This is a genomic window from Escherichia sp. WS3063 (assembly GCF_046486595.1).
GTDB lineage: Bacteria > Pseudomonadota > Gammaproteobacteria > Enterobacterales > Enterobacteriaceae > Escherichia > Escherichia coli.
This window is the reverse complement of the sequence record NZ_JBJQKY010000012.1, coordinates 1-115,343: the sequence shown is the minus strand read 5'-3', so window position 1 is coordinate 115,343 and position 115,343 is coordinate 1. Positions and strand designations below refer to the sequence as shown.

Below are 115,343 nucleotides of genomic sequence, written 5' to 3'. Positions count from 1 at the left end.
CGGAAGGACTGACCTCTAATGAAATTTATCCGAACGGTATCTCCACCAGCCTGCCGTTCGATGTGCAGATGCAAATCGTCCGCTCCATGCAGGGGATGGAAAACGCGAAGATCGTGCGTCCGGGTTATGCCATTGAGTATGACTTCTTCGATCCACGCGACCTGAAACCGACGCTGGAGAGCAAGTTTATCCAGGGGCTGTTCTTTGCTGGTCAGATTAACGGCACTACCGGTTACGAAGAAGCCGCTGCGCAAGGTTTGCTGGCTGGTCTTAACGCTGCCCGTCTGTCTGCAGACAAAGAAGGTTGGGCTCCGGCGCGTTCTCAGGCGTATCTCGGCGTACTGGTTGATGACCTGTGCACTTTAGGAACCAAAGAACCGTATCGTATGTTTACCTCGCGCGCAGAATATCGTCTGATGCTGCGCGAAGATAATGCGGATCTGCGTTTGACTGAAATCGGTCGTGAACTGGGCCTGGTGGATGACGAACGTTGGGCGCGCTTTAACGAGAAACTTGAGAATATCGAGCGTGAGCGTCAGCGTCTGAAATCGACCTGGGTAACCCCGTCGGCGGAAGCTGCAGCCGAAGTGAATGCTCACCTGACTGCGCCACTTTCCCGTGAAGCCAGTGGTGAAGATCTGCTGCGTCGTCCGGAAATGACTTATGAAAAATTAACCACGCTGACGCCGTTTGCCCCTGCGTTGACAGACGAACAGGCGGCGGAACAGGTTGAGATTCAGGTTAAATACGAAGGTTATATCGCGCGCCAGCAAGATGAGATCGAAAAGCAACTGCGTAACGAGAACACCCTGCTACCAGCGACGCTGGATTACCGCCAGGTATCCGGTCTTTCTAACGAAGTGATCGCCAAACTTAACGATCACAAACCGGCCTCTATTGGCCAGGCTTCGCGTATTTCTGGCGTCACGCCTGCGGCTATCTCCATTCTGCTGGTGTGGCTGAAAAAACAGGGTATGCTGCGTCGTAGCGCATAACGCATTAAAAATGCCTGGTAAGCACCCGCTTACCAGGCAACGCATCAAGAACAGGTAATCACCGTGCTCAACAAACTCTCCTTACTGCTGAAAGACGCAGGTATTTCGCTTACCGATCACCAGAAAAACCAGCTTATTGCCTACGTGAATATGCTGCATAAATGGAATAAAGCGTACAACCTGACTTCGGTTCGCGATCCTAATGAGATGCTGGTACGCCATATTCTCGATAGCATTGTGGTAGCTCCGTATCTGCAAGGTGAACGGTTTATCGATGTCGGCACCGGGCCAGGACTGCCTGGCATTCCACTCTCTATCGTGCGTCCTGAAGCCCACTTCACGTTGTTGGATAGCCTTGGTAAACGCGTGCGTTTCCTTCGTCAGGTGCAACATGAGCTTAAACTGGAGAATATTGAGCCAGTACAGAGCAGGGTAGAAGAGTTTCCGTCAGAGCCGCCATTTGATGGCGTAATTAGCCGCGCTTTTGCCTCTCTGAACGATATGGTGAGCTGGTGCCACCATCTTCCAGGTGAGCAAGGCCGTTTCTACGCGCTGAAAGGGCAAATGCCGGAAGATGAAATCGCTTTGTTGCCCGAAGAATATCAGGTCGAATCAGTGGTTAAACTTCAGGTTCCAGCCCTGGATGGCGAACGTCATCTGGTGGTGATTAAAGCAAATAAAATTTAATTTTTATCAAAAAAATCATAAAAAATTGACCGGTTAGACTGTTAACAACAACCAGGTTTTCTACTGATATAACTGGTTACATTTAACGCCACGTTCACTCTTTTGCATCAACAAAGTAACGTGGCTTTTTTTGGTAAGCAGAAAATAAGTCATAAGTGAAAATATCAGTCTGCTAAAAATCGGCGCTAAGAATCATCATTGGCTGTTAAAACATTATTAAAAATGTCAATGGGTGGTTTTTGTTGTGTAAATGTCATTTATTAAAACAGTATCTGTTTTTAGACTGAAATATCATAAACTTGCAAAGGCATCATTTGCCAAGTAAATAAATATGCTGTGCGCGAACATGCTCAATATGTGATCTGAAGCACGCTTTATCACCAGTGTTTACGCGTTATTTACAGTTTTTCATGATCGAACAGGGTTTGCAGAAAAGTCGCAATTGTATGCACTGGAAAAATATTTAAACATTTATTCACCTTTTGGCTACTTATTGTTTGAAATCACGGGGGCGCACCGTATAATTTGACCGCTTTTTGATGCTTGACTCTAAGCCTTAAAGAAAGTTTTATACGACACGCGGCATACCTCGAAGGGAGCAGGAGTGAAAAACGTGATGTCTGTGTCGCTCGTGAGTCGAAACGTTGCTCGGAAGCTTCTGCTCGTTCAGTTACTGGTGGTGATAGCAAGTGGATTGCTGTTCAGCCTCAAAGACCCCTTCTGGGGCGTCTCTGCAATAAGCGGGGGCCTGGCAGTCTTTCTGCCTAACGTTTTGTTTATGATATTTGCCTGGCGTCACCAGGCGCATACACCAGCGAAAGGCCGGGTGGCCTGGACATTCGCATTTGGCGAAGCTTTCAAAGTTCTGGCGATGTTGGTGTTACTGGTGGTGGCGTTGGCGGTTTTAAAGGCGGTATTCTTGCCGCTGATCGTTACGTGGGTTTTGGTGCTGGTGGTTCAGATACTGGCACCGGCTGTAATTAACAACAAAGGGTAAAAGGCATCATGGCTTCAGAAAATATGACGCCGCAGGATTACATAGGACACCACCTGAACAACCTTCAGCTGGACCTGCGTACATTCTCGCTGGTGGATCCACATAACCCCCCAGCCACCTTCTGGACAATCAATATTGACTCCATGTTCTTCTCGGTGGTGCTGGGTCTGTTGTTCCTGGTTTTATTCCGTAGCGTAGCCAAAAAGGCGACCAGCGGTGTGCCAGGTAAGTTTCAGACCGCGATTGAGCTGGTGATCGGCTTTGTTAATGGTAGCGTGAAAGACATGTACCATGGCAAAAGCAAGCTGATTGCTCCGCTGGCCCTGACGATCTTCGTCTGGGTATTCCTGATGAACCTGATGGATTTACTGCCTATCGACCTGCTGCCGTACATTGCTGAACATGTACTGGGTCTGCCTGCACTGCGTGTGGTTCCGTCTGCGGACGTGAACGTAACGCTGTCTATGGCACTGGGCGTATTTATCCTGATTCTGTTCTACAGCATCAAAATGAAAGGCATCGGCGGCTTCACGAAAGAGTTGACGCTGCAGCCGTTCAATCACTGGGCGTTCATTCCTGTCAACTTAATCCTTGAAGGGGTAAGCCTGCTGTCCAAACCAGTTTCACTCGGTTTGCGACTGTTCGGTAACATGTATGCCGGTGAGCTGATTTTCATTCTGATTGCTGGTCTGTTGCCGTGGTGGTCACAGTGGATCCTGAATGTGCCGTGGGCCATTTTCCACATCCTGATCATTACGCTGCAAGCCTTTATCTTCATGGTTCTGACGATCGTCTATCTGTCGATGGCGTCTGAAGAACATTAATTTACCAACACTACTACGTTTTAACTGAAACAAACTGGAGACTGTCATGGAAAACCTGAATATGGATCTGCTGTACATGGCTGCCGCTGTGATGATGGGTCTGGCGGCAATCGGTGCTGCGATCGGTATCGGCATCCTCGGGGGTAAATTCCTGGAAGGCGCAGCGCGTCAACCTGATCTGATTCCTCTGCTGCGTACTCAGTTCTTTATCGTTATGGGTCTGGTGGATGCTATCCCGATGATCGCTGTAGGTCTGGGTCTGTACGTGATGTTCGCTGTCGCGTAGTAAGCGTTGCTTTTATTTAAAGAGCAATATCAGAACGTTAACTAAATAGAGGCATTGTGCTGTGAATCTTAACGCAACAATCCTCGGCCAGGCCATCGCGTTTGTCCTGTTCGTTCTGTTCTGCATGAAGTACGTATGGCCGCCATTAATGGCAGCCATCGAAAAACGTCAAAAAGAAATTGCTGACGGCCTTGCTTCCGCAGAACGAGCACATAAGGACCTTGACCTTGCAAAGGCCAGCGCGACCGACCAGCTGAAAAAAGCGAAAGCGGAAGCCCAGGTAATCATCGAGCAGGCGAACAAACGCCGCTCGCAGATTCTGGACGAAGCTAAAGCTGAAGCAGAGCAGGAACGTACTAAAATCGTGGCCCAGGCGCAGGCGGAAATTGAAGCCGAGCGTAAACGTGCCCGTGAAGAGCTGCGTAAGCAAGTTGCTATCCTGGCTGTTGCTGGCGCCGAGAAGATCATCGAACGTTCCGTGGATGAAGCTGCTAACAGCGACATCGTGGATAAACTTGTCGCTGAACTGTAAGGAGGGAGGGGCTGATGTCTGAATTTATTACGGTAGCTCGCCCCTACGCCAAAGCAGCTTTTGACTTTGCCGTCGAACACCAAAGTGTAGAACGCTGGCAGGACATGCTGGCGTTTGCCGCCGAGGTAACCAAAAACGAACAAATGGCAGAGCTTCTCTCTGGCGCGCTTGCGCCAGAAACGCTCGCCGAGTCGTTTATCGCAGTTTGTGGTGAGCAACTGGACGAAAACGGTCAGAACCTGATTCGGGTAATGGCTGAAAATGGTCGTCTTAAGGCGCTCCCGGATGTTCTGGAGCAGTTTATTCACCTGCGTGCCGTGAGTGAGGCTACCGCTGAGGTAGACGTCATTTCCGCTGCCGCACTGAGTGAACAACAGCTCGCGAAAATTTCTGCTGCGATGGAAAAACGTCTGTCACGCAAAGTTAAGCTGAATTGCAAAATCGATAAGTCTGTAATGGCAGGCGTTATCATCCGAGCGGGTGATATGGTCATTGATGGCAGCGTACGCGGTCGTCTTGAGCGCCTTGCAGACGTCTTGCAGTCTTAAGGGGACTGGAGCATGCAACTGAATTCCACCGAAATCAGCGAACTGATCAAGCAGCGCATTGCTCAGTTCAATGTTGTGAGTGAAGCTCACAACGAAGGTACTATTGTTTCTGTAAGTGACGGTGTTATCCGCATTCACGGCCTGGCCGATTGTATGCAGGGTGAAATGATCTCCCTGCCGGGTAACCGTTACGCTATCGCACTGAACCTCGAGCGCGACTCTGTAGGTGCGGTTGTTATGGGTCCGTACGCTGACCTTGCCGAAGGCATGAAAGTTAAGTGTACTGGCCGTATCCTGGAAGTTCCGGTTGGCCGTGGCCTGCTGGGCCGTGTGGTTAACACTCTGGGTGCACCAATCGACGGTAAAGGTCCGCTGGATCACGACGGCTTCTCTGCTGTAGAAGCAATCGCTCCGGGCGTTATCGAACGTCAGTCCGTAGATCAGCCGGTACAGACCGGTTATAAAGCCGTTGACTCCATGATCCCAATTGGTCGTGGTCAGCGTGAATTGATCATCGGTGACCGTCAGACCGGTAAAACCGCACTGGCTATCGATGCCATCATCAACCAGCGCGATTCCGGTATCAAATGTATCTATGTCGCTATCGGCCAGAAAGCGTCCACCATTTCTAACGTGGTACGTAAACTGGAAGAGCACGGCGCACTGGCTAACACCATCGTTGTGGTAGCAACCGCGTCTGAATCCGCTGCACTGCAATATCTGGCTCCGTATGCCGGTTGCGCAATGGGCGAATACTTCCGTGACCGCGGTGAAGATGCGCTGATCATTTACGATGACCTGTCTAAACAGGCTGTTGCTTACCGTCAGATCTCCCTGCTGCTCCGTCGTCCGCCAGGACGTGAAGCATTCCCGGGCGACGTATTCTACCTCCACTCTCGTCTGCTGGAGCGTGCTGCGCGTGTTAACGCCGAATACGTTGAAGCCTTCACCAAAGGTGAAGTGAAAGGGAAAACCGGTTCTCTGACCGCGCTGCCGATTATCGAAACTCAGGCGGGTGACGTTTCTGCGTTCGTTCCGACCAACGTAATCTCCATTACCGATGGTCAGATCTTCCTGGAAACCAACCTGTTCAACGCCGGTATTCGTCCTGCGGTTAACCCGGGTATTTCCGTATCCCGTGTTGGTGGTGCAGCACAGACCAAGATCATGAAAAAACTGTCCGGTGGTATCCGTACCGCTCTGGCACAGTATCGTGAACTGGCAGCGTTCTCTCAGTTTGCATCCGACCTTGACGATGCAACACGTAAGCAGCTTGACCACGGTCAGAAAGTGACCGAACTGCTGAAACAGAAACAGTATGCGCCGATGTCCGTAGCGCAACAGTCTCTGGTTCTGTTCGCAGCAGAACGTGGTTACCTGGCGGATGTTGAACTGTCGAAAATCGGCAGTTTCGAAGCCGCTCTGCTGGCTTACGTCGACCGTGATCACGCTCCGTTGATGCAAGAGATCAACCAGACCGGTGGCTACAACGACGAAATCGAAGGCAAGCTGAAAGGCATCCTCGATTCCTTCAAAGCAACCCAATCCTGGTAACGTCTGGCGGCTTGCCTTAGGGCAGGCCGCAAGGCATTGAGGAGAAGCTCATGGCCGGCGCAAAAGAGATACGTAGTAAGATCGCAAGCGTCCAGAACACGCAAAAGATCACTAAAGCGATGGAGATGGTCGCCGCTTCCAAAATGCGTAAATCGCAGGATCGCATGGCGGCCAGCCGTCCTTATGCAGAAACCATGCGCAAAGTGATTGGTCACCTTGCACACGGTAATCTGGAATATAAGCACCCTTACCTGGAAGACCGCGACGTTAAACGCGTGGGCTACCTGGTGGTGTCGACCGACCGTGGTTTGTGCGGTGGTTTGAACATTAACCTGTTCAAAAAACTGCTGGCGGAAATGAAGACCTGGACCGACAAAGGCGTTCAATGCGACCTCGCAATGATCGGCTCGAAAGGCGTGTCGTTCTTCAACTCCGTGGGCGGCAATGTTGTTGCCCAGGTCACCGGCATGGGGGATAACCCTTCCCTGTCCGAACTGATCGGTCCGGTAAAAGTGATGTTGCAGGCCTACGACGAAGGCCGTCTGGACAAGCTTTACATTGTCAGCAACAAATTTATTAACACCATGTCTCAGGTTCCGACCATCAGCCAGCTGCTGCCGTTACCGGCATCAGATGATGATGATCTGAAACATAAATCCTGGGATTACCTGTACGAACCCGATCCGAAGGCGTTGCTGGATACCCTGCTGCGTCGTTATGTCGAATCTCAGGTTTATCAGGGCGTGGTTGAAAACCTGGCCAGCGAGCAGGCCGCCCGTATGGTGGCGATGAAAGCCGCGACCGACAATGGCGGCAGCCTGATTAAAGAGCTGCAGTTGGTATACAACAAAGCTCGTCAGGCCAGCATTACTCAGGAACTCACCGAGATCGTCTCGGGGGCCGCCGCGGTTTAAACAGGTTATTTCGTAGAGGATTTAAGATGGCTACTGGAAAGATTGTCCAGGTAATCGGCGCCGTAGTTGACGTCGAATTCCCTCAGGATGCCGTACCGCGCGTGTACGATGCTCTTGAGGTGCAAAATGGTAATGAGCGTCTGGTGCTGGAAGTTCAGCAGCAGCTCGGCGGCGGTATCGTGCGTACCATCGCAATGGGTTCCTCCGACGGTCTGCGTCGCGGTCTGGATGTAAAAGACCTCGAACACCCGATCGAAGTCCCGGTAGGTAAAGCGACTCTGGGCCGTATCATGAACGTACTGGGTGAACCGGTCGACATGAAAGGCGAGATCGGTGAAGAAGAGCGTTGGGCGATTCACCGCGCAGCACCTTCCTACGAAGAGCTGTCAAACTCTCAGGAACTGCTGGAAACCGGTATCAAAGTTATCGACCTGATGTGTCCGTTCGCTAAGGGCGGTAAAGTTGGTCTGTTCGGTGGTGCGGGTGTAGGTAAAACCGTAAACATGATGGAGCTTATTCGTAACATCGCGATCGAGCACTCCGGTTACTCTGTGTTTGCGGGCGTAGGTGAACGTACTCGTGAGGGTAACGACTTCTACCACGAAATGACCGACTCCAACGTTATCGACAAAGTATCCCTGGTGTATGGCCAGATGAACGAGCCGCCGGGAAACCGTCTGCGCGTTGCTCTGACCGGTCTGACCATGGCTGAGAAATTCCGTGACGAAGGTCGTGACGTTCTGCTGTTCGTTGACAACATCTATCGTTACACCCTGGCCGGTACGGAAGTATCCGCACTGCTGGGCCGTATGCCTTCAGCGGTAGGTTATCAGCCGACCCTGGCGGAAGAGATGGGCGTTCTGCAGGAACGTATCACCTCCACCAAAACTGGTTCTATCACCTCCGTACAGGCAGTATACGTACCTGCGGATGACTTGACTGACCCGTCTCCGGCAACCACCTTTGCGCACCTTGACGCAACCGTGGTACTGAGCCGTCAGATCGCGTCTCTGGGTATCTACCCGGCCGTTGACCCGCTGGACTCCACCAGCCGTCAGCTGGACCCGCTGGTGGTTGGTCAGGAACACTACGACACCGCGCGTGGCGTTCAGTCCATCCTGCAACGTTATCAGGAACTGAAAGACATCATCGCCATCCTGGGTATGGATGAACTGTCTGAAGAAGACAAACTGGTGGTAGCGCGTGCTCGTAAGATCCAGCGCTTCCTGTCCCAGCCGTTCTTCGTGGCAGAAGTATTCACCGGTTCTCCGGGTAAATACGTCTCCCTGAAAGACACCATCCGTGGCTTTAAAGGCATCATGGAAGGCGAATACGATCACCTGCCGGAGCAGGCGTTCTACATGGTCGGTTCCATCGAAGAAGCTGTGGAAAAAGCCAAAAAACTTTAACGCCTTAATCGGAGGGTGATATGGCAATGACTTACCACCTGGACGTCGTCAGTGCAGAGCAACAAATGTTCTCTGGTCTGGTCGAGAAAATCCAGGTAACGGGTAGCGAAGGTGAACTGGGGATCTACCCTGGCCACGCACCGCTGCTCACCGCCATTAAGCCTGGTATGATTCGCATCGTGAAACAGCACGGTCACGAAGAGTTTATCTATCTGTCTGGCGGCATTCTTGAAGTGCAGCCTGGCAACGTGACCGTTCTGGCCGACACCGCAATTCGCGGCCAGGATCTCGACGAAGCGCGAGCCATGGAAGCGAAACGTAAGGCTGAAGAGCACATTAGCAGCTCTCACGGCGACGTAGATTACGCTCAGGCGTCTGCGGAACTGGCCAAAGCGATCGCGCAGCTGCGCGTTATCGAGTTGACCAAAAAAGCGATGTAACACCGGCTTGAAAAGCACAAAAGCCAGTCTGGAAACAGGCTGGCTTTTTTTACGCGTGACCCGTCCTGAAGAGCGTTCACATAGATCCTGCTGATATAAAACCCCCTGTTTTCCCGTTTATTCATTGATCGAAATAAGAGCAAAAACATCCACCTGACGCTTAAATGAAGGTATTGCCTTAATTTTCTGCAGACAAAAGGCGTGACGATGGTCGAAAATGGCGCTTTCGTCAGCGGGGATAATCCGTTATTGAACAATTTATCCTCTGTCCATTTCACGATGAAAAAAATGTAGTTTTTTCAAGGTGAAGCGGTTTAAATTCGTTCTCAAATTACAGTCAGGACGCGTATGTTGAATAATGCTATGAGCGTAGTGATCCTTGCCGCAGGTAAAGGCACGCGCATGTATTCCGATCTTCCGAAAGTGCTGCATACCCTTGCCGGGAAAGCGATGGTTCAGCATGTCATTGATGCTGCGAATGAATTAGGCGCAGCGCACGTTCACCTGGTGTACGGTCACGGCGGCGATCTGCTTAAGCAGGCGCTGAAAGACGACAACCTGAACTGGGTGCTTCAGGCAGAGCAGCTGGGTACGGGTCATGCAATGCAGCAGGCCGCACCTTTCTTTGCCGATGATGAAGACATTTTAATGCTCTACGGCGACGTGCCGCTGATCTCTGTCGAAACACTCCAGCGCCTGCGTGATGCTAAACCGCAGGGTGGCATTGGTCTGCTGACGGTAAAACTGGATGATCCGACCGGTTATGGACGTATCACCCGTGAAAACGGCAAAGTTACCGGCATTGTTGAGCACAAAGACGCCACCGACGAGCAGCGTCAGATTCAGGAGATCAACACCGGCATTCTGATTGCCAACGGCGCTGATATGAAACGCTGGCTGGCGAAGCTGACCAACAATAACGCGCAGGGCGAATACTACATCACCGACATTATTGCGCTGGCGTATCAGGAAGGACGTGAAATCGTCGCCGTTCATCCGCAACGTTTAAGCGAAGTAGAAGGCGTGAATAACCGCCTGCAACTCTCCCGACTGGAGCGCGTTTACCAGTTCGAACAGGCTGAAAAACTGCTGTTAGCAGGCGTTATGCTGCGCGATCCGGCGCGTTTTGATCTGCGCGGTACGCTTACTCACGGGCGCGATGTTGAAATTGATACTAACGTTATCATCGAGGGCAACGTGACTCTCGGTCATCGCGTGAAAATCGGCACCGGTTGTGTGATTAAAAACAGCGTGATTGGCGATGATTGCGAAATTAGCCCGTATACCGTTGTGGAAGACGCGAATCTGGCGGCGGCCTGTACCATTGGCCCGTTTGCCCGTCTGCGTCCTGGTGCTGAGTTGCTGGAAGGTGCACACGTCGGTAACTTCGTTGAGATGAAAAAAGCGCGTCTGGGTAAAGGCTCGAAAGCCGGGCATCTGACTTATCTGGGCGATGCGGAAATTGGCGATAACGTTAACATCGGCGCGGGAACCATTACCTGCAACTACGACGGTGCGAATAAATTTAAGACCATTATCGGCGACGATGTGTTTGTCGGTTCCGACACTCAGCTGGTGGCCCCGGTAACAGTAGGCAAAGGCGCGACCATTGCTGCGGGTACAACTGTGACGCGTAATGTCGGCGAAAATGCCCTGGCGATCAGCCGTGTGCCGCAGACTCAGAAAGAAGGCTGGCGTCGTCCGGTAAAGAAAAAGTAATTCTGGCTGGGAAATCCGGTCATATGGGATGAGGAGATAACATAATCTCCCGCCCACAAGCAGTAACTATAAAAATAACCCCACTCTCTACAAGGCTCGGGGCGCCCGAAAAAACGGGCATACAGGTTGACCGACAACGATATAAATCGGAATCAAAAACTATGTGTGGAATTGTTGGCGCGATCGCGCAACGTGATGTAGCAGAAATCCTTCTTGAAGGTTTACGTCGTCTTGAATACCGCGGATATGACTCTGCCGGTCTGGCCGTTGTTGATGCAGAAGGTCATATGACCCGCCTGCGTCGCCTCGGTAAAGTCCAGATGCTGGCTCAGGCAGCGGAAGAACATCCTCTGCATGGCGGCACCGGTATTGCTCATACTCGCTGGGCAACCCACGGTGAACCTTCAGAAGCTAACGCGCATCCGCATGTTTCTGAACACATTGTGGTGGTGCATAACGGCATCATCGAAAACCATGAACCGCTGCGTGAAGAGTTAAAAGCGCGTGGCTATACCTTCGTTTCTGAAACCGACACCGAAGTGATTGCCCATCTGGTGAACTGGGAGCTGAAACAAGGCGGTACTCTGCGTGAGGCAGTTCTGCGTGCTATCCCGCAACTGCGTGGTGCGTACGGTACAGTGATCATGGACTCCCGTCACCCGGATACCCTGCTGGCGGCACGTTCTGGTAGCCCGCTGGTGATTGGTCTGGGCATGGGCGAAAACTTTATCGCTTCTGACCAGCTGGCGTTGCTGCCGGTGACCCGTCGCTTTATCTTCCTTGAAGAGGGCGATATTGCGGAAATCACTCGCCGTTCGGTAAACATCTTCGATAAAACTGGCGCGGAAGTAAAACGTCAGGATATCGAATCCAATCTGCAATATGACGCGGGCGATAAAGGTATTTACCGCCACTATATGCAGAAAGAGATCTACGAACAGCCGAACGCGATCAAAAACACCCTTACCGGGCGCATCAGCCACGGTCAGGTAGATTTAAGCGAGCTGGGACCGAACGCCGACGAACTGCTGTCGAAGGTTGAGCATATTCAGATCCTCGCCTGCGGTACTTCTTACAACTCCGGTATGGTTTCCCGTTACTGGTTTGAATCGTTGGCAGGCATTCCGTGCGACGTTGAAATCGCCTCTGAATTCCGCTATCGCAAATCTGCTGTGCGTCGCAATAGCTTGATGATCACTCTGTCGCAGTCTGGCGAAACCGCGGATACCCTGGCGGGCCTGCGTCTGTCGAAAGATCTGGGTTACCTTGGTTCGCTGGCTATCTGTAACGTTCCGGGTTCTTCTCTGGTACGCGAATCTGATCTGGCGCTGATGACCAACGCCGGTACGGAAATCGGCGTGGCGTCTACTAAAGCATTCACCACCCAGTTAACTGTGCTGTTGATGCTGGTGGCGAAGCTGTCTCGCCTGAAAGGTCTGGATGCCTCCATTGAACATGACATCGTGCATGGTCTGCAGGCGCTGCCGAGCCGTATTGAGCAGATGCTGTCTCAGGACAAACGCATTGAAGCGCTGGCAGAAGATTTCTCTGACAAACATCACGCGCTGTTCCTGGGCCGTGGCGATCAGTACCCAATCGCGCTGGAAGGTGCATTGAAGCTGAAAGAGATCTCTTACATTCACGCTGAAGCCTACGCTGCTGGCGAACTGAAACACGGTCCGCTGGCGCTGATAGATGCCGATATGCCGGTTATCGTCGTTGCACCGAACAACGAATTGCTGGAAAAACTGAAATCCAACATTGAAGAAGTTCGCGCGCGTGGCGGTCAGTTGTATGTCTTCGCCGATCAGGATGCGGGTTTTGTGAGCAGTGACAACATGCACATCATTGAGATGCCGCATGTGGAAGAGGTGATTGCACCGATCTTCTACACCGTTCCGCTGCAACTACTGGCTTACCACGTTGCGCTGATCAAAGGCACCGACGTTGACCAGCCGCGTAACCTGGCAAAATCGGTAACGGTTGAGTAATATCTCTCGTTGATAGAAAAGGGCTGCCGACCGGCGGCCCTTTTTTTATAAGTGATATCAATAATTCCATTATTCATATACCCATTGATATAAATATATTCTGAATTATTGATAATGTCTGATAATAAACTTGATTTCTTGCTGTTTTAATAATATTTAAATAATAAATTTATATTTAAGATTGAGTAATTAATATTATTTTTAGATAAAACTATCTCATTGGTGTACTATGCCTGTGAATCAAAGCACACTTATTATTTTAAGTGATGATTCATGGTAAAGGATATATTATATCAATGGAGTTTTTATGAAGCGTAATATTATAGGCGGTGCATTCACTCTGGCATCTTTAATGCTGGCCGGACATGCACTGGCAGAAGATGGTGTTGTTCACTTCGTCGGTGAAATTGTCGACACTACTTGTGAAGTTACCTCCGATACAGCCGATCAAACCGTCCCACTGGGTAAAGTCAGTAAAAATGCTTTTTCAGGTGTAGGTAGTCTGGCGTCACCACAGCAGTTCAGTATTAAGCTTGAAAAGTGCCCGGCAACCTACACTCAGGCAGCCGTTCGTTTTGATGGTACAGAAGCGCCTGGCGGCGACGGCGACCTGAAAGTGGGTACGCCGCTTACAGCGGGCAACCCTGGCGATTTTACCGGTACAGGACAAGCGATTGCGGCAACGGGTGTCGGTATTCGTATTTTTAACCAGTCAGATAACTCGCAGGTTAAACTTTATAACGATTCTGCCTATACCGCTATCGACGCGGAAGGCAAGGCTGAAATGAAGTTTATTGCACGCTATGTGGCAACCAATGCAACCGTAACGGCGGGTACGGCGAACGCCGATTCACAATTTACTGTCGAATATAAGAAATAATTTATCAAGGGCCTTTTTATTCAGTTGGCTTTGGCCAGGGAGTCGTTATGTCCAGAAAAAGTTGTTTAATCAGGCTCTTTAAAACAACCGTTTCATGTAAGTTATTTACCGCGATTATACTCAGTGTTTTTTTAGTCCAACCAGCATTAACCTATGCAGGCGTTGTCATTGGTGGTACACGGGTAGTTTACTTAAGTAATAACCCAGATAAATCTATTTCTGTATTTAGCAAGGAAGAAAAAATTCCTTATCTCATCCAGGCATGGGTAGATCCGTTTAATAAAGAGGATAAAAGCAAAGCACCGTTTACCGTTATTCCTCCGGTATCACGATTAGAACCCGCGCAAGAAAAAGTATTACGTATTATTCACACCAAAGGTGTGTCATTGCCTGATGATCGCGAGTCAGTCTTCTGGCTAAATATTAAAAATATTCCGCCCTCTGCGAGCAACAAAGCGGCGAACTCACTGGAAATCGCAGTTAAAACGCGTATCAAGCTGTTCTGGCGACCGGCAAGCATTCGCCTGATTCCCGAAGATGCTGCACCGAAGGTGAAGTGGCACCGGGAAGGGCGAAACCTGATTGCAGAGAATCCCAACCCGATTCATATCAGTGTGATGGATGTCATCGTTGATGGTCATGATGTGCCCCTCAACATGATCCGTCCTTTTGAAACGCTCACGTTACCTTTACCTGCTAATTCTGCGGGAGGCCAAATGATCTGGCGATTTATTAATGATTACGGCGCAGTCAGTGACCCGATAAAAATGACGCTGTAAGCAAGGGAAAAGGATAGGCGTATTATGATGACGACCAGAATAAAGGTTGGCCTCACGGCAGGGACGTGTCTGATTTTCTCGCAAAGCCTGATGGCCGAGGTCAGTGTATTCAATCCGGCGCTTCTGGAAATCGACCATCAATCCGGAGTCGATATTCGCCAGTTTAATCGGGCAAACCTGATGCCCCCAGGTGTTTATAGCGTTGATATTTTTATCAACGGTAAAATGTTTGAACGTCAGGATGTGACCTTTGTTCAGGATAATCCCGATGCTGATTTACACGCCTGCTTTGTCGCTATTAAAAAAACGCTAACCACCTTTGGCGTAAAAGTTGATGCGCTGAAATCGCTCAATGATGTAGATGAAACAGTCTGTATTGATCCTGGGCCACGCATTGAAGGCTCATCATGGCAGTTCGACAGCGATAAACTGCAACTGAATATCTCCATTCCCCAAATCTATATGGATGCGATGGCTTATGATTACATCAGCCCCTCGCGTTGGGATGAGGGGATTAACGCGCTCACCATCAACTACGATTTTTCTGGTTCACATACTCTACGTTCGGATTATGGTTCACAAGAGACAGATACCAGTTATCTCAATTTGCGCAATGGACTGAATATTGGGCCGTGGCGATTACGCAATTACAGCACCTTAAATACGACCGATGGCAGTGCAGAATACAACTCTATAAGCACCTGGATACAACGTGATATAGCTGCGTTAAGAAGCCAGATTATGATAGGTGATACGTGGACGGCGAGCGATATCTTCGACAGTACGCAAATTCGTGGCGCACGCTTGTATACCGATAACGATATGTTGCCTGCCAGCCAAAACGGATTTGCCCCCGTAGTGCGTGGGATTGCAAAGTCTAACGCCACTGTCATTATTCGCCAGAATGGCTACGTGATTTATCAGTCAGCCGTTCCACAAGGTGCTTTTGAAATTACCGACCTCAACACCGCCAGTACAGGTGGTGATCTGGACGTAACCATCAAAGAAGAAGACGGTAGCGAACAACGATTTACTCAACCTTATGCGTCGTTAGCCATCCTCAAACGTGAAGGTCAAACTGATGTTGATGTCAGTGTGGGAGAATTACGCGATGAAGATGGCTTTACCCCTGACGTTATTCAGGCTCAGATCCTTCATGGTTTTCCCTACGGTTTCACCTTGTATGGAGGTATGCAGGCTGCTGAAAAGTATGGTTCTGCCGCTTTGGGTGTCGGTAAAGATCTTGGCGCATTGGGCGCAATTTCTTTCGATGTGACACATGCTCGCGCGAAATTTAGCCATGATGATACGGAAACCGGTCAGTCTTATCGCTTCCTGTACTCGAAACGCTTTGACGATACGGATACCAGCTTGCGCCTGGTTGGCTATCGTTACTCCACCGAAGGTTATTATACCCTCAATGAATGGGCGTCCCGGCGTAATAATCCTGAAGATTTCTGGGAAACCGGTAACCGCCGCAGCCGTGTGGAGGGAACGTTAACGCAATCACTGGGCAGAGATTATGGCAACTTATATCTGACATTAAGTCGCCAGCAGTACTGGCATACCGATGATGTTGAACGATTAATGCAATTTGGCTACAGCAGTAGCTGGAAGCGTCTCTCGTGGAACGTCTCCTGGAGTTATTCCAATACTGCCCGGCAGGGGACGGGGAACAACCATGCCAGTGATAACACCAGTGAGCAGATCTACATGCTCTCTTTATCTGTTCCTTTATCGGGCTGGTGGGGGAATAGTTATGCCACCTATTCTGTTTCACAAAACGATAATTCCGGTAGCTCACATCAACTTGGACTCAGCGGTACGGCGCTGGAAAGAAATAACCTTTCCTGGAATTTAATGCAGTCCTATAACAGCCATGATGATGAGGTTGGCGGTAATATGTCCCTGACCTATGATGGCACTTATGGCACGGTGAACGGCAGCTATAACTACAGCCAAAATTCTCAGAGGCTGAATTATGGTATCAGAGGGGGAATTCTGGCTCACAGCGAAGGCGTAACGTTAAGCCAGGAGTTGGGTGAAACCATAGCTCTTGTTAAAGCACCAGGGGCTGCCGGGTTAGAAATAGACAATATGCGTGGTGCTGCGACGGACTGGCGTGGTTATACGGTCAAGACACAGCTAAACCCTTATGATGAAAACCGGGTAGCAATCAGCGATAACTATTTCTCGAAGTCGAATATAGAACTTGATAATACCGTCGTTACGATGGTTCCCACCCGTGGCGCGGTGGTTAAAGCAGAATTTGTTACCCACGTGGGCTATCGCGTACTCTTCAAAGTGGTGAATGCAAAAGGTAAGCCAGCACCTTTTGGCGCTATTGCTGCCGCACAAAATACAAGCTCTGCTGATTCAGGGATTGTCGGTGACCTGGGGGAGCTTTATCTCTCTGGCCTTCCTGAAAAGGGGCAAGTGATGCTCTCCTGGGGGGAAAATGCCGCCACTACATGCACCTTCGATTATTCACTTTCAATACCAGAAAGTGAAAGCGGCTTAATTGAACAAGGTGTGACATGTCATTAAAAGGATTTTTATGAACAAGTATATTATACAGTGGTGCTTTACTGTTTTTATCTTCTCCTTTAGTGGTGCAACATTTGCGGCCCCAAAAGGTATCTGCACCTCAGATAATGGGGCCTTTCATAGCACACTTGATTTTTCCGGCTATCTGATTACGGCAGACGAGAACAGAGTGGGAGAGACCTTTAATAAAACCGTGACAAATGGGGACTCTTATCCTGCTCACTGCCATTGTGATACAGGGAAAGTGGGGGAGTTTCCTTATATTTACTATACAGCGAGAATAAACGAGGCCTTAAGTTATGCGGGTGTTCGTTCTAATGTAAACTACTTTAATTTGAATCCTAATCTGGATGTTGGAATATCGATAGACCTTCTCGGTGTAGGATACATTAATGCACCTTTTGAATACCATGCTAACAGGCCTACTGGAGGTTCATATAAATGTAGTCGCACGGACCCATTAAGTATTTCCAGTGGTGCAAAAGCAATAATTTATTTTTATATTAAGAAGACTTTTGCTGGAAAGTTAATTATTCCTGAAACTCTCGTGGCAAAATTGTACGGAACTATAAGCCGTGACACTCCGGTTGATTACTCACAACCTATGGCGGATGTTTATATTCGTGGCGATATCACTGCACCGCAAAGCTGTGAAATTAACAGTTTAAGACCCATTAATTTTGATTTTAAAGAAATTCCTGCAGCAGATTTTTCTTCGGTAGCTGGAAGTACCGTGACAACGCATAAAATTACCAAAACCGTCACCATTGAGTGTGAAAATTTAGGAATACTAAATACTGATGATATAAGTACCTCTTTTTATGCTACCGAACCCAGTACTGACAACTCAATGGTCGTGACATCAAACCCGAACGTTGGGATAAAAATTTATGATAAAAATAATAAGGAAATCAACGTTAACGGTGGTGAACTGCCGACAGATATGGGTAAATCAAACGTCTTTGGTGAAAAAGCCGGTAGCGTCACTTTTTCTGCTGCTCCTGCAAGCCTCACGGGGGCTCGCCCCGCGCCAGGAACATTTACCGCGACTGCAACGATAACAATTGAGATTGTACGCTAAACGAACTGACAGCGGTGTTCCTCACACCGTTGTCATCTTACGCATTTTTGTCCGCGAGTTTTCACTTTGCATGACAAAAAGATGACACTACTTTTCTTTTTCTTAGTCAATAAAATCAAAAAGTTAATTAATAATTCTGATTTGTCATAAAACTGTCATAAACCTTACATATAACTGTCACCTGTTTGTCCTATTTTGCTTCTCGTAGCCAACAAACAATGCTTTATGAATCCTCCCAGGAGACATTATGAAAGTTATGCGTACCACTGTCGCAACTGTTGTCGCCGCGACCTTATCGATGAGTGCTTTCTCTGTGTTTGCAGAAGCAAGCCTGACAGGCGCAGGTGCAACCTTCCCTGCGCCGGTGTATGCCAAATGGGCTGACACTTACCAGAAAGAAACCGGTAATAAAGTTAACTACCAGGGTATCGGTTCTTCCGGCGGCGTAAAACAGATTATCGCCAACACCGTTGATTTCGGTGCTTCTGACGCGCCACTGTCTGACGAAAAACTGGCTCAGGAAGGTCTGTTCCAGTTCCCGACCGTAATTGGCGGCGTGGTGCTAGCGGTCAACATTCCGGGGCTAAAATCTGGCGAACTGGTGCTGGATGGTAAAACGCTCGGTGACATCTACCTGGGCAAAATCAAAAAGTGGGATGATGAAGCCATCGCCAAACTGAATCCGGGTCTGAAACTGCCTTCACAGAACATTGCTGTCGTGCGCCGCGCAGATGGTTCCGGCACTTCTTTCGTCTTCACCAGCTACCTGGCGAAAGTGAACGAAGAGTGGAAAAACAACGTTGGTACTGGCTCTACCGTAAAATGGCCGATCGGTCTGGGTGGTAAAGGTAACGACGGTATTGCCGCGTTCGTTCAGCGTCTGCCGGGTGCAATTGGCTACGTTGAATATGCTTACGCTAAGCAGAACAACCTGGCGTACACCAAACTGATCTCCGCTGATGGTAAACCGGTTAGTCCGACCGAAGAAAACTTCGCCAATGCGGCAAAAGGTGCAGACTGGAGCAAAACGTTCGCTCAGGATCTGACTAACCAGAAAGGCGAAGATGCGTGGCCTATCACCTCTACCACGTTCATTCTGGTCCACAAAGATCAGAAGAAACCAGAGCAAGGCGCAGAAGTGCTGAAGTTCTTCGACTGGGCGTACAAAACCGGGGCTAAACAGGCGAACGACCTGGATTATGCCAGCCTGCCGGATAGCGTAGTTGAACAGGTTCGCGCTGCGTGGAAGACCAATATTAAAGACAGTAGCGGCAAGCCGCTGTACTAATAAAATTCAGGCCGGGTACGGTGTTTTACGCCGCATCCGGCATTACAAAATGACTTTGTAAACGCGTTTAACTGAAGAGTAACTTATGGCTGCAACCAAGCCTGCTTTTAACCCACCGGGTAAAAAGGGCGACATAATTTTCAGCGTGCTGGTAAAACTGGCGGCGCTGATTGTGCTATTGATGTTGGGTGGCATTATTGTCTCTCTGATCATCTCATCCTGGCCGAGCATTCAGAAATTTGGTCTGGCTTTCCTGTGGACCAAAGAGTGGGATGCGCCGAACGATATCTACGGGGCGCTGGTGCCGATCTACGGTACGCTGGTGACCTCGTTTATCGCGCTGCTGATCGCCGTTCCAGTGAGTTTCGGTATCGCCCTGTTCCTGACCGAGCTTGCGCCTGGCTGGCTGAAGCGCCCACTGGGTATCGCCATTGAGCTGCTGGCAGCCATTCCAAGTATCGTGTACGGCATGTGGGGGCTGTTTATCTTCGCGCCACTGTTCGCCGTTTATTTCCAGGAGCCGGTCGGCAATATCATGTCGAATATCCCGATTGTCGGCGCGCTGTTCTCCGGCCCGGCCTTTGGTATCGGTATCCTCGCGGCAGGCGTGATCCTCGCCATCATGATTATTCCGTACATTGCAGCGGTAATGCGCGATGTGTTCGAACAAACCCCGGTGATGATGAAAGAGTCGGCCTACGGTATTGGCTGCACCACCTGGGAAGTTATCTGGCGTATCGTTCTTCCGTTCACCAAAAATGGTGTTATCGGCGGCATTATGTTGGGGCTGGGGCGCGCGCTCGGTGAAACCATGGCGGTGACCTTTATCATTGGTAACACCTACCAGCTCGACAGCGCCTCGCTGTATATGCCGGGCAACAGTATCACCTCTGCGCTGGCCAACGAATTTGCGGAAGCGGAATCCGGTCTGCACGTTGCTGCACTGATGGAACTGGGCCTGATCCTGTTTGTGATTACCTTCATCGTCCTCGCCGCATCGAAGTTTATGATTATGCGCCTGGCTAAGAATGAGGGGGCACGCTAATGGCTATGGTTGAAATGCAAACCACTGCGGCACTGGCTGAATCCCGCCGCAAAATGCAGGCGCGTCGCCGCCTCAAAAACCGTATTGCGCTGACGCTCTCAATGGCGACGATGGCCTTCGGTCTGTTCTGGCTGATCTGGATTTTAATGTCCACCATCACTCGCGGTATCGACGGTATGTCGCTGGCGCTGTTCACCGAAATGACGCCACCACCCAATACGGAAGGCGGTGGTCTGGCGAACGCCCTGGCGGGTAGCGGCCTGTTAATTTTGTGGGCTACCGTATTCGGTACGCCGCTGGGCATTATGGCGGGGATTTACCTGGCTGAATATGGTCGTAAATCCTGGCTGGCAGAAGTGATTCGCTTTATTAACGACATTCTGCTCTCTGCGCCGTCGATTGTGGTTGGTCTGTTTGTTTACACCATTGTGGTGGCGCAGATGGAGCACTTCTCCGGCTGGGCGGGCGTGATTGCGCTGGCGCTGTTGCAGGTGCCGATTGTTATCCGCACCACCGAGAACATGCTGAAACTGGTGCCAGACAGCCTGCGTGAAGCGGCTTATGCGCTGGGTACACCGAAGTGGAAGATGATCGCCGCGATCACGCTGAAAGCGTCGGTGTCCGGGATTATGACCGGTATCCTGCTGGCGATTGCCCGTATTGCCGGTGAAACCGCGCCGCTGCTGTTTACCGCGCTCTCCAACCAGTTCTGGAGCACGGACATGATGCAGCCGATCGCCAACCTGCCGGTGACGATCTTTAAGTTTGCGATGAGCCCGTTTGCGGAATGGCAGCAACTGGCCTGGGCCGGGGTGTTGATCATTACCCTGTGCGTCCTGCTGCTGAACATTCTGGCGCGCGTTGTATTTGCGAAGAATAAACACGGTTAACACTTTGCCGGATGCGGCGTGAACGCCTTATCCGGCCTACGGTAAGCCTGATTCGCGAAGTGCATCAGGCACGATGAGGAAAAGATTGCAATGAGTATGGTTGAAACTGCCCCGAGTAAAATTCAGGTTCGTAATTTGAACTTCTACTACGGCAAATTCCATGCCCTGAAAAACATCAACCTGGATATCGCTAAAAACCAGGTAACGGCGTTTATCGGGCCGTCCGGCTGCGGTAAATCGACGCTGCTGCGTACCTTCAACAAAATGTTTGAACTGTACCCGGAGCAGCGTGCGGAAGGTGAAATTCTGCTTGATGGCGACAACATCCTGACCAACTCTCAGGATATCGCCCTGCTGCGTGCGAAAGTGGGCATGGTGTTCCAGAAACCGACGCCGTTCCCGATGTCCATCTACGACAACATCGCCTTTGGCGTTCGTCTGTTTGAGAAGCTCTCCCGTGCCGACATGGACGAGCGCGTGCAGTGGGCATTGACCAAAGCCGCATTGTGGAACGAAACCAAAGATAAATTGCACCAGAGCGGTTACTCTCTCTCTGGTGGTCAGCAACAGCGTCTGTGCATTGCGCGTGGTATCGCCATTCGCCCGGAAGTGCTGCTGCTCGACGAACCGTGTTCGGCGCTCGACCCCATCTCCACCGGGCGTATTGAAGAGCTGATCACCGAACTGAAGCAGGATTACACCGTGGTGATCGTCACCCACAACATGCAGCAGGCTGCGCGTTGTTCCGACCACACGGCGTTTATGTACCTGGGCGAATTGATTGAGTTCAGCAACACGGACGATCTGTTCACCAAGCCAGCGAAGAAACAAACAGAAGACTACATCACCGGTCGTTACGGTTGATTCAGGAGTGCGTTATGGACAGTCTCAATCTTAATAAACATATTTCCGGCCAGTTCAACGCCGAACTGGAAAGTATCCGCACGCAGGTGATGACCATGGGCGGCATGGTGGAGCAGCAGCTTTCTGATGCAATCACCGCGATGCATAACCAGGACAGCGATCTGGCGAAGCGCGTCATCGAAGGCGACAAGAACGTCAACATGATGGAAGTGGCGATCGATGAAGCTTGCGTGCGCATTATCGCCAAACGTCAGCCGACGGCGAGCGACCTGCGTCTGGTTATGGTGATCAGTAAAACCATTGCCGAGCTGGAGCGTATTGGCGACGTGGCGGACAAAATCTGCCGTACTGCGCTGGAGAAATTCTCCCAGCAGCATCAGCCGTTGCTGGTAAGTCTGGAGTCGCTGGGCCGTCATACCATCCAGATGCTGCACGACGTGCTGGACGCGTTCGCGCGGATGGACATTGACGAAGCGGTACGTATTTATCGGGAAGATAAAAAAGTCGATCAGGAGTACGAAGGTATTGTTCGTCAACTGATGACCTACATGATGGAAGATTCGCGCACCATTCCGAGCGTACTTACCGCGCTATTCTGTGCGCGTTCAATCGAACGTATCGGCGACCGCTGCCAGAATATTTGTGAGTTTATCTTCTACTACGTGAAGGGGCAGGATTTCCGTCATGTAGGCGGTGATGAGCTGGATAAACTGCTGGCCGGAAAAGACCCGAAAGAGTAACGCTAACAGTAGGTCAGATAAGGCTTTTACGCCGAATCTGGCAATCAGCCCGGTCATACATAGCTACCGGGCTGATAAACTTTCTCCCTGAAATATTGCCACACAAACTCACCTCGAAACTCTCCCCAGTGCAATGCAAATATATTATTTCATTTGAATTATTTTACTTTTAATGTAGTGCCCCGTTATAAAATTTTTTTTGTTATTCCTTTCATTTATATCGTTACCCGCACAGAAAATGGAAAAGAAAACAAAAAACCAGGGTAAAAGCCCTATATCGGAACATAAAAAATGAGCGATTTTTTACAGTATTCATAGGTGGTTTAGTCATAATCGTATCAAAACAACACCAAAGTGTTCTTTTTTATACAAAACGGTTATGTATTGTGAGCGGGCGAATAAATATTGTGTTCAGGAGAAATGATTATGGCTATATCATCATATAGTACAGTTACAGATAAATTTGCTACTCTGACTAAAATGCCAGATGAAAATCTGAATGAAAAAAATAGAACGCAAAAATATTCAGGAAAAATTGGTTTGTCTCTTGATGATGTGGGTAAGTATTCAGTAACTCATAAAGATATAACAAACATTTTAGCTGGTGATAGTCAATCTTTTCTTAAACGAAGTCTTTGGGAGTTTATACTCGATCTTTTTCCCATGTCTCATATTAAGGAGGCTAAACAAGCCATTGTAGATTTTGTGACGAAAACTGATGATAAAGTTGAGATGTTTAATAGAGTTAAATCTCTCGCCGATCAAGATCAACAATGGCGCTTTAATACGACTACAGAATTTACTGTAGATGAAAATAAAGACATTATTGTTAGTAGAGTATTTAATATAAATATTAATGCGCAAGATTATCATAATGATGCTGAAAAAAACACAATGCGTTCTTTATTTTCTGAAGAACTCAGCTTGGATATTTATAAGCATGATATTCATTTTGATCAGAAGGCTTTTCAATCAGGGATGCTGAAAATACAGTTCCCAAATGATAATGAAAAGCTTAGCGTATATTTAAAAAATAAAATCCCCTTTGAAAATATCACAATCGATTTATCTGCGCTGGAAAAAGAAGCCCTGGCATCTCTAAAATATTGTAACTTTAAAAAAGTGACATTCACTGGTGCTATATCTTACGAAAATCTTAATGGTTCAGTATTTGGAAATCGTTTTTTTGAGGACTGTATTTTCGAGAATGTGTCACTTGTTAGCTCCAGGTATCGAGTAAAACCAAATAATGAAATACCTATTTACGGCGTGTTTAAAGAGTGTTTTCTGTATCGATGTGAAATAAAAAATTTTAACATAGACACATCAAAAATATACTCTGTAAATCAAGATCCCAATGTGGGTAAGCCAGTTGGTGCATATCTGTTTATGCAGTCATTTGTATATGAATGTACTCTTCTGAATGGAATGTGTAAAAATGCAAGTATTATTGCAAGCAGTTTGTTATGTTGTAAAATAGCAAAGCTTAATGGTGCTGAAATGGATTTCATAGGGACTTCGTTTTATCACAAATATAGATGTGAATTAAAATATGATAATCATTTTTATATGTGTGATTTTAGCTCCTCTGATATGACATGCAAACGAAATGGAATTCGCAAAGATTTACTGGATTTTGATCCCAGAGAATATTTCAAAAAGGATGGAGGTAAACTTAATCTGGATAAACACATTTCAAACCTTATCTACGTTAATATTTTTCCTAATATGAGTGGTGGTCGTTATATAAATGATAAATACGTTGCTGGTGATATAGAAAAATATTTAAAACTTAGTAATTGCAATTTACTTGAAACTTGTTTGGGCGAGTCAATCAATGGAATTACCTTGAATGATTGTGCTATTGATCATTTAACCACTTGGTTAAGTGGTAATCTTGCTGCGAACACCCAGATTAGAATTCCTGTTTATATGGACATGAAAGGAGCTATAGCTGAAAATGGCATTTCAGATTTCATGAAAAATTTAATGGAAATTAATTCATGGGTAGAAGAATTTAATAATCATGGCAAGGATGCGGAAAGTCATTACCAAAAGGAACTATTATATTTACAATCTTTGTTGGTCAAACTGGGGCGCTTCAATCTTGATGATGAAGGAAAAAAATATCAACTTAATGGTGAAGCTATCCAGTATATTATATTAAAAGTTTTGTACAATATAGAAAAAGATATAGCCAATGAAATAGATATTGATAAAGTGAATTTCATGCATAAGCTCTATACTGGATTCTTTTGGCAAAGACCTTACGATCAACGTAACTATTTAAAAATAAATCGTTCTGCTATTTCAAACAGCAAAACATTTCACTTCCACTTTGATTTTAATGATTTGCGGGATATTTACAAAGACTATAATAATAATCATGAAGATGATAATTTTGATAAAATGCAAAAGATTTTTTTAGCATTGAATGAATTTAAGGAAAGAACGGAAATAAATTACAGGGATTATAGGAATGTATCAAAATATGTAGATGATAAAGTCGATTTATTCTCTAGCATTGAGCAATATTTACGGTGGATAATTGAGAAAAATAATGACTATAATAAGGAGAATTATGGAGATATAAAAGACAAATATGCCAAACTTATGGTTGAAAGAAATGACTTAGTCGACACTAAGGATCAATTGATTAAAGAGGTTTTTTACTTAAATAATAAAGACAATAAAGATAAAAAATATGCTGACAGAATTAATGAGATTAAGGGAATAATAAAGACAATAGATGAAAAAGTACCAAATATAAGTAAAGAGATTCTACATCTTAAGGATGAAACAGAGAGATTGGAGAAAGAGTATGAACAAGAAAATACACTTAATGATGTAGTTCAAAATATCAGGAGTTGGCTAAAAGAAAATCAAAATATGGTGAAAGCTATTAAGAAAATTGATACTGAATAACATGGCGAATAAATAAACGGATCAAGTCGTTCCTGTGACAATGAGGTTATACAAAAAGACGCTTACTCATCAGAAATCTGGTATGCTTTAATTAAACCAGTGTCGCTGATGTGTAAGCGTTGACGTTGGGAGACGATTAAATGGTTATACCACTCCTACGCCTTTTCCAGACGGCGTATAAGAGTGCAACATGTTGAGTTTTCCGAGTGAATGGTGCATTTTACTAACCGAGCCATTTGAATCAACCAACGCAATAAAAAAGACTGGAATAATAAGCCTGTATTTATTATTCATCGCAATCGCACTCTACGGTTTTATCCTGCAGAAATGAGACTACTTCCAGCGGTTGTGGATTATCCCTGGGCGATAGTCATAGTCTGGTGTCAGGATTCACAAATGACCTGTTACCTGACATGGATATAAACACAACATAGAGTGCGGTAGTTAATCTGAATCATCTATTTTTCGGCTACACAGCACAAAACAACATTATTGATTCTTTATAAGAGAGAATCTCTCCATCATTTTTATATAAATCATTATTAAGAAAATCCAGAAGCTCTTGCCTTACACTATAAATATTGGCTTTTTGGTCAACCAACGACAGTAATATATCCTTGATACATTTTAATTTTATATCTCTATCAGATATTGTATTAAGTGTGAAGATGATATTACGTTTATTAGAACTGGAGAACCAATATTTTAGAGTATTATTCGTCCACTTTGTTGGTGTCTTAATTAGTTGTGCTGTTGTTGTTTTTACATTGTTAAACGTAGAACCGCTAAAATTTGTCCCGACGCACGAAATGAAATTCATTTCTGAATTGTCAAAATTGCAATTCTTTATCTCACACATATCAAAATTAATATCATGAAATGTCGAACATTTCATGTTTGCATGTGAAAATAAACATGCAATAAACGTTATATATTGCAAATTGGAATGACAAAAAGATTTATTTTTAAAATCAAAGGAACAGGTTTTTTTGACTTTGAAGTTGTTATTATATCTGCAATGTAAAGAAATCATGTTTTTTATTAACTGATAACACCACTGTGATGATTCTGGTAATTCATTGGTGTATAAAAGGACGTTTTCATCGAATATAACCTGTGCATTATGGTTATTTATTGAAGATATATGGAAGCTATCATTTGTTAAAGCTATGGTTGTGCTAAAATTATGATGGTGATCATAGCTCATGAAATCAAATGTAACAATGTCGTTGTTTCCTTTCCTTTCTTTTCTTTGTGATATGCGTTTAAAAAAGAAATATTTTCGATCTGTTCATCAGTTAATGTAAATGGCATTTCGTCATCAAAGAAAGCATAATCGGCATTTGGGACTGGAATATTTTCAATTGAGCATAGTTTTAATAAAAAAATATGAAAACAATGGAACTTATTTTTGTCAATAAGAGAACTTAATCTCTGTTGTATCTTCTGTAGTTGTCCTTTGGGAAGTAAATGCTGTAAATTTGAAAAAGAGCCATCTAAAACATATTTGTATGTAAAAAGGTCATCTCTTGGACCATTTATTAAAAAATCGTCAGACAATTTAGAAAAACGATTGAGATGACATAAATATTCCATTTGCTCCATGTCTATATACTTATGGGGAACTGCGTGGTTTGGTGGTGTGCCAATAAGATTATCCATAAATCACCTTGATAAAATTTAATAAAATCTATTTATTTTAACCTCGACAATAAAAGCGGCTATAAAAAAACGCTCATTTTCTGTTGCTGCGGTTAACCCGTGGAATGTACCGTTAACCCCCAAAAAATTGCAAATCCAGGGTGAACACCCTGGGTTAAAATGGAAATAATGAGCTATTTTTTACAGTATTCACCGGTAATATAAGTAACACTTGTTGCTAACCTAACTAGCAGTACAGTTAATTAACAACATAGAAGTTATTGTTTTTCAAACAACTCAATATTGCACGCCGGAGGATTTATGGTCGCTAAATTAAAACCAGATGTTTTTGTTAATACTAATCCTTTTTTAGATGCAATGTATAAGGAGAGGCTTAGTCATAAAGGCTATTCTGATAAAATTGCTTTAAGTATTAATGATAAGAAATATAATGTAAACTCTAAGGATATTGAAAATATTCTTGATGGCAAAGGGGATTTATTTAAAAAACGTACACTGTGGGAGTTTGTTCGCGATCTTTTTCCTGGATCTCATATTAAAGAAGTCAAAGGTTTAATTTACGAATTTGTCACGAAAGTTGATAATAAAGCCGAGGTGTTCGATAAGATTAAATCTCTGGCAAAAAAAGAACAACAATGGCGATTTAGTACTAAGACAGACTTTACCACAAATGAAAATAATGAAGTTATTGTGAGTAGATCCTTTAATCTCTACACGGGGGCTACTTCGAATGATAACGAAAAAAAACAGGTTTCTTCAGAGAGATTAACGCTTGATAATTATATTGATGATTTACATTTTGATAATTCTCCCTTGAAGAGATTTACGTTTGATGATTATGCTGTAAAACTTACGACACTGATTAAAAATAAAATTCCTATTATTAATACAACAATCAATTTATCATCGTTGTCTAAGGATGTTTTAAATTCATTAAAATATTGTAGTTTTAAAAATGTAATTTTTTCAGGAGTGATAAACAGCCCTAACCTTGAAGGTCCGGTTTTTGAAAATTGTTATTTCGAGGATTGTAAATTCAACAACATACAGCTTTATGAGACTAATGATGATACTGTGGGGTCAGGAAATAAAAAACCAATAAAAGGTATGTTTAAAGGTTGTTTTATTTCTAAATGCAAAATTGAAAATTATAGATGTGAGACGTCTAAAATCTACACCGTTACACAACCTGATAGTATTCAAGAAAAATTAGGTTCTTATCTCTTTATGCAGTCTTTCGTTCAGGATTGTATAATTCAGGGAGGACGTTGTCCTGGTTCGAGTATACTTCTGAGTCATTTTTATAACTGTACGATAGCGAAACTTGATGCTCATGGGATGGATTTTTTGGCAAACGCATTCAATAAGTCTGGTGATAACGAAACCAGGGCGCAGGATCAGGGAACTGTGTTTGATTGTTGTAATTTGAATAGTATTAAAATGAACTGTGGTCTTGGTAATGTGAGTTCAGATGAATATAAGTTTAACCCCGAAGAGTATTTTTCTGATTACATTGAAAGAAGATCGAGAAATCTTAAGTTGGATGATAATTTTTCTAACTGCGTAGAGAATATCGAGAAGGCTGTTACAACTTCATTTAGCAAGGAAAATTCAGAGAATGATAATATCTCCTTTAATTGTTGTGATTTGAGGAGGGCCAATTTAGACAATTATTACAGAGATGATTTGTGCAAAGACTGTTCTATTGATCCAGATTCAATTTATTTAGAAGATGGTGTTACACCGATAAAATATATTTATATGAATCTGGACGGAGCTATAAGTAAAGACCAAATACCTAATTTCTTAAAAAAGGTAAGTGCTATCAATAGCGATGTAAAAGATTTTTATAATACTGAGCTAAGGATTAAGGAAGAATATAATAACGCATTTTCAGATTTAGAGTCGTTTTTGTCTACACTTTATGTTGAAAATAAATCGTACAAAGAGAAATATCATTTTAATAACGGTAGGGCTGAGTTTTTTATTTTCAAAGATATGCAGTATAAAGCACAAAATATCATTACTAATATGATAGAAAGTGACCGAATTAAGTTTATTGAATCTATCATAAAAAAAATCATTCCACCGGCAGATGTAAAAATGCCTACTAAAGATTCAGACAAATTTATTCGACAAAAACAGCATGAGTCTCATAACCAATTTGATATTGATTATAAATTGAATTATGGTGACCTTGTCCCCCTTTTTGACGGTGTTGAAGAAAAACAAATTGAAGCGCTAAAAATCCAACTTGAAAATATAAAAAATTTCAAAGCATATTACGACTCAGAACTCAATAAGTTTGCTTCCGATTTTCGAAATTTTTCCGGTGCATTTGCAATTAACTGGGAAGATTTACTAAAAAACTATCAGGAAATAAGAGATTCCATTAAAGATTACGATGACTTATTGCGAGAAATTAAAGAGTTAACCATAAGTCGGGATAAATCATTAGAGGAGAAAAGTACTTTATTTGATAACAAAAGGGACAAGTGGAATAGTCAAGAAGTACAGGATGAAGTAAAGGCATTAAATAAGAAGATTGCTGACTGTGACAATGAGATACGTTCTAATCTTAATATTGTTCAAAATTTTAGACGCGAGAATCAATATAAAGCTAATAAAAAAATCAGCAACGCGATGCTTAATATTCTGGATTGGTTCGAACGGTATCCCGATATTGTGAAAAATATAACCCAGGCTTAACCATACAGAGGGTGAGCGACTGGACGATTAACGACATAAATTATTTACAGGGAATAGACGCTTACTCATCAGACACCTGGTATTTTTTATCTCAAACCAGCGTGACTGATGTGTAAGCGTTGAAGTAAGGAGGCGATTATCGCGTTATATTCCAGCCGCGTGCCTTCCAGAGTGCAGGCAGCTGCGCCAGCTCGGTAAATGTGGTGACTTTCGGGTGAACGATCGGTTTATTGTGCGGGTCAGCGCAGAAGTAAAATACTTCCATTCCGGCATCTATCCCTGATTGCGCACCGGCGCTGGAGTCATCGACCAGAATGCAGTTTTCAACGTTCACATTCATCGCTTTTGCCGCATGGAACATTAACGCCGGGTCGGGCTTCCAACGCTGGATATCGTAGCCGCTGAACAGTTTTTCCGGGAAGTAGTGCAGCATCTTGAGCTTACCCAGCGAATGCTGCATTTTGTTGATCGGACCGTTAGAGACGACGCACATCGGCACGTTAATGCTCGCCAGCAATTCGTTCGCTCCTGCGATGTCCTCAAGTTCGGTATCAAACAGACGCGCCACTTCTGCGCGGTAAACGTGCTCGGCATCGGCCTGGATCATCGTCACGCCCTGTTCTTTACTGATGATGTCGATGATTTCGTAGAGTTTTACGCCTTTAAAACGGGTAAAAATCTCCTCCAGGTCAACGTGAATGCCAAATTCCCTGAACATCGTGACATAGGCGCGAGAGCAAATGACCTCGCTATCGACCAGCGTACCGTCGCAGTCGAAAAATACCGCTTCTATCTGGGACATGTCTTTCCTTTATCGTTAGTTTAACGTTTTCGTCATGCCAATTCGCATGACGCAATCGTTGCCGTATAAGCAAATACAATGAAAAAAAGTTATCTTCAGCCGTCCATATTGTCTCATTTTGGTATACGATAGCGACGGATTTTCCCTCCTTGTTCGGAAATAGATAATGAGTCAACAACACACAACCCAGGCTTCTGGCCAGGGGATGCTGGAACGCGTGTTTAAACTGCGCGAACATGGCACGACGGCACGGACCGAAGTGATCGCCGGTTTTACCACCTTCCTGACGATGGTTTACATCGTTTTTGTTAACCCGCAAATTCTTGGCGTTGCTGGCATGGATACCAGCGCCGTCTTCGTCACTACCTGTCTGATTGCTGCATTCGGCAGTATTATGATGGGACTGTTTGCTAACCTGCCAGTTGCACTGGCACCCGCTATGGGCCTGAATGCGTTCTTCGCTTTTGTGGTTGTGCAGGCGATGGGCTTGCCGTGGCAAGTCGGGATGGGCGCAATCTTCTGGGGCGCGATTGGTCTGCTGTTACTGACGATTTTCCGCGTTCGCTACTGGATGATTGCCAACATTCCGGTGAGTCTGCGTGTGGGCATTACCAGCGGTATCGGTCTGTTTATTGGCATGATGGGGCTGAAAAACGCAGGTGTGATTGTCGCTAACCCGGAAACGCTGGTGAGCATCGGTAATCTGACTTCTCACAGCGTACTTCTGGGTATCCTCGGCTTCTTCATCATTGCTATTCTGGCCTCGCGCAACATTCACGCGGCGGTGTTGGTTTCTATCGTGGTGACGACGCTGCTGGGCTGGATGCTGGGTGATGTGCACTACAACGGCATCGTTTCTGCGCCGCCGAGCGTAATGACAGTCGTGGGTCATGTAGATTTAGCCGGGTCGTTTAACCTCGGGCTGGCAGGGGTGATTTTCTCTTTCATGCTGGTCAACTTGTTTGACTCCTCCGGTACGCTGATTGGCGTGACCGATAAAGCAGGTCTGGCTGATGAGAAAGGTAAATTCCCGCGCATGAAGCAGGCGCTGTATGTCGACAGTATCTCTTCGGTGACCGGTTCGTTTATTGGTACTTCTTCTGTTACGGCGTATATTGAATCTTCTTCCGGCGTTTCCGTTGGCGGTCGTACCGGTCTGACGGCAGTGGTTGTTGGTCTGCTGTTCCTGCTGGTTATCTTCCTGTCGCCGCTGGCAGGGATGGTGCCAGGCTACGCTGCAGCTGGTGCGCTGATTTACGTTGGCGTGTTGATGACCTCAAGTCTTGCTCGCGTGAACTGGCAGGATCTTACTGAATCTGTTCCGGCGTTTATTACCGCTGTGATGATGCCGTTCAGCTTCTCGATTACTGAAGGTATCGCGCTGGGCTTTATCTCCTACTGCGTGATGAAGATTGGTACCGGACGTCTGCGTGACCTTAGCCTGTGCGTAATCATCGTTGCGCTGCTGTTTATCCTGAAGATTGTGTTTATCGACGCTCACTAAAATCGATAGCGCGTTAAAAACCCGCCATGCATGATTGCTGGCGGGTTTTTATTTAGATCTTAACTCGCTGAATAAACTCACCAAATGCGGTCAATTGCCCGGTCAGGTGGTCCAGCGTACCCTGATCAATCACTTCCCCGGTTTGCGGATCAACTTTGTTCTGAATCACGCCGCCCATAAATTCCGGCTTGTTCATCACCATTGCATCGAGGAAAACCAGAATCTGGCGCAGGTGATACTGACAGCGCGCGCCGCCAATCACGCCCATTGAGCTGGTCTGAATCAACACCGGTTTACCGGCCAGAGGTTGATCCGGCAGGCGGGAAAGCCAGTCGATGGCATTTTTCAGCCCACCCGGTACCGAGTAGTTATATTCCGGCGTGACGATCACCACACCGTCAGCCTGACGGATCTGTTCCGCCAGAGCTTCAACCGTTGCTGGAAAACCGTCTTCCTGCTGTATGTCAGCGTCATACAAGGGAATGTCGGCAATGGAAGGTAACGCATTGACTTCCATGCTCGCCGGAGCAATTTTCGGCAGGGTACGTGCAACCATGCCATTAAATGAGCCTTTGCGCAGGCTCCCCAGTAACGTAACCACCTGCAATTTTTCAGACATGATGACTCCTGTGGTTGTCTATCAATTTGGCGAAAAAGCCTTCACGGTAGAGAGCTGGGCAAAACGCATCATCCGGCTGGTAGGATTGTTGGCGCGGCTGTGAATATCGGGCAGGCTTTTCCAGCCGTGTTTGCCATCTAACTCCCAGACACTGAGCTTTTCAATCGTGGGCGTGACCGCCACGGACCACACCAGCACGTCCTCCGCGTCGCATAACGCTTCTACATGATTTACATGAGCACATTTCAGGCGTCCGGCAATGGGCAGTAGTTGCAGATCGCGCGGATCGTCATTCAAAACATCACCGGTTAGTTTTAGCACGCTTCGGCGCAGCGTGATGAGCTGCGCCCGCGCTTCGTTAGGATCGTTTTGTTTACTGATCCATAGCGATTCATTGCTGGAAAAGGTGTGGTTATCGGGCGCGTGTGGGCTATGAAACCCGCGCGTCGCACGCTGCAGTTCCATATCGAGGCCACATTCACCTTCGGTTGTTAACGCCACGCCAACCATATTCCCGGCATAGGAAATAGAAAACGAAGGCAAATTTTTATCGCTGAAAACCGGTTTTCCTTTCGGCAGGGTGACGATTTCCGGCAATTCGCCAATGCCATACAGCATGAACATCAGTTCTGCGAGTAAACCTCTGGACGCCAGAAAACGGCTTTGACGATGAGGGGGAATGTTTCGGGCTTCTTGATGACACTGGGAGGGGAGACGAACAGAAATCAGATGTCCTTCCGTTAAAATCCCTCGGGCAAAGTGAGTCGCCATTTTTCGCTCCATGCTTAATGGTCCATTATGAATACAAGAGTAATCATTTACTGGAATGATGGACAGACTAAAGCGACTAAAAGTTCGATTCAGATAAGTTTATTACAACTTTTTTACATTTCATTGTGAAATTGGGTCGCGTTTCATACTATTCGGTTATGCCATCGACGCGTAAAGATTTTTAATGGTTTCCCGTAACCAGACGATCTTCGGATTACGGCTGTTCCGTTTATGCCACAGAAGGGTAAAAGGGACTTCCAGCTTTTTTTGCTGGATTTCATCAAATGGGAGAGGAAGAGCAACTAACGGCAGTTGATGGAGTTGATTGTAGTACTGACAGTAGCGCGGCGCGGTCGCCAGTAGCAGATTGTCGGGTTGCGCTGCCATAAACAGTGACTGCTCGAATTCCGGCAGGCTCATTGCAATAGTACGTTCGCGCCCCAACTCCTGTAACACATTGTCCAGCGCCCAGGTATCGCTCTGTTCCCAGCAAATGCTGATATGCGGATAACGTAAAAAGGTGTCCAGATTCCACGCTTCATGCAGTGCCGGATGATCTTTGCGTAACCAGACGCAGGGCACATCACTAAACAGCACTTCATAATCAATGGCTAACGGTAGCGAGCTTAACAGCTCCCGCGAACGGGGATGACTTTCGCGACCGGAAAAACCAATATCCACTTCACCACGAGTAATGGCATCTAAGGAATCGTAATCCCAGTTACGTAATTTGATGGTCGCCTGCGGGTAACGTTGGTAGATCCGTTTCGACAGCGCATTAAGCATGATCATCATTAGCGGTGATTCTGCTGCCAGCTCAAACTTCAGGCCGCGCGGTGTCTGGTGGTGCGGTTTATCCAGCAGCAGGTTGCTCATTTGCATCCACTCCGCCAGATTTTGCTCCATGCTGACCATTAGCGGTGTGGGCGACAGCCCCAGCGGTGAGTTCACAAAGAGCGGGTCGTCAAACCACGCTCTTAACTTTGCCAGCGACTTACTCACCGCCGAAGGGGTCACGTTCATCCGCTTCGCCGCTTTGGTCACGCTACGCTCCTGCATCAGCAGTTGCAGACAGAGCAGCAGATTGAGATCAAGCGTGGTGATGGATTTCTTCATGAGCGGCAACCGGGCGTCCAGGCGCGACGAACATAATCAGCAACAGGCTCACTATGCTACAGGCAATCAGAATCCCGATCAGCATATTCCATGCGCCGATACCAACCACCGCCGCCAGCCAAATCCACAGTGACGAACCGCAAACTTGCGCAATACCTAAGGTCGAGCTGGCTACGCCCGCGCGTAATGAAAACGGCCCTAACGCCTGACTCATCGCTACGCCAAAACCTACCGAGAAACCGGCGCAAATCAGCGTGATACCAAACAGCGAAACCGCATGGGAAGGTGAAACGGCAAGGGTGATCCCCGCCGCCAGGAATAACACCTGTGAGGTGATCATCAACGTACGTGGCTTAAAAATTCCCAGCGCAAACGGCGTGGAGAATGAAACGGTCATGCTGACGCCAGCGGTCAGCGCCATAATGGTGGCGTATTCCCCGCGCTCAAACCCCATGATTTCCATCAGCAATACCGGCGACGTGTTGACGAAGGTGAGGATCACCGAAACGCTGAGGGTGGTGATAACAACACGGCTGAGGAAAAACCGGTTAAGCAGTGACTCGCTATTTTCTCGTGGTTTGTCCGAAGCTGCGGGGGCCGCAGGGCGCGTTTCTTTTAAAATAAACAAAGACAACATCAGTACCGCGATGCCCATCGTTGCCATCGTCCAGAACAGACTCTGCCAAGGGAATTTAAGCATAATCAGGTGTCCGAGCACCGGCGCTAACACCGGAATGATGCAGGTAATGCCGTTGAGTAGCGACAGTACCTTTGCCCGACGTCGATCATCCAGTGTGTCGCGTAAAATGGCGAACGCCACCACGTAACAACAGCCCGCGCCCAGCCCCTGTAGAAAGCGCCCTGCAAGAAATAACGTGCTGGTTTCAGCCAGTGAACAGAACACCGAGGCGATAATAAATAGCGCCGCGCCGGGTATGGCGACAGGCTTTCTCCCTGAACGATCGGCCACTTTACCGGCAAATAACATCGCAGCTGCCATGCCCGCCAGATAAACGGAGAACGCAATATGCAACTGCGCTTCGCTGGCATTGAGATCGGCGGCGATGCGCGGTAAACCAACGAGGTACATATCAATCCCGGCGGGATAAAGTAAAACCAGGGCAAAACTACAAATCAAAAAGCGGGACATGGGCTAAAGCGTCCTGATAGCAAGGTGACGCAAAGCATACGTGGTGAAGGAGAATCAGGCGAGTTGCCATTTGGACATAAGTGATTTCCTGACAGGCAAGAAGCCAGCGAAATGGCTGGCTTCTTGAAGGATTTAGCCAAATTTAGGTAACACGTTAAAGACGTTACCGAACCAGCATAAAATTACGGTTATACCAAAGAGAATGACAATCGCCGGAATAAGATTGCCGCCCCAGACCGTGAACATCTGATTGGGAAACTTCTTGCGAGCTTTGATTGCCAGCACTGCGGGAATAATGACCGCCCAGATGGTGGCGCACAGTCCGGCACCGCCGATCCCGTAAATGAAGCCGTTCGGGAAGATCAGATACAACAAAGCAGGTGGCAGGAAGGTTAACAGCACGGTTTTGAAACGCCCGCCGTGGGAGTTATCAATCTTAAACAGATCCGCCAGATAATCGAACAATCCCAGCGTGACACCAAAGAACGAACTGGCAACAGCTAAGTTGGAGAACACCAGCAGGCAAAACTCGATAATCCCATGCTGTTTGGTGCCGAGGAACGATTTCACCAGCGAATCAACGTTGCCGCCTGAGGAGATTATCGCCTTAAAGCTTTCGCGCGGAATATTCCCCATCGTGCAATAGAGCCAGAAGAGATAAATCACCAGCGCCAGCAGCGAACCAAAGACCACGCTTTTGATTAACTTATCTTTGCGTTTGCCATAGCAAATAATCAGGCTGGGAATATTGCCGTGGAAACCAAATGACGCCAGACACACCGGCAAAGCCATAAAGATATACGGGAAGTAAGACGTTCCCGCAGTGGTGCTGGTGGCATCGCGCAGAATGGAGTAATCGACCTGGAAGAAGAAAGAACCAAACACGATCACAAAGGAGATAATCTTCAGCCCGAGGAACAATGAGGTAATACGACTGGCGGCTAACGAGCTTATCCACAATACGCTGGCAACGAAAATGGCTGTGCAGATCCCGACAATACGCGGATTAGCGTGATAGCCCAAATTCATTGATATCGTTTCACTAATGATCGCACCATTAGCAGAGATATAGGCATAAGTGAGGATATAGAGAACGAAGGCAACGGTAATACCGCTGATAATGTTCCAGGTGTTACCGATTAAATCTTTGGTGATGGTGTTAAAACTGGAGCCGACAGGATAATTTAAATTTGCTTCTAATAACAATAACCCGGAATGAAGCATTGAAAACCAGGCAATGATAAGGATAAAGGCACCCCAGAAAAACCAGGCACCGGCAAGATCAACAGGTAAAGCAAACATACCTCCACCAATTACTGTACCTGCTATAACCATAACACCCCAAAATGCAGAGTGCTTTTTTTCAGCTTGATCAGTCATGATGCCACCTTTAGAGGAAGGCTATTTTTGTTATTGAGGATGTAGGGTAAGAGAGTGGCTAACATCCTTATAGCCACTCTGTAGTATTAATTAAACTTCTTTCAGTTTTGCGGTGAAGTGACGCAATACTTTCGGTTCGTAGGTAAAGGTTAACCCTTTAATATTCGCCGCGTTCTCTTTCACATGTTTGAAGGCTTCAATAATGAAGTCCATATGTGTTTGAGTATATGTTGCGCGCGGAATGGTTAAACGCAGCAGTTCAGCCGGGCATGGTAGTTGTTTACCGGTTTTCGGATCGCGGCCTAACAGGAAAGAGCCAATTTCTACCGCACGGATACCGGCGACTTTATACAACTCGCAGGCCAGCGCCTGTGCCGGGAACTGATCTGCCGGGATATGCGGCAGCAGTTTACCGGCATCAACGAATGCCGCGTGACCGCCCGCCTGCTGGCAGACAACGCCAATCTCTTCCAGACCATCGACCAGATACTGCACCTGCGCGATACGATAAGCCAGCCAGTCCAGATTCATGCCGTCATACAGACCTACCGCCAGACGCTCCATAGCGCCGCCTTCCAGGCCGCCATATGTCGGGAAGCCTTCCTGCACCACGCAAAGGGTTCTGCATTCGGTGTACACATCAAAGAAGCTGTCGTCTTTCATGCACAGCAGGCCGCCCATCGGCACCATCGCATCTTTCTTGGCGGACATCGCCAGCATATCGGCATATTTGTAGGTTTCGCGGGTGATCTGCTCGATGGTCCAGTCTTTGTATTCTGCTTCACGCTGCTTGATGAAATAAGCGTTTTCAGCAAAGCGTGCGGAGTCCATTACCACCGGAATATCATATTTCTTCGCGATGCTGTACATCGCTTTTAAGTTTGCCAGTGAAACCGGCTGACCACCTGCGGAGTTACTGGTGATGGTTGCAACGATATACGGCACGTTATTCGGGCCAACTTCTTCAATACCGCGTTCTAATCCCTCAAGGTCAAAGTTGCCTTTAAAGTCGTAACGCACGCCAGTATCGAAGGCTTCTTTGATATAGACGTTACGCACGGTACAGCCGTTAATCTGGCTATGGCCCTGCGTGGTATCAAAGAAATAGTTAGAGAACGCCACCATTTTGCTGCGATCCAGGCCTTTTTCCTGCTCGCGTTTTTTAATCAGTACCGGAATATAGATTTGTTCTGCGCCACGGCCCTGGTGAGTCGGAATGGTGTATTGATAACCAAAGATATTTTTCACTGACTCGGCTAACGCATAGTAGCTGCGGCTGCCGCTGTAGGCTTCGTCGCCGCGCATCATCGCGGCCTGCATGCTCTGCGTCACCGCCCCGGTGCCGCTGTCGGTCAGTAAATCGATAAACACATCTTCGCTATCCAGCAGGAACGGGTTCATACCGGATTTAATAATTGCCTCTTCACGGTAAGCGCGAGTCGTACGTTTTACTGGCTCAATAACACGAATGCGGAATGGTTCAGGGAGATGTTTAAAGTTTTCCATTACATAATCCTTCATTTATTTTAATTACAGTGATCCCTGTGAATATTACATCTGCAATATCCATTAATTCGCCAGATATATATGCAAGCACCATCATTTACTAAAACAAGTAAATAAATGAGAGATGAGCTTTGCAAAAGGCAAAATTAAGATATAGCAAACAAATAGATCACATTGAATCTAATCGGTTTGGCTCTGGTGATGGCTACAGAAGGGCAAATCAAGGGCGGTGATCGACAATCTTGTTGTCAATATTGAACCATTTTGAGGTCACACATATATGTAAGATATTCATAATGCACTTATCCTCGAAAGACACGAGGCTACAGTATAATACTCAAGAAATTTGTCTATTCTGAAATTGATTAAATGTGAATCGAATCACAATCGTTCGGGGAGCAATATTAAATGCTTTTTTTAAAGATTATAAATTACGTAAGAATTTTAATGTTTAAAAAAAGGGTTGAGGAGTAACAGGAGTGCTAACAATGAAGCGAAGCCGCATCTGACAGTCAGAATACGGCTTCGTAAGCGCAGTTACTTACCAATACAGAAGCTGGAGAAAATCCGCCCCAACAGGTCGTCTGAAGTAAATTCCCCGGTGATTTCGCTTAAGTTCTGCTGCGCCAGGCGCAACTCTTCCGCCAGCAGTTCACCCGCCCAGGCACCTAACAGTTGCGCTTTACCTTGCTGCAAATGCTCTGCCGCCTGTTCCAGCGCCTGTAGGTGACGACGACGCGCCAGGAAGCCGCCTTCCATATTGGTGTCAAAGCCCATGCTCTGTTTGAGATGGTTACGCAGCACATCCACGCCTTCGCCAGTCCGCGCCGAAAGACGAATTAACGCATGACCGTTCACTTCGCTCATCCCCAACGTTTCGCCGGTGATATCGGCTTTATTGCGCACCACGGTGATCGGCAGTTTCGCTGGCAGACGGGCGATAAATTCCGGCCAGATCTCTGCCGGATCAACGGCGTCTGTCGTGGTGCCATCGACCATAAACAGCACGCGGTCGGCCTGTTCAATTTCCTGCCACGCGCGCTCGATACCAATACGTTCTACTTCGTCACTGGCTTCACGTAGTCCGGCGGTATCGATGATATGCAGCGGCATTCCGTCAATGTGGATATGCTCACGCAGCACGTCACGCGTGGTTCCGGCGATATCGGTTACTATTGCCGCTTCACGGCCCGCCAGCGCGTTTAACAGGCTCGATTTACCGGCGTTAGGACGTCCGGCAATCACTACTTTCATCCCTTCGCGCAACAAACTACCCTGACGTGCTTCAGCACGCACTGCATCAAGATCGGCAATCACGTCATTGAGCTGGGCTTCAATTTTGCCGTCGGAGAGGAAATCGATCTCTTCATCCGGGAAATCAATTGCCGCTTCGACGTAAATGCGCAAGTGGGTGAGGGCTTCCACCAGATGGTTGACCCGTGCGGAGAATGCGCCTTGCAGCGAGTTTAGCGCCGAACGGGCCGCCTGTTCCGAGCTGGCGTCGATAAGATCCGCAATCGCTTCGGCCTGGGCTAAGTCGAGTTTATCGTTCAGAAATGCGCGTTCGGAAAACTCACCAGGGCGGGCAATCCGCAGGCCGGGAATGGTCAGAATGCGTTTTAACAGCAGGTCGAGGATCACCGGACCGCCATGACCTTGCAGTTCCAGCACATCTTCGCCGGTGAACGAGTTCGGGCCAGGGAACCATAGCGCAATCCCCTGATCGAGCACGCTGCCGTCGGCGTCTTTAAACGGAAGATAATCGGCGTAGCGCGGCTTTGGCAGTTTACCCAGCACGGTTTCGGCAACTTCACGGGCTTTGAGGCCGGAGATGCGCAGGATGCCAACGCCGCCACGTCCCGGAGGCGTGGCCTGGGCTACGATAGTGTCATTATCGCTCATGATGTTCCTGTTGCTTTGTGTGGCGGATGCGCGGTGCTTATCCGCCCTACGAAAAGAAAAAAGGCGGTCAACTGACCGCCCTTATTTTAGCGAAAACTCACCGAATCAGGATTTTTTCTTCTCGCGGCTATGCAGGCCACGTTTTTCCAGACCACGGTAAATCAGCTGCTGCTGAATAATGGTTACCAGGTTGCTGACGATATAGTACAGCACCAGACCTGACGGGAACCACAGGAAGAACACGGTGAAGATGACCGGCATAAAGGTCATGATCTTCTGCTGCATCGGGTCGGTCACGGTGGTCGGCGACATTTTCTGAATGAAGAACATCGTTACGCCCATCAGGATCGGCAGGATGTAGTACGGGTCCTGTGCAGACAGGTCGTGGATCCACAGTGCAAACGGTGCCTGACGCAGTTCAACGGAACCCATCAGCATGTAGTACAACGCCAGGAAGATTGGCATCTGGATCAGCAGCGGGAAGCAGCCGCCCAGCGGGTTAACCTTCTCAGCTTTGTACAGCGCCATCATTTCCTGACTGATACGCTGTTTGTCATCGCCCAGACGCTCACGCATAGCCTGAATCTTCGGCTGCAGCATACGCATCTTCGCCATGGAGGTGTACTGCGCTTTGGTCAGCGGGTACATGATGCCACGAACGATAAAGGTGATGATGATAATGGAGAAGCCCCAGTTACCCACAAAGCTATGGATCCATTTCAGCAGTTTGAACAGCGGCTGAGAGATGAACCACAACCAACCGTAATCAACGGTCAGATCCAGGTGCGGAGCAACAGCTGCCATTTTGTCCTGGATTTCCGGGCCAACCCACAGGGTGCTGTTCATCGCGCCAGTCTGACCAGGCTGAACCAGTACCGGCTGAGATTTATAGCCGATAGCGGCGATGCCGTTACCCAGATTAGCGGTATAGAAGTTATTGGTACCGTCGTTATGCGGGATCCACGCCGTCGCGAAATACTGTTGCAGCATCGCCACCCAACCACCTTTCGAAGAGATGTTCAGGTTTTCGTTATCGGCAATGGTATCGAACTTGTATTTCTCGTACTTCTCGTCAGGCGTGGAGTACGCCGCGCCACGGAAGGTGTGCAGTGCGAAATTGCTGCTTCCGGTATCGAGATGCGGTGGCAGAGTGATGGATTGCTTCAACTGACCAAAGGTGGAGATTTCCAGCGGTTTCTCGCCAGCGTTCTGCACGTTGTAGTTGACGTTGACAGCGTAATCACCACGTTTCAGGACAAACGTTTTGGTAAACGTGTTACCTGCCGCGTCGGTATACGTCATCGGCACCTGCAGTTCGTTTTGACCTTCAGCCAGCACATAAGCGTCCTTTTCAACGTTATACAGCGGGCGCGGGCCGTTAGCCGGGTTATCCGGGCCATCACGACCGGTCAGACCGCTCTGTGCCTGATAAATAAACTGCGGTGAAGTTTCCAGCAGCTGGAACGGCTGGGTAGAGTTCAGCTCTTTCGGGTAAGCAGGCAGCAGAGCTTGCTCAACATCACCACCACGGGTGTTGATGGTCAGATCAAGCACGTCGGTCTTAACCGAGATCAGTTTCCCCTGGCCACTGGCCGGTACGCCCTGGTCGGCGGCGCTACCCGCTGCGGTGGTCGTTGTCTGCGTGGTCTGTTGGGCCTGAGGTTGCGGGTTTTTATCCTGCTCCCAGGCTTGCCAGATCATGAAAGACACGAACAGCAAAGCGATGACTAAAAGATTGCGTTGCGAATCCATCGTTAGTGTTCTCTGGTATCAAATGGTCCGGGCGGGACGGGATCGTCACCACCAGGGTGTAAAGGGTGGCATTTTAATACGCGTTTCACCGTCAACCAACTGCCTTTTATCACTCCAAACCTGCGCAATGCCTCAATTCCGTAGCTTGAACAGGTTGGAGTGAAACGACAATGCGGCCCGAGTAGCGGACTAATCAGGCGTTGATAGACCCGAATGAGGGCTATCAGGACCCGCGAGCCAGGCGACAGTGGCGGCGCCATAATTTTTCCAACGCTTCCGAGAGAGCACGGTTATCGAGGTCGGCAACCCCTTTTTTCGCCACCACCACGAAATCCATAGCCGGGAGTTCATGTTGGCGCAGACGGAAGCTTTCACGCGTCAGACGTTTAATCCGATTGCGTTCATGGGCGCGTCGAACGTTTTTCTTGGCGACTGTAAGACCGATACGGGGATGCCCCAGCGAATTCAGGCGGCCGAGAATGGTAATTTGCGGCGTGCCAGCCCGTTGTGGCTGCTGGAAGACGAATGTGAATTGACTGGGAGTTAACAAGCGTAACTCCCTGGGAAATGCGAGCTTAACCACTCAGGGGTTAGCTTTATTACTTAGAAACGGTCAGACGAGCGCGGCCTTTAGCACGACGACGTGCCAGAACCTGACGACCATTTTTAGTAGCCATACGAGCACGGAAGCCGTGAGAACGGTTGCGCTTCAGTACAGACGGTTGAAAAGTGCGTTTCATGGCGATTTCTACCTAAACTTGAATAAATTCAATGGCTTTATTGGATATCCGCCGAAAAATGAAACGATGGACACCGAAGCCATGGGTGATTAAAGAGGCCGGATTGTAATAATTGTACACTCCGGAGTCAATTCTCTTTCCTTATTTACCGCGCTTTTCCGCACCTTTTCGCGGGGAAAACGTACGGCCTCACACCAGTGAAAACCAGCATGGCGCGCCGGGTGGAGGATTATACGGGCTGACGGGTAAAGCGCAAGGATCGTCCTGGATCTTTATTAGATCGATTAAGCCAATTTTTGTCTATGGTCATTAAATTTTCCAATATGCGGCGTAAATCGTGCCCGGCCCGCGGCAGGATCGTTTACACTTAGCGAGTTCTGGAAAGTCCTGTGGATAAATCGGGAAAATCTGTGAGAAACAGAAGATCTCTTGCGCAGTTTAGGCTATGATCCGCGGTCCCGATCGTTTTGCAGGATCTTGATCGGGCATATAACCGCAGACAGCGGTTCGTGCGTCACCCTCATGCAGGGTCTTTTCGACGTACGTCAACAATCATGAATGTTTCAGCCTTAGTCATTATCGACTTTTGTTCGAGTGGAGTCCGCCGTGTCACTTTCGCTTTGGCAGCAGTGTCTTGCCCGATTGCAGGATGAGTTACCAGCCACAGAATTCAGTATGTGGATACGCCCATTGCAGGCGGAACTGAGCGATAACACGCTGGCCCTGTACGCGCCAAACCGTTTTGTCCTCGATTGGGTACGGGACAAGTACCTTAATAATATCAATGGACTGCTAACCAGTTTCTGCGGAGCGGATGCCCCACAGCTGCGTTTTGAAGTCGGCACCAAACCGGTGACGCAAACGCCACAAGCGGCAGTGACGAGCAACGTCGCGGCCCCTGCACAGGTGGCGCAAACGCAGCCGCAACGTGCTGCGCCTTCTACGCGCTCGGGTTGGGATAACGTCCCGGCTCCGGCAGAACCGACCTATCGTTCTAACGTAAACGTCAAACACACGTTTGATAACTTCGTTGAAGGTAAATCTAACCAACTGGCGCGCGCGGCGGCTCGCCAGGTGGCAGATAACCCTGGCGGTGCTTATAACCCGTTGTTCCTTTATGGCGGCACGGGTTTGGGTAAAACTCACCTGCTGCATGCGGTGGGTAACGGCATTATGGCGCGCAAGCCGAATGCCAAAGTGGTTTATATGCACTCCGAGCGCTTTGTTCAGGACATGGTTAAAGCCCTGCAAAACAACGCGATCGAAGAGTTTAAACGCTACTACCGTTCCGTAGATGCACTGCTGATCGACGATATTCAGTTTTTTGCTAATAAAGAACGATCTCAGGAAGAGTTTTTCCACACCTTCAACGCCCTGCTGGAAGGTAATCAACAGATCATTCTCACCTCCGATCGCTATCCGAAAGAGATCAACGGCGTTGAGGATCGTTTGAAATCCCGCTTCGGCTGGGGACTGACTGTGGCGATCGAACCGCCAGAGCTGGAAACCCGCGTGGCGATCCTGATGAAAAAGGCAGACGAAAACGACATTCGTTTGCCGGGCGAAGTGGCGTTCTTTATCGCCAAGCGTCTACGATCTAACGTACGTGAGCTGGAAGGCGCGCTGAACCGCGTTATTGCTAACGCCAACTTTACCGGACGTGCGATCACCATCGACTTCGTGCGTGAGGCGCTGCGCGACTTGCTGGCATTGCAGGAAAAACTGGTCACCATCGACAATATTCAGAAGACGGTGGCGGAGTACTACAAGATCAAAGTCGCGGATCTCCTTTCCAAGCGTCGATCCCGCTCGGTGGCGCGTCCGCGCCAGATGGCGATGGCGCTGGCGAAAGAACTGACTAACCACAGTCTGCCGGAGATTGGCGATGCGTTTGGTGGCCGTGACCACACGACGGTGCTTCATGCCTGCCGTAAGATCGAGCAGCTGCGTGAAGAGAGCCACGATATCAAAGAAGATTTTTCCAATTTAATCAGAACATTGTCATCGTAAACCTATGAAATTTACCGTAGAACGTGAGCATTTATTAAAACCGCTACAACAGGTGAGCGGGCCGTTAGGTGGTCGTCCTACGCTACCGATTCTCGGTAATCTGCTGTTACAGGTTGCTGACGGTACGTTGTCGCTGACCGGTACTGATCTCGAGATGGAAATGGTGGCACGCGTTGCGCTGGTTCAGCCACACGAACCAGGGGCGACGACCGTTCCAGCGCGCAAATTCTTTGATATCTGCCGTGGTCTGCCTGAAGGCGCAGAAATTGCCGTGCAGCTGGAAGGTGAGCGGATGCTGGTGCGCTCCGGGCGTAGCCGTTTTTCGCTGTCTACCCTGCCAGCGGCGGATTTCCCGAATCTTGATGACTGGCAGAGCGAAGTCGAATTTACCCTGCCGCAGGCGACGATGAAGCGTCTGATTGAAGCGACCCAGTTTTCTATGGCGCATCAGGACGTTCGCTATTACTTAAACGGTATGCTGTTCGAAACTGAAGGTGAAGAACTGCGCACCGTGGCGACCGACGGTCACCGTCTGGCGGTCTGTTCAATGCCAATTGGTCAATCTTTGCCAAGCCATTCGGTGATCGTGCCGCGTAAAGGCGTGATTGAACTGATGCGTATGCTCGACGGCGGCGACAATCCGCTGCGCGTGCAGATTGGCAGCAACAACATTCGCGCCCACGTTGGCGACTTTATCTTCACCTCGAAACTGGTGGATGGTCGCTTCCCGGATTACCGTCGCGTTCTGCCGAAGAACCCGGACAAGCATCTGGAAGCTGGCTGTGATCTGCTCAAGCAGGCGTTTGCCCGTGCGGCAATTCTCTCTAACGAGAAATTCCGCGGCGTGCGTCTGTATGTCAGCGAAAACCAGCTGAAAATCACCGCCAACAACCCAGAACAGGAAGAAGCGGAAGAGATCCTCGACGTTACCTATAGCGGTGCGGAGATGGAAATCGGCTTCAACGTCAGCTATGTGCTGGATGTTCTCAACGCGCTGAAATGCGAAAACGTCCGCATGATGCTGACCGATTCGGTTTCCAGCGTGCAGATTGAAGATGCCGCATCACAGTCGGCTGCCTATGTTGTCATGCCAATGAGACTGTAATGTCCCTCACCCGCTTGTTGATCCGCGATTTCCGCAATATCGAAACCGCGGATCTCGCTTTATCTCCCGGCTTTAACTTTCTGGTAGGTGCCAACGGTAGTGGCAAAACCAGCGTGCTGGAAGCCATCTATACGCTCGGCCACGGTCGGGCGTTTCGCAGTTTGCAGATTGGTCGCGTCATTCGCCATGAGCAGGAGGCGTTTGTTCTCCACGGGCGTTTGCAGGGCGAAGAGCGCGAGACGGCGATTGGCTTAACCAAAGACAAACAGGGCGACAGCAAAGTCCGCATCGACGGTACTGACGGGCATAAAGTCGCGGAGCTGGCGCACCTGATGCCAATGCAGCTGATAACGCCAGAAGGGTTTACTTTACTCAACGGCGGCCCCAAATACAGAAGAGCATTCCTCGACTGGGGATGCTTTCACAACGAACCCGGATTTTTCACCGCCTGGAGCAATCTCAAGCGATTGCTCAAGCAGCGCAATGCGGCGCTGCGACAGGTGACTCGTTACGAACAGCTACGCCCGTGGGATAAAGAACTGATCCCGCTGGCGGAGCAAATCAGCACCTGGCGCGCGGAGTATAGCGCCGGTATCGCAGCCGATATGGCTGATACCTGTAAGCAATTTCTCCCTGAGTTTTCTCTGACTTTCTCTTTCCAGCGCGGCTGGGAGAAAGAGACAGAGTACGCTGAGGTGCTGGAACGTAATTTTGAACGCGATCGCCAGCTAACCTACACCGCGCACGGCCCGCATAAAGCGGACTTACGCATTCGCGCCGACGGTGCGCCGGTGGAAGATACCTTATCGCGTGGGCAGCTTAAGCTGTTGATGTGCGCCTTACGTCTGGCGCAAGGAGAGTTCCTCACCCGTGAAAGCGGGCGGCGGTGTCTCTACCTGATAGATGATTTTGCCTCTGAGCTTGATGATGAGCGTCGCGGGCTGCTTGCCAGCCGCTTAAAAGCGACGCAATCACAGGTCTTTGTCAGCGCGATCAGTGCTGAACACGTTATAGACATGTCGGACGAAAATTCGAAGATGTTTACCGTGGAAAAGGGTAAAATAACGGATTAACCCAAGTATAAATGAGCGAGAAACGTTGATGTCGAATTCTTATGACTCCTCCAGTATCAAAGTCCTGAAAGGGCTGGATGCGGTGCGTAAGCGCCCGGGTATGTATATCGGCGACACGGATGACGGCACCGGTCTGCACCACATGGTATTCGAGGTGGTAGATAACGCTATCGACGAAGCGCTCGCGGGTCACTGTAAAGAAATTATCGTCACCATTCACGCCGATAACTCTGTCTCTGTACAGGATGACGGGCGCGGCATTCCGACCGGTATTCACCCGGAAGAGGGCGTATCGGCGGCGGAAGTGATCATGACCGTTCTGCACGCAGGCGGTAAATTTGACGATAACTCCTATAAAGTGTCCGGCGGTCTGCACGGCGTTGGTGTTTCGGTAGTAAACGCCCTGTCGCAAAAACTGGAGCTGGTTATCCAGCGCGAGGGTAAAATTCACCGTCAGATCTACGAACACGGTGTACCGCAGGCTCCGCTGGCGGTTACCGGCGAGACTGAAAAAACAGGCACCATGGTGCGTTTCTGGCCCAGCCTCGAAACCTTCACCAATGTGACCGAGTTCGAATATGAAATTCTGGCGAAACGTCTGCGTGAGTTGTCGTTCCTCAACTCCGGCGTTTCCATTCGTCTGCGCGATAAGCGCGACGGCAAAGAAGACCACTTCCACTATGAAGGCGGCATCAAGGCGTTCGTTGAATATCTGAACAAGAACAAAACGCCGATCCACCCGAATATCTTCTACTTCTCCACTGAAAAAGACGGTATTGGCGTCGAAGTGGCGTTGCAGTGGAACGATGGCTTCCAGGAAAACATCTACTGCTTTACCAACAACATTCCGCAGCGTGACGGCGGTACTCACCTGGCAGGCTTCCGTGCGGCGATGACCCGTACCCTGAACGCCTACATGGACAAAGAAGGCTACAGCAAAAAAGCCAAAGTCAGCGCCACCGGTGACGATGCGCGTGAAGGCCTGATTGCGGTCGTTTCCGTGAAAGTGCCGGACCCGAAATTCTCCTCCCAGACCAAAGACAAACTGGTTTCTTCTGAGGTGAAATCGGCGGTTGAACAGCAGATGAACGAACTGCTGGCGGAATACCTGCTGGAAAACCCAACCGACGCGAAAATCGTGGTTGGCAAAATTATCGATGCTGCCCGTGCCCGTGAAGCTGCGCGTCGCGCGCGTGAAATGACCCGCCGTAAAGGTGCGCTCGACTTAGCGGGCCTGCCGGGCAAACTGGCAGACTGCCAGGAACGCGATCCGGCGCTCTCTGAACTGTACCTGGTGGAAGGGGACTCCGCGGGCGGCTCTGCGAAGCAGGGGCGTAACCGCAAGAACCAGGCGATTCTGCCGCTGAAGGGTAAAATCCTCAACGTTGAGAAAGCGCGCTTCGATAAGATGCTCTCTTCTCAGGAAGTGGCGACGCTGATCACCGCGCTTGGTTGTGGTATCGGTCGTGACGAGTACAACCCGGACAAACTGCGTTATCACAACATCATCATCATGACCGATGCGGACGTCGACGGCTCGCACATTCGTACGCTGCTGTTGACCTTCTTCTATCGTCAGATGCCGGAAATCGTTGAACGCGGTCACGTCTACATCGCTCAGCCGCCGCTGTACAAAGTGAAGAAAGGCAAGCAGGAACAGTACATTAAAGACGACGAAGCGATGGATCAGTACCAGATCTCTATCGCGCTGGATGGCGCAACGCTGCACACCAACGCCAGTGCACCGGCGCTGGCTGGCGAAGCGTTAGAGAAACTGGTGTCTGAGTACAACGCGACGCAGAAAATGATCAACCGCATGGAGCGTCGTTATCCGAAAGCAATGCTGAAAGAGCTTATCTATCAGCCGACGTTGACGGAAACCGACCTTTCTGACGAGCAAACCGTTACCCGCTGGGTGAACGCGCTGGTCAGCGAACTGAACGATAAAGAACAGCACGGCAGCCAGTGGAAGTTTGATGTCCATACCAATGCCGAACAAAACCTGTTCGAGCCGATTGTTCGCGTGCGTACCCACGGTGTGGATACTGACTATCCGCTGGATCACGAATTTATCACCGGCGGCGAATATCGTCGTATCTGCACGCTGGGTGAGAAACTGCGTGGCTTGCTGGAAGAAGATGCATTTATCGAACGTGGCGAGCGTCGTCAGCCGGTAGCCAGCTTCGAGCAGGCGCTGGACTGGCTGGTGAAAGAGTCCCGTCGCGGCCTCTCCATCCAGCGTTATAAAGGTCTGGGCGAGATGAACCCGGAACAGTTGTGGGAAACCACCATGGACCCGGAAAGCCGTCGTATGCTGCGCGTTACCGTTAAAGATGCGATTGCTGCCGACCAGTTGTTCACCACGCTGATGGGCGACGCCGTTGAACCGCGCCGTGCGTTTATTGAAGAGAACGCTCTGAAAGCGGCGAATATCGATATTTAATGGCTTTTTGTTGCTGATAAAATGACTTAGTCGTCAGTCCGGGCGGAGATCATCTCCGCCCTTTTTATTTCTGCAATCCGCAATTATCATCCCGCAGATCTATACTTTTTGGGTCAACACGTAACGCTTTACAGGTGATTATCATGGGGCTTTTTGATGAAGTTGTCGGTGCCTTTCTGAAAGGCGATGCGGGGAAATATCAGGCGATTTTGAGCTGGGTTGAGGAGCAGGGCGGCATTCAGGTGCTGCTGGAAAAACTGCAAAGTGGCGGTTTAGGTGCCATTCTCTCAACCTGGCTGAGTAATCAACAGGGCAACCAACCAGTTAGCGGCGAGCAACTGGAATCAGCGCTCGGCACAAATGCGGTGTCCGATCTCGGGCAAAAACTGGGCGTGGATACCAGTACAGCTTCCAGTTTACTGGCAGAACAATTGCCGAAGATTATTGATGCACTCTCACCGCAAGGTGAAGTGTCAGCACAAGCCAATAACGATCTGCTTTCCGCAGGCATGGAACTGCTGAAAGGGAAACTCTTCCGCTAAGCAAATGGGGAGCATGCAACCCGCATTGCATCCCCCTTTTCCCTCGGGTGTTGTACTGATTTTTGAGCGGAATCGCGTTAGCATGGGTCAGGAACCAATCTACCTGGGGAACTCATGGCTATCAAACTCATTGCTATCGATATGGATGGCACCCTTCTGCTGCCCGATCACACCATTTCACCCGCCGTTAAAAATGCGATTGCCGCAGCTCGCGCCCGTGGCGTGAATGTCGTGCTGACGACGGGTCGCCCTTATGCAGGTGTTCACAATTACCTGAAAGAGCTGCATATGGAACAGCCGGGCGACTACTGCATTACTTATAACGGCGCGCTGGTACAGAAGGCCGCTGATGGTAGCACCGTGGCGCAAACCGCTCTCAGCTATGACGACTACCGTTTCCTGGAAAAACTCTCTCGCGAAGTCGGTTCTCATTTCCACGCCCTGGACCGCACCACGCTGTACACCGCCAACCGAGATATCAGCTACTACACGGTGCATGAATCTTTCGTTGCCACCATTCCACTGGTGTTCTGCGAAGCGGAGAAAATGGACCCCAATACCCAGTTCCTGAAAGTGATGATGATTGATGAACCCGCCATCCTCGACCAGGCCATTGCGCGTATTCCGCAGGAAGTGAAAGAAAAATACACTGTGCTGAAAAGTGCGCCGTACTTCCTCGAAATCCTCGATAAACGCGTTAACAAAGGTACGGGTGTGAAATCACTGGCCGACGTGTTAGGCATTAAGCCGGAAGAAGTCATGGCGATTGGCGATCAGGAAAACGACATCGCAATGATTGAATACGCAGGTGTTGGTGTGGCAATGGATAACGCTATTCCTTCGGTGAAAGAAGTGGCGAACTTTGTCACCAAATCCAACCTGGAAGATGGCGTGGCGTTTGCTATTGAGAAGTATGTGCTGAATTAATCAGTGGGCGGGCAAACTGCATAAATGCGTTTGCCCGCAGCGATTAACAATTTCTGGTCGTGCATAAAATCAGGAACTGGAGTGGTGACGTTACTATATCCAGCGTAAGAGTGACTGGTAGCAGCGCATTAGCGAGGCCGCGCGGAACGCCATCAGTTGCTTTGTACTTATAAAATCCCACCGTAAAGGGTTGATGGAAAACCATCACGTTTGAGTAATCCGCTTTTTTATTTTTCTGGTGGATAGAGCCTTTCAGGCCGTCAAGTGCCCAGGTACAACGCTGGGTATTACAAATAAAACCATATTGTGTCGCCAGTGCTTTATCTTCCTCATTATCCCAGTCGTAATAGAGCGTTATTGAACCAGAAAAATTAGTATCACTGCTGCTTAAAATAAATTTCGCGTTATCAGAAACGGTGATTCTTTCACCATGAATTGCCGGATCGTTTAGCATTTTAACCACCTCACCGCCGCCGGTGGTCAACAGATAGTCCAACGATTCACCAACAAAAACATAGCCTTTCGTACCGTTACTATCTTCTGCCAGCGATAAACCCTTAATCGTGTCTGACCGCCATTGCTCGGCATGTGGACGGCTTGCAGTATTGGAAACCAATCCCCAGGTGATACATCCGGTCAACGCAAATGCCAAAGAACACAAACCGGCAGCCTTAAAAAATCCTTTAAAATTCAATTTCATGACTAATCCTTTAAACGAGTAGCTAAGCCGTTGAAAGCATACTCTTCTTTCCCTCCTGTTTAGCGCCTGACATCCCTTTTCAGATTTCTGCCCGACGCATGTCATTTTTTTATGCATTGTTCTTTTTGTGATCTAAATTGTAGTACAACAATATAATTTTGTACTACATTACACGCGCAGCAAACGCGAACGTCATCACGCTGGTACTACAAAATTGCCGCGTTATGCATCGATCGGGGTAAAGTAGAGAAGAACATACAGAGCACAAGGACTCTCCATGACTCTCAATAAAACCGATCGCATCGTTATTACGCTGGGTAAACAGATCGTTCACGGCAAATACGTGCCAGGCTCGCCGCTTCCGGCTGAGGCAGAACTCTGTGAGGAGTTTGCAACCTCGCGCAACATCATCCGTGAGGTGTTCCGTTCGCTGATGGCGAAGCGGCTGATTGAAATGAAACGTTATCGCGGCGCGTTTGTGGCACCGCGTAACCAGTGGAATTACCTCGACACTGACGTACTGCAATGGGTGCTGGAAAACGACTACGACCCACGGCTTATCAGTGCCATGAGCGAAGTGCGAAATCTGGTGGAACCGGCGATTGCCCGTTGGGCGGCAGAACGCGCGACTTCCAGCGATCTGGCGCAGATTGAATCGGCGCTGAACGAGATGATTGCCAACAATCAGGACCGCGAAGCGTTTAACGAAGCGGATATTCGCTACCACGAGGCGGTGCTGCAGTCGGTGCATAACCCGGTGTTACAGCAACTTAGCATTGCGATCAGTTCGCTGCAGCGGGCGGTTTTTGAACGAACCTGGATGGGCGATGAGGCCAACATGCCGCAAACGCTCCAGGAACATAAGGCGCTGTTTGATGCGATACGGCATCAGGACGGCGATGCGGCAGAGCAGGCGGCGCTTACCATGATCGCCAGCTCGACACGAAGGTTAAAGGAAATCACATGACAGCTCGCTACATCGCAATTGACTGGGGATCGACCAATCTGCGCGCCTGGCTTTATCAGGGCGACCACTGCCTGGAGAGCAGGCAATCAGAAGCAGGCGTCACGCGCCTGAACGGAAAATCTCCGGCTGCGGTGTTAGCAGAAGTGACGACCGACTGGCGTGAAGAGAATACGCCAGTGGTAATGGCAGGAATGGTCGGCAGCAATGTCGGCTGGAAAGTTGCGCCGTATTTATCTGTTCCTGCCCGTTTTTCATCTATTGGCGAACAATTAACGTCTGTTGGCGACAATATCTGGATTATTCCCGGATTATGCGTTTCTCATGATGATAACCACAATGTGATGCGCGGCGAAGAAACACAATTGATCGGCGCGCGTGCTTTGGCTCCTTCCTCTCTTTATGTCATGCCCGGTACGCATTGCAAATGGGTGCAGGCCGATAGCCAGCAAATCAACGATTTTCGCACCGTAATGACCGGTGAATTACATCATTTACTGTTAAATCACTCATTGATTGGCGCAGGTTTACCACCGCAGGAAAACTCTGCCGATGCCTTCGCGGCTGGCCTTGAGCGTGGTCTCAATGCGCCCGCCATATTGCCGCAGCTTTTTGAAGTTCGCGCCTCGCATGTGCTGGGAACACTTCCCCGCGAACAGGTCAGTGAATTTCTCTCTGGTTTGTTGATTGGCGCAGAGGTCGCCAGTATGCGCGACTATGTGACCCATCAACAAGTCATCACCCTTGTCGCCGGAACATCGCTGACCGCGCGCTACCAGCAAGCCTTTCAGGCGATGGGTTGTGACGTGACGGCGGTGGCGGGCGACACGGCATTTCAGGCTGGTATAAGGAGCATCGCTCATGCAGTGGCAAACTAAACTCCCGCTGATCGCCATTTTGCGCGGCATTACGCCCGACGAGGCGCTGGCGCATGTTGGCGCGGTGATTGACGCCGGGTTCGACGCGGTTGAAATCCCGCTGAATTCCCCACAATGGGAGCAGAGCATTCCCGCCATCGTTGATGCGTATGGCGACAAGGCGTTGATTGGCGCAGGTACGGTACTGAAACCTGAACAGGTCGATGCACTCGCCAGGATGGGCTGCCAGCTCATCGTTACGCCCAATATCCATAGTGAAGTGATCCGCCGTGCGGTGGGCTACGGCATGACCGTTTGCCCCGGCTGCGCGACGGCGACCGAAGCCTTTACCGCGCTCGACGCGGGCGCGCAGGCGCTGAAAATATTTCCGTCATCGGCTTTTGGTCCGCAATACATCAAAGCGTTAAAAGCAGTATTACCACCGGACATCGCAGTCTTTGCCGTTGGCGGCGTGACGCCAGAAAACCTGGCGCAGTGGATAGACGCAGGTTGTGCAGGGGCAGGCTTAGGCAGCGATCTCTATCGCGCCGGGCAGTCCGTAGAACGGACTGCCCGGCAGGCAGCAGCATTTGTTAAGGCGTATCGAGAGGCAGTGCAATGAAAATCACCAACATTACCACGTATCGTTTACCTCCCCGCTGGATGTTCCTGAAAATTGAAACCGATGAAGGCGTGGTCGGTTGGGGCGAGCCCGTGATTGAAGGTCGCGCTCGCACGGTGGAAGCGGCAGTCCACGAGCTGAGTGACTATTTGATTGGTCAGGATCCGTCACGCATCAACGACTTATGGCAAGTGATGTATCGCGCCGGATTTTATCGTGGCGGTCCGATTCTGATGAGTGCCATCGCCGGTATCGACCAGGCGTTATGGGATATCAAAGGCAAAGTGCTGAATGCGCCGGTGTGGCAACTGATGGGCGGCCTGGTTCGCGACAAAATTAAAGCCTACAGTTGGGTCGGCGGCGATCGTCCGGCGGATGTTATCGACGGCATTAAAACCCTGCGCGAAATCGGCTTCGATACCTTCAAACTGAACGGTTGTGAAGAACTGGGGCTAATTGATAACTCCCGCGCGGTAGATGCGGCAGTCAACACCGTGGCACAAATTCGTGAAGCCTTTGGCAATCAGATTGAGTTTGGTCTTGATTTCCACGGTCGCGTCAGCGCGCCGATGGCGAAAGTGCTGATTAAAGAACTGGAGCCGTATCGCCCGCTGTTTATTGAAGAGCCGGTGCTGGCGGAACAGGCCGAATACTACCCGAAACTGGCGGCACAAACACATATTCCTCTGGCGGCGGGTGAACGCATGTTCTCACGCTTCGATTTTAAACGCGTGCTGGAGGCGGGCGGTATTTCGATTCTGCAACCAGATCTCTCTCATGCAGGCGGTATTACCGAATGCTACAAAATTGCCGGAATGGCAGAAGCCTATGACGTGACCCTTGCGCCGCACTGTCCGCTCGGACCGATTGCACTGGCGGCTTGTCTGCATATCGACTTTGTTTCCTATAACGCCGTCCTTCAGGAACAAAGTATGGGAATTCATTACAACAAAGGCGCGGAGTTACTCGACTTTGTGAAAAACAAAGAAGACTTCAGCATGGTTGGCGGCTTCTTTAAACCGCTAACGAAACCGGGCTTAGGCGTAGAAATCGACGAAGCTAAAGTTATTGAGTTCAGTAAAAATGCCCCGGACTGGCGTAATCCGCTCTGGCGTCATGAAGATAACAGCGTAGCAGAGTGGTAATTCCTGCCACGTAAGCCCCTCATCGGGCACTAAAACAGCAATACAAAAATATAACCCTCTGTAAATTACAGGGCATGGTGAGCGGCTTCGCTATGCCCAAAATCTGGAGAAAGCTCGCTATGGATATTCCCGTTAATGCAGCAAAGCCGGGGCGTCGGCGTTATCTGACGCTGGTGATGATCTTTATTACGGTGGTCATTTGTTATGTTGACCGCGCTAACCTGGCCGTGGCTTCCGCCCATATTCAGGAAGAGTTCGGTATTACCAAAGCGGAAATGGGCTATGTATTTTCGGCCTTCGCCTGGCTTTATACGCTATGTCAGATCCCCGGTGGTTGGTTTTTAGATCGCGTAGGTTCACGCGTGACTTATTTTATTGCGATATTTGGCTGGTCAGTGGCGACGTTATTCCAGGGCTTTGCCACGGGATTAATGTCATTAATTGGTCTGCGCGCAATAACCGGTATTTTCGAAGCGCCCGCTTTCCCGACCAATAACCGGATGGTGACCAGCTGGTTCCCGGAACATGAACGCGCTTCCGCCGTTGGTTTTTATACGTCTGGTCAGTTTGTCGGTCTGGCGTTTCTGACTCCGCTGCTGATCTGGATTCAGGAGATGTTGAGCTGGCACTGGGTGTTCATCGTCACCGGTGGTATCGGCATTATCTGGTCGCTGATTTGGTTTAAGGTTTATCAGCCGCCGCGTCTGACCAAAGGCATCAGCAAAGCTGAACTGGATTACATTCGTGATGGCGGCGGTCTGGTGGATGGCGATGCGCCGGTGAAGAAAGAGGCGCGTCAGCCGTTAACAGCCAAAGACTGGAAACTGGTGTTCCATCGTAAACTGATCGGCGTCTATCTTGGGCAATTTGCGGTGGCTTCTACACTGTGGTTCTTCTTAACCTGGTTCCCGAACTATTTAACCCAGGAAAAAGGAATCACGGCGCTGAAAGCGGGCTTTATGACCACAGTGCCGTTCCTTGCGGCGTTTATTGGCGTCCTGCTCTCTGGCTGGGTCGCGGATCTGCTGGTACGTAAGGGCTTTTCACTGGGCTTTGCGCGTAAAACGCCGATTATCTGCGGCTTGCTGATCTCCACCTGCATTATGGGCGCTAACTACACTAACGATCCGATGATGATTATGTGCCTGATGGCGCTGGCATTCTTCGGCAACGGTTTTGCTTCGATTACCTGGTCGCTGGTTTCTTCTCTGGCACCGATGCGCCTGATTGGTTTAACCGGCGGCGTGTTTAACTTTGCCGGTGGTCTGGGCGGCATCACTGTTCCGCTGGTGGTGGGGTACCTGGCGCAGGGTTACGGTTTCGCACCTGCACTGGTTTATATCTCCGCCGTTGCGTTGATTGGCGCGCTCTCTTACATCCTGCTGGTGGGCGATGTGAAGCGCGTTGGCTAATCTTTCAACTGTGGAATATGCGCCACACCACTGCGCATAATCCACTTTCTTAAAGCTGGTGCGGTCAGGCATCGGCTTTTTACTATTTTGCCGAAGAGTTTTAAACGCAGTTTGCGGGTGGCGCGCCAGTAGGCGGCGTTGCTCTTCTCCGGCTGCTTCAGTAACACCGAACGCAGAATCTCTGCGCTATCCAGCGCATAGCTAATCCCCTCCAGCGAACTGGCGCTGATAAATCCCGCCGCTTCACCAATCAGAAAGGCGTTGTCCTTACCGCAGACAAAATCCTGCCAGCGTGAGGGAAACAGCACGGTACATTTCTCGCTTTTCACCGCTTTACCAAACTGGAACTGAAAGGCGTTCATTTTCTCTTTCAGCGTCGTGAAACGCGTCTGACCGTCTTTCATGGGATAGGCACCGCCAAAGATAAAATAACCGTCTTTGCTGATACTCCATGAGTAACAGTCAGTTATCGCATTATCAAAGATGCAGGAGTAGAACGGCACCGGATGTTTCTCTGCGAACCACTGCTGGATAGCGACATATTTACGAATTTGATGATCCGGGTAGAGATGTCGCCGCACCATCGAGTTTGCGCCATCGGCACCGACCAGATAGCGGGCAGTAATATGCTGCTCCCAACCGTCTGCACGAAAAATGACATGCCATTTATCATCCTCACGCCAGATTTTTCGGCACAGGCTGTCGTGGTAAACCTCAACGCTGGCGGGGATCAGCGATTTCATCCACAAGTCGAAAGCATGGCGATTAATATTGATATAGCTTCGCTGGTAGTTACGCGTGAGCGATGCGGCGACGTCGACAGTTTTGACGCTGAAAATCTGTGGATTGGCGATCACATCGACAGGAAGCGTCAGTCCATCGCGAATAAAAGATCGCTGCGCGTCCGGTGCCAGCAGACCGCCGCAGGGTTTGCTGAAACCTTCAGTACCACACTGGTGCTTTTTATCCAGCGCGATCACCTGCATTTTGCTGGCTAACGTTCGTGCCAACACCGACCCTGCCGGGCCGAGGCCAATAATCGCCACGTCGAAATGTTCCATCTTTTCACTCACATTCATCACGATGGCGAAAGACTATTGTCTGAAAGTGAAGTCCTTGTGAAGTATGATGGCGGGACCCGTTTTGTATCAGGACCGCGCCATGAAACAGATAACCTTTGCTCCCCGTAATCACCTGCTCACCAATACCAATACCTGGACGCCCGACAGCCAGTGGCTGGTATTTGACGTGCGTCCTTCTGGTGCGTCGTTTACCGGCGAGACCATTGAGCGTGTGAATATCCATACCGGCGAGGTCGAGGTTATCTATCGCGCGTCACAGGGTGCGCACGTCGGCGTGGTGACCGTTCATCCGAAGTTAGAGAAGTATGTCTTCATCCACGGACCTGAAAATCCTGATGAAACATGGCATTACGACTTCCACCACCGTCGCGGTGTGATTGTTGAAGACGGCAAGATGAGCAATCTCGATGCAATGGATATTACCGCGCCGTACACCCCAGGAGCACTGCGCGGCGGCAGCCATGTGCATGTCTTTAGCCCGAACGGTGAAAGGGTGAGCTTTACCTATAACGACCATGTAATGCATCAACTCGATTCGGCGCTGGATTTGCGAAACGTCGGCGTGGCTGCACCGTTTGGCCCGGTCAACGTACAAAAGCAGCATCCGCGTGAATACAGCGGTAGCCACTGGTGCGTGCTGGTGAGTAAAACCACGCCCACGCCGCAGCCTGGCAGCGATGAAATCAATCGTGCTTATGAAGAAGGATGGGTAGGAAATCACGCGCTGGCGTTTATTGGCGACACACTTTCGCCAAAGGGCGAGAAAGTGCCGGAGCTATTTATCGTTGAGTTACCGCAAGATGAAGCTGGCTGGAAAGCGGCAGGTGATGCGCCGTTAAGTGGAACGGAAACAACCCTGCCCGCGCCACCGCGTGGCGTCGTGCAGCGACGTTTAACCTTTACCCACCATCGGGCTTATCCGGGGTTAGTCAACGTCCCGCGCCACTGGGTGCGCTGTAATCCGCAGGGTACGCAAATCGCGTTTTTAATGCGTGATGATAACGGCATTGTGCAACTGTGGCTTATCTCGCCACAGGGCGGCGAGCCGCGCCAGTTAACCCATAACAAAACGGATATTCAGTCTGCATTTAACTGGCATCCGTCAGGAGAATGGTTGGGCTTTGTGCTGGATAATCGAATTGCTTGCGCCCATGCGCAAAGCGGCGAGGTTGAGTATTTAACCGAAAACCACGCCAATCCACCTTCTGCGGACGCCGTGGTCTTCTCGCCGGATGGTCAATGGCTGGCGTGGATGGAAGGTGGCCAGCTGTGGATCACCGAAACTGATCGCTAAATCAGTTATCAGGCATTCTGGCCGGTGGAATAACCGCATTGGTGGCTTGCGCGTTGGCTTCGCTTTTTTCAACGCGTGAGCGCACCGAGCTGTCTTTGCGGAACACATCCCACGGCAGTAAAAGCGTGTCCATCACAGCGGTAAACGGCATATCGAGAATCGCCAACGACTTAGTACCCCAGTTGGTTTCATCGTCGCCAATCATGGTGGCGCTGGCGCGGGTGCCGGGATACGTTCCTTCTTTCCCCCCGGTATGGGACATCACGCTGGAGCATCCTCCGAGTAATGTCATTCCGCTGCATATCATGAACGCTAACAACACATTTCTTATCATAATAAATTCATCTGTTGATCGTGGGTGTTGGCCTGATGAGTTATAGCGATCCCTTGCTGAAAATAACATCATCATAACGTCGCACTGTGGCGGCTATCGCACTTTAACGTTTCGTGCTGCCCCCTCAGTCTATGCAATAGACCATAAACTGCAAAAAAAAGTCCGCTGTTAAGGCTTGAAAAGTTCATTTCCAGACCCATTTTTACATCGTAGCCGATGAGGACGCGCCTGATGGGTGTTCTGGCTACCTGACCTGTCCATTGTGGAAGGTCTTACATTCTCGCTGATTTCAGGAGCTATTGATTATGCGTAACTTTGATTTATCCCCGCTTTACCGTTCTGCTATTGGATTTGACCGTTTGTTTAACCACTTAGAAAACAACCAGAGCCAGAGTAATGGCGGCTACCCTCCGTATAACGTTGAACTGGTAGACGAAAACCATTACCGCATTGCTATCGCTGTGGCTGGTTTTGCTGAGAGCGAACTGGAAATTACCGCCCAGGATAATCTTCTGGTGGTGAAAGGTGCTCACGCCGACGAACAAAAAGAGCGCACCTATCTGTACCAGGGCATCGCTGAACGCAACTTTGAACGCAAATTCCAGTTAGCTGAGAACATTCATGTTCGTGGTGCTAACCTGGTGAATGGTCTGCTGTATATCGATCTTGAACGCGTGATTCCGGAAGCGAAAAAACCGCGCCGTATCGAAATCAACTAATTCCTTAAGGCCGCCTGGCGCGGCCTGACATCTCCATGCTCGCCGTCAGGGAGCATATGCGAATCTTCGGATTTGCAGGTACTTACTCGCTTCTTAGAAGGAGAAATGACTATGCGTAACTTCGATTTATCCCCACTGATGCGTCAATGGATCGGTTTTGACAAACTGGCCAACGCACTGCAAAACGCCGGTGAAAGCCAGAGCTTCCCGCCGTACAACATTGAGAAAAGCGACGATAACCACTACCGCATTACCCTTGCGCTGGCAGGTTTCCGTCAGGAAGATTTAGAGATTCAACTGGAAGGTACGCGCCTGAGCGTAAAAGGCACGCCGGAGCAGCCAAAAGAAGAGAAAAAATGGCTGCATCAAGGGCTTATGAATCAGCCATTTAGCCTGAGCTTTACGCTGGCTGAAAATATGGAAGTCTCTGGTGCAACCTTCGTAAACGGTTTACTGCATATTGATTTAATTCGTAATGAGCCTGAACCCATCGCAGCGCAGCGTATCGCTATCAGCGAACGTCCCGCGTTAAATAGCTAACTAGCTATTCTCTTTGCCCCGCCATTCTGGTGGGGCTTTTTTTGTCTTTCTTCTTCAACAATGCGTTAATTTTCGCCTGTTTAAGATATTTCGGCACGTTCTTTCCCGTGATAATGTGCGCTATAAGGCAAATCTGCTTCACCGATTCAGCCATAATCCGTAGCAATTAAAATGTTATCTCAAGAGAAATGGACGATGAGTGATATAGCATTAACGGTCAGTATTCTGGCTTTGGTGGCAGTCGTCGGTTTGTTTATCGGCAACGTCAAATTTCGCGGCATAGGATTAGGTATTGGCGGCGTGCTGTTTGGTGGGATCATCGTCGGCCATTTTGTTTCTCAGGCGGGGATGACATTAAGTAGCGATATGCTGCATGTTATTCAGGAATTTGGCCTGATCCTGTTCGTTTATACCATCGGTATTCAGGTAGGGCCGGGCTTCTTTGCCTCATTGCGCGTCTCCGGATTACGCCTCAACCTGTTTGCTGTTCTGATCGTCATCATCGGGGGTCTGGTTACCGCCATCCTGCATAAACTGTTTGATATTCCACTGCCGGTAGTGCTGGGGATTTTCTCCGGTGCGGTAACCAATACGCCAGCGCTGGGGGCAGGGCAGCAGATCTTGCGCGACCTGGGTACACCAATGGAAATGGTCGATCAGATGGGGATGAGTTACGCGATGGCGTATCCATTCGGTATTTGCGGGATTTTGTTCACCATGTGGATGTTGCGGGTTATTTTCCGCGTCAATGTCGAGACAGAAGCCCAGCAGCACGAGTCTTCTCGCACCAATGGCGGCGCGCTGATCAGGACTATCAATATTCGCGTTGAGAACCCTAACCTGCATGATTTAGCCATTAAAGATGTACCGATTCTCAACGGCGACAAAATTATCTGCTCGCGTCTGAAACGAGAAGAAACCCTAAAAGTACCTTCGCCAGATACCATTATCCAACTGGGCGATTTGCTGCATCTGGTGGGGCAGCCAGCGGATTTACATAATGCGCAACTGGTGATTGGTCAGGAGGTCGATACCTCGCTGTCCACGAAAGGCACTGATTTGCGCGTCGAGCGTGTGGTGGTCACCAATGAAAACGTGCTCGGTAAACGTATTCGCGACCTGCACTTTAAAGAACGCTATGACGTTGTTATCTCGCGCCTGAACCGTGCTGGTGTTGAATTAGTTGCAAGTAGCGATATCAGCCTGCAGTTCGGCGATATCCTCAACCTGGTGGGGCGTCCGTCCGCAATTGATGCCGTTGCCAATGTGCTGGGGAATGCGCAGCAAAAACTGCAACAGGTTCAGATGCTGCCAGTGTTTATTGGTATCGGGCTTGGCGTATTGTTAGGTTCTATTCCCGTCTTTGTGCCGGGATTTCCGGCCGCGTTGAAACTGGGGCTGGCGGGCGGTCCGCTGATTATGGCGTTGATTCTCGGGCGTATCGGCAGTATCGGCAAGCTGTACTGGTTTATGCCGCCAAGTGCCAACCTCGCGCTGCGGGAGCTGGGGATCGTGCTGTTCCTCTCGGTCGTTGGTCTGAAATCTGGTGGGGATTTTGTGAATACCCTGGTCAATGGCGAAGGGCTAAGCTGGATTGGTTATGGTGCGCTGATCACCGCCGTTCCGCTGATTACTGTTGGCATTCTGGCGCGGATATTAGCCAAAATGAATTACCTGACCATGTGCGGGATGCTGGCTGGCTCCATGACCGATCCACCGGCGCTGGCGTTTGCTAATAATCTTCATCCAACCAGCGGTGCGGCGGCGCTTTCTTACGCCACTGTCTATCCGTTGGTGATGTTCCTGCGCATTATCACCCCCCAATTACTGGCGGTGCTCTTCTGGAGTATCGGTTAACTCTTCTCCGGGTGGAGTCGCCGTAAATGGTACTCCACCTGGTATTCGCTGGCATTTCTGAACATCACTGAATAATTCAAAAACTCCCCGCTCTCGCTATAGGACAACGAGGTGATCCGCAGCAGTGGCGTGTGTTCCGCTACCTTCATTTGCCGCGCCAGCAGTCTATCGGCGAGCACCGGCGTCAGGCTTTCATAATTACCGCCAATCAGAATCCCGCACTCTTGTTCAATATATTCAAACTTCGACCCTTCCAGATGTTGCAGCGATAGGTTGCGGAACAGTTTTACCGGCATATAGCTGTCTTCCAGCATCAGCGGTTTCCCTTCCACAAAACGAACGCGACGGGAGAAGTAGATCTGCTCGTTGATTTGAATCCGTAACTGGCTGGCAATGGCCGGAGGCGCAGGCATGATTTCAAAAATCAGCACCTGGCTGGTGACCGTTTTTCCCTGGTGTTTTAACACCTCCACCAGCCCGGTCAGGCTGGCGGTTTGATGCAATACATCTTTGCGCACCAGGTAAGTACCGCTACCGTGGCGGCGGACCACCAGCCCCCACGCTACCAGCAGATCAATGGCTTTACGGATGGTCATCCGCGATACCGCAAACTCTTCCGCCAGCTTTTTTTCACCGGGAAGAAGGCTGTTTAGCGTGAAATCTGCGGAATTAAGTCGAATTCTTAACCGCTCCGCAATGCTTTTGTAGATCATCTCTAGATCTCTTTTTTGCCTGCAAGCCCGGGTAATGCGCCCACAAGTTCTGCTTAATCGATTGAAAAAACATCTTTTTTTTAAAGATGTGTTCGTTGCTGTGTACCAGTGCTCACAGATGTCTACTTTTTTGCGAAAACGTAGATCTCTACCGCCCAACGAAAAGCATGAAAGCGATCACGAATCCCATTGGGTCGTCATGTTCTGCCGATCGCATCTTCCTATCCTCGCTCCAGGCCTGCCGCATAACCAATCAGGCTTCCTACTTACAGAATTGAGAAAAGAGGATGTGGAAATGCTCAGTCAAATTCAACGCTTTGGCGGCGCGATGTTCACGCCAGTGCTGCTGTTTCCCTTCGCCGGGATTGTGGTGGGTCTTGCCATCTTGCTGCAAAACCCGATGTTTGTCGGGGAATCACTGACCGATCCGAACAGTTTATTCGCGCAAATCGTACATATTATTGAAGAGGGCGGTTGGACGGTATTCCGTAATATGCCGCTGATTTTTGCTGTCGGTTTACCCATTGGCCTTGCGAAGCAAGCGCAGGGGCGAGCTTGTCTGGCGGTGATGGTGAGTTTCCTGACCTGGAACTATTTCATCAACGCGATGGGAATGACCTGGGGAAGCTACTTCGGCGTCGATTTCACTCAGGACGCGGTGGCAGGTAGCGGTCTGACAATGATGGCCGGGATTAAAACCCTCGATACCAGCATTATCGGCGCAATTATCATTTCCGGCATTGTGACGGCGCTGCATAACCGTCTGTTCGATAAAAAACTGCCGGTGTTTCTCGGCATTTTCCAGGGGACATCTTATGTGGTGATTATCGCCTTCCTGGTGATGATCCCCTGCGCCTGGCTGACGTTGCTCGGCTGGCCAAAAGTACAAATGGGGATTGAATCTCTGCAAGCGTTCCTGCGTTCGGCGGGTGCGCTTGGGGTCTGGGTTTACACCTTCCTCGAACGTATTCTGATCCCAACCGGTTTACACCACTTCATCTACGGACCGTTTATCTTTGGTCCGGCAGCTGTTGAAGGCGGCATTCAGATGTACTGGGCGCAGCATCTGCAAGAGTTCAGTTTGAGCGCCGAGCCGCTGAAATCGTTGTTCCCGGAAGGCGGTTTTGCCCTGCACGGTAACTCAAAAATCTTTGGTGCCGTGGGCATTTCTTTAGCGATGTACTTCACTGCCGCACCGGAAAATCGGGTAAAAGTGGCGGGCTTGCTGATCCCCGCAACCTTAACCGCCATGCTGGTGGGAATTACCGAACCGCTGGAATTTACCTTCCTGTTCATTTCACCGTTGCTGTTTGCGGTACACGCTGTGCTTGCGGCCTCAATGTCGACCGTGATGTACCTCTTTGGTGTGGTGGGCAACATGGGCGGAGGTCTGATTGACCAGGTTTTACCGCAAAACTGGATCCCGATGTTCAGCAACCACGCGGATATGATGCTGACCCAAATCGCCATTGGGTTGTGCTTTACCCTGCTGTACTTCGTGGTTTTCCGCACCCTGATTCTGCAATTCAACATGTGCACGCCGGGACGTGAAGATGCGGAAGTGAAACTCTACTCAAAAGCCGAATACAAAGCCTCGCGAGGCCAAACCACCGCGGCAGAGCCAAAAAAAGAGCTGGATCAGGCTGCCGGTATCCTGCAAGCCCTGGGCGGGGTCGGCAATATCTCCAGCATTAACAATTGCGCGACGCGTTTACGTATTGCACTGCATGACATGTCACAAACGCTGGATGACGAAGTCTTTAAAAAGCTGGGAGCGCACGGCGTCTTCCGTAGTGGCGATGCCATTCAGGTGATCATTGGTCTGCATGTATCCCAGCTGCGTGAACAGCTCGATAGCTTAATTAATTCTCATCAATCAGCAGAAAATGTTGCCATTACGGAGGCAGTATAATGACCAAATTCTCAGTGGTTGTCGCAGGCGGTGGAAGCACCTTTACGCCAGGCATCGTGTTGATGCTCCTGGCGAATCAGGACCGTTTCCCGCTTCGTGCACTGAAATTTTATGATAACGATGGTGCGCGGCAGGAAGTGATTGCCGAAGCCTGTAAAGTCATCCTTAAAGAAAAAGCGCCGGACATTGCGTTTAGTTACACCACCGATCCTGAAGTGGCATTCAGCGACGTTGATTTTGTCATGGCGCACATCCGCGTCGGCAAATACCCGATGCGCGAACTGGATGAAAAAATCCCGCTGCGCCACGGCGTTGTTGGTCAGGAAACTTGCGGACCCGGCGGAATAGCGTACGGCATGCGTTCCATTGGCGGCGTCCTGGAACTGGTGGATTATATGGAAAAATATTCACCAAATGCCTGGATGCTCAACTACTCCAACCCGGCAGCCATTGTCGCAGAAGCCACGCGTCGTCTGCGCCCGAATGCGAAAATCCTCAACATCTGTGACATGCCAATCGGTATTGAAAGCCGGATGGCGCAAATTGTTGGGCTGCAAGATCGCAAACAGATGCGCGTGCGCTACTACGGCCTGAACCACTTTGGCTGGTGGACATCAATTGAAGATTTGCAGGGCAACGACCTGATGCCCCAGCTGCGGCAATATGTCTCTAAGCACGGTTATGTTCCACCGCAGCAAGATACACATACTGAAGCGAGCTGGAACGACACCTATGCAAAAGCGCGGGATGTCCAGGCACTGGACCCGGATACATTGCCGAACACCTATCTGAAATATTATCTCTTCCCGGATTATGTCGTTCAGCATTCCAACCCTGAACATACCCGCGCGAATGAGGTGATGGAGCATCGCGAGAAACAGGTTTTCGATGCTTGCCGCGCCATTACGGCGGCAGGAAATTCAGCGGCGGGCAAGCTGGAAATTGACGAACATGCGTCATACATCGTCGATCTTGCGGCGGCGATTGCCTTCAACACTCAGGAGCGGATGTTGCTAATTGTGCCTAACAACGGGGCAATCCATAACTTTGATGATGAAGCGATGGTCGAAATCCCGTGTCTGGTCGGGCACAACGGACCAGAACCACTGGTGGTCGGCGATATCCCGCAGTTTCAGAAAGGGTTAATGAGTCAGCAAGTGGCGGTGGAAAAACTGGTCGTGGACGCCTGGGAACAGCGTTCATATCAGCACCTGTGGCAGGCGATTACGTTGTCGAAAACGGTACCGAGCGCCGCGGTCGCCAAAGCTATTCTGGATGAGTTGCTGGAGGCCAACAAAGCGTACTGGCCAGAGTTACGTTAATTGTGTGGACTGGCATCCGTTGGGTGCTGGTCCGTATTCTTCAGCACAGCTGACGGCGCATAACCAAATTTATTTTTAAAGGCTTTGCTGAAATGAAAGGAGTCGAAGAAGTTGAGCGTATCAGCGACTTCGCCAACCGAGTTTCCTTGTTGTTTTAATAGCGATAGCGCCAGATCCAGACGCGCATCGAGGTAATATTCTTTCGGCGTCTTGCCGGTATAGCGTAAAAACAGACGACGCAACCAGGCTTCGCTACAGGGGATCGTGGCAGCCATATCAGCTACGCTCCAGCGTTGTTGCAGACTGGCATGTAAAGTGGCAATTAAATTTTCAATTTGCCGCCGTTGTGGATCTTTTTTACCGTCTGCGTACATAAGACAAATCCACTGATAAATAATTTTCGTCAGAAAAGCGACTGCCAGATTATTTTTTATTGCTTCTGGTGAAGTAATTAACTCAGCAACTTCGGTGAGTTCCTGATTATAAACTTCGCCATTATAAATAACGCTTTGCTGACCGACGGGAATATCCATCATACTGGTGGGGGTAAATTCCATCCAGTACTGTTCCCAGACTAAACCTTCACAGTGATAAGAGTGAATATCCATTGGCTTTAAAAATATAATACAGTTGCCATGCAGAGTTATTTGTTCGTCATTCTTTAAAAGAATTTTCCCACATCCTTGTACGGTATACACCGCAACCCATGAGTTGGCGATAAGCGGTTTCTTCTTGTCCCGCGGCCAAATCACCCGATAATGCTCGTCGGTGTAGGTATGCCAGAGCGAGATCAGAGAAATTCCGCTGGAGATCACATTTTCGTTAATCAATAAGGGAATATTGTACGGAGTTTCGTTTTTTACATCCGAACTTTGCAATTTTCCATTCATTTTAATATCCCTCCGGCGAATTATGCTCACAACCTGAACTTAACAGAAAACAATCCGTTCAGGGATACGATGTTTGTATTTTAAGAATCTGACTGCCTGACCCGACGCATTTTACCTCTCCCTATATTCATGCGTCCGGGACATAAACATAAATAAGGGCTATGAGATGAATTCGTTACAAATCTTGAGTTTTGTCGGTTTTACGCTGCTGGTGGCGATCATCACCTGGTGGAAGGTTCGCAAAACAGATACCGGATCGCAACAAGGCTATTTTCTTGCCGGACGTTCACTAAAAGCGCCGGTTATTGCCGCTTCGTTAATGTTAACCAACCTTTCCACGGAACAACTGGTTGGTCTTTCCGGGCAGGCCTACAAAAGCGGCATGTCGGTGATGGGCTGGGAAGTGACTTCAGCGGTGACGCTGATCTTCCTCGCGCTAATCTTTTTACCACGCTATCTGAAGCGCGGCATTGCCACCATCCCCGATTTTCTGGAGGAACGTTATGATAAAACGACGCGTATTATCATCGACTTCTGCTTCCTCATTGCCACCGGCGTCTGCTTTCTGCCGATTGTTCTCTACTCCGGCGCGTTGGCGCTCAACAGCCTGTTTCACGTCGGGGAATCGTTACAAATTTCCCACGGTGCGGCTATCTGGCTATTGGTAATTTTGCTTGGTCTGGCGGGAATTTTGTATGCGGTGATCGGCGGACTGCGCGCAATGGCAGTGGCGGACTCCATCAACGGTATTGGGCTGGTTATTGGCGGGTTGATGGTGCCGATATTTGGCCTGATCGCGATGGGCAAGGGCAGCTTTATGCAGGGCATTGAGCAACTCACCACCGTTCACGCCGAGAAATTAAACTCAGTCGGTGGCCCGACCGATCCCTTGCCGATTGGCGCGGCATTTACCGGTTTGATTCTGGTGAACACCTTTTACTGGTGTACAAATCAGGGCATCGTGCAACGCACGCTGGCGTCAAAAAGCCTGGCGGAAGGGCAAAAGGGGGCGCTGTTAACGGCGGTGCTGAAAATGCTCGACCCGCTGGTACTGGTGCTGCCAGGGTTGATTGCGTTTCATCTGTATCAGGATCTACCGAAAGCCGACATGGCCTACCCGACGCTGGTCAATAACGTTCTGCCAGTGCCACTGGTGGGTTTCTTCGGCGCGGTGTTATTTGGTGCGGTGATCAGTACCTTCAACGGCTTTCTGAATAGCGCCAGTACGTTATTCAGTATGGGTATTTACCGTCGCATCATTAACCAGAATGCCGAGCCGCAGCAGCTGGTCACCGTCGGGCGCAAATTTGGTTTCTTTATCGCTATCGTTTCGGTGCTGGTAGCGCCGTGGATCGCCAACGCGCCGCAGGGGCTGTATAGCTGGATGAAACAGCTCAACGGCATTTACAACGTGCCGCTGGTTACCATCATCATTATGGGCTTTTTCTTCCCGCGCATCCCGGCGCTGGCGGCAAAAGTGGCGATGGGGATTGGCATAATCAGCTACATCACCATCAACTATCTGGTGAAGTTCGACTTCCATTTCCTCTATGTGCTGGCCTGTACGTTCTGTATCAACGTGGTCGTGATGCTGGTGATCGGTTTTATCAAACCGCGCGCCACGCCGTTCACCTTCAAAGATGCGTTTGCGGTGGACATGAAACCGTGGAAAAACGTCAAGATCGCGTCAATTGGTATCCTGTTTGCGATGATTGGTGTCTATGCCGGGCTGGCTGAATTCGGCGGCTACGGTACGCGCTGGTTAGCGATGATCAGTTATTTCATCGCTGCCGTAGTGATTGTCTACCTGATTTTTGACAGCTGGCGGCATCGTCACGACCCAGCCGTAACCTTTACTCCCGACGCGAAGGATAGCCTATGAAACGCCCCAATTTTCTGTTCATCATGACCGATACCCAGGCCACCAATATGGTCGGTTGCTATAGCGGTAAGCCGCTGAATACGCAAAATATTGATAGTCTGGCGGCGGAAGGTATTCGCTTTAATTCCGCCTACACTTGTTCACCGGTTTGTACGCCTGCACGCGCCGGACTATTCACCGGTATCTACGCTAACCAGTCCGGCCCGTGGACCAACAACGTCGCGCCAGGCAAAAACATCTCCACTATGGGGCGCTACTTTAAGGATGCCGGCTATCACACCTGTTACATCGGCAAATGGCATCTCGACGGTCATGACTATTTCGGCACTGGCGAGTGTCCGCCGGAGTGGGACGCTGATTACTGGTTCGATGGGGCGAACTACCTTAGCGAACTGACGGAAAAAGAGATCAGCCTGTGGCGCAATGGCCTAAACAGCGTTGAGGATTTACAGGCGAACCATATCGACGAAACCTTCACCTGGGCGCACCGCATCAGCAATCGGGCGGTAGATTTTCTGCAACAGCCCGCGCGCGCCGAGGAACCCTTCCTGATGGTGGTTTCGTATGATGAGCCGCATCACCCGTTCACCTGTCCGGTGGAGTATTTAGAGAAATACGCTGATTTTTACTACGAACTTGGCGAGAAATCACAGGATGATCTGGCGAACAAACCGGAACATCACCGCTTATGGGCGCAGGCGATGCCATCGCCAGTCGGTGATGACGGGCTTTATCACCATCCGCTCTATTTTGCCTGCAATGACTTTGTTGATGACCAAATCGGACGGGTCATCAATGCCTTAACGCCAGAGCAACGTGAAAATACGTGGGTCATTTATACCTCCGATCACGGTGAAATGATGGGCGCACATAAGCTGATCAGTAAAGGAGCGGCGATGTATGACGACATCACCCGTATTCCGCTGATCATCCGTTCGCCGCAAGGGGAGCGGCGGCAGGTCGATACGCCAGTCAGTCATATCGATTTACTGCCGACAATGATGGCGCTGGCAGATATTGAAAAACCAGAGATTCTGCCGGGGGAAAATATCCTTGCCGTGAAAGAGCCACGCGGCGTAATGGTGGAATTTAACCGCTACGAGATTGAGCATGACAGCTTTGGCGGTTTTATTCCGGTGCGTTGCTGGGTGACGGATGACTTTAAACTGGTACTCAACCTCTTCACCAGTGATGAACTTTACGATCGCCGTAATGACCTAAATGAAATGCATAATCTGATCGATGATATCCGTTTTGCCGACGTTCGCCGCAAAATGCATGACGCCTTATTGGATTACATGGATAAAATTCGCGATCCGTTCCGCAGTTACCAATGGAGTCTGCGTCCGTGGCGTAAAGATGCACGACCGCGCTGGATGGGGGCGTTTCGTCCACGCCCACAAGATGGCTATTCGCCAGTGGTACGCGACTATGACACCGGCCTACCGACACAAGGGGTGAAGGTGGAAGAGAAAAAACAGAAGTTCTGATGCATTATTGCTGTTCCTGGCCTACTTTTTCGGCGAGGAACAGTTTACAAGGAGCAACAATGAAAATTTCCCGCCTCGGAGAAGCACCTGATTATCGCTTCTCGCTGGCTAATGAGCGTACTTTTCTGGCGTGGATCCGTACCGCACTAGGCTTTCTGGCGGCGGGGGTTGGGCTTGATCAACTTGCGCCAGATTTCGCCACGCCCGTCATTCGCGAACTGCTGGCGTTGTTGTTGTGTCTGTTTTCCGGCGGGTTAGCGATGTATGGCTACCTGCGCTGGTTACGCAATGAAAAAGCGATGCGTCTGAAAGAGGACCTGCCCTACACCAACAGCTTATTAATCATCAGCTTAATATTGATGATCGTAGCGGTGATCGTTATGGGACTGGTGTTGTATGCCGGATAGCCGCAAAGCCAGACGCATTGCCGACCCAGGGCTGCAGCCGGAGCGTACATCACTGGCGTGGTTTCGTACCATGCTGGGCTACGGCGCGTTGATGGCGTTGGCTATCAAACACAACTGGCACCAGGCGGGCATGTTATTCTGGATTTCGATTGGCATTCTCGCCATTGTGGCGCTGATCCTCTGGCACTACACCCGTAATCGCAATTTAATGGATGTCACGAATAGCGATTTTTCCCAATTTCACGTAGTCCGTGACAAATTTTTGATCTCCCTCGCGGTGTTATCTCTCGCAATACTGTTTGCTGTAACGCATATACATCAACTTATCGTATTTATTGAGAGAGTCGCATGACAGGAAGTCAGGTCATTGATGCTGAAGAGGACAGGCATAAACTGGTTGTAGAGTACAAGGATGCTCTGCAACCTGCCGATTTTTATCACAATTTCAAACAACGGGGTATCCGCTCCGTACAGCTTATTCCCCATCTTGAATTTGATGACCGGGGCGATCTGACGGCCGCTTCGGTGACAGCAGAGCTGTGGGGGAAATTTTTAATTGCCCTGTTCGAGTGTTGGGTACGGGCAGATATCAGTCGTATTTCGATTGAGCTTTTTGACGCCACCCTACAAAAATGGTGTGGCAGCGAAAACCCGCAACCGCGTCGTGGCTGCCAGGCGTGCGACTGGCATCGCCTGTGCCCGCACGCTCGGGAGGAGACGCCAGACAACGTGCTTTGTGCGGGCTATCAGGCGTTTTATTCTTACTCCGCGCCGCATATGCGGGTGATGCGTGATCTGATAAAGCAGCATCGTTCTCCCATGGAGCTGATGACGATGCTGCGGTGACGTGAGCTTAAACGGGCTGCCCCTGATGCGACATCCGCGTCGCCAGCGGTAGCCAGCACAGCACGATCAACAATCCCATTAAGGTCATCAACAACCCCAGGCTGCCCTGACCGGTTTGCGGCAACATCGCAGAGAGCGACGCCAGCACGCCGGAACCAATGTTTTGTAGACCGCCGACTAGCGCGCCAGCCGTGCCCGCCAGGAAAGGGAACGGCTCCATCGCGCCGCTGGTCGCCAGCGGAAACAGCATCCCGGCACCGAAAAAGAACAGCGCGGCGGGAACGAGCAGCGTCCAGACATTCATCACGCCAAACCAGTCGGGGATCCACATCAGTAAGCCAGCCAGCAGGCAGCAGATAACCGACTGCCACATCAACGTTGAGAAGCGTTTATTAGGACGTCCGGCAAACCATGCCCCAAAAAATGCCGCCGGAATCGGCAGAATAAACAAAATACTGACCGTCATACTGCTCAGCCCTAACACCGCGCCCATCAGTACGCCGGAGCAGGCTTCAAAGGCGGCAATTCCGGCCAGACCGCCAATCAGCATCAGCAAATAACAGTTAAAACCGCTGTTACCGAAAAGCGTTTTATAACTGGTAAGCAGGCGCGTGCGCGGTGCGTCGACCGGACGCGTTTCCGGCATCCAGCGGGCCATACTGAAGGTCACACCGGCACAAAGTACCAACAAAAAGAGATAACAGGCGCGCCAGTTCCACATCGTATCCAGCAGACCGCCGATTAGCGGTGCGAGCAACGGACTGACAAGAATTCCCATGTTTAACAGGCTATTAGCATGGCGCAACTGTGTCCGTTCATATAAATCGCGCGGCAAAGTACGCGCCATTACGCCGCCAACGCCGGTGCCCATCCCCTGCATCGCGCTGGCGGCAATCAATACTGTCAAACTGGAGGTCGTGACCGCGACCAGCGTTGCCAGCATAAAAATGGACATTCCGACGAGGATCACCGGTCGGCGACCCACGCGGTCGGAAATCGGGCCATAAAACAGCTGTGAGACACCGTAAGTCAGCAGATAAGCGCCCATTACGCTCTGCACCGCCCCTTCACGGACGTTGAGATCGCGCGCCATATCGGCAATAGCTGGAATATAAATGGTTTGCGCCATCTGACCGACGGCCACGAGTAATACCAACATCAATAACAAATTGACGTTTCTATGCCTTTTCATTATCACGGATGCTTTTATAAAAATAATTAGAATAAGTCACTACGCATTCCCATAAATGCGGGAGAGGAATCTATCACATTGATAAATGTTAGCCAGATATACGCCAGGAATGGGGAATTGTTTAGCGGCAGAATATGTAAACAAAAGCGGCAATAAATGTTGCCGGGAGGGATGGTAGGGCGGATAAGATGCGTCAGCATCGCATCCGACACCAACCCACACGCTAAATATGAAAGGGGAGCGGTTACCCGCTCCCCTTTAGTGCGACTTGAATCTGAATTACTTCAGGTATTTCAGAACAGCATCAAGCAGTTGCAGTGCTGCAACAATGAGTTTGAGGATAAGAATGGCGATATCCACCAGGCTCATACGCGTCTCCTGTGGTTCAGGAGCACTGCCAGCTGACGTACCTTTCCGCTGCCTGTTGCCAGCTGTTGTGCACGCGGTATCTCAAGGAGAAACGTTGTGCTTGTTGACATAACACAGTGTGCTCACGCGGGGTTAAGGCGCTGACGGCACCACCCGTTTCAGCCAGGACTTAGTGCGCCGGGTAACGATGCGGCCCCCGCATAACACATTGCGTACAGTGATATTATAGAAGTTTACTGTATAAATAAACAGTGATATTTGGACAAAACGAAAACTGTGATCGATACTCAACTATGTACTAAATACGTCAAAATTCGTGCCGAAATTGCGCGTTCTGCGCGGAACACGTATACTTTCAGTGTTGACATAATACAGTGTGCTTTGCGGTTACCAGCCGCAGGCGACTGACGAAACCTCGCTCCGGCGGGGTTTTTTGTTACCTGCAATTCAGTACAAAACGTGATCAACCCCTCAATTTTCCCTTGCTGAAAAATTTTCCATTGTCTCCCCTGTAAAGCTGTGCTTGTATAAATATTGTTAAACACAAAACCAACAAGGTCCCCAATGACTACTTCCATGCTCAACGCAAAACTACTACCAACTGCGCCATCCGCCGCAGTGGTCGTCGTGCGTGTGGTGGTGGTCGTCGGCAATGCGCCGTAGGGACTGGAACAACACACGATTCCAAAACCCCGCCGGCGCAAACCGGGCGGGGTTTTTCGTTTAAGCACCTCCCGGAAAGTCGGCCCAGAAGAAAAGGACTGGAGCATGGCAAGTTCGGGCACAACATCGACGCGTAAGCGCTTTACCGGCGCAGAATTTATCGTTCATTTCCTGGAACAGCAGGGCATTAAGATTGTGACGGGCATTCCGGGCGGTTCTATCCTGCCTGTTTACGATGCCTTAAGCCAAAGCACGCAAATCCGCCATATTCTGGCTCGCCATGAACAGGGCGCAGGGTTTATCGCTCAGGGAATGGCGCGCACCGACGGTAAACCGGCGGTCTGTATGGCCTGTAGCGGACCGGGTGCGACTAACCTGGTGACCGCCATTGCCGATGCGCGGCTGGATTCCATCCCGCTGATTTGCATCACCGGTCAGGTTCCTGCCTCGATGATCGGCACCGACGCCTTCCAGGAAGTGGACACCTACGGCATCTCTATCCCCATCACCAAACACAACTATCTGGTCAGACATATCGAAGAACTCCCGCAGGTCATGAGCGATGCCTTCCGCATTGCGCAATCAGGCCGCCCTGGCCCGGTGTGGATAGACATTCCTAAAGATGTGCAAACGGCGGTTTTTGAGATTGAAGCACAGCCAGTTATGGCAGAAAAAGCCGCCGCACCCGCCTTTAGCGAAGAAAGCATTCGTGACGCAGCGGCAATGATTAACGCCGCCAAACGCCCGGTGCTTTATCTGGGCGGCGGTGTGATCAATGCGCCCGCACGGGTGCGTGAACTGGCAGAGAAAGCGCAATTGCCAACTACCATGACCTTAATGGCGCTGGGCATGCTGCCAAAAGCGAATCCGCTGTCGCTGGGTATGCTGGGGATGCACGGCGTGCGCAGCACCAACTATATACTGCAGGAGGCGGATCTGCTGATTGTTCTCGGTGCGCGTTTTGATGACCGGGCGATTGGCAAAACCGAGCAGTTCTGCCCGAATGCGAAAATCATTCATGTCGATATCGACCGTGCAGAGCTGGGCAAAATCAAGCAACCGCACGTAGCGATTCAGGCGGATGTTGATGACGTGCTGGCGCAATTGATCCCGCTGGTGGAAGCGCAACCGCGTGCAGAGTGGCACCAGTTGGTGGCGGATTTGCAGCGCGAATTCCCGTGTCCAATCCCGAAAGCGTGCGATCCGTTAACGCATTACGGCCTGATCAACGCTGTTGCCGCCTGTGTCGATGACAATGCGATTATCACCACCGACGTGGGTCAGCATCAGATGTGGACCGCGCAAGCCTATCCGCTCAATCGCCCGCGCCAGTGGCTGACCTCCGGCGGGCTGGGCACGATGGGCTTTGGCCTGCCTGCGGCGATTGGCGCGGCGCTGGCGAACCCGGATCGCAAAGTGTTGTGTTTCTCCGGCGACGGCAGCCTGATGATGAATATTCAGGAGATGGCGACCGCCAGTGAAAATCAGCTGGATGTCAAAATCATTCTGATGAACAACGAAGCGCTGGGGCTGGTACATCAGCAACAGAGTCTGTTCTACAAGCAGGGCGTTTTTGCCGCTACCTATCCGGGAAAAATCAACTTTATGCAGATTGCCGCCGGATTCGGCCTCGAAACCTGTGATTTGAATAACGAAACCGATCCGCAGGCTGCATTACAGGAAATCATCAATCGCCCTGGCCCGGCGCTGATCCATGTGCGTATTGATGCCGAAGAAAAAGTGTACCCGATGGTGCCGCCAGGTGCGGCGAATACTGAAATGGTGGGGGAATAAGCCATGCAAAACACAACTCATGACAACGTGATTCTCGAACTCACCGTTCGCAACCATCCGGGCGTAATGACCCACGTTTGTGGCCTTTTTGCCCGTCGCGCTTTTAACGTTGAAGGCATTCTCTGCCTGCCGATTCAGGACAGCGACAAAAGCCACATCTGGCTACTGGTCAATGACGACCAGCGTCTGGAGCAGATGATAAGCCAAATCGATAAGCTGGAAGATGTGGTGAAAGTGCAGCGTAATCAGTCTGATCCGACAATGTTTAACAAGATCGCGGTGTTTTTTCAGTAAGGAGCGACATTAAACCGCCCGGGGGGGTACTGATGAGCGATTTTTGATAGATCCGTTCAGATATATAGGGTGAAATTGTGCCAGAGACCATCTCAGGCACAATTTATTAGCCCTGAATGTTAATTTAAGTCGCTGCACCGGTAATTTGGGGGTTAACAGTTAGGGCTAAAATTTCCAGCGATGGTGTTAAATTCTGATTGCTGTCTATACCAATGGTCATGACCAGCATTCTATTAATTAATGGTTCATCGTGAGGTATATTATGGCAAGCCCTATAATCAGCGGAACAATGATGTCAAATCCCTGCCCTTCCACCTTTTTGGATAAAAATAGAATTGTTGCTGCTGAGCTTAATATCACAAATAACGAGAAAAAATATTCACCTGGCAGTAATTTCGCAAAATGGATGTTGCAGGAAATAAAACGCTTAATAGCAAATATTATGTCCAGCTCTCGCAGTGTTAATACCGAAATCCTTAACTATTTTCACCCTATGCCAGGCACTGAAAATAATGGTAATCGTACCTGGATGGCGGCAACTGGAGAGGATGAGTATATCGAAATCAAACAAACAGGTGATAAGTCATTTAATATTACTCTGGTTGGTAGAGATAAACGTTTACGAAAAGAAACTCCATATTCAGGAGTGGCTGTAGCGACTATTATCAAATCGTTGTCTGAAAAAACTGCTGCGTTAGAAACACATTCCGCTGACACGGTTTTGAGAAAGAAATTAGTTAATAGTATTGTTATCAATAATACAGACTTTAATTACGAAATTCCTGCGGGAATTTTAAGTAATATATATGATTTATTAAGCCTGCGAGTTCAAAAAGATGAAGGATATGTACCTGTTCAGGAAAGTTTTAAAAGAACAGATGTTTTTTTTGATTCCATAATTATGGATGCTCATAGAACTATAAAAGAACAAAATCAACAAAATGGTGCTACTAAAATAACTTGCTGCGGTGTTGAGTTAAGTAAAGATATTCTTAAAATATTTGCAGAGAAAATTGAAATAATTGAACAAGATACAAAGAATAGTCAAAACACACTTGAACAAATGGTTGAACTGGTTTACTTTAATGATAATGACTGTGCTCGGGTAAGGGAATTATTAAAGAAATCAAATGGTAATATTGCGGATGATAAGATTGATGAAATAATCGCTTGCTTATCCAGTCATCAGGGGATTACATGTTTTTATTATTCTTCCGTACAAGGCTATCAGAGCTATTTAAAAAATACATCTCAAGATGTTAGCGAGTTACTCTTAAAGAGTTTGGATGGTTCCATTTCATCAATATCGGGTTTAAAAAACTCAGGAAATTCTTTTTTTGGGTCTGGAAAGTATCTTAATGAAATGGATTTTACTATAAATGGGTTTAGTCAGAAGATGTATTTGATGGCGGTTAATAATGTTGGAAATGAAGTTAAGCTTCAGTGTTCTCGTTATTTTACTACCGGTAGGGTCGACGAACAAAACTCCAAAAACGATAAAGTCGCTTTTACATTTTTCGGTGCCGCAACAACTGCTGATTTATGATTTTTGTCTGATAAATCGCGTTTATCATTAAGGTGAACGCTTATTCTTAACCGTCTGTGTGTAAACAGTCTTTTTGAAAAAAATGAGCGATTTTTGATAGTGAATAAGTAGAATTAGTGATGCAATTGCATTGGGGAAATCGATAAAAATTAACGGCACTATAGTCTTATTATTGAAATAAATGAAATATAGCGGTTAGCAATGAAATATTTATCATGCTAGCCATTGATACTTCTAACAATGTCAAAATATGCAAAGTGTCATATTGCGAGGTTACTATGGTTAGTGTGACGAGTTATACATATCCAACGGAAACAGAGAATGATAATAGTCATTTTCAGAGTCAAACTCAGAGCCAGGGCCTGAGCCAGAGTCTAAGAGATAGTATCGAGGGTAATATTGAAGCATTTGATGCGATGGAACAAAGTGGCCTGCTCGATAATTGTAGAACATTATCTAAAAATGCCACTTTTCGTGAGGTTTTCCGAAGTTTATTATTATACATTTTAGATTCTTTACATATCTATCGGCATGATATCAGTGGTAAATTGGTTTCTTATTTTCATGTTACGCCTGAATCAGCGAATGCGAATTATAAAACATGGATCGCTACCACAGGGATGGATAGCTATATAAAAATTGAGCAGACCGGCAGTGATAAGTTTAAAGTCACTGATGTGTATCGTGAGTTAAAAGGCAACAGTTTGAAAAAACAGAGTAGAGACAGGGATTTTAGTGGTCGAAATGTGAAAGAGTTTATAGGGTTATTATCAGAGCACGATGTATTGGAAAAGTATCAACTCTCAAAAGTAACAGTTGCTGCAAATGCTCTTAAGCTAGAAGTTGTTAATAATAATTCTGAAAATAAACGCAGTTTTGGAGTTACTGATGCTGAGCGCCAATTAAAAAAAGCGTTAAATGAACAAACTCAATTAACTCCAGATAAATTAATTCCAGATGATTGTAGTTATAAATCAGACATAAAAAAACTAGATGTTCTGGAGGGAGAGTTTAGTTCACTTCTTGCTGATGCAGCAAGACACGTTGGAGAGGGTAGCTCAATTATTTCATGTTGTGGAGTTAAAATAAATAGCACAATCCATGAATTTCTGAGGAATAAAACCATGGCTTTGTCTGGCCATGGAGGTATTAGAAAATATAAAGCTTTCGAAAAGCTTTTTAGTGAAATTGTATTTACGCCAGATGAATGTAATATTGTGAGAAACTCTCTACAGAAAGATGGTGTTGAGAAAAAAATCAGAGAAAATATTATTTCTTGCCTCTCCAGTATTTCAGGAATAGGTAACCTGTATTATGCTTGTTCACAGGCATTTCCTGTCGCGCTTGATAGGGGGGATATTAATGTAATACAGGCAAACGATTCTGTTTCTGCCGGGCTTGATGATAACCCAGGGTTTTGTGCTTTGCTGGGAAAAACAAATTTGCTTGTTGCTGACTTTTCACAGCATACATTCACACAAACCCATTATATTGTAAAAGCCGAAATAAATGAAGCTGGTAACGATTTTAATATTGCTAATTTCATTTATCGAACATACGGTGAGGATTATATTCATAACGACTCAGTGGATGACTCTCTTAATGAGCGTTCCGCTGAAGATTATAGGTTTCTGGATGACTCTTTGTTACCTGAAAACGATTTCCGCAACAGGAGGAGAAATTTTTCAGGCAATATTGCAATCGCAACCTACAAATAATTCGCTTTTTCGCAATAACACGTACCAAACGCTTACCTTTCAGGTAAGCGTTTTGACGATAAGACCAACATCATTAAGCCAATACATACCCCATATCCAACTTGAACAACATCGCGCTTATCGTTAAGGTATGCGCGTTTTTTATCCGCCAGGACCCAATCATGATCACCGTTGCACTTATAGACGATCACCTCATCGTCCGCTCCGGCTTTGCGCAGCTGCTGGGGCTGGAACCTGATTTGCAGGTAGTTGCCGAGTTTGGTTCGGGGCGCGAGGCGTTGGCGGGGCTGCCGGGGCGCGGTGTGCAGGTGTGTATTTGCGATATCTCCATGCCCGATATCTCCGGTCTGGAGCTGCTAAGCCAGCTGCCGAAAGGTATGGCGACGATTATGCTCTCTGTTCATGACAGTCCGGCGCTGGTTGAGCAGGCGCTTAACGCGGGGGCGCGCGGCTTTCTCTCCAAGCGTTGTAGCCCTGACGAACTGATTGCTGCGGTGCATACGGTTGCCACGGGCGGCTGTTATCTGACGCCGGATATTGCCATTAAACTGGCATCCGGTCGCCAGGACCCGCTGACCAAACGTGAACGGCAGGTGGCAGAAAAACTGGCGCAAGGAATGGCGGTGAAAGAGATTGCCGCCGAACTGGGCTTGTCACCGAAAACGGTACACGTCCATCGCGCTAACCTGATGGAAAAACTGGGCGTCAGTAACGACGTTGAACTGGCGCGCCGCATGTTTGATGGCTGGTGATGAAGACGTTTTTCTCTCGCTTAATTACCGTTATTGCCTGCTTTTTTATCTTCTCTGCCGCGTGGTTTTGCTTGTGGAGTATCAGCCTGCACCTGGTTGAGCGCCCTGATATGGCGGTGCTGTTATTTCCGTTTGGTCTGCGTCTGGGGCTAATGCTGCAATGCCCGCGCGGCTACTGGTCGGTGCTGCTGGGCGCGGAGTGGCTGCTGATTTACTGGCTAACGCAGGCGGTCGGTTTAACCCATTTCTCCTTATTGATGATCGGTAGTTTACTGACGTTATTGCCCGTGGCGCTTATCTCGCGCTATCGCCATCAACGTGACTGGCGCACCTTGCTGCTACAAGGGGCGGCATTAACGGCGGCGGCGTTGTTGCAGTCGCTGCCCTGGCTTTGGCACGGCAAAGAGTCGTGGAATGCGCTACTGCTGACTTTAACTGGCGGCCTGACGCTGGCCCCGATATGTCTGGTGTTCTGGCACTATCTCGCCAATAACATCTGGCTGCCGCTCGGGCCGTCGTTAGTTTCTCAACCGATCAACTGGCGCGGGCGGCATCTGGTCTGGTACTTGCTGCTGTTTGTTATCAGTCTCTGGCTCCAGTTGGGATTGCCGGACGAACTGTCGCGCTTTACGCCATTCTGCCTGGCGCTGCCGATTATCGCGCTGGCCTGGCACTATGGCTGGCAAGGGGCGCTGATTGCGACGTTGATGAACGCCATCGCGTTGATCGCCAGTCAAACCTGGCGCGATCATCCGGTGGATTTATTGCTCTCGCTGCTGGTGCAAAGTCTGACAGGGTTGTTACTGGGCGCAGGCATCCAGCGGTTGCGTGAACTTAACCAGTCGCTGCAAAAGGAACTGGCGCGCAATCAGCATCTGGCTGAACGTTTGTTAGAAACTGAAGAGAGCGTACGCCGCGACGTGGCGCGTGAGCTGCACGATGATATCGGCCAGACCATCACTGCCATTCGTACTCAGGCGGGCATTGTCCAGCGACTGGCGGCAGATAACGCCAGTGTGAAGCAGAGCGGGCAGCTCATCGAACAACTATCGCTGGGCGTTTACGACGCGGTGCGCCGTTTGTTAGGTCGGTTACGTCCACGCCAGTTGGATGATCTCACCCTGGAGCAGGCCATCCGCTCACTGATGCGGGAAATGGAGCTGGAAGGGCGCGGCATTGTCAGCCATCTCGAATGGCGAATCGATGAATCAGCGTTAAGCGAAAACCAGCGCGTGACGCTGTTTCGCGTCTGCCAGGAAGGGTTGAACAACATTGTGAAACATGCCGATGCCAGCGCGGTCACCCTGCAAGGCTGGCAGCAGGATGAGCGGTTAATGCTGGTGATTGAAGACGATGGCAGCGGTTTACCGCCAGATTCCGGGCAACACGGTTTTGGCCTTACCGGAATGCGCGAGCGCGTAACGGCGCTGGGCGGCACATTGACCATTTCCTGTCTGCACGGCACGCGTGTCAGCGTTTCTCTACCTCAACGTTATGTCTAGGGTTCGATGATGTTGCCGTTTCTGAAAGCGCCAGCTGACGCGCCGTTGATTAGCGATAAACAAGAAATTGATGCCCGTTACCGTTACTGGCGTCGCCATATTCTGCTGACCATCTGGCTGGGTTACGCGCTGTTTTACTTCACGCGTAAAAGTTTTAACGCCGCCGTACCAGAAATCCTTGCTAACGGCGTGCTCAGCCGTAGCGATATCGGCCTGTTAGCGACCCTGTTTTACATTACTTACGGCGTGTCGAAGTTTGTCTCCGGCATTGTCAGCGACCGCTCAAATGCCCGTTATTTTATGGGGATAGGGCTTATTGCCACGGGCATTATCAACATTCTGTTTGGCTTCTCGACGTCGCTATGGGCGTTTGCCGTGCTCTGGGTGTTGAACGCCTTTTTCCAGGGCTGGGGTTCACCGGTGTGTGCGCGTCTGTTAACCGCCTGGTATTCTCGTACCGAGCGCGGCGGTTGGTGGGCATTATGGAACACGGCGCATAACGTCGGCGGCGCACTCATTCCCATTGTGATGGCAGCGAGCGCGCTGCATTACGGCTGGCGTGCCGGGATGATGATTGCGGGTTGTATGGCGATCGTCGTGGGGATTTTTCTCTGCTGGCGGCTGCGCGATCGCCCGCAGGCGTTAGGTTTACCAGCGGTTGGTGAATGGCGGCACGACGCGCTGGAGATTGCTCAACAACAAGAAGGGGCAGGGCTGACGCGTAAAGAGATCCTCACCAAGTATGTGTTGCTGAATCCGTATATCTGGCTACTTTCGTTTTGCTATGTGCTGGTCTATGTGGTTCGGGCGGCGATCAACGACTGGGGCAATTTGTATATGTCCGAGACGCTAGGCGTCGATCTGGTCACGGCGAATACGGCTGTGACGATGTTTGAACTGGGCGGATTTATCGGTGCGCTGGTAGCGGGTTGGGGCTCGGACAAACTCTTTAACGGCAACCGCGGGCCGATGAATTTGATTTTCGCTGCCGGAATTTTGCTTTCAGTCGGCTCGCTGTGGCTGATGCCATTTGCCAGCTACGTGATGCAGGCAACCTGCTTCTTCACCATTGGTTTTTTTGTCTTTGGCCCGCAGATGTTAATCGGCATGGCGGCGGCAGAGTGTTCCCACAAAGAGGCGGCAGGGGCGGCGACGGGATTTGTCGGCTTGTTTGCTTATCTTGGTGCGTCGCTTGCTGGTTGGCCGCTGGCGAAAGTACTCGATACCTGGCACTGGAGCGGATTTTTTGTGGTTATCTCTATCGCCGCCGGGATTTCCGCACTGCTGTTACTGCCCTTTTTGAACGCCCAGACACCGCGCGAAGCGTGATGCATCTCACCTTTTCACTTCATATCCGGCAAAACTAAGAAATTTTCCAGGTTTTGCCTGGACGCTATCTCAGGCCTGATTTGCTGCTGATTTTTACAATGCATGCCTCACGCAGGTATTCATTTCAGGAGTAACCCATGCTGGCTTTCTTAAACCAGGTTCGCAAGCCGACCCTGGACCTTCCGCTCGAAGTGCGGCGCAAAATGTGGTTCAAACCGTTCATGCAATCCTACCTGGTGGTCTTTATCGGCTACCTTACGATGTACCTGATTCGCAAGAACTTTAACATCGCGCAGAACGACATGATCTCGACCTACGGGTTGAGCATGACGCAGCTGGGGATGATCGGCCTGGGCTTCTCCATCACTTATGGCGTGGGTAAAACGCTGGTTTCTTACTACGCCGACGGCAAAAACACCAAACAATTCCTGCCGTTCATGCTGATCCTGTCTGCCATTTGTATGCTGGGCTTCAGCGCCAGTATGGGCAGCGGCTCGGTTAGCCTGTTCCTGATGATTGCCTTCTACGCCTTAAGCGGCTTTTTCCAGAGTACCGGCGGTTCGTGCAGTTACTCCACCATCACCAAATGGACGCCGCGTCGTAAACGCGGGACATTCCTCGGTTTCTGGAACATTTCTCACAACCTTGGTGGTGCAGGCGCAGCAGGTGTGGCGCTGTTCGGCGCAAATTACCTGTTCGATGGTCATGTCATCGGCATGTTTATTTTCCCGTCGATTATCGCGCTGATTGTTGGTTTTATCGGTCTGCGTTACGGCAGCGACTCCCCGGAATCTTATGGCCTCGGCAAAGCTGAAGAGCTGTTTGGCGAGGAGATCAGTGAAGAGGATAAAGAGACAGAATCTACCGATATGACCAAGTGGCAGATCTTTGTTGAGTATGTGCTGAAAAACAAAGTGATCTGGCTGCTGTGCTTTGCCAACATTTTCCTCTATGTGGTGCGTATTGGTATCGACCAGTGGTCAACCGTGTATGCGTTCCAGGAACTGAAACTCTCTAAAGCGGTGGCGATTCAGGGCTTTACGCTGTTTGAAGCTGGTGCGCTGGTCGGTACGCTGCTGTGGGGCTGGCTCTCTGACCTGGCGAACGGTCGCCGTGGCCTGGTGGCCTGTATCGCGCTGGCGCTGATTATCGCCACGCTCGGTGTGTATCAACACGCCAGCAATCAATATATCTATCTGGCTTCTCTCTTTGCGTTGGGTTTCCTGGTCTTTGGCCCGCAATTGTTGATTGGTGTAGCTGCTGTTGGCTTTGTACCTAAAAAAGCGATTGGCGCTGCCGATGGTATTAAAGGCACCTTCGCTTACCTGATTGGTGACAGCTTTGCCAAGTTAGGTCTGGGAATGATTGCCGATGGGACGCCGGTATTTGGCCTTACCGGCTGGGCAGGCACCTTCGCCGCGCTGGATATCGCCGCGATTGGTTGTATCTGCCTGATGGCGATAGTGGCGGTGATGGAAGAACGCAAAATCCGCCGCGAGAAAAAAATTCAGCAGTTGACAGTGGCATAAACGTAACTGGTGACTTTTGCCCGGCATGACGCCGGGCTTTTTTTTATTATTCCGTGACTTCCAGCGTAGTGAAGGCAAACTTCTCGCCATCAAACAGCCCCTGACTGGTTAGTTTCAGCGCGGGGATCACTGGCAGGGAAAGAAACGCCATCTGAATAAACGGCTCATCGGGTAACGGACCGCATTCACGGGCGGCGGCTTTCAAGGCGTCAATTTGCTCCGCCAGTGACTGCGCCGTGTCGGTGCTCATTAGCCCGGCAATGGGCAACGGTAGATGACTTTGTACCTGACCGTTACGGACCACGCACAGCCCGCCGCCATCCTGAATCACCTGATTGACCGCCAGCGCCATCTCTTCTGCGCTACGACCTATCACCACAATATTATGGCTGTCATGGCTGACCGTCGCCGCCAGCGCACCTTCATTCAGGCCAAAGCCGCCGAGCAAACCACAAGCCGGAGCCAGCCGTTGCCCGTAACGCTCAAGTACGGCAATAAAGCACACATCATCGCGATCAAAACCGTTTTCGCTGTAGATGCTGGAGCGGGAGTGGGTAATCAATTCGTTATGGATGACGTCAATGACCCGATAGCGTTTTCCGGGCGTGAATTGCAGGGCAAAGTCGCTGGCGGAAACAGGCTGGCGATCAATGGTATTGCCATATGGCGGGGCGGATTGTGCCAGTCTCGCCGACTCTTCCGCCTGTAAGGTTTGTGCATCGATCGGCTCGCCTTTCACCAGTACCTGCTGCACCGTGACCTTACGCGCATCGCTCAACAGGACGATATCGGCCTGCTTGCCGGGTGCCAGTAAGCCGAGGTGATTCAGACCAAAGTGGCGCGCCGTCGACCAGCTGGCTACGCGATATGCCACATGCAGCGGTACATTGTGTTGTTCGATCAGGCGGCGAATTAAGGCATCGATGTGTCCTTCATGGGCGATCTCCCACGGGTTACGGTCATCGGTACAGAGCATGCATTGCGGGCTGTTAAATTCGTTGATCAACGGTGCCAGCGCGTTGAGATTGCGGGCTGCGGACCCTTCACGGATCATCAACGACATGCCGAGTTGCAATTTCCGGCGTCCTTCTTCCAACTGATAACTTTCGTGGCAGTTTTCAATACCCGCAGCAATATAGGCGTTAAGTTCTTTACCACCCAAACCCGGGCAGTGACCGTCCAGCGTCAGGTGGCGAAATGCGTCCAGTTTATCGAGCAGCGCATTCTGCCCGCTAATTACGCCAGGGTAGTCCATCATTTCTGCAAGGCCGGTAACCTGCGGATGGTCCCGCCAGGCGAGCATCTGTTCAAGGGTAAAACTGGCACCGTTAACATCGCAGCCTTCCAGGGCGGGTACGCAAGAGCTGACCTGTAAGTACTGGTTTTGCCTTGCCTGTTCGGCACAGCGGGCAAACCAGGCGAATCCGGCTTCGCCCATCACGTTGACGATTTCATGAGGGTCGCAAATAACGGTCGTCAGGCCGCGCGGCAGGGTCGCGGTTTCAAAAGTGACCGGCGTCATCATGCTGGATTCAATATGCAGGTGAGCATCAATAAACCCTGGCACCGCCGTTGCGCCGCGGGCATCAATCCGCTGCAACGCCGGAGCATCAGCGTATTCTGCGCCAACACCGGCAATGTAACGTCCTTTAATCACAATTGGGCCGGAAATTTCTCCGCCATTGATCAGGTCGAGAATAGAGACATTATCAATAATATAATCGGCAACAGCGTCTCCACGGGAAACGGCTAACAATTCCTGGTATTCAGCCCGGCTAATGTGATGAAATTTATGGTTAATAGAATTATTCATATTTTTCTCATTTTGATTTTATCAATTTGATTATTATTTATCATAAAGAAACGTCGCGAGATTATTAAAGAATATCCATTAATGTGCAATTGAAATGTGATAATTATCACTGAACCGTTGTTGTCATTTGTTTTACAAAAGCAAGGGATTAAATCTCCTCCAATGGACAAAAAAATGAATAATGACAATACCGATTACGTGAGTAATGAATCAGGGACGCTTTCGCGATTATTTAAACTACCTCAGCATGGGACCACCGTCCGCACAGAATTGATTGCGGGGATGACCACTTTTTTAACCATGGTGTACATCGTTTTTGTGAACCCGCAAATCCTCGGCGCGGCACAAATGGACCCGAAAGTGGTGTTTGTTACCACCTGTTTGATTGCCGGTATCGGCAGTATTGCGATGGGGATATTTGCTAACTTACCCGTGGCGCTGGCTCCGGCAATGGGGCTGAACGCCTTCTTTGCGTTCGTGGTCGTGGGGGCGATGGGTATCTCCTGGCAGACCGGGATGGGCGCGATATTCTGGGGCGCAGTTGGGCTATTTTTGCTCACGCTGTTTCGTATCCGGTACTGGATGATCTCCAACATTCCATTAAGTTTACGTATTGGTATCACCAGCGGAATCGGATTATTTATCGCCTTAATGGGATTAAAAAATACTGGCGTTATTGTCGCCAATAAAGACACCCTGGTGATGATTGGCGATTTAAGTTCTCACGGCGTGTTGTTAGGTATTTTAGGGTTTTTTATTATAACTGTGTTGTCATCACGTCATTTTCATGCCGCGGTGCTTGTTTCTATTGTGGTGACGTCTTGCTGTGGATTATTTTTCGGTGATGTTCATTTTAGCGGCGTCTATTCCATTCCGCCTGATATTAGCGGCGTCATTGGTGAAGTGGATTTGAGCGGTGCGTTAACACTTGAACTCGCCGGTATCATTTTCTCCTTTATGCTGATCAACCTATTTGATTCATCAGGAACATTAATTGGTGTAACTGATAAAGCTGGCTTAATAGATAGTAACGGTAAATTCCCCAATATGAATAAGGCGCTGTATGTTGATAGCGTCAGTTCGGTGGCGGGTGCGTTTATCGGTACCTCGTCTGTTACCGCCTATATTGAAAGTACTTCAGGTGTGGCTGTCGGTGGTCGCACGGGGCTGACTGCGGTTGTGGTCGGCGTTATGTTCCTGTTGGTTATGTTCTTCTCACCGCTGGTGGCGATGGTTCCTCCTTACGCAACCGCCGGAGCGTTAATCTTTGTTGGCGTGCTGATGACTTCGAGCCTGGCGCGCGTTAACTGGGATGATTTTACCGAATCGGTGCCCGCATTTATTACCACGGTGATGATGCCCTTTACTTTCTCGATCACCGAAGGGATTGCACTCGGCTTTATGTCGTACTGCATCATGAAAGTGTGCACCGGGCGCTGGCGCGATCTGAACCTGTGTGTGGTGGTGGTCGCAGCTCTGTTTGCACTGAAGATTATTCTGGTGGATTAGTAACTGGCGAGGGTTTCCAGATATTATGAGTTCTGATTACGCAGGAGAACTCATGATCTGGATAATGCTCGCCACGCTGGCGGTAGTGTTTGTGGTTGGTTTTCGGGTGCTGACATCCGGGGCCAGAAAAGCGATTCGCCGTCTCAGCGATCGGCTGAACATCGATGTCGTACCCGTGGAGTCGATGGTCGATCAAATGGGAAAGTCAGCCGGTGACGAATTTTTACGTTATTTGCATCGTCCGGATGAGTCGCACCTGCAAAACGCCGCGCAGGTGTTGCTCATCTGGCAAATTGTCATTGTCGATGGTAGCGAACAGAACCTGCTGCAATGGCATCGGATTTTACAAAAAGCACGCCTTGCCGCGCCGATTACTGATGCTCAGGTCAGGCTGGCGCTGGGTTTTCTGCGCGAAACCGAACCTGAAATGCAGGATATCAATGCTTTTCAGATGCGCTATAACGCGTTCTTTCAGCCTGCCGAGGGCGTTCACTGGCTGCATTAAAACCGCTTCGTCTTATCAGCCTACAGACCGCGCCTGACCTGGTGGGTGGATAAGGCGTGTACGTCGCATCCGGTATCGGTATTGACAGTAGGTGAACGCATTATCTACGTTCTATTTACAGCAGCACCTCCAGCCCGTGTTTTTGCACAATGCTGAGCAGTTTTAATGAAATGCCATTGGGGCGTTTAGCGCCACTTTCCCATTTTTGTACAGTTGAAACGCTGGTATTGAGATAGTGAGCGAAGACGGGCTGACTCACTTTTAATTTTTCCCGCAGTGCTTTTATCTCAACAGGTTGTAAGTCTTGCACGCTGGTCAGGCAGGCTTTGTCAAAAGTACGCATCGTTTCGGCAGAAATAGCATCGACGCTGGACAATCCAGCCGCTGCGCTGTGAATAGCCTCAAATGCAGGACTTTTAAATTTAGTTTTTGCAGTCATAGCAGATCTCTGTCAGTTCTTTAGTGTAATCATTGCTGTCAGTTGGGCTTTCGTCAGGAAGGCATAATGCTTTGCAGGTTCACGAAACCCAGCCAGTACCTGACTATTAATGTTCGACATATCCTGTTTTGCATATAAAAACGTGTAAAACCAATTGCTTCCCCCTTTCGCCAGAATAATTGCACGCTCACGATTTCGGTGAAGGCGCTTTTTAAAAACGCCACCACCAAGTGCATCAGCTTTACCTTGTTCCGTTTCTAAAATGGCCCGGCACAACTCTTCATCTGTCATTGCATGAGACCTGGCTTCCCTTGCAAACTATTTGGTTTTAAACACGCGTATATCGTTGAGATCCTGTTATTAAAGTATATCACCAAGTGCAATACTTTATCCCTTATTCCCAACCCCATTGCGAAAATGCATATCACCTCGCCCTATGATTTTTATTTCTTCGAGCAGCCTCGAACTTTTCCCACAACACCGTAAAAGTTGCAAAAACGTTAAATGCGTCACACATTTCAATGTTAAAGTGGTCGGCTTTTCCCCTGAAACATGCCACGGGTAACACCATGAGTGAATTTATTGCCGAAAACCGCGGCGCGGATGCCATCACCCGACCGAACTGGTCAGCCGTTTTCTCGGTGGCGTTTTGCGTCGCCTGTCTGATTATCGTTGAGTTTTTGCCCGTCAGTTTGTTGACGCCAATGGCCCAGGATTTAGGCATTTCGGAAGGGGTTGCCGGGCAATCGGTGACCGTGACCGCATTTGTGGCAATGTTTGCCAGTTTGTTTATTACCCAGACAATTCAGGCCACTGACCGCCGCTACGTTGTTATTTTGTTTGCCGTTTTGCTGACGCTCTCCTGCTTGCTGGTTTCCTTTGCTAACTCATTCAGTTTGCTTTTAATCGGTCGTGCCTGTCTGGGGCTGGCGCTGGGCGGGTTCTGGGCGATGTCGGCGTCGCTGACCATGCGTCTGGTACCGCCGCGTACGGTGCCGAAGGCGCTGTCGGTGATCTTCGGCGCGGTTTCTATTGCGCTGGTGATTGCCGCACCGTTGGGCAGTTTTTTAGGCGAGCTTATCGGTTGGCGCAATGTCTTTAATGCGGCGGCGGTGATGGGCGTGCTGTGTATTTTCTGGATTATCAAATCATTGCCTTCGCTGCCAGGCGAACCCTCGCATCAGAAACAAAATACTTTCCGCTTATTACAACGTCCGGGTGTGATGGCAGGGATGATCGCCATCTTCATGTCTTTCGCCGGGCAGTTTGCTTTCTTCACGTATATTCGCCCGGTGTATATGAACCTGGCGGGATTCGGCGTGGATGGTTTAACGCTGGTGCTGTTGAGTTTTGGTATCGCCAGCTTTATTGGTACGTCGCTTTCGTCGTTCATTCTTAAACGTTCGGTAAAACTGGCCTTAGCGGGCGCGCCGTTAATACTGGCAGTGAGTGCGTTGGTGCTGACGTTGTGGGGAAGCGATAAAATCGTTGCTACCGGCGTGGCGATTATCTGGGGGCTAACTTTTGCATTGGTTCCTGTCGGCTGGTCAACGTGGATCACCCGCTCACTGGCCGATCAGGCAGAAAAAGCCGGGTCTGTTCAGGTGGCGGTTATTCAGCTTGCTAATACCTGTGGCGCGGCAATCGGCGGTTATGCGCTGGATAATATTGGTCTGACTTCGCCGTTGATGTTGTCCGGCACATTGATGTTGCTGACGGCGTTATTGGTCACCGCAAAGGTGAAAATGAAGTAACGTATTTACAGGAGGGGTTACTGCTCTGGCGGGAAGCTCTCTTGTTCTTCCTCCTGATAATCCTTGATCAGGTATTGTTCTTATCTTGTTGTTATTTCCATTATTCCGCCTGTATTCATCATTTGCTAATCATGAATCATCATTTTCTCTCATGTTAAAGAAAGGTCATTTAATCTGAACGCATAGCGACAGGGATGACAAATGGCAGGGAAAGCGCATGGGAATGGCGATCGTCGGGGCGATAACACCATATGTGGATTGGGGGATCGTTTACGTCGTCTGACCGCCGGTATTTGCCTGATAACACAAACTATTTTCCCTGTTATGGCTGCTGCCCCTACGCATATTAATCCTGCGCACTCGGATACTGCCGCGTCACTGATCCTGCCGAACGTTAAAACTATTCCATATACCCTGGGTGCGTTGGAATCGCCACCAACGGTCGCGGCACGCTTTGGTATCACCGTTGATGAATTACGTCGCCTGAATCAGTTCCGTACCTTTGCTCGGGGCTTTGACAATGTGCGTCAGGGCGATGAAATAGATGTGCCCCTCATTAACAGTAACAGCCCTGAAGCGCGCAACCTGAAAGCAATGCAGATGGAGCGCGATGGCAAAGATCCGCAAATGCAGGTCGCGGAAGTGGCGCAGCAAAGCGGAACACTTTTAGCTCGCGATATGGACAGCGAACAGGCTGCGAGTATGGCGCGTGGCTGGGTGGCTTCTTCTGCCTCTGCGCAGGCAACGGACTGGCTCAGTCGTTGGGGAACTGCCCGGGTATCTCTTGGTGTGGATGAAGATTTCAGCCTTAAAAGCTCGTCATTTGAATTTCTCCATCCCTGGTACGAAACGCCGGATAACCTGGTCTTCAGCCAGCACACACTTCACCGTACGGATGATCGCACTCAAACCAACCACGGTATCGGCTGGCGTTATTTCACATCGAGCTGGATGTCTGGCGTCAATATGTTTATCGATCATGACCTGACCCGCTATCACACCCGAACCGGGATGGGCGTTGAATACTGGCGCGATTACCTGAAACTGAGCGGCAACGGTTATCTGCGCCTCAGTAACTGGCGTAGTGCACCGGAACTCGACAATGACTATGAAGCACGTCCGGCGAACGGGTGGGATCTTCGCGCCGAAGGCTGGTTACCGGCCTGGCCGCAGCTGGGCGGCAAGCTGGTCTATGAACAATATTATGGCGATGAAGTGGCGCTGTTTGGTAAAGACGAGCGACAAAATGATCCTCACGCGATTACCGCAGGTTTGAGTTACACCCCCGTTCCCCTGATCTCCTTTAGTGCCGAGCAACGGCAGAGCAAACAGGGAGAAAACGACACCCGAATTGGTATGGAGTTGACGTTGCAACCCGGTCATTCACTGCAAAAACAGCTCGATCCGGCTGAAGTTGCAGCACGACGCAGCCTTGTGGGCAGTCGCTATGACCTGGTCGATCGTAATAACAATATTGTCCTTGAATATCGCAAGAAAGAGCTGGTGCGGCTGACGCTGACCGATCCGTTGAAAGGCAAGCCGGGCGAGGTTAAATCGCTGGTTTCTTCCTTACAAACCAAATATGCGCTGAAAGGTTATGACATTGAAGCCGCCTCCCTGCAATCAGCGGGCGGAAAAGTAGCAGTTTCCGGCAAGGATATTCAGGTCACTATTCCTCCCTACCGATTCACGGCAATGCCTGAAACCGACAACACTTACCCGATAGCGGTTACAGCGGAAGATTCGAAAGGAAATTTCTCCCGGCGTGAAGAAAGTATGGTGGTCGTGGAAAAACCCACACTAAGCCTCACCGATTCAACGCTTTCTGTCGATCTGCAAATCCTGCTTGCTGATGGAAAATCAACCTCAACGCTGACCTATACCGCGCGAGATTCCAGCGGCAAGCCAATCCCCGGTATGACGTTAAAAACACAGGTGAAAGGTTTGCAGGATTTCGCCTTAAGCGAATGGAAAGACAACGGTAACGGAACCTATACCCAAATAGTTACCGCCGGGAAGACGTCTGGCGCGTTATCGCTGATGCCGCAATTTAACGGCGACGATATCGCTAAGACGCCAGCGCTGATTGCTATCGTGGCGAATACGGCATCCCGCGCTGACTCCACGATTGAGACAGACCAGGATAATTACGTCGCGGGTAAGCCGATAGTCGTTAAAGTGACCCTGAGAGATGATAACGGCAACGGGGTTACCGGACGAAAAGAACTTCTCAAACAAACCGTTAAAGTTGACAACACGAAGGCTGATGACGTTAGTGCCTGGACGGAAGAAAGTGAGGGAATTTACAAAGCAAGCTATACGGCCCATCTCATTGGCGACAAATTAACGGCCCAGCTGACGATGCCCGGCTGGCAAACCAAACATTCGGATGCGTTCAGTATTGCGGGTGATAAAGATACCGCCAAAATCGCTGCGATGCAGATCACCGCGAATAACGCAGTTGCCAGACGCGATCACAATACCGTCGCTGTGACGGTCAGGGATGTGCATCAAAATTTACTGCAGGGACAAAATGTTACCTTCACGGTCGTGAATGGTGCGGCGGTTTTTGCCGATCCAAATGGCGGTATTGTGACGACAGATAAAGACGGGATTGCCAGCGTTAACCTTGCCAGTGACCAGGCGGTAAACAGTCTTATCAAGGCCGAGATCAATGGCAGTAGTCAGTCTGTGGAAGTGAGCTTTATCACTGGCGATATCTCGCAGCTGACCTCCACCATCAAGACGGACGATGTGTCATACACCGCGGGTGGCAAGATAAAAGTGTCAGTCACCCTTATGGATGAGCAGAAAAACCGGGTGAAAGGGATGGCTTCGCTGCTGGCTGGTAGCGGTGTGGTCGAGGTGAGCGGTACAGATAAAAATGAAACGGGTAACTGGAGCGAAGAGTCTGATGGCGTTTACACCACCACCCGAACCGCGAAGATTGCTGGCGATCGCCATTACGCCACGCTGAAACTATCGACATGGAGTAGCGCGCAGCAATCCGATGCGTATGCCATCCGCGAAAGCGGAGCTGTGCTGGCTTATTCCTCCATCGTTACCGACAAAACGGCCTACACCGCTGGCGGCGCGATAAAAGTTACGGTAACACTCAAGGATAGCTATGAAAACCTGGTCGGGGGGCAACGAGACGCTATCAACCTGGCTATCCAGTTGCCAAATACAAAAGCGGAAAGCATCGCCTGGAATGAAGATCAAAAAGGAATTTATACCGCAACGTATACCGCCTTACTCCCTGGCACCGGTTTAAAAGCACAGCTACAGATGTCCGGCTGGGCGAACGCTCTGACTTCAAATGATTACAGTATTAGTGGCGATGCCGCCAGCGCACAAATTGTCGCGATGCAAGTGACAACGGGTAACCCGGATGTGCTGGCGAATGGCAGCGATCGACATACGGTGAATGTCCGGGTGGAAGATCAGTTTGGCAATGTGCTGCCGGAGCAGACCGTCACCTTTACGGTGACGAAGGGGGCGGCTGTATTTGCCAATGCAGGGCAGAGCGCAGATATCAGGACGGATGCGCATGGCATGGCAGAGGTTGATCTGAGCAGTACCGTCGCGGATGCCAGCACTGTTGAGGCTAAGATCAATCAAAGCAGCGATAGTAAAACGGTGAACTTTGTTGCTGATGTTAGCACGGCGCAAGTCGCGGAGCTGGTGGTGACGCAGGACGGCTCAGTGGCAGATGGCGCGACGGCGAACACGCTGCGGGCGAGGGTCACCGATGCGTTCGGGAATGCACTTGCCGGGCAGACGGTTAGCGTGTTGGCAGGCAACGGCGCAACGACTGCTCCGACGGTCACCACGCAGCCGGATGGCACGGTGGAGATCAGTGTCACCAGCCAGACCGCCGGAACCAGTGTGATCACTGCCAGCGTCAACAACAGCAGCCAGAGCCGGAACGTGACGTTTATTGCGGATGTCAGCACGGCGCAGATCGCGGATCTGGTCGTTAGCCAGGATAACGCGGTGGCAGACGGCGCGACGGCGAATACGCTGCAAGTGAGGGTCACCGATGCGTTCGGGAATGCACTTGCCGGACAGACGGTCAGCGTGTTGGCGGATAACGGCGCAACGGTCGCTCCGGTGGTCACCACGCAGCCGGACGGCACGGTGGAAATCAGTGTCACCAGCCAGACGGCGGGCAGCAGTGCGGTCACCGTCAGTATCAACAGCAGCAGTCAGAGCCGGGACGTGACATTTATCGCGGATGTCAGAACGGCGCAGATCGCGGACCTGGTGGTCATTAAGGACGACTCAGTGGCAGACGGTGCAATGGCGAATATGCTGCGGGCGAGGGTCACCGATGTGTTCGGTAATGCGCTTGCCGGGCAGACGGTCAGCGTGATGGCGGACAACGGTGCAGCGGTCGCTTCGACGATGACCACAAAGCCGGACGGCACGGTGGAGATCAGTGTCACCAGCCAGACGGCAGGAATCAGTGTGGTCACCGCCAGCATCAACAACAGCAGCCAGAGTCAGAACGTGACGTTTGTCGCGGATGTCAGGACGGCGAAGATAGCGGATCTGGTCGTTAGCCAGGATAACGCGGTGGCAGACGGTTCGACGGCGAACACGCTGCGGGCGAGGGTGACCGATGCGTTCGGTAATACGCTTGCCGGGCAGACGGTCAGCGTGATGGCAGGCAACGGCGCAACGGTTGCCCCAGCGGTGATTACAGAGCCGGACGGCACGGCGGAGATCAGTGTCACCAGCCAGACGGCGGGAGTCAGTGCAGTCACCGCCAGCATCAACAACAGCAGCCAGAGCCGGGATGTGACGTTTATCGCGGATGTCAGAACGGCGAAGATCGCTGATCTGGTGGTCACCCGGGATAACTCAGTGGCAGACGGTGCAATGGCGAACACGCTGCGGGTGAGGGTCACAGATGCGTTCGGGAATACGCTTGCCGGGCAGACGGTCAGCGTGTTGGCGGATAACGGCGCAACGGTCGCTCCGACGGTCATCACAGGGCAGGACGGCACGGTGGAGATCAGTGTCACCAGCCAGACGGCGGGGATCAGTACTGTCACTGCAACCATCAACAGCAGCAGCCTGAGCCGGAACGTCACGTTTGTCGCCGATGTCAGGACGGCGCAGATCGCGGATCTGGTGGTCATTAAGGACGGTTCAGAGGCAGACGGTGCGACGGCGAACACGCTGCGGGCGAGGGTGACCGATGCGTTCGGCAATGCGCTTGCCGGCCAGACGGTTAGCGTGATGGCGGACAACGGCGCAACGACTGCCCCGACGGTCATCACAGAGCCGGACGGTACGGTGGAGATCTCAGTCACCAGCCGGACGGCGGGGATCAGTACTGTCACTGCAACCATCAACAGCAGTAGTCAGAGTCAGAACGTGACGTTTATCGCCGATATCAGGACGGCGCAGATCGCGAGTCTGGAGGTGACGCAGGATAACTCAGTGGCTGACGGCACAATGGCGAACACGCTGCGGGTGAAGATCACCGATGCATTCGGTAATACGCTGGGCGGGCAGACAGTCAGCGTGTTGGCGGACAACGGTGCCACGACTGCTCCGACGGTCACCACGCAGCCGGACGGCACGGTGGAAATCAGTGTCACCAGCCAGACGGCAGGCACCAGTGCGGTCACCGCCAGTATCAACAGCAGCAGCCAGAGCCGGGATGTGACGTTTATCGCCGATGTCAGAACGGCGAAGATTGCTGATCTGGTGGTCATTAAGGACGGCTCAGTGGCTGACGGCGCAATGGCGAACATGCTCAGGGCGAGGGTAACCGATGCATTCGGTAATACGCTTGCCGGGCAGACAGTCAGCGTGTTGGCGGACAACGGTGCCACGACTGCTCCGACGGTCACCACGCAGCCGGACGGCACGGTGGAAATCAGTGTCACCAGCCAGACGGCAGGCACCAGTGCGGTCACCGCCAGTATCAACAGCAGTACCGCGAGCCGGAACGTGACGTTTGTTGCAGATGTCAGGACGGCGAAGATCGCTGATCTGGTGGTCATTAAGGACGGCTCAGTGGCTGACGGCGCAATGGCGAACACGCTGCGGGTGAAGATCACCGATGCATTCGGTAATACGCTTGCCGGGCAGACAGTCAGCGTGTTGGCGGACAACGGTGCCACGACTGCTCCGACGGTCACCACGCAGCCGGACGGCACGGTGGAGATCTCTGCCACCAGCCAGACGGCAGGCACCAGTGCGGTCACCGCCAGCATCAACAACAGCAGCCAGAGTCAGAACGTGACGTTTGTCGCGGATGTCAGGACGGCGAAGATAGCGGATCTGGTCGTTAGCCAGGATAACGCGGTGGCAGACGGTTCGACGGCGAACACGCTGCGGGCGAGGGTGACCGATGTGTTCGGTAATACGCTTGCCGGGCAGACGGTCAGCGTGATGGCAGGCAACGGCGCAACGGTTGCCCCAACGGTGATTACAGAGCCGGACGGCACGGCGGAGATCAGTGTCACCAGCCAGACGGCGGGAGTCAGTGCAGTCACCGCCAGCATCAACAACAGCAGCCAGAGCCGAAACGTGACGTTTGTTGCAGATGTCAGGACGGCGAAGATCGCTGATCTGGTAGTCACCCGGGATAACTCAGTGGCAGACGGTGCAATGGCGAATATGCTGCGGGCGAGGGTCTCCGATGCGTTCGGTAATGCGCTTGCCGGGCAGACGGTCAGCGTGTTGGCGGACAACGGCGCAACGACTGCCCCGACGGTAACCACGCAGCCGGACGGCACGGTGGAAATCAGTGTCACCAGCCAGACGGCGGGCACCAGTGCCGTCACTGCAACCATCAACAGCAGCAGCCAGAGCCGGGACGTGACGTTTATCGCCGATATCAGGACGGCGAAGATCGCGGATCTGGTGGTCATTAAGGATGGTTCAGAGGCGGACGGTTCGACGGCGAACACGCTGCGGGCGAGGGTGACGGATGCGTTCGGCAATGCGCTTGGCGGCCAGACGGTTAGCGTGATGGCGGACAACGGCGCAACGACTGCCCCGACGGTCATCACAGAGCCGGACGGTACGGTGGAGATCTCAGTCACCAGCCGGACGGCGGGGATCAGTACTGTCACTGCAACCATCAATAACAGCAGCCTGAGCCGGAACGTGACGTTTATCGCCGATATCAGGACGGCGCAGATCGCGAGTCTGGAGGTGACGCAGGATAACGCCGTGGCTGACGGCGCAATGGCGAACACGCTGCGGGCGAGGGTAACCGATGCGTTCGGCAATGCACTTGCCGGGCAGACGGTCAGCGTGTTGGCGGACAACGGCGCAACGACTGCCCCGACGGTCATCACAGAGCCGGACGGTACGGTGGAGATCTCAGTCACCAGCCAGACCGCCGGAACCAGTGCGGTCACCGCCAGCATCAACAACAGCAGCCAGAGCCGAAACGTGACGTTTATCGCCGATGTCAGGACGGCGCAGATCGCGGAGCTGGTGGTCATTAAGGACGGCTCAGCGGCAGACGGTGTAATGGCGAATATGCTGCGGGCGAGGGTCACCGATGCTAACGGTAATGCACTTGCCGGGCAGACGGTCAGCGTGTCGGCAGGCAACAGCGCAACGGTTGCTCCGGCGGTCATCACAGAGCCGGACGGCACGGTGGAGATATCTGTAACCAGCCAGACGGCGGGAATCAGTGCAGTCACTGCCAGCATCAACAGCAGCAGTCAGAGCCGGGACGTGACATTTATCGCCGATGTCAGGACAGCGAAGATCGCTGAACTGGAGGTCATCCGGGATAACGCGGTGGCAGACGGTTCGACGGCGAATACGCTGCAGGTGAAGGTCACCGATGCTAACGGTAATAAGCTTGCCGGACAGACGGTCAGCGTGTTGGCGGGCAACAGCGCAACGGTTGCTCCGACGGTCACCACGCAGCCGGACGGCACGGTGGAGATCAGTGTCACCAGCCAGACGGCGGGCACCAGTACAGTCACCGCCAGCATCAACAACAGCAGCCAGAGCCAGAACGTCACCTTTGTACCTGGTGATGCATCGCAGCTCACTTCAACCGTTGAAACAAATAAGTCGAACTATACGGTTGGAGAGACAATCACCATCACGGTAACGCTCCGGGATGCGTTCGATAATCTGGTAACCGGTGCAGCTTCACAGTTAGCCGCTGATGGTGTGCTGACGGTGGCTGGCACTGACCCGTCAGAAACGGGAAGCTGGGTTGAATCAGGTGGCGTGTATACCACAACCCGAATGGCGACGATTGCCAGTACCAATCAGCACGCCAACCTGCAATTGCAGACGTGGAGTGATGGCGTAACGTCAGATCGCTATGACATACAGTCCGGTTCTCCGGCGCAAGCCACATCAACTATCGCTACGGATAAAAACGCCTACACCGCTGGTGACACTATAACCGTCGCTGTGACGCTGAAAGACGCGCACGGTAACCTGGTTGAAGGGGGTGAGTCCTTATTGTCTGGTGATAACGTAACAGTAGAAGGAGCCGTACGTTCAGGAGGATGGTCTGAAACCGCCGGTGTTTATACTGCTACATGGTCGGCGCAAATGGCGGGAGACTCTCACCACGCGACGCTGAAGTTGTCTGAATGGGGCAGCAGTAAACAATCAGAGAGTTATTCCATCCACAGCGGTGCTCCGGTGCAGGCAAATTCTGCTATCAGGACAGATAAATCGGCATATATCGCCGGGGAGCCATTAACCGTCACAATAACGTTGCGGGATGAGTTTGGTAACCCTGCTTTAGGGCTGACATCAGAAGTCATCGAGTCTTATATTGATAGTTTCGCGGTAGGCGGCGCAACTCCCGATTCTATGCGGTGGGTCGAGCAGAATAATGGTGAATATACCATTGTCTGGACAGCATGGGTTGCCGAGGAAAATCTGGTTGCCAGTCTGAAATTAAAAACATGGGCAACGGAGATTAAGTCCTCGTTATACGGAATACAACCAGGTGCAGCGGCAAAAAATCAATCCACGATTGTCGCGGACAAAACGATATATATCGCTGGGGATAGCATAACGGTGACCGTTGTTCTTAAAGACGCCCAGGGTAACTTTATTACTGATGGTGTCGTTCAGCTTAATGAGGAAAACGTACAAGTCAGGAATGCGGATCCTATCCAGGGCAATAATTGGGTTTACAACGGCAATGGGCAATATCAAAGACAGTATATGGCGCATTTTGCGGAAGCGAATTTGAATGCGCAACTGAAGATGGCTGGTTGGAGCGATGCCAATTATTCAAACAATTACACTATCAAACCAGGTGAAGTGAGTCCGCTTGGTTCACAGCTTCGTATACGAGAAGTTTTAGTAGTGGAAGGGGCGGATTTACCTGTCAGTGTTTTATTAGTTGATGATTTTGGAAATCCGGTGGATAACGGTCTGGATTTGCTGGATGATACAGTGTACTTACAAAATGTAGAAAAAAAAGAAGGGGAAAAATGGAGATATGTGGGTGATGGCATATATGAACGTACATATATGGCCTACCAAGAAGGAGAAAATTTAACTTCATTTATGGAGATTAAAGGTTGGCGTATATACGGACAACCATCCTATACCATCCTTCCTTTTGTGGAAGTCGAGTTGCTGAGTGTTAATGGTGTAAAATTCAGGGCGACAGATGGTTTTCCAGAAACAGGGTTTGATGGTGCAAAATTCACGCTGTTACTAACCCATAATATGAAAAATACGGATTATAATTGGACGGCTGGGATTTATGGAATTAATGTTGACAGTAATGGAGAAGTAACATTATCTGTGCTGATAAGAAGTGAAGTTACTATTACCGGGAAACCCAAGAATGGTAAAGGGAATGATGTTGTATTTAAATTCAAGATTAAAAAATGGTTTACTAGTTTAGGTGCTACCAGTAGTAATACCTGGGATATCATAAACACTTCATGTAGCTATGGTCAAATGCCGTCATCTTTAGAATTAGCGCAGCGGCCAAGCGGTGGGGTAGTACCGCGAAAAGTAGGTACGTTGTGGGGCGAATATGGTAATTTAAAAATTTATGGGAACGCTTTTAGCGGTACGGATTATTGGACAAGCACTCAGCTCATGGGAGTACACGAGAAATTTAATCCTGAAACTGGTATATCAGAGCTTGGAACAGGAAAGTCCTCTGGCTTGTGCGTAGAGTATTATTAACGAAGTAATCACTAAATTGCCCTGCATCAGCAGGGCAATTTATATTCGTCATTACGCAGAAGTACGCATCACACCAATAGTATTAAATTCGTTTTTCACACTGAGTAAACGGGGGTCATGAAGCAAAACATTTGACCATAAATCATTCTCTTTAATTAATTGTTGCCAGCGCTTTTCATATTCTTTCTTACCGTAAACAGTGTAAATTAACGGCAAAATAACACCATTGATTTTGTTAGTGTTAATATTTGCCAGTAACTTCATAATGTCATTTTTTATAGATGCGCCATAGATCAGAAACTTCGTATAAAGCGAGTTAACGCAGGTGTAATCAAGACCATGTTCAGGTTCAAGTTTAAGCAATAAACTTTTGGCTTTGTCATTATGTCCTTTCAGTGCCATGAACATAGCCAGAATAGAGGTAATAATTGGATTGTTACAGGTGTTTTGACTGTTAAGATTTAATGCAAAAGATATCGCGTTATCGAGTGGTGATGTATAATAAAGTATCATTAATTTAAGAATGCTTATGCCCATTTTATTGGGTTCAAGAGCAATGCTTTTTTCTATTAAATTAAATGCTCTTGCAAGGTCGCCGTTCAAAAAATATAGCAGCGACTGATAATAATAAACGTCTGGCGAATTAGGTTTGAGTAAATGTGCTTGTTTAAATAGCACATTAGAGACTGAATGTTCATCTTTTAGCCCACTGATTAAACCCAGTAAACCCAATGCCTGAGAATTTGAAGGGTTAATTTCCAGAGCCTTTTCAATGGAGGTTACTGCCGTAGTTATTGCTTGTTTTTGTTCACTGATTCCAAGGAGTGCTAATGATATATGGCATTCCGCCAGGCAACAGTAGGGCAAGGTATTTTGCGGTTGCGTACTCACACAATCTCTAAATATTACTAATGCTCGTTTCAAACTTTCTGGTGTATAACGGTACATTTCCATCCTGCCATTCATATACATAACAGCAGAATCCAGAGATGGCATTTGTTGTGTATTAATAGATTTAAAATTAATGTTGGGTATTTTTTCAATAAGAATATTAATTACTTGTGATAATAATACGGAAAGAGGATTATCGGGGTTGAAATCAATACTTTGATGATCAATCAATTTATGCGTTCTGGCATGGATTAACTCAATAAATAAACGCCAGTTTTTACCATAGTGAACGACCTGACCCATAATATAATATTCTGGACCTGTTTTATTGATAAACTGATGGATGGTGGAGAAATCACTGGCCTCATTTGTTACCGAAGCGGGTAAAATATCTAAACCACAAAAAGCATATTTTGAAAGGCCCTGGACAAGTTCGTAATGGAGTTTTAGAACATTGATCGAACCTTCAGTACGAAAGGGAAAAACGGCAAGAGTGGTGGTCGACTTTACCGGTTCATTATCGGTCACAATCACAATAGGTACAGTAAAACGGTATCCACGACCATAGACCGTTTCGATATACTTACACTGTTTATTCTCATGCAAAAGTTTGCGCAATGCATAAATACATCGTGTTAGAGATTCATCACTGGCAACACTCGCGCTCCAGACCTTATCGATAATCTCTTCTTTGCTAACAATTTCACCGTCAGCATTAAGTAATAGAATGATAACGCCAAGTTCTTTCGGGGGAATATGATATTCTTTGTTTTTGAATAATAATATTCCATTGTTTTTTAATACAAAGTCGCCAAATATATATTGTTGTGTATTATTTTTTCCATGTTGCAGTTGCATAGAACGCTCCTTCCGTTTTCTCTATTCATAGTATTAATTTGATTAATATAAAATAAAGTATTGGCAGAATTGCTCTATCAAAAAACGCTCATTTTGTAAGATTGTGATGAAGAAATGAATGAAAGCTGATGCTTAATAATATGAAACGCTGGTCCCATTTTTCGGGACCAGATAGTGGGCGATAATTGTGGGTATTACTTAATCAGAAACGTAAATAATCTTTCGCTGAATCAAACAACGCAGTAATGGTTGAAGATAATAATTTGATAATTGTATCGTAGGTGGAGTTGGCTGTACTGTATTTAGTCGTGATAACCTGCACGTCGGTTTTCATGTTTTCTGTCTGGCCGTTATAACCCGCCAGCCATGCCTGGTATTCAGCTGTGCTTATTTCATAACCGGTGAATTCTTTAGATATATTTTTTTCCTTCCCTTTATCGTCCCTATGCACCATTGAGTCTGAAGACTGACTCATACTGTCAATAATCTGAGGGTTGGGAATAATAACATACAGACCGCTACCTTGCGGTTCAACTTCGACAATCGGAGAAGGTGTGCGGTGTTTGGGATCGGGTGGAATTACCGGAAGTCCTAAAGCGGCGCACCATTTTTCTGCTTCTTCTAGTGGTACACCAATTTTGTCAGCAGGTGCCGGAGGGTATAAAACATAGTCTGGATTGTAATGATAGTGGAAATCACCATTAGGATATTTATCGATATAATAAAAATGCATCAAGGCTTTTTGGAATGCATTGACGTCAAAAACTATCGCATCGCCTTTTTTATTAGAGTGAGTCCATTTTCCCATATTGCTTTGGATATGTTCACTGAAGTCCTGCCAGTATGCGCTCATTATCTCAACGCTATTTGCATAGATTTCGAGGTAGTCGCTACCGAGCACACTCATCAAATCAGCAATATCACTGCATATATATTTATCACTTTTAAATTCGTTTGAACTACTGGCCGTTAAAGTACTGCTGGTTGCTGAACTTCTCATTTCAGGCACAGAACTGTCTAAAGAAGCGATAGCGTGATTTAAGGTACCTTTGGTCGTTGCCATTGCACTTGACCCGGTTGTGTTGTGAGCAACGTTAGCCAGGGTTTTTCTCACAGAGTTATGCAGGGTCAATATTGTAGCGGTATCCTTTAATTTTACGTCAATAGTATTAACATTTTCTGTAAGCTGCAGAACGTTTTTTATCAGCAAATAACTTTCGTGTAAGAGCGCGGATCCTTTCTCTGACAGGTTCTCAGTTGGGAAATTTCTGAGCATGTTTTTAACGAAGTTAAGCTGTATGTCATGCTGGCATTTCCAGTCTTCATTTCGCGGGCCACGTTCACTGACTAAAGTTGATAGTTTTTCAACATCTTTCTTGAGCATAGCGCCAATATTATTATCCTTACTGGCGCTGTTATGCAAATTACCCTCGCTTTTGCTGTTTCCCAGTTGATGAGGCTCCTCACTTTGCGAGGATGCCTCTTGAAGAGGAATGTTTGCATTCTGCTGACGTAGAATATCTATATTTAAATTATTATCTTTATTAATCATGTGTCATTCCTCCTTAAATATAAGAAACTATTATTGCAATAATTTATGAGCGAATTCCTTGAACAATAGCACTATCAGTATCAATAATGGTTTGTATTATTTGCTGTAATAAATTGAGTGCCTGATCTCTTCCTTGAACATCACGATTAATTTGATCCAGATAGCTACTCATAACTGAATGCATGACATTTTTAGCCTGTTCAACAATGTCTTTTTCTGCATGAGTAGTACTTTCTAGAATTCTAAGTGATGCTTGAGTTGATTGATTAACAAGCTGTGAAAGTACATCTGCTTTACCTATAGTAAAATATTTATTATATTTCCTGTTATGTTTTATACTAATACGCTCGTTTTTATCTCTAATTTTTTCTTCCGTAGTTTCTTTTTCTTTATCGTAATATTTCAGGGTCTCTTCTTTTTGTTCTTCATCAAGTGTTGTATCTTTCGTTGTTGTTTTTATTTCTTCATCTATTTGCTTGAGATAAGCTTGTTGATCTTGAACTTCCCTTTTTAATCCTCGCTGTGTTTTATCATCAGTTCCACTGATAGTGTGCTTCTGATCAGGTGTAAGGGTTTGCATCTTTTCGGGATGGCTTCTGAAATTTGCTACAACAGATGCTGCAGCTCCAGCTGCGCCAACTGTTGACCCGGCAAGAACACCTGCCGAACTTGCCATTGTGGCGTGTACGGTTTCTGTTTTCTGATACTGGACAAGTTGTTCAAAAACGTTGCTCATAATAGCCTCAGACATAGCAGAGGCTTTATACATTGATGTGAATACCCTTAAAAATTCCTCCATAACAGCCTGTTGTCGCATGGTCAAATTATCTAGCATATCAAGGATATTATATTTAGATATTTTAATAGAACTCTGTTCTGCAGAACTGCTTGATTGACTGAATGAAATTGTAGCTTGGTCAAGGTCACCCCTCAAATTATCTAGCGTATTCCTTGAGTAATTAAGATTATCCAAAAGTTTTACTCTTAGTTCCGGACAGACTTCTCTGTCTGTATTTTTTAATATTATAAACTGAGAGCTTATGTCATGCTTAATATCTTTAAGGTTATAGTATTGCACAATTTTATTATCATTTGGTATGTTGTTTTCTTTACCATAATCTCTATCAAAGATTGTTTTATCAAGACTGTTAATATTAGATGTGCTGGACGCATTTTTAATTTCATAGGTGGCCATGTTAAAACCCTCTTATACGATAGAATGGGAAGCAAATTTTAAGGCTTCAGTTCGGTGTTGTAATACTCGTACCATCTGGCTTACCTCTTGTTCGACGGTTTTATCCACCCTTTGCAATACTGAAAGCATTTGTTCACGCGTTTTTGATAGATTACTCATGTCCTGTTGTAAAATTGCCATGTCGGCAGAGTTTCCAGCAACAAAACAATTCATCGTCGATGTTGCTATTGCACAGATGAGTAAGCCTATTTTCTCCAGGCCATTACTTATTTTGGCAATCAACTTCAACACTACGGCTGATGTTTGTAGCACGCTGCACACGCTGTCTAATACCTTTATAATATTTTTTGAAACTGAATTAATAATTGATTCAATGGTTGATTTTATAGTGCTTGTTATTTCTTTGGTGACTTCTTCGGCGGCTGTTTTTGATAATGCAGAAACAACGGCCCCTATTGCTACAGAACATATTACAGCTGCACCAATCATTACTGTCGCCATGACAATAGAAGCGGCTGCACTTGCGTAAATACTTTTAACCAGTTCAATCGTATTTTGATCGATACCAATAACGTCCAGAAGCGCGGTGATTGCGAGCAGAGTGGGATCAACTGTTTTAATCGCAGCCGAAAGACCTTCAACAACTTTCCCTAAAATCCAGCCGGTAGCCGTGGTGCCCAGAGCGATTTGACAAGTGATATCTACACCTAATACTACTGCGCCCGCTATTCCTCCAATAAGTGCCAATGCACCCGCAATACTTGAACCACCACTTGGAACTGCAGCAAGAAGACCAACAACAATTAAGACTGCGCTTACGGCAAAGGTAACTACAGTTACACACTCATTAACGATTTTTAAAACTTTAGTCGTGGTAGTATATTTACGTGCTGTTTCATTGAGTTTATTTTCCCTGACATGGTTAATCTCTTTCATTACCTCAGATTGATTTTTAATAGAGTCGCAATTGGTATCACCAATAACTACCATTACTGAAGTAATCAAAAGGATAAATGTGGCTGTCGCGTTTCTATTTTTCTGGTTTTCCTGTGTCAGGCAAATATTGGTGGTGAAGTTATTAATCTGTTCTTGCTGTTGAATTTCGTCAAAAATTTCCATACTTTGGCCGATCGCAGCATCAGCATCCATAATGGCTGTATTTAACGATTTCTCAGCTAACGATTTTTTTTGTAATGACAGCGTGAGTGTTTTTTCAGCCGCATTTTTTTGCGTCAGTACTTTATTATATTGTGGATCGCCAGGTTGCAGTTGCGACAACTCTTGATTCAATGTATTGACTTTTTTCTCCAGCGATTGCACCTTTTTATCGACCGTATTGTAATTATTATTGGCCTGATGCATGATATCGTCGGCTTTTTGCGCATCATCTAATGATGAGGAGTAAGCGTCACTTAATTCACGAAACTTATTATGTGCCATTTCGTGTCGAAGCAGGGTGCTGTCAAGGTTATTATGCAATCGTTTTGTAATATCCTGATCGGCAATGCCTGTTAAATTACCCAAAATCATTGTCAGGCGGGCATCATTCGTCTTTGCTGTAGTGGCGTTGTCTGAATCTGAAACCTGTATTTCAGGCGGAGCAAGCATCGGTTTGTTTTCAAGACGAGCGCGAATATCGTTATCAAGGGATTTCGGGTTTTTATTAAGCCGCATGGGATCAACTTGCGTTTTGCTGCTGTCCTGCAGTCTTTTTTCCGCATCGCTATACTGTGTACGCAATGTTTCACTGATTTGTTCAAACGTGATCGTTTGTCCCGTAATCGGTGCCGACATAATTCACCTCCTTTTTAAGCTATCATCGGGTGTAATTAATTCTTTTTTATTTAACTCATGGCAGATGTTTATTCCCATCTAAAATGGCATCAACGGGAAAGTAAGTAATGTGTTTATTGTTATTCTTCTCATTTATTTTATCGCCATGGTTATTTTTTAAATCAACTGTGCCTTCCTCATGATATTTCCTGGCTAACTCTTCAGACGTAAAAGAAGCGTTTTTTCCGTTTATGTTCATTTTGCCGACTCACTCTGTTCGAACTTCCTCTTCGGTATTGTCTGTCAAAAGTTCAAGATAAGCAGTAGCCATCTCTTTAATTTTTTCATTTTGACTATAGGTTACGACAGTATTAAATAACTCAGTGGCCATTTTAATGTTTTTTAAGCCCATCTGGCATTGCCCCATATAATAAACCAAAGAGAAATCGTTATCGGGAGATAGCATTAAACAGATATGATACATGTCGAATGCCTTTTGATAATCTTTCTTCAATTGACAGACGGCGGCATATCCTTTTAGATAGTTATAATTTTGGAAATCATAAATACAGAGAAATTTAAAAAAGAGTTCAGCTTCGTCAAGTCTTCCTTTTTCATAAAAGTTATAAGCGTAAGCATAAACGCCTTCAAGGGTATCCGGGGTTATGCCATGCAGCTCTGCAAGTGTTGCTCCCATACCTAATGCACGTTCGAACTTACTGGCAATTTCTTTATTTTCTTCTAAATCCAGATTTGCGCTTTCCATCTCTACTCTCTCCTTTCGAACATTCTTTGTTCAGACTTCACCATTTTTTAGAGGGTGGTGATATCAAAATTCGCTCATTTTTATGTCCATCCGTTGGGCTTCGTTTTCTGCATTAAAAACAAGTATTGTTTCAATGAGATAAGATTTTCTATGTGATGAAATGAAAATAATGTAGAGGGAAATTTATCCACAATCCTGATGAACGGGTTCAATTTTGATTGGAATTTAAAAAAGCAGGTGATTTACTGATGTGCGAGCTTAAGTCAGCGGCTGCTGGCCTGAGCGCGGAGGTGTGCGAAATTCACATATCCGGGCATTCCACCTTACCCAGCGCTTCCCAGTAGTTATTCTGATTATTACGCTCCATCGCCACAATAGCTTCGCGGATATGTTGTTTGTTACTCTCATCAGACAACATTAATTTTTCCCACGCTTCGTCTGATAATGACGCCTGTGGCGTGCAAATTTTACGTAAATCTTGCAATACCGTGGTTTTCTCTTTTGCCGACTGTAGCGAGCTGAATGGCGACTCGGCCTGAGAAATGGCTGGAAAAGTCAGGAATACGGTAATCATGAGTAGCATCGTTGGCTTCATAGCGGCAACCTTCTGCAAATGTGCATCGAATGAAGCATAAGTGTAGTTTGCTTTTACCGCTCTCATCATGCTGTACGAAAGGTGTTTGCGTGGTCAGTAAGAAGTGCCAGTTTTTTATACCTTTTTCTTCTATTCGATAGCTTTTCGTTTTTTAAATCGTAGTGATCTTGCCATTATAGTCAGTTAATGATTAAAAAAAGGATAAAAAATGAAACTGACAACACATCATCTACGGGCGGGGGCCGCATTATTGCTGGCAGGAATTCTGCTGGCAGGTTGCGACCAGAGTAGCAGCGATGCAAAACACATTAAAGTTGGCGTTATAAATGGCGCAGAACAAGATGTCGCGGAAGTCGCTAAAAAGGTGGCAAAAGAGAAATATGGCCTCGATGTTGAACTGGTAGGATTTAGCGGTTCGTTGCTACCGAACGATGCGACAAATCATGGCGAGCTTGATGCGAACGTCTTCCAGCATCGGCCCTTTCTTGAACAAGATAATCAGGCGCATGGTTATAAACTGGTAGCGGTGGGAAATACGTTTGTCTTCCCTATGGCGGGTTATTCCAAAAAAATCAAAACCGTGGCGCAAATAAAAGAAGGCGCGACAGTGGCGATCCCCAACGACCCGACCAACCTTGGTCGCGCGCTTTTACTGTTGCAAAAAGAGAAGCTAATTACTCTGAAAGAGGGAAAAGGGTTATTACCTACCGCACTGGATATAACCGATAATCCTCGTCATTTGCAGATTATGGAACTCGAGGGGGCGCAGCTCCCGCGCGTACTGGATGATCCCAAAGTTGATGTGGCGATTATCAGCACCACTTACATTCAGCAGACCGGACTTTCTCCGGTGCACGACAGCGTATTTATTGAAGATAAAAATTCGCCGTATGTGAACATTCTGGTAGCACGGGAAGATAATAAGAATGCAGAAAACGTGAAGGAATTTCTGCAATCTTATCAATCATCCGAAGTCGCTAAAGCGGCAGAAACCATCTTTAACGGTGGCGCGGTGCCTGGCTGGTAATTCTCACTCATCCCGCGCCGGACGATTTATTTTTCTGGCGCGGCGACGGGAATCCATTGAAATCAAAATCACTGATGACAGAATCAGAAGCGTTCCCAGCCAGTCCGGTAATGTGAATGTGATCCCCAGCAACAGCAAAGAGAGCAGCGCGCTACTTAATGGTTCTGCACAGCTCAAAATGCTGGCTTTTGGACCGCCAATTAATTGTGCTCCTTTCAGGTACAGACTAAATGTCAGGGACGTACCAATGACCACCAAATAAAAAAACGCCAGAATCAAACTGCCGTTAACGACAAAGTTTGTCCCTTGTCTGGCATAAAAAGGCAACAGAATCAGACCGCCGATCAGCATACTCCAGCCGACGACAGGCAACGTGCCATAGCGGGCAATTAGCGTTGAGGGATAGGTGGTATAGAATGCCGCAGCAAATGCCGAGGCAATGCCCCAGAATAACGCGGCAGGAGAGATCGATAATGACGTCGGATTACCGTGTGTCACCAGTAAAAAAGTCCCGACCAGCGATGTCAAAATAGCGCAAAAAACCAGAATGCCCGGGCGCGATTTACGTACCAGTGAGAACCAGGCGACGATAATCGTCGGTGAGAGGAATTGCAGCACCGTTGCCGTGGCTGCGTTCGATTTTTCGATGGTTAGCAAAAAAGTGAGCTGTACGGTTAGCGCGCCAACCACGGAAAAAATCAGCAGACTAATGGCATCTTTGTGATTGTTAATAATAGAAAAGATTTTATCGCCATGAACAAATGACAGCGTCAGCAGAATCAAACCGGCGAATATCAAACGCGTCATAGTCAAAAACTGCGACGACATCTGGCTTTGCTCCATGATGTATTGCGCGCAGACCCCTGAACTTCCCCACAACACGGCGGCAATCAGAACGTTCAGCATCCCCTTTCTGGTGGAACCCATTTTTCCCTCTGCATACTGTTTTGTCGTTTATGTATGCAGGCATGATAGCAAAAATGGCGAGGATGGCTCTGTTTGCGCCACGCCGATTTTTCTTAGCCCAGACTGGTGAGCTAAATATCTTTAATAAACAGCAGGCAAATCATCGCAATACCCAACATCCCTATCGCCAGCCAGAACAACGCGTGGTAGCTCCAGATTTCAACCATAATTCCGTCAACAGAGCCGGCGATAATCCAGCCGACGCGTGAGGTATTTGCATATAACGTTGTCGCAGAGCCTATTTTTTCAGGCATCAGATCCTGAAAATAAAGCATGCCGATACCACAGAGAATACCAAGGAAGATGGCATTAAGAATTTGCAATTCCAGCTCAACTGCCGGAGTCGTCGCCATGAGTACGCTGGCGTAAAAACACATTCCACTCACGATAGCAATGAGCATTAATAGCCGCTTGCCAATACGTTTCATGTAATAGCCTGCGATTAACATCATCGGAATTTCCAGACCGGCAGCGATACCAATCATTTCTCCAGCCAGTTTATCGGTTAGATGCAGTTCATCAATAATAAATAGCGGCATATTTATCATGTAGAGATTATTCGCCGCCCACATCATTGAACAGACCACAAAAAGTAGCCGCGTATCCCGCTTCCTGTGGGTGGAGGGTAAAATTTCTATGGGTTGGGTAACGACAGGAATATTTCTTTGTATTGATGGCAAAAACAACCAGACTATCAGTCCGCAAACAACAAATGCGATGGCAGCGGTGAGATACATCACTTTAAAACTAAATCCCATTGCCAGTTCATAAGCGAGCGGTGGCCCGATAACCCAGGCAAGCGAGATCTGAGCACGTAAAAATGTACTGAACATGACCGTCTCACGGCCTGTTCTGTCGGCGTGTTCACGGGCGAGGGCGAACATTTGCGGGTTTGCAGTGGAAGCAAAACTACTCAGAAGTACGCCCGTTGAGAGGAGAATGAAGTAGTTGCGATTCCACGCAAAAAGCGTGCAGGCCAGCACTCCAAATAAGCAACATAGCAGGATCAGTAATTTACGGTCGCCTTGTTTATCGGAGTGCCTTGCCAGAAATTGACTGACCAGAATTCCCATAATAGCGCTACCGGTGAAGAAAAAACCTACCATTATAGGACGGGCTTTCAGTTCATCTGCGAGGAATATACTTAGGGTGGGAGTCTGGAGAGCGCCCGCAATACCCGTCAGAAAGGCGACAAGTAAAAATGCCGCGGCAGTGAGATCAAGTATTTTTGATGGAGTAGTAGCCGTTTTTTGCATTCTTCTGAATCACCGGGCGACAAAATATAACTGAGTTACAAATAAGTACCAGTCGAATGAGTATTGTATTAAGAATTTTTGAGTATCGCTGATACAACCAGAAAGCAATGCTAGCGCAATATTATAGGGCCAGCAATTGAGATTATTAGCAAAAGCATGTTAAGAGTTAATCACCGAATTTATATATTAATTATAGTAAGACAATGAGCTATTTTTGATAGTAAAAATAAAACAAATTTATTTGATATATTAAATGAACAAATTAATCTTGATGGCAGTCTGATTATTGGTGAAGTTTACAGGTCAGTTTTTTTCGCCAGCGGTTAAAGGAATAGAATCGTCGTATAAAAAAAGGGTGTTCTGGGGCGTGTAAAACAACATCTTCACCTTAATGGCGATACAGTTGGCTGAGAGTCAGCAGGGGGGCAAATCACCTGCAAATAAACACGGCGCATGCTGGCGCGAATATCGCGGATGCGTTCGAGGACAGAAGAACCGACAGGCGGATTCTTCAGCCGCTCATCGTCCATCACAAAACCTTTGACCAGGTATTCCTGAAGCCGATTGAATATTGAGCAGTAGAAAATATCTGGATTGACAGTATTACAAGGGATTGGAGAACGTCAGAAGAGGCATTTTGGCGGAAGATCACAGGAGTCGAACCTGCCCGGGACCGCTGGCGGCCCCAACTGGATTTGAAGTCCAGCCGCCTCACCGGAGACGACGATCTTCCGCGCCTCGATTGCTACATGGAGGCGGGGCGCATTATAGCTACTTCCTTGAGTTTCTACATCCCCCAGATCAGTTTTTTCCGCCTAATACACGCAGCGTATTATCACGAAAGCATTATAATTCATATAAAACCCATACTTTACAATGATATATGAGCGTAATTTACGCTACCACGATCACATAAAACAAGAATCATAAATTAATAACCAGATATCGGAATATTCGCTCTCACAGGGATGGTTTACAAAATGCGTTATCGGTCTCAGCACCCCTATAGCATCAAGGAAAAGCAGATGAAGAGTGAAGTGTTGTCCGTTAAAGAGAAAATTGGTTATGGCATGGGAGACGCCGCCAGCCACATTATTTTCGATAACGTAATGTTATATATGATGTTCTTTTATACCGATATTTTTGGCATTCCTGCCGGATTTGTCGGAACCATGTTTTTGGTCGCTCGTGCACTGGATGCGATTTCCGATCCTTGCATGGGGTTGTTGGCCGATCGAACGCGCTCTCGCTGGGGTAAATTTCGTCCGTGGGTACTGTTTGGCGCACTGCCATTTGGGATCGTCTGTGTACTGGCCTATAGCACGCCAGATCTCAGTATGAACGGAAAAATGATTTATGCAGCAATTACTTACACCCTACTTACCTTACTTTATACCATCGTTAATATCCCTTACTGCGCATTGGGTGGGGTAATCACCAATGACCCGACTCAGCGTATCTCGCTGCAATCCTGGCGTTTTGTGCTGGCGACCGCGGGAGGCATGCTCTCTACTGTTCTGATGATGCCACTGGTTAATTTAATTGGTGGTGATAATAAACCACTCGGTTTCCAGGGCGGAATCGCGGTCCTTTCCGTGGTGGCATTTATGATGCTGGCATTTTGTTTCTTCACCACTAAAGAACGCGTTGAAGCACCACCTACAACGACGTCTATGCGGGAAGATTTACGTGATATCTGGCAAAACGACCAGTGGCGTATTGTCGGTTTACTAACCATTTTCAATATTCTGGCGGTATGCGTACGCGGTGGGGCGATGATGTATTACGTCACATGGATTTTGGGTACGCCGGAAGTGTTTGTCGCTTTTCTTACCACTTATTGCGTGGGTAACCTGATTGGTTCCGCACTGGCGAAACCGCTGACCGACTGGAAATGTAAAGTCACTATCTTCTGGTGGACGAACGCCCTGCTGGCAGTGATTAGCCTGGCGATGTTCTTTGTTCCTATGCAGGCCAGCATCACCATGTTTGTCTTCATCTTCGTGATTGGTGTGCTGCATCAACTGGTGACACCTATCCAGTGGGTAATGATGTCCGATACCGTCGATTACGGCGAGTGGTGCAATGGTAAACGCCTGACCGGGATCAGTTTTGCTGGCACGCTGTTTGTGCTCAAACTGGGGTTGGCCTTCGGCGGCGCTCTTATCGGCTGGATGCTGGCTTATGGCGGATATGATGCGGCAGAAAAAGCGCAGAACAGCGCCACGATTAGCATCATTATTGCGCTATTCACGATTGTTCCGGCGATCTGTTATTTGCTGAGCGCGATTATCGCTAAACGCTACTACTCACTCACGACGCACAATCTGAAAACCGTTATGGAACAGCTGGCCCAGGGCAAACGCCGTTGCCAGCAACAATTCACCTCTCAAGAAGTGCAGAACTAAGGAACGGCAATGAAAATTAGCGACGGAAACTGGTTGATTCAACCTGGCCTCAATTTGATTCACCCGCTTCAGGTGTTCGAGGTTGAACAGCAGGGTAATGAAATGGTGGTCTATGCTGCCCCTCGTGATGTGCGTGAACGTACCTGGCAGCTTGATACGCCTTTATTTACGCTGCGCTTTTTCTCCCCACAGGAAGGTATTGTCGGTGTACGGATTGAGCATTTTCAGGGGGCGCTGAATAACGGTCCTCATTATCCGCTCAATATTTTGCAGGACGTGAAGGTCACAATCGAAAACACAGAACGTTACGCTGAGTTTAAAAGTGGCAACTTAAGCGCGCGTGTCAGCAAAGGTGAGTTCTGGTCACTGGATTTTCTGCGCAACGGCGAACGTATTACCGGTAGTCAGGTGAAAAATAACGGCTACGTGCAGGACTAATGCCAGTCAGTTAAGCAACTGACTGGCTCTTTTTCGGGGCTGTGGGGTATTTCCAGGGCCTCTCCTTTACCACTCTCGGGAAGGCCCTTTCCCTTCTTGTCGGTAAT

96 protein-coding genes, 1 tRNA gene, 5 pseudogenes and 1 other annotated feature (1 of these 103 running past the window's edge) are annotated in these 115,343 nt (G+C 49.0%); of the genes and pseudogenes, 65 read left to right on the top strand and 37 right to left on the bottom strand.

Translation table 11 applies throughout. The features are described 5' to 3' along the window. The 24 genes and pseudogenes from mnmG to ACJHYW_RS13735 all read left to right on the top strand — a co-directional run. Positions 1–995: the 3' portion of a tRNA uridine-5-carboxymethylaminomethyl(34) synthesis enzyme MnmG gene (gene mnmG, locus ACJHYW_RS13850; protein WP_000499788.1), read on the top strand. The gene continues 895 nt to the left of window position 1, outside the view; the window shows 995 of its 1,890 coding nt (coding positions 896–1,890); its start codon lies beyond the left edge, outside the window; its stop codon occupies positions 993–995. 63 nt (positions 996–1,058) lie between these two features. Next, entirely contained in the window at positions 1,059–1,682 is a 624-nt protein-coding gene (gene rsmG, locus ACJHYW_RS13845) for a 16S rRNA (guanine(527)-N(7))-methyltransferase RsmG (protein WP_000932839.1), read from the top strand. Positions 1,683–2,298: 616 nt separating this feature from the next. Beyond that, entirely contained in the window at positions 2,299–2,679 is a 381-nt protein-coding gene (atpI, locus tag ACJHYW_RS13840; RefSeq protein ID WP_000116695.1) for a F0F1 ATP synthase subunit I, read from the top strand. A gap of 8 nt (positions 2,680–2,687) precedes the next feature. After that, positions 2,688–3,503 carry a F0F1 ATP synthase subunit A gene (gene atpB / locus ACJHYW_RS13835; protein ID WP_000135618.1) on the top strand — a complete coding sequence of 272 codons (816 nt, stop codon included), beginning with the start codon at positions 2,688–2,690 and terminating at the stop codon, positions 3,501–3,503. A gap of 46 nt (positions 3,504–3,549) precedes the next feature. Then, complete coding sequence (gene atpE / locus ACJHYW_RS13830) at positions 3,550–3,789, top strand: F0F1 ATP synthase subunit C (protein WP_000429386.1); 240 nt, start codon at positions 3,550–3,552, stop codon at positions 3,787–3,789. Between the two features lie 61 nt (positions 3,790–3,850). Then, positions 3,851–4,321: a F0F1 ATP synthase subunit B gene (gene atpF, locus ACJHYW_RS13825; RefSeq protein WP_001052219.1), complete on the top strand. Its 471-nt coding sequence runs from the start codon at positions 3,851–3,853 to the stop codon at positions 4,319–4,321. 14 nt (positions 4,322–4,335) lie between these two features. Beyond that, on the top strand, positions 4,336–4,869 hold the full coding sequence (gene atpH, locus ACJHYW_RS13820) for a F0F1 ATP synthase subunit delta (RefSeq protein ID WP_001288583.1): 534 nt from the start codon (positions 4,336–4,338) through the stop codon (positions 4,867–4,869). 12 nt (positions 4,870–4,881) lie between these two features. Next, entirely contained in the window at positions 4,882–6,423 is a 1,542-nt protein-coding gene (gene atpA, locus ACJHYW_RS13815) for a F0F1 ATP synthase subunit alpha (protein WP_001176745.1), read from the top strand. A gap of 50 nt (positions 6,424–6,473) precedes the next feature. Then, the gene (gene atpG / locus ACJHYW_RS13810; RefSeq protein WP_000896498.1) at positions 6,474–7,337 is read left to right on the top strand and encodes a F0F1 ATP synthase subunit gamma; all 864 of its coding nucleotides are present in this window, start codon (positions 6,474–6,476) and stop codon (positions 7,335–7,337) included. A 26-nt stretch (positions 7,338–7,363) separates the two neighbouring features. Beyond that, complete coding sequence (atpD, locus tag ACJHYW_RS13805; RefSeq protein ID WP_000190506.1) at positions 7,364–8,746, top strand: F0F1 ATP synthase subunit beta; 1,383 nt, start codon at positions 7,364–7,366, stop codon at positions 8,744–8,746. A 20-nt stretch (positions 8,747–8,766) separates the two neighbouring features. After that, on the top strand, positions 8,767–9,186 hold the full coding sequence (locus tag ACJHYW_RS13800) for a F0F1 ATP synthase subunit epsilon (protein WP_001251965.1): 420 nt from the start codon (positions 8,767–8,769) through the stop codon (positions 9,184–9,186). Between the two features lie 348 nt (positions 9,187–9,534). After that, positions 9,535–10,905: a bifunctional UDP-N-acetylglucosamine diphosphorylase/glucosamine-1-phosphate N-acetyltransferase GlmU gene (glmU, locus tag ACJHYW_RS13795; RefSeq protein WP_000933723.1), complete on the top strand. Its 1,371-nt coding sequence runs from the start codon at positions 9,535–9,537 to the stop codon at positions 10,903–10,905. A gap of 161 nt (positions 10,906–11,066) precedes the next feature. Then, positions 11,067–12,896 carry a glutamine--fructose-6-phosphate transaminase (isomerizing) gene (gene glmS, locus ACJHYW_RS13790; protein WP_000334081.1) on the top strand — a complete coding sequence of 610 codons (1,830 nt, stop codon included), beginning with the start codon at positions 11,067–11,069 and terminating at the stop codon, positions 12,894–12,896. A gap of 307 nt (positions 12,897–13,203) precedes the next feature. Beyond that, entirely contained in the window at positions 13,204–13,776 is a 573-nt protein-coding gene (lpfA-O113, locus tag ACJHYW_RS13785) for a long polar fimbria major subunit LpfA-O113 (protein WP_000827811.1), read from the top strand. 47 nt (positions 13,777–13,823) lie between these two features. After that, on the top strand, positions 13,824–14,555 hold the full coding sequence (lpfB-O113, locus tag ACJHYW_RS13780; protein ID WP_000088122.1) for a long polar fimbrial chaperone LpfB-O113: 732 nt from the start codon (positions 13,824–13,826) through the stop codon (positions 14,553–14,555). Positions 14,556–14,579: 24 nt separating this feature from the next. Further along, complete coding sequence (gene lpfC-O113, locus ACJHYW_RS13775; protein WP_061092919.1) at positions 14,580–17,102, top strand: long polar fimbrial usher protein LpfC-O113; 2,523 nt, start codon at positions 14,580–14,582, stop codon at positions 17,100–17,102. 10 nt (positions 17,103–17,112) lie between these two features. Continuing rightward, complete coding sequence (locus ACJHYW_RS13770) at positions 17,113–18,183, top strand: fimbrial protein (RefSeq protein WP_061092918.1); 1,071 nt, start codon at positions 17,113–17,115, stop codon at positions 18,181–18,183. Positions 18,184–18,430: 247 nt separating this feature from the next. Further along, positions 18,431–19,471 (top strand): phosphate ABC transporter substrate-binding protein PstS, encoded by a 1,041-nt coding sequence (pstS, locus tag ACJHYW_RS13765; RefSeq protein ID WP_000867150.1) that lies wholly within the window; start codon positions 18,431–18,433, stop codon positions 19,469–19,471. A gap of 85 nt (positions 19,472–19,556) precedes the next feature. Then, complete coding sequence (pstC, locus tag ACJHYW_RS13760) at positions 19,557–20,516, top strand: phosphate ABC transporter permease PstC (protein WP_000741620.1); 960 nt, start codon at positions 19,557–19,559, stop codon at positions 20,514–20,516. After that, complete coding sequence (pstA, locus tag ACJHYW_RS13755) at positions 20,516–21,406, top strand: phosphate ABC transporter permease PstA (protein ID WP_001251985.1); 891 nt, start codon at positions 20,516–20,518, stop codon at positions 21,404–21,406. Before pstC ends, pstA begins: the two co-directional genes overlap by 1 nt. Before the next feature lie 90 nt (positions 21,407–21,496). Then, a complete protein-coding gene (gene pstB / locus ACJHYW_RS13750) occupies positions 21,497–22,270 on the top strand; it encodes a phosphate ABC transporter ATP-binding protein PstB (RefSeq protein ID WP_000063125.1) in 774 nt (257 codons plus the stop codon). Positions 22,271–22,284: 14 nt separating this feature from the next. Further along, positions 22,285–23,010, top strand: coding sequence for a phosphate signaling complex protein PhoU (gene phoU, locus ACJHYW_RS13745; protein ID WP_000377785.1), 726 nt, complete (start codon positions 22,285–22,287; stop codon positions 23,008–23,010). A gap of 426 nt (positions 23,011–23,436) precedes the next feature. Further along, positions 23,437–23,584, top strand: a pseudogene (locus tag ACJHYW_RS13740) (hypothetical protein). Beyond that, the gene (locus ACJHYW_RS13735; RefSeq protein ID WP_137083082.1) at positions 23,551–25,935 is read left to right on the top strand and encodes a type III effector protein; all 2,385 of its coding nucleotides are present in this window, start codon (positions 23,551–23,553) and stop codon (positions 25,933–25,935) included. The pseudogene ACJHYW_RS13740 and the gene ACJHYW_RS13735 overlap by 34 nt, the downstream one beginning before the upstream one ends. A gap of 469 nt (positions 25,936–26,404) precedes the next feature. Here the strand turns inward: ACJHYW_RS13735 and ACJHYW_RS13730 are convergent. Next, positions 26,405–27,597: pseudogene (locus ACJHYW_RS13730) on the bottom strand (type III effector protein). Between the two features lie 300 nt (positions 27,598–27,897). Here ACJHYW_RS13730 and ACJHYW_RS13725 point away from each other — a divergent pair. Next, positions 27,898–30,306, top strand: a complete 2,409-nt coding sequence (locus tag ACJHYW_RS13725) for a hypothetical protein (RefSeq protein WP_000225924.1) — start codon at positions 27,898–27,900, stop codon at positions 30,304–30,306. A 136-nt stretch (positions 30,307–30,442) separates the two neighbouring features. Here ACJHYW_RS13725 and yieH read toward each other — a convergent pair whose 3' ends face one another. Further along, on the bottom strand, positions 30,443–31,108 hold the full coding sequence (gene yieH, locus ACJHYW_RS13720) for a 6-phosphogluconate phosphatase (protein ID WP_000078050.1): 666 nt from the start codon (positions 31,106–31,108) through the stop codon (positions 30,443–30,445). A gap of 166 nt (positions 31,109–31,274) precedes the next feature. Here yieH and adeP point away from each other — a divergent pair, with 166 nt between their 5' ends. Then, positions 31,275–32,612, top strand: coding sequence for an adenine permease AdeP (gene adeP, locus ACJHYW_RS13715; protein ID WP_001361796.1), 1,338 nt, complete (start codon positions 31,275–31,277; stop codon positions 32,610–32,612). Between the two features lie 52 nt (positions 32,613–32,664). Here the strand turns inward: adeP and yieF are convergent, their stop codons facing one another. The 13 genes from yieF to ACJHYW_RS13650 all read right to left on the bottom strand — a co-directional run bounded on the left by yieF (position 32,665) and on the right by ACJHYW_RS13650 (position 43,858). Further along, complete coding sequence (gene yieF, locus ACJHYW_RS13710; RefSeq protein ID WP_001291256.1) at positions 32,665–33,231, bottom strand: class I chromate reductase YieF; 567 nt, start codon at positions 33,229–33,231, stop codon at positions 32,665–32,667. Positions 33,232–33,252: 21 nt separating this feature from the next. Continuing rightward, positions 33,253–34,002: a 4'-phosphopantetheinyl transferase family protein gene (locus tag ACJHYW_RS13705; RefSeq protein WP_001296581.1), complete on the bottom strand. Its 750-nt coding sequence runs from the start codon at positions 34,000–34,002 to the stop codon at positions 33,253–33,255. Positions 34,003–34,158: 156 nt separating this feature from the next. Then, entirely contained in the window at positions 34,159–35,118 is a 960-nt protein-coding gene (yidZ, locus tag ACJHYW_RS13700; RefSeq protein WP_001361797.1) for an HTH-type transcriptional regulator YidZ, read from the bottom strand. After that, positions 35,093–36,268, bottom strand: a complete 1,176-nt coding sequence (gene mdtL / locus ACJHYW_RS13695; RefSeq protein ID WP_000086006.1) for a multidrug efflux MFS transporter MdtL — start codon at positions 36,266–36,268, stop codon at positions 35,093–35,095. Before mdtL ends, yidZ begins: the two co-directional genes overlap by 26 nt. A gap of 132 nt (positions 36,269–36,400) precedes the next feature. Further along, the gene (gene tnaB, locus ACJHYW_RS13690) at positions 36,401–37,648 is read right to left on the bottom strand and encodes a low affinity tryptophan permease TnaB (protein WP_000131911.1); all 1,248 of its coding nucleotides are present in this window, start codon (positions 37,646–37,648) and stop codon (positions 36,401–36,403) included. Positions 37,649–37,738: 90 nt separating this feature from the next. Further along, on the bottom strand, positions 37,739–39,154 hold the full coding sequence (gene tnaA / locus ACJHYW_RS13685) for a tryptophanase (RefSeq protein ID WP_001295247.1): 1,416 nt from the start codon (positions 39,152–39,154) through the stop codon (positions 37,739–37,741). 220 nt (positions 39,155–39,374) lie between these two features. Beyond that, positions 39,375–39,449 carry a tryptophanase leader peptide gene (gene tnaC, locus ACJHYW_RS13680; RefSeq protein ID WP_001364348.1) on the bottom strand — a complete coding sequence of 25 codons (75 nt, stop codon included), beginning with the start codon at positions 39,447–39,449 and terminating at the stop codon, positions 39,375–39,377. A gap of 242 nt (positions 39,450–39,691) precedes the next feature. Beyond that, positions 39,692–41,056, bottom strand: a complete 1,365-nt coding sequence (mnmE, locus tag ACJHYW_RS13675) for a tRNA uridine-5-carboxymethylaminomethyl(34) synthesis GTPase MnmE (protein ID WP_001282361.1) — start codon at positions 41,054–41,056, stop codon at positions 39,692–39,694. Positions 41,057–41,161: 105 nt separating this feature from the next. After that, positions 41,162–42,808: a membrane protein insertase YidC gene (gene yidC, locus ACJHYW_RS13670; RefSeq protein ID WP_000378258.1), complete on the bottom strand. Its 1,647-nt coding sequence runs from the start codon at positions 42,806–42,808 to the stop codon at positions 41,162–41,164. Between the two features lie 2 nt (positions 42,809–42,810). After that, positions 42,811–43,068 (bottom strand): membrane protein insertion efficiency factor YidD, encoded by a 258-nt coding sequence (yidD, locus tag ACJHYW_RS13665; protein ID WP_001307474.1) that lies wholly within the window; start codon positions 43,066–43,068, stop codon positions 42,811–42,813. Then, entirely contained in the window at positions 43,032–43,391 is a 360-nt protein-coding gene (gene rnpA / locus ACJHYW_RS13660) for a ribonuclease P protein component (protein ID WP_000239730.1), read from the bottom strand. Before rnpA ends, yidD begins: the two co-directional genes overlap by 37 nt. 16 nt (positions 43,392–43,407) lie before the next feature. Continuing rightward, positions 43,408–43,548 (bottom strand): 50S ribosomal protein L34, encoded by a 141-nt coding sequence (gene rpmH, locus ACJHYW_RS13655; RefSeq protein ID WP_000831330.1) that lies wholly within the window; start codon positions 43,546–43,548, stop codon positions 43,408–43,410. A gap of 229 nt (positions 43,549–43,777) precedes the next feature. After that, positions 43,778–43,858: a hypothetical protein gene (locus ACJHYW_RS13650; protein ID WP_122134670.1), complete on the bottom strand. Its 81-nt coding sequence runs from the start codon at positions 43,856–43,858 to the stop codon at positions 43,778–43,780. Positions 43,859–44,154: 296 nt separating this feature from the next. On the opposite strand from ACJHYW_RS13650, the gene dnaA reads away from it, so the two are divergent. The 6 genes from dnaA (at position 44,155) to yidA (ending at position 51,648) form a co-directional block, all read left to right on the top strand. Then, positions 44,155–45,558 carry a chromosomal replication initiator protein DnaA gene (gene dnaA, locus ACJHYW_RS13645; protein ID WP_000059111.1) on the top strand — a complete coding sequence of 468 codons (1,404 nt, stop codon included), beginning with the start codon at positions 44,155–44,157 and terminating at the stop codon, positions 45,556–45,558. Between the two features lie 4 nt (positions 45,559–45,562). After that, positions 45,563–46,663, top strand: a complete 1,101-nt coding sequence (dnaN, locus tag ACJHYW_RS13640; RefSeq protein WP_000673464.1) for a DNA polymerase III subunit beta — start codon at positions 45,563–45,565, stop codon at positions 46,661–46,663. Further along, a complete protein-coding gene (recF, locus tag ACJHYW_RS13635) occupies positions 46,663–47,736 on the top strand; it encodes a DNA replication/repair protein RecF (protein ID WP_000060112.1) in 1,074 nt (357 codons plus the stop codon). Before dnaN ends, recF begins: the two co-directional genes overlap by 1 nt. 28 nt (positions 47,737–47,764) lie before the next feature. Further along, on the top strand, positions 47,765–50,179 hold the full coding sequence (gene gyrB / locus ACJHYW_RS13630; protein WP_000072062.1) for a DNA topoisomerase (ATP-hydrolyzing) subunit B: 2,415 nt from the start codon (positions 47,765–47,767) through the stop codon (positions 50,177–50,179). A 143-nt stretch (positions 50,180–50,322) separates the two neighbouring features. Beyond that, a complete protein-coding gene (locus ACJHYW_RS13625) occupies positions 50,323–50,721 on the top strand; it encodes a YidB family protein (RefSeq protein WP_001330689.1) in 399 nt (132 codons plus the stop codon). A 114-nt stretch (positions 50,722–50,835) separates the two neighbouring features. Then, positions 50,836–51,648, top strand: coding sequence for a sugar-phosphatase (gene yidA / locus ACJHYW_RS13620; protein WP_000985551.1), 813 nt, complete (start codon positions 50,836–50,838; stop codon positions 51,646–51,648). Positions 51,649–51,691: 43 nt separating this feature from the next. Here the strand turns inward: yidA and ACJHYW_RS13615 are convergent, their stop codons facing one another. Continuing rightward, positions 51,692–52,348 (bottom strand): hypothetical protein, encoded by a 657-nt coding sequence (locus tag ACJHYW_RS13615; RefSeq protein ID WP_000772925.1) that lies wholly within the window; start codon positions 52,346–52,348, stop codon positions 51,692–51,694. Between the two features lie 277 nt (positions 52,349–52,625). Between ACJHYW_RS13615 and dgoR the strand changes: the two genes are divergently transcribed. The 5 genes from dgoR to ACJHYW_RS13590 all read left to right on the top strand — a co-directional run bounded on the left by dgoR (position 52,626) and on the right by ACJHYW_RS13590 (position 57,348). Then, entirely contained in the window at positions 52,626–53,315 is a 690-nt protein-coding gene (gene dgoR, locus ACJHYW_RS13610) for a D-galactonate utilization transcriptional regulator DgoR (RefSeq protein ID WP_000174305.1), read from the top strand. Further along, entirely contained in the window at positions 53,312–54,190 is an 879-nt protein-coding gene (dgoK, locus tag ACJHYW_RS13605) for a 2-dehydro-3-deoxygalactonokinase (RefSeq protein WP_061092917.1), read from the top strand. The genes dgoR and dgoK overlap by 4 nt, the downstream gene beginning before the upstream one ends. Further along, entirely contained in the window at positions 54,174–54,791 is a 618-nt protein-coding gene (gene dgoA, locus ACJHYW_RS13600) for a 2-dehydro-3-deoxy-6-phosphogalactonate aldolase (protein ID WP_061092916.1), read from the top strand. The genes dgoK and dgoA overlap by 17 nt, the downstream gene beginning before the upstream one ends. Next, on the top strand, positions 54,788–55,936 hold the full coding sequence (gene dgoD / locus ACJHYW_RS13595; protein ID WP_022646304.1) for a galactonate dehydratase: 1,149 nt from the start codon (positions 54,788–54,790) through the stop codon (positions 55,934–55,936). Before dgoA ends, dgoD begins: the two co-directional genes overlap by 4 nt. Before the next feature lie 74 nt (positions 55,937–56,010). Then, positions 56,011–57,348, top strand: coding sequence for an MFS transporter (locus ACJHYW_RS13590; protein WP_000253453.1), 1,338 nt, complete (start codon positions 56,011–56,013; stop codon positions 57,346–57,348). On the opposite strand, the gene cbrA is transcribed toward ACJHYW_RS13590, so the two are convergent. After that, positions 57,345–58,409 carry a colicin M resistance lipid reductase CbrA gene (gene cbrA / locus ACJHYW_RS13585; RefSeq protein WP_001361944.1) on the bottom strand — a complete coding sequence of 355 codons (1,065 nt, stop codon included), beginning with the start codon at positions 58,407–58,409 and terminating at the stop codon, positions 57,345–57,347. The genes ACJHYW_RS13590 and cbrA overlap by 4 nt on opposite strands. Positions 58,410–58,509: 100 nt before the next feature. Between cbrA and ACJHYW_RS13580 the strand changes: the two genes are divergently transcribed. Next, complete coding sequence (locus tag ACJHYW_RS13580; protein WP_061092915.1) at positions 58,510–59,724, top strand: DUF3748 domain-containing protein; 1,215 nt, start codon at positions 58,510–58,512, stop codon at positions 59,722–59,724. A gap of 1 nt (position 59,725) precedes the next feature. Here ACJHYW_RS13580 and ACJHYW_RS13575 read toward each other — a convergent pair whose 3' ends face one another. Further along, positions 59,726–60,058 (bottom strand): YceK/YidQ family lipoprotein, encoded by a 333-nt coding sequence (locus tag ACJHYW_RS13575; RefSeq protein ID WP_000620888.1) that lies wholly within the window; start codon positions 60,056–60,058, stop codon positions 59,726–59,728. Positions 60,059–60,297: 239 nt separating this feature from the next. Further along, positions 60,298–60,370 (top strand) — a sequence feature (ROSE (Repression Of Heat Shock gene Expression) occurs in the 5'-region of heat shock genes and acts as an RNA thermometer to modulate expression.). Between ACJHYW_RS13575 and ibpA the strand changes: the two genes are divergently transcribed. The 3 genes from ibpA to ACJHYW_RS13560 all read left to right on the top strand — a co-directional run bounded on the left by ibpA (position 60,364) and on the right by ACJHYW_RS13560 (position 63,174). Beyond that, a complete protein-coding gene (ibpA, locus tag ACJHYW_RS13570) occupies positions 60,364–60,777 on the top strand; it encodes a small heat shock chaperone IbpA (protein ID WP_001243437.1) in 414 nt (137 codons plus the stop codon). (Overlaps the previous feature by 7 nt.) Before the next feature lie 111 nt (positions 60,778–60,888). Further along, positions 60,889–61,317: a small heat shock chaperone IbpB gene (ibpB, locus tag ACJHYW_RS13565; protein ID WP_001243431.1), complete on the top strand. Its 429-nt coding sequence runs from the start codon at positions 60,889–60,891 to the stop codon at positions 61,315–61,317. A gap of 195 nt (positions 61,318–61,512) precedes the next feature. Beyond that, entirely contained in the window at positions 61,513–63,174 is a 1,662-nt protein-coding gene (locus ACJHYW_RS13560) for a putative transporter (RefSeq protein ID WP_001279764.1), read from the top strand. On the opposite strand, the gene ACJHYW_RS13555 is transcribed toward ACJHYW_RS13560, so the two are convergent. Continuing rightward, positions 63,171–63,887, bottom strand: a complete 717-nt coding sequence (locus tag ACJHYW_RS13555; protein WP_001328850.1) for a GntR family transcriptional regulator — start codon at positions 63,885–63,887, stop codon at positions 63,171–63,173. The genes ACJHYW_RS13560 and ACJHYW_RS13555 overlap by 4 nt on opposite strands. Positions 63,888–64,182: 295 nt before the next feature. Here ACJHYW_RS13555 and ACJHYW_RS13550 point away from each other — a divergent pair, with 295 nt between their 5' ends. Continuing rightward, positions 64,183–65,799, top strand: a complete 1,617-nt coding sequence (locus tag ACJHYW_RS13550; RefSeq protein ID WP_000952127.1) for a PTS sugar transporter subunit IIB — start codon at positions 64,183–64,185, stop codon at positions 65,797–65,799. Continuing rightward, the gene (locus tag ACJHYW_RS13545; RefSeq protein ID WP_000160110.1) at positions 65,799–67,121 is read left to right on the top strand and encodes a 6-phospho-alpha-glucosidase; all 1,323 of its coding nucleotides are present in this window, start codon (positions 65,799–65,801) and stop codon (positions 67,119–67,121) included. Before ACJHYW_RS13550 ends, ACJHYW_RS13545 begins: the two co-directional genes overlap by 1 nt. Here ACJHYW_RS13545 and ACJHYW_RS13540 read toward each other — a convergent pair. Then, positions 67,118–68,011 carry an AraC family transcriptional regulator gene (locus ACJHYW_RS13540; protein WP_410233363.1) on the bottom strand — a complete coding sequence of 298 codons (894 nt, stop codon included), beginning with the start codon at positions 68,009–68,011 and terminating at the stop codon, positions 67,118–67,120. The genes ACJHYW_RS13545 and ACJHYW_RS13540 overlap by 4 nt on opposite strands. Before the next feature lie 166 nt (positions 68,012–68,177). On the opposite strand from ACJHYW_RS13540, the gene ACJHYW_RS13535 reads away from it, so the two are divergent. The 5 genes from ACJHYW_RS13535 to ACJHYW_RS13515 are packed head-to-tail and all read left to right on the top strand — an operon-like array spanning position 68,178 to position 72,636. Continuing rightward, positions 68,178–69,893, top strand: coding sequence for a solute:sodium symporter family transporter (locus tag ACJHYW_RS13535; RefSeq protein ID WP_001087115.1), 1,716 nt, complete (start codon positions 68,178–68,180; stop codon positions 69,891–69,893). Next, positions 69,890–71,383 (top strand): sulfatase-like hydrolase/transferase, encoded by a 1,494-nt coding sequence (locus tag ACJHYW_RS13530; RefSeq protein ID WP_000828491.1) that lies wholly within the window; start codon positions 69,890–69,892, stop codon positions 71,381–71,383. Before ACJHYW_RS13535 ends, ACJHYW_RS13530 begins: the two co-directional genes overlap by 4 nt. Positions 71,384–71,442: 59 nt before the next feature. Further along, on the top strand, positions 71,443–71,790 hold the full coding sequence (locus ACJHYW_RS13525; protein ID WP_000703955.1) for a YidH family protein: 348 nt from the start codon (positions 71,443–71,445) through the stop codon (positions 71,788–71,790). Next, positions 71,780–72,142: a DUF202 domain-containing protein gene (locus ACJHYW_RS13520; protein ID WP_001113432.1), complete on the top strand. Its 363-nt coding sequence runs from the start codon at positions 71,780–71,782 to the stop codon at positions 72,140–72,142. Before ACJHYW_RS13525 ends, ACJHYW_RS13520 begins: the two co-directional genes overlap by 11 nt. Beyond that, complete coding sequence (locus tag ACJHYW_RS13515) at positions 72,139–72,636, top strand: radical SAM protein (protein ID WP_000148045.1); 498 nt, start codon at positions 72,139–72,141, stop codon at positions 72,634–72,636. Before ACJHYW_RS13520 ends, ACJHYW_RS13515 begins: the two co-directional genes overlap by 4 nt. Positions 72,637–72,643: 7 nt before the next feature. On the opposite strand, the gene emrD is transcribed toward ACJHYW_RS13515, so the two are convergent. Further along, a complete protein-coding gene (gene emrD, locus ACJHYW_RS13510) occupies positions 72,644–73,828 on the bottom strand; it encodes a multidrug efflux MFS transporter EmrD (protein WP_001306726.1) in 1,185 nt (394 codons plus the stop codon). Between the two features lie 81 nt (positions 73,829–73,909). On the opposite strand from emrD, the gene ysdE reads away from it, so the two are divergent. Continuing rightward, positions 73,910–73,984: a protein YsdE gene (gene ysdE / locus ACJHYW_RS13505; protein WP_211180519.1), complete on the top strand. Its 75-nt coding sequence runs from the start codon at positions 73,910–73,912 to the stop codon at positions 73,982–73,984. Between the two features lie 123 nt (positions 73,985–74,107). Here the strand turns inward: ysdE and tisB are convergent, their stop codons facing one another. Beyond that, positions 74,108–74,197: a type I toxin-antitoxin system toxin TisB gene (gene tisB, locus ACJHYW_RS13500; protein ID WP_000060506.1), complete on the bottom strand. Its 90-nt coding sequence runs from the start codon at positions 74,195–74,197 to the stop codon at positions 74,108–74,110. A 564-nt stretch (positions 74,198–74,761) separates the two neighbouring features. Here tisB and ivbL point away from each other — a divergent pair. From ivbL to uhpT, 9 genes are all read left to right on the top strand, one after another. After that, positions 74,762–74,860, top strand: a complete 99-nt coding sequence (gene ivbL / locus ACJHYW_RS13495) for an ilvB operon leader peptide IvbL (protein ID WP_001300753.1) — start codon at positions 74,762–74,764, stop codon at positions 74,858–74,860. A 105-nt stretch (positions 74,861–74,965) separates the two neighbouring features. Next, the gene (ilvB, locus tag ACJHYW_RS13490; protein WP_000168471.1) at positions 74,966–76,654 is read left to right on the top strand and encodes an acetolactate synthase large subunit; all 1,689 of its coding nucleotides are present in this window, start codon (positions 74,966–74,968) and stop codon (positions 76,652–76,654) included. A 3-nt stretch (positions 76,655–76,657) separates the two neighbouring features. Further along, a complete protein-coding gene (gene ilvN, locus ACJHYW_RS13485; protein WP_001181706.1) occupies positions 76,658–76,948 on the top strand; it encodes an acetolactate synthase small subunit in 291 nt (96 codons plus the stop codon). 1,063 nt (positions 76,949–78,011) lie between these two features. After that, entirely contained in the window at positions 78,012–78,494 is a 483-nt protein-coding gene (locus tag ACJHYW_RS13480) for a hypothetical protein (protein WP_096229512.1), read from the top strand. A gap of 278 nt (positions 78,495–78,772) precedes the next feature. Continuing rightward, positions 78,773–80,212, top strand: coding sequence for a hypothetical protein (locus tag ACJHYW_RS13475; protein WP_061092923.1), 1,440 nt, complete (start codon positions 78,773–78,775; stop codon positions 80,210–80,212). Positions 80,213–80,373: 161 nt separating this feature from the next. After that, a complete protein-coding gene (gene uhpA / locus ACJHYW_RS13470) occupies positions 80,374–80,964 on the top strand; it encodes a transcriptional regulator UhpA (RefSeq protein WP_000633668.1) in 591 nt (196 codons plus the stop codon). Then, positions 80,964–82,466: a signal transduction histidine-protein kinase/phosphatase UhpB gene (uhpB, locus tag ACJHYW_RS13465; protein ID WP_001361972.1), complete on the top strand. Its 1,503-nt coding sequence runs from the start codon at positions 80,964–80,966 to the stop codon at positions 82,464–82,466. Before uhpA ends, uhpB begins: the two co-directional genes overlap by 1 nt. 9 nt (positions 82,467–82,475) lie before the next feature. Further along, positions 82,476–83,795, top strand: a complete 1,320-nt coding sequence (uhpC, locus tag ACJHYW_RS13460) for an MFS transporter family glucose-6-phosphate receptor UhpC (RefSeq protein WP_001361973.1) — start codon at positions 82,476–82,478, stop codon at positions 83,793–83,795. 137 nt (positions 83,796–83,932) lie between these two features. Beyond that, positions 83,933–85,324, top strand: a complete 1,392-nt coding sequence (gene uhpT / locus ACJHYW_RS13455) for a hexose-6-phosphate:phosphate antiporter (protein ID WP_000879199.1) — start codon at positions 83,933–83,935, stop codon at positions 85,322–85,324. A 46-nt stretch (positions 85,325–85,370) separates the two neighbouring features. On the opposite strand, the gene adeD is transcribed toward uhpT, so the two are convergent. Continuing rightward, positions 85,371–87,137 (bottom strand): adenine deaminase, encoded by a 1,767-nt coding sequence (gene adeD / locus ACJHYW_RS13450; RefSeq protein WP_061092899.1) that lies wholly within the window; start codon positions 87,135–87,137, stop codon positions 85,371–85,373. A 174-nt stretch (positions 87,138–87,311) separates the two neighbouring features. On the opposite strand from adeD, the gene adeQ reads away from it, so the two are divergent. Both adeQ and ACJHYW_RS13440 read left to right on the top strand, forming a co-directional pair. After that, positions 87,312–88,646 carry an adenine permease AdeQ gene (gene adeQ / locus ACJHYW_RS13445; protein WP_001349999.1) on the top strand — a complete coding sequence of 445 codons (1,335 nt, stop codon included), beginning with the start codon at positions 87,312–87,314 and terminating at the stop codon, positions 88,644–88,646. A gap of 52 nt (positions 88,647–88,698) precedes the next feature. Next, positions 88,699–89,151 (top strand): DUF1198 domain-containing protein, encoded by a 453-nt coding sequence (locus tag ACJHYW_RS13440; RefSeq protein ID WP_001295241.1) that lies wholly within the window; start codon positions 88,699–88,701, stop codon positions 89,149–89,151. A gap of 115 nt (positions 89,152–89,266) precedes the next feature. Here ACJHYW_RS13440 and ACJHYW_RS13435 read toward each other — a convergent pair whose 3' ends face one another. Continuing rightward, positions 89,267–89,590 (bottom strand): helix-turn-helix domain-containing protein, encoded by a 324-nt coding sequence (locus ACJHYW_RS13435; protein WP_000125643.1) that lies wholly within the window; start codon positions 89,588–89,590, stop codon positions 89,267–89,269. Further along, a pseudogene (locus ACJHYW_RS13430) lies at positions 89,574–89,881 on the bottom strand (type II toxin-antitoxin system RelE/ParE family toxin). The gene ACJHYW_RS13435 and the pseudogene ACJHYW_RS13430 overlap by 17 nt, the downstream one beginning before the upstream one ends. Positions 89,882–90,159: 278 nt before the next feature. On the opposite strand from ACJHYW_RS13430, the gene nepI reads away from it, so the two are divergent. Both nepI and iatC read left to right on the top strand, forming a co-directional pair. Beyond that, positions 90,160–91,344 carry a purine ribonucleoside efflux pump NepI gene (gene nepI / locus ACJHYW_RS13425; protein WP_001288550.1) on the top strand — a complete coding sequence of 395 codons (1,185 nt, stop codon included), beginning with the start codon at positions 90,160–90,162 and terminating at the stop codon, positions 91,342–91,344. A 201-nt stretch (positions 91,345–91,545) separates the two neighbouring features. Further along, positions 91,546–101,511, top strand: coding sequence for an inverse autotransporter adhesin IatC (iatC, locus tag ACJHYW_RS13420; RefSeq protein WP_061092897.1), 9,966 nt, complete (start codon positions 91,546–91,548; stop codon positions 101,509–101,511). A gap of 51 nt (positions 101,512–101,562) precedes the next feature. Here the strand turns inward: iatC and eilA are convergent, their stop codons facing one another. From eilA to yicS, 7 genes are all read right to left on the bottom strand, one after another. Beyond that, positions 101,563–103,260, bottom strand: a complete 1,698-nt coding sequence (gene eilA / locus ACJHYW_RS13415) for a HilA family transcriptional regulator EilA (protein WP_001176832.1) — start codon at positions 103,258–103,260, stop codon at positions 101,563–101,565. 202 nt (positions 103,261–103,462) lie between these two features. After that, positions 103,463–104,812: an IpaD/SipD/SspD family type III secretion system needle tip protein gene (locus ACJHYW_RS13410; RefSeq protein WP_000608461.1), complete on the bottom strand. Its 1,350-nt coding sequence runs from the start codon at positions 104,810–104,812 to the stop codon at positions 103,463–103,465. A 43-nt stretch (positions 104,813–104,855) separates the two neighbouring features. After that, positions 104,856–106,007, bottom strand: a complete 1,152-nt coding sequence (locus tag ACJHYW_RS13405; RefSeq protein WP_000257042.1) for a hypothetical protein — start codon at positions 106,005–106,007, stop codon at positions 104,856–104,858. A 12-nt stretch (positions 106,008–106,019) separates the two neighbouring features. Continuing rightward, a complete protein-coding gene (locus ACJHYW_RS13400; protein WP_061092896.1) occupies positions 106,020–107,801 on the bottom strand; it encodes a type III cell invasion protein SipB in 1,782 nt (593 codons plus the stop codon). Between the two features lie 55 nt (positions 107,802–107,856). After that, a complete protein-coding gene (locus ACJHYW_RS13395) occupies positions 107,857–108,039 on the bottom strand; it encodes a hypothetical protein (RefSeq protein ID WP_001024523.1) in 183 nt (60 codons plus the stop codon). 9 nt (positions 108,040–108,048) lie between these two features. Further along, positions 108,049–108,546 carry a SycD/LcrH family type III secretion system chaperone gene (locus ACJHYW_RS13390; protein WP_000443165.1) on the bottom strand — a complete coding sequence of 166 codons (498 nt, stop codon included), beginning with the start codon at positions 108,544–108,546 and terminating at the stop codon, positions 108,049–108,051. Between the two features lie 301 nt (positions 108,547–108,847). Continuing rightward, positions 108,848–109,141: a protein YicS gene (gene yicS / locus ACJHYW_RS13385; RefSeq protein ID WP_001306625.1), complete on the bottom strand. Its 294-nt coding sequence runs from the start codon at positions 109,139–109,141 to the stop codon at positions 108,848–108,850. A 208-nt stretch (positions 109,142–109,349) separates the two neighbouring features. On the opposite strand from yicS, the gene nlpA reads away from it, so the two are divergent. Further along, entirely contained in the window at positions 109,350–110,168 is an 819-nt protein-coding gene (gene nlpA / locus ACJHYW_RS13380) for a lipoprotein NlpA (RefSeq protein WP_000779401.1), read from the top strand. Positions 110,169–110,171: 3 nt separating this feature from the next. Here the strand turns inward: nlpA and ACJHYW_RS13375 are convergent, their stop codons facing one another. From ACJHYW_RS13375 to ACJHYW_RS13360, 4 genes and pseudogenes are all read right to left on the bottom strand, one after another. Further along, entirely contained in the window at positions 110,172–111,095 is a 924-nt protein-coding gene (locus ACJHYW_RS13375; protein WP_000535959.1) for a carboxylate/amino acid/amine transporter, read from the bottom strand. Between the two features lie 110 nt (positions 111,096–111,205). Further along, on the bottom strand, positions 111,206–112,390 hold the full coding sequence (locus ACJHYW_RS13370; protein WP_001172864.1) for a sugar efflux transporter: 1,185 nt from the start codon (positions 112,388–112,390) through the stop codon (positions 111,206–111,208). Between the two features lie 398 nt (positions 112,391–112,788). Next, positions 112,789–112,950 (bottom strand): annotated as a pseudogene (gene rhuM, locus ACJHYW_RS13365) (RhuM family protein); the annotation flags it as partial. A gap of 78 nt (positions 112,951–113,028) precedes the next feature. After that, positions 113,029–113,123: transfer RNA gene (locus ACJHYW_RS13360), tRNA-Sec, on the bottom strand. 292 nt (positions 113,124–113,415) lie between these two features. Here ACJHYW_RS13360 and ACJHYW_RS13355 point away from each other — a divergent pair. Together ACJHYW_RS13355 and ACJHYW_RS13350 are read left to right on the top strand one after the other, a co-directional pair. After that, on the top strand, positions 113,416–114,798 hold the full coding sequence (locus ACJHYW_RS13355; protein ID WP_000834422.1) for a glycoside-pentoside-hexuronide family transporter: 1,383 nt from the start codon (positions 113,416–113,418) through the stop codon (positions 114,796–114,798). 9 nt (positions 114,799–114,807) lie between these two features. Next, positions 114,808–115,233, top strand: a pseudogene (locus ACJHYW_RS13350) (alpha-xylosidase); the annotation flags it as partial. A 13-nt stretch (positions 115,234–115,246) separates the two neighbouring features. On the opposite strand, the gene ACJHYW_RS13345 reads toward ACJHYW_RS13350, so the two are convergent. Then, positions 115,247–115,343 (bottom strand): hypothetical protein (locus ACJHYW_RS13345; RefSeq protein WP_223963258.1); only part of this gene is annotated, 97 nt, incomplete at its 5' end.

Bases quoted from the DNA above. Each gene is read 5' to 3' on its own strand.
- ACJHYW_RS13370 (WP_001172864.1), bottom strand. From the start codon at position 112,390: ATGCAAAAAACGGCTACTACTCCATCAAAAATACTTGATCTCACTGCC.
- yicS (WP_001306625.1), bottom strand. From the start codon at position 109,141: ATGAAGCCAACGATGCTACTCATGATTACCGTATTCCTGACTTTTCCA.
- ilvB (WP_000168471.1), top strand. From the start codon at position 74,966: ATGGCAAGTTCGGGCACAACATCGACGCGTAAGCGCTTTACCGGCGCA.
- pstB (WP_000063125.1), top strand. From the start codon at position 21,497: ATGAGTATGGTTGAAACTGCCCCGAGTAAAATTCAGGTTCGTAATTTG.
- pstA (WP_001251985.1), top strand. From the start codon at position 20,516: ATGGCTATGGTTGAAATGCAAACCACTGCGGCACTGGCTGAATCCCGC.
- ACJHYW_RS13475 (WP_061092923.1), top strand. From the start codon at position 78,773: ATGGTTAGTGTGACGAGTTATACATATCCAACGGAAACAGAGAATGAT.
- ivbL (WP_001300753.1), top strand. From the start codon at position 74,762: ATGACTACTTCCATGCTCAACGCAAAACTACTACCAACTGCGCCATCC.
- cbrA (WP_001361944.1), bottom strand. From the start codon at position 58,409: ATGGAACATTTCGACGTGGCGATTATTGGCCTCGGCCCGGCAGGGTCG.
- ACJHYW_RS13545 (WP_000160110.1), top strand. From the start codon at position 65,799: ATGACCAAATTCTCAGTGGTTGTCGCAGGCGGTGGAAGCACCTTTACG.
- atpG (WP_000896498.1), top strand. From the start codon at position 6,474: ATGGCCGGCGCAAAAGAGATACGTAGTAAGATCGCAAGCGTCCAGAAC.
- atpH (WP_001288583.1), top strand. From the start codon at position 4,336: ATGTCTGAATTTATTACGGTAGCTCGCCCCTACGCCAAAGCAGCTTTT.
- ACJHYW_RS13800 (WP_001251965.1), top strand. From the start codon at position 8,767: ATGGCAATGACTTACCACCTGGACGTCGTCAGTGCAGAGCAACAAATG.
- nepI (WP_001288550.1), top strand. From the start codon at position 90,160: ATGAGTGAATTTATTGCCGAAAACCGCGGCGCGGATGCCATCACCCGA.
- ACJHYW_RS13355 (WP_000834422.1), top strand. From the start codon at position 113,416: ATGAAGAGTGAAGTGTTGTCCGTTAAAGAGAAAATTGGTTATGGCATG.
- dgoD (WP_022646304.1), top strand. From the start codon at position 54,788: ATGAAAATCACCAACATTACCACGTATCGTTTACCTCCCCGCTGGATG.
- rpmH (WP_000831330.1), bottom strand. From the start codon at position 43,548: ATGAAACGCACTTTTCAACCGTCTGTACTGAAGCGCAACCGTTCTCAC.
- recF (WP_000060112.1), top strand. From the start codon at position 46,663: ATGTCCCTCACCCGCTTGTTGATCCGCGATTTCCGCAATATCGAAACC.
- ACJHYW_RS13480 (WP_096229512.1), top strand. From the start codon at position 78,012: ATGGTTGAACTGGTTTACTTTAATGATAATGACTGTGCTCGGGTAAGG.
- emrD (WP_001306726.1), bottom strand. From the start codon at position 73,828: ATGAAAAGGCATAGAAACGTCAATTTGTTATTGATGTTGGTATTACTC.
- ACJHYW_RS13575 (WP_000620888.1), bottom strand. From the start codon at position 60,058: ATGATAAGAAATGTGTTGTTAGCGTTCATGATATGCAGCGGAATGACA.
- glmS (WP_000334081.1), top strand. From the start codon at position 11,067: ATGTGTGGAATTGTTGGCGCGATCGCGCAACGTGATGTAGCAGAAATC.
- ACJHYW_RS13440 (WP_001295241.1), top strand. From the start codon at position 88,699: ATGATCTGGATAATGCTCGCCACGCTGGCGGTAGTGTTTGTGGTTGGT.
- dgoK (WP_061092917.1), top strand. From the start codon at position 53,312: ATGACAGCTCGCTACATCGCAATTGACTGGGGATCGACCAATCTGCGC.
- iatC (WP_061092897.1), top strand. From the start codon at position 91,546: ATGGCAGGGAAAGCGCATGGGAATGGCGATCGTCGGGGCGATAACACC.
- eilA (WP_001176832.1), bottom strand. From the start codon at position 103,260: ATGCAACTGCAACATGGAAAAAATAATACACAACAATATATATTTGGC.
- gyrB (WP_000072062.1), top strand. From the start codon at position 47,765: ATGTCGAATTCTTATGACTCCTCCAGTATCAAAGTCCTGAAAGGGCTG.
- ACJHYW_RS13560 (WP_001279764.1), top strand. From the start codon at position 61,513: ATGAGTGATATAGCATTAACGGTCAGTATTCTGGCTTTGGTGGCAGTC.
- uhpB (WP_001361972.1), top strand. From the start codon at position 80,964: ATGAAGACGTTTTTCTCTCGCTTAATTACCGTTATTGCCTGCTTTTTT.
- ACJHYW_RS13535 (WP_001087115.1), top strand. From the start codon at position 68,178: ATGAATTCGTTACAAATCTTGAGTTTTGTCGGTTTTACGCTGCTGGTG.
- dgoR (WP_000174305.1), top strand. From the start codon at position 52,626: ATGACTCTCAATAAAACCGATCGCATCGTTATTACGCTGGGTAAACAG.
- uhpT (WP_000879199.1), top strand. From the start codon at position 83,933: ATGCTGGCTTTCTTAAACCAGGTTCGCAAGCCGACCCTGGACCTTCCG.
- ibpB (WP_001243431.1), top strand. From the start codon at position 60,889: ATGCGTAACTTCGATTTATCCCCACTGATGCGTCAATGGATCGGTTTT.
- ACJHYW_RS13625 (WP_001330689.1), top strand. From the start codon at position 50,323: ATGGGGCTTTTTGATGAAGTTGTCGGTGCCTTTCTGAAAGGCGATGCG.
- ACJHYW_RS13650 (WP_122134670.1), bottom strand. From the start codon at position 43,858: ATGACCATAGACAAAAATTGGCTTAATCGATCTAATAAAGATCCAGGA.
- ACJHYW_RS13520 (WP_001113432.1), top strand. From the start codon at position 71,780: ATGCCGGATAGCCGCAAAGCCAGACGCATTGCCGACCCAGGGCTGCAG.
- lpfC-O113 (WP_061092919.1), top strand. From the start codon at position 14,580: ATGATGACGACCAGAATAAAGGTTGGCCTCACGGCAGGGACGTGTCTG.
- nlpA (WP_000779401.1), top strand. From the start codon at position 109,350: ATGAAACTGACAACACATCATCTACGGGCGGGGGCCGCATTATTGCTG.
- dgoA (WP_061092916.1), top strand. From the start codon at position 54,174: ATGCAGTGGCAAACTAAACTCCCGCTGATCGCCATTTTGCGCGGCATT.
- ACJHYW_RS13590 (WP_000253453.1), top strand. From the start codon at position 56,011: ATGGTGAGCGGCTTCGCTATGCCCAAAATCTGGAGAAAGCTCGCTATG.
- atpE (WP_000429386.1), top strand. From the start codon at position 3,550: ATGGAAAACCTGAATATGGATCTGCTGTACATGGCTGCCGCTGTGATG.
- ACJHYW_RS13405 (WP_000257042.1), bottom strand. From the start codon at position 106,007: ATGGCCACCTATGAAATTAAAAATGCGTCCAGCACATCTAATATTAAC.
- uhpA (WP_000633668.1), top strand. From the start codon at position 80,374: ATGATCACCGTTGCACTTATAGACGATCACCTCATCGTCCGCTCCGGC.
- ACJHYW_RS13395 (WP_001024523.1), bottom strand. From the start codon at position 108,039: ATGAACATAAACGGAAAAAACGCTTCTTTTACGTCTGAAGAGTTAGCC.
- ACJHYW_RS13540 (WP_410233363.1), bottom strand. From the start codon at position 68,011: ATGAATGGAAAATTGCAAAGTTCGGATGTAAAAAACGAAACTCCGTAC.
- yieF (WP_001291256.1), bottom strand. From the start codon at position 33,231: ATGTCTGAAAAATTGCAGGTGGTTACGTTACTGGGGAGCCTGCGCAAA.
- yieH (WP_000078050.1), bottom strand. From the start codon at position 31,108: ATGTCCCAGATAGAAGCGGTATTTTTCGACTGCGACGGTACGCTGGTC.
- pstS (WP_000867150.1), top strand. From the start codon at position 18,431: ATGAAAGTTATGCGTACCACTGTCGCAACTGTTGTCGCCGCGACCTTA.
- ilvN (WP_001181706.1), top strand. From the start codon at position 76,658: ATGCAAAACACAACTCATGACAACGTGATTCTCGAACTCACCGTTCGC.
- ACJHYW_RS13390 (WP_000443165.1), bottom strand. From the start codon at position 108,546: ATGGAAAGCGCAAATCTGGATTTAGAAGAAAATAAAGAAATTGCCAGT.
- dnaN (WP_000673464.1), top strand. From the start codon at position 45,563: ATGAAATTTACCGTAGAACGTGAGCATTTATTAAAACCGCTACAACAG.
- adeD (WP_061092899.1), bottom strand. From the start codon at position 87,137: ATGAATAATTCTATTAACCATAAATTTCATCACATTAGCCGGGCTGAA.
- ACJHYW_RS13705 (WP_001296581.1), bottom strand. From the start codon at position 34,002: ATGGCGACTCACTTTGCCCGAGGGATTTTAACGGAAGGACATCTGATT.
- uhpC (WP_001361973.1), top strand. From the start codon at position 82,476: ATGTTGCCGTTTCTGAAAGCGCCAGCTGACGCGCCGTTGATTAGCGAT.
- ACJHYW_RS13550 (WP_000952127.1), top strand. From the start codon at position 64,183: ATGCTCAGTCAAATTCAACGCTTTGGCGGCGCGATGTTCACGCCAGTG.
- ACJHYW_RS13770 (WP_061092918.1), top strand. From the start codon at position 17,113: ATGAACAAGTATATTATACAGTGGTGCTTTACTGTTTTTATCTTCTCC.
- adeQ (WP_001349999.1), top strand. From the start codon at position 87,312: ATGAATAATGACAATACCGATTACGTGAGTAATGAATCAGGGACGCTT.
- atpA (WP_001176745.1), top strand. From the start codon at position 4,882: ATGCAACTGAATTCCACCGAAATCAGCGAACTGATCAAGCAGCGCATT.
- yidA (WP_000985551.1), top strand. From the start codon at position 50,836: ATGGCTATCAAACTCATTGCTATCGATATGGATGGCACCCTTCTGCTG.
- atpB (WP_000135618.1), top strand. From the start codon at position 2,688: ATGGCTTCAGAAAATATGACGCCGCAGGATTACATAGGACACCACCTG.
- pstC (WP_000741620.1), top strand. From the start codon at position 19,557: ATGGCTGCAACCAAGCCTGCTTTTAACCCACCGGGTAAAAAGGGCGAC.
- ACJHYW_RS13400 (WP_061092896.1), bottom strand. From the start codon at position 107,801: ATGTCGGCACCGATTACGGGACAAACGATCACGTTTGAACAAATCAGT.
- mdtL (WP_000086006.1), bottom strand. From the start codon at position 36,268: ATGTCCCGCTTTTTGATTTGTAGTTTTGCCCTGGTTTTACTTTATCCC.
- ACJHYW_RS13435 (WP_000125643.1), bottom strand. From the start codon at position 89,590: ATGACTGCAAAAACTAAATTTAAAAGTCCTGCATTTGAGGCTATTCAC.
- ACJHYW_RS13580 (WP_061092915.1), top strand. From the start codon at position 58,510: ATGAAACAGATAACCTTTGCTCCCCGTAATCACCTGCTCACCAATACC.
- yidZ (WP_001361797.1), bottom strand. From the start codon at position 35,118: ATGAAGAAATCCATCACCACGCTTGATCTCAATCTGCTGCTCTGTCTG.
- ACJHYW_RS13555 (WP_001328850.1), bottom strand. From the start codon at position 63,887: ATGATCTACAAAAGCATTGCGGAGCGGTTAAGAATTCGACTTAATTCC.
- ibpA (WP_001243437.1), top strand. From the start codon at position 60,364: ATGCGTAACTTTGATTTATCCCCGCTTTACCGTTCTGCTATTGGATTT.
- phoU (WP_000377785.1), top strand. From the start codon at position 22,285: ATGGACAGTCTCAATCTTAATAAACATATTTCCGGCCAGTTCAACGCC.
- ACJHYW_RS13525 (WP_000703955.1), top strand. From the start codon at position 71,443: ATGAAAATTTCCCGCCTCGGAGAAGCACCTGATTATCGCTTCTCGCTG.
- yidD (WP_001307474.1), bottom strand. From the start codon at position 43,068: ATGGCGCCGCCACTGTCGCCTGGCTCGCGGGTCCTGATAGCCCTCATT.
- glmU (WP_000933723.1), top strand. From the start codon at position 9,535: ATGTTGAATAATGCTATGAGCGTAGTGATCCTTGCCGCAGGTAAAGGC.
- ACJHYW_RS13615 (WP_000772925.1), bottom strand. From the start codon at position 52,348: ATGAAATTGAATTTTAAAGGATTTTTTAAGGCTGCCGGTTTGTGTTCT.
- atpI (WP_000116695.1), top strand. From the start codon at position 2,299: ATGTCTGTGTCGCTCGTGAGTCGAAACGTTGCTCGGAAGCTTCTGCTC.
- lpfB-O113 (WP_000088122.1), top strand. From the start codon at position 13,824: ATGTCCAGAAAAAGTTGTTTAATCAGGCTCTTTAAAACAACCGTTTCA.
- ACJHYW_RS13375 (WP_000535959.1), bottom strand. From the start codon at position 111,095: ATGGGTTCCACCAGAAAGGGGATGCTGAACGTTCTGATTGCCGCCGTG.
- adeP (WP_001361796.1), top strand. From the start codon at position 31,275: ATGAGTCAACAACACACAACCCAGGCTTCTGGCCAGGGGATGCTGGAA.
- tnaB (WP_000131911.1), bottom strand. From the start codon at position 37,648: ATGACTGATCAAGCTGAAAAAAAGCACTCTGCATTTTGGGGTGTTATG.
- ACJHYW_RS13410 (WP_000608461.1), bottom strand. From the start codon at position 104,812: ATGATTAATAAAGATAATAATTTAAATATAGATATTCTACGTCAGCAG.
- ACJHYW_RS13530 (WP_000828491.1), top strand. From the start codon at position 69,890: ATGAAACGCCCCAATTTTCTGTTCATCATGACCGATACCCAGGCCACC.
- ACJHYW_RS13515 (WP_000148045.1), top strand. From the start codon at position 72,139: ATGACAGGAAGTCAGGTCATTGATGCTGAAGAGGACAGGCATAAACTG.
- tnaA (WP_001295247.1), bottom strand. From the start codon at position 39,154: ATGGAAAACTTTAAACATCTCCCTGAACCATTCCGCATTCGTGTTATT.
- ACJHYW_RS13725 (WP_000225924.1), top strand. From the start codon at position 27,898: ATGGTCGCTAAATTAAAACCAGATGTTTTTGTTAATACTAATCCTTTT.
- mnmE (WP_001282361.1), bottom strand. From the start codon at position 41,056: ATGAGCGATAATGACACTATCGTAGCCCAGGCCACGCCTCCGGGACGT.
- tisB (WP_000060506.1), bottom strand. From the start codon at position 74,197: ATGAGCCTGGTGGATATCGCCATTCTTATCCTCAAACTCATTGTTGCA.
- lpfA-O113 (WP_000827811.1), top strand. From the start codon at position 13,204: ATGAAGCGTAATATTATAGGCGGTGCATTCACTCTGGCATCTTTAATG.
- atpD (WP_000190506.1), top strand. From the start codon at position 7,364: ATGGCTACTGGAAAGATTGTCCAGGTAATCGGCGCCGTAGTTGACGTC.
- yidC (WP_000378258.1), bottom strand. From the start codon at position 42,808: ATGGATTCGCAACGCAATCTTTTAGTCATCGCTTTGCTGTTCGTGTCT.